103 protein-coding genes, 1 tRNA gene and 2 pseudogenes are annotated in these 115,343 nt (G+C 60.0%); 47 read left to right on the top strand and 59 right to left on the bottom strand.

Features of this window, described 5'->3' with window-relative positions:
• Positions 1-381: 381 nt before the first annotated feature.
• Positions 382-2,070 (bottom strand): long-chain-fatty-acid--CoA ligase FadD2, encoded by a 1,689-nt coding sequence (gene fadD2 / locus AC4PS6_RS04080; protein WP_198833044.1) that lies wholly within the window; start codon positions 2,068-2,070, stop codon positions 382-384.
• A gap of 219 nt (positions 2,071-2,289) precedes the next feature.
• Between fadD2 and AC4PS6_RS04075 the strand changes: the two genes are divergently transcribed.
• A complete protein-coding gene (locus AC4PS6_RS04075) occupies positions 2,290-3,234 on the top strand; it encodes an alpha/beta hydrolase (RefSeq protein WP_032902770.1) in 945 nt (314 codons plus the stop codon).
• A 56-nt stretch (positions 3,235-3,290) separates the two neighbouring features.
• Positions 3,291-3,761: a MaoC family dehydratase gene (locus AC4PS6_RS04070; RefSeq protein ID WP_003193747.1), complete on the top strand. Its 471-nt coding sequence runs from the start codon at positions 3,291-3,293 to the stop codon at positions 3,759-3,761.
• Positions 3,762-3,895: 134 nt separating this feature from the next.
• Here AC4PS6_RS04070 and AC4PS6_RS04065 read toward each other — a convergent pair whose 3' ends face one another.
• On the bottom strand, positions 3,896-4,363 hold the full coding sequence (locus AC4PS6_RS04065) for a ferritin-like domain-containing protein (RefSeq protein ID WP_020303130.1): 468 nt from the start codon (positions 4,361-4,363) through the stop codon (positions 3,896-3,898).
• 204 nt (positions 4,364-4,567) lie between these two features.
• On the opposite strand from AC4PS6_RS04065, the gene AC4PS6_RS04060 reads away from it, so the two are divergent.
• Together AC4PS6_RS04060 and AC4PS6_RS04055 are read left to right on the top strand one after the other, a co-directional pair.
• Positions 4,568-4,804, top strand: coding sequence for a DUF3820 family protein (locus AC4PS6_RS04060; protein ID WP_003193750.1), 237 nt, complete (start codon positions 4,568-4,570; stop codon positions 4,802-4,804).
• Positions 4,805-4,814: 10 nt separating this feature from the next.
• A complete protein-coding gene (locus AC4PS6_RS04055; protein WP_492180700.1) occupies positions 4,815-5,990 on the top strand; it encodes an aminotransferase class V-fold PLP-dependent enzyme in 1,176 nt (391 codons plus the stop codon).
• A gap of 205 nt (positions 5,991-6,195) precedes the next feature.
• Here AC4PS6_RS04055 and AC4PS6_RS04050 read toward each other — a convergent pair whose 3' ends face one another.
• From AC4PS6_RS04050 to zwf, 3 genes are read right to left on the bottom strand one after another with little or no spacing between them, the layout of a single operon-like run.
• Positions 6,196-6,861 carry a bifunctional 4-hydroxy-2-oxoglutarate aldolase/2-dehydro-3-deoxy-phosphogluconate aldolase gene (locus AC4PS6_RS04050; protein WP_019819350.1) on the bottom strand — a complete coding sequence of 222 codons (666 nt, stop codon included), beginning with the start codon at positions 6,859-6,861 and terminating at the stop codon, positions 6,196-6,198.
• A 17-nt stretch (positions 6,862-6,878) separates the two neighbouring features.
• Positions 6,879-7,592, bottom strand: coding sequence for a 6-phosphogluconolactonase (gene pgl / locus AC4PS6_RS04045; RefSeq protein ID WP_032902768.1), 714 nt, complete (start codon positions 7,590-7,592; stop codon positions 6,879-6,881).
• Positions 7,579-9,045, bottom strand: coding sequence for a glucose-6-phosphate dehydrogenase (zwf, locus tag AC4PS6_RS04040; RefSeq protein ID WP_014719663.1), 1,467 nt, complete (start codon positions 9,043-9,045; stop codon positions 7,579-7,581). The genes pgl and zwf overlap by 14 nt, the downstream gene beginning before the upstream one ends.
• A 220-nt stretch (positions 9,046-9,265) precedes the next feature.
• Between zwf and AC4PS6_RS04035 the strand changes: the two genes are divergently transcribed.
• Complete coding sequence (locus tag AC4PS6_RS04035; RefSeq protein WP_169856377.1) at positions 9,266-10,126, top strand: MurR/RpiR family transcriptional regulator; 861 nt, start codon at positions 9,266-9,268, stop codon at positions 10,124-10,126.
• Positions 10,127-10,379: 253 nt separating this feature from the next.
• Here AC4PS6_RS04035 and AC4PS6_RS04030 read toward each other — a convergent pair whose 3' ends face one another.
• The 10 genes from AC4PS6_RS04030 to AC4PS6_RS03985 form a co-directional block, all read right to left on the bottom strand.
• Positions 10,380-11,225, bottom strand: coding sequence for a D-hexose-6-phosphate mutarotase (locus AC4PS6_RS04030; RefSeq protein ID WP_014719664.1), 846 nt, complete (start codon positions 11,223-11,225; stop codon positions 10,380-10,382).
• A gap of 97 nt (positions 11,226-11,322) precedes the next feature.
• Positions 11,323-12,669 carry a carbohydrate porin gene (locus AC4PS6_RS04025; RefSeq protein WP_003193760.1) on the bottom strand — a complete coding sequence of 449 codons (1,347 nt, stop codon included), beginning with the start codon at positions 12,667-12,669 and terminating at the stop codon, positions 11,323-11,325.
• A gap of 85 nt (positions 12,670-12,754) precedes the next feature.
• Positions 12,755-13,915 (bottom strand): ABC transporter ATP-binding protein, encoded by a 1,161-nt coding sequence (locus tag AC4PS6_RS04020; protein ID WP_014719666.1) that lies wholly within the window; start codon positions 13,913-13,915, stop codon positions 12,755-12,757.
• A 2-nt stretch (positions 13,916-13,917) separates the two neighbouring features.
• Entirely contained in the window at positions 13,918-14,763 is an 846-nt protein-coding gene (locus AC4PS6_RS04015) for a carbohydrate ABC transporter permease (protein ID WP_003193763.1), read from the bottom strand.
• Positions 14,756-15,664, bottom strand: coding sequence for a carbohydrate ABC transporter permease (locus AC4PS6_RS04010; protein WP_003193765.1), 909 nt, complete (start codon positions 15,662-15,664; stop codon positions 14,756-14,758). The genes AC4PS6_RS04015 and AC4PS6_RS04010 overlap by 8 nt, the downstream gene beginning before the upstream one ends.
• Positions 15,665-15,845: 181 nt before the next feature.
• Positions 15,846-17,132, bottom strand: coding sequence for an ABC transporter substrate-binding protein (locus AC4PS6_RS04005; RefSeq protein ID WP_003193767.1), 1,287 nt, complete (start codon positions 17,130-17,132; stop codon positions 15,846-15,848).
• A 104-nt stretch (positions 17,133-17,236) separates the two neighbouring features.
• On the bottom strand, positions 17,237-18,496 hold the full coding sequence (locus tag AC4PS6_RS04000; RefSeq protein ID WP_014719667.1) for a D-mannose isomerase: 1,260 nt from the start codon (positions 18,494-18,496) through the stop codon (positions 17,237-17,239).
• A gap of 148 nt (positions 18,497-18,644) precedes the next feature.
• A complete protein-coding gene (locus AC4PS6_RS03995; protein ID WP_020303134.1) occupies positions 18,645-19,469 on the bottom strand; it encodes a coiled-coil domain-containing protein in 825 nt (274 codons plus the stop codon).
• A gap of 127 nt (positions 19,470-19,596) precedes the next feature.
• Positions 19,597-20,595, bottom strand: coding sequence for an NAD-dependent epimerase/dehydratase family protein (locus AC4PS6_RS03990; protein ID WP_014719669.1), 999 nt, complete (start codon positions 20,593-20,595; stop codon positions 19,597-19,599).
• 52 nt (positions 20,596-20,647) lie between these two features.
• The gene (locus AC4PS6_RS03985; protein ID WP_003193773.1) at positions 20,648-21,541 is read right to left on the bottom strand and encodes a LysR family transcriptional regulator ArgP; all 894 of its coding nucleotides are present in this window, start codon (positions 21,539-21,541) and stop codon (positions 20,648-20,650) included.
• 97 nt (positions 21,542-21,638) lie between these two features.
• On the opposite strand from AC4PS6_RS03985, the gene AC4PS6_RS03980 reads away from it, so the two are divergent.
• From AC4PS6_RS03980 to AC4PS6_RS03950, 7 genes are all read left to right on the top strand, one after another.
• The gene (locus AC4PS6_RS03980) at positions 21,639-22,040 is read left to right on the top strand and encodes an ACT domain-containing protein (protein ID WP_014719670.1); all 402 of its coding nucleotides are present in this window, start codon (positions 21,639-21,641) and stop codon (positions 22,038-22,040) included.
• Between the two features lie 5 nt (positions 22,041-22,045).
• On the top strand, positions 22,046-22,645 hold the full coding sequence (locus tag AC4PS6_RS03975) for a LysE/ArgO family amino acid transporter (RefSeq protein WP_020303135.1): 600 nt from the start codon (positions 22,046-22,048) through the stop codon (positions 22,643-22,645).
• Between the two features lie 178 nt (positions 22,646-22,823).
• A complete protein-coding gene (locus AC4PS6_RS03970; RefSeq protein ID WP_014719672.1) occupies positions 22,824-23,420 on the top strand; it encodes a superoxide dismutase in 597 nt (198 codons plus the stop codon).
• Between the two features lie 152 nt (positions 23,421-23,572).
• Complete coding sequence (locus tag AC4PS6_RS03965) at positions 23,573-23,761, top strand: hypothetical protein (protein WP_336827240.1); 189 nt, start codon at positions 23,573-23,575, stop codon at positions 23,759-23,761.
• 185 nt (positions 23,762-23,946) lie between these two features.
• Entirely contained in the window at positions 23,947-25,998 is a 2,052-nt protein-coding gene (locus AC4PS6_RS03960) for a putative bifunctional diguanylate cyclase/phosphodiesterase (RefSeq protein ID WP_014719673.1), read from the top strand.
• Positions 25,999-26,124: 126 nt separating this feature from the next.
• The gene (locus AC4PS6_RS03955) at positions 26,125-27,462 is read left to right on the top strand and encodes an imelysin family protein (protein WP_014719674.1); all 1,338 of its coding nucleotides are present in this window, start codon (positions 26,125-26,127) and stop codon (positions 27,460-27,462) included.
• A gap of 303 nt (positions 27,463-27,765) precedes the next feature.
• On the top strand, positions 27,766-29,220 hold the full coding sequence (locus AC4PS6_RS03950; RefSeq protein ID WP_003193780.1) for a TrkH family potassium uptake protein: 1,455 nt from the start codon (positions 27,766-27,768) through the stop codon (positions 29,218-29,220).
• Here the strand turns inward: AC4PS6_RS03950 and AC4PS6_RS03945 are convergent.
• Positions 29,177-30,235, bottom strand: coding sequence for an AraC family transcriptional regulator (locus tag AC4PS6_RS03945; protein ID WP_166405542.1), 1,059 nt, complete (start codon positions 30,233-30,235; stop codon positions 29,177-29,179). The genes AC4PS6_RS03950 and AC4PS6_RS03945 overlap by 44 nt on opposite strands.
• A 160-nt stretch (positions 30,236-30,395) precedes the next feature.
• Between AC4PS6_RS03945 and AC4PS6_RS03940 the strand changes: the two genes are divergently transcribed.
• The gene (locus AC4PS6_RS03940; RefSeq protein WP_014719676.1) at positions 30,396-30,707 is read left to right on the top strand and encodes an Mpo1-like protein; all 312 of its coding nucleotides are present in this window, start codon (positions 30,396-30,398) and stop codon (positions 30,705-30,707) included.
• Between the two features lie 10 nt (positions 30,708-30,717).
• On the opposite strand, the gene AC4PS6_RS03935 is transcribed toward AC4PS6_RS03940, so the two are convergent.
• Positions 30,718-31,056, bottom strand: a complete 339-nt coding sequence (locus AC4PS6_RS03935) for a hypothetical protein (RefSeq protein ID WP_019819373.1) — start codon at positions 31,054-31,056, stop codon at positions 30,718-30,720.
• A 14-nt stretch (positions 31,057-31,070) separates the two neighbouring features.
• Between AC4PS6_RS03935 and AC4PS6_RS03930 the strand changes: the two genes are divergently transcribed.
• Together AC4PS6_RS03930 and AC4PS6_RS03925 are read left to right on the top strand one after the other, a co-directional pair.
• Positions 31,071-31,253, top strand: a complete 183-nt coding sequence (locus AC4PS6_RS03930) for a hypothetical protein (RefSeq protein WP_336827241.1) — start codon at positions 31,071-31,073, stop codon at positions 31,251-31,253.
• Between the two features lie 103 nt (positions 31,254-31,356).
• Positions 31,357-32,553, top strand: coding sequence for an MFS transporter (locus AC4PS6_RS03925; protein ID WP_336827242.1), 1,197 nt, complete (start codon positions 31,357-31,359; stop codon positions 32,551-32,553).
• Here AC4PS6_RS03925 and arfB read toward each other — a convergent pair.
• Together arfB and AC4PS6_RS03915 are read right to left on the bottom strand one after the other, a co-directional pair.
• Positions 32,550-32,963 (bottom strand): alternative ribosome rescue aminoacyl-tRNA hydrolase ArfB, encoded by a 414-nt coding sequence (gene arfB, locus AC4PS6_RS03920; RefSeq protein ID WP_003193787.1) that lies wholly within the window; start codon positions 32,961-32,963, stop codon positions 32,550-32,552. The genes AC4PS6_RS03925 and arfB overlap by 4 nt on opposite strands.
• Before the next feature lie 107 nt (positions 32,964-33,070).
• A complete protein-coding gene (locus tag AC4PS6_RS03915; RefSeq protein WP_014719679.1) occupies positions 33,071-34,489 on the bottom strand; it encodes an amino acid permease in 1,419 nt (472 codons plus the stop codon).
• 647 nt (positions 34,490-35,136) lie between these two features.
• Here AC4PS6_RS03915 and AC4PS6_RS03910 point away from each other — a divergent pair.
• Together AC4PS6_RS03910 and AC4PS6_RS03905 are read left to right on the top strand one after the other, a co-directional pair.
• Positions 35,137-35,274 (top strand): hypothetical protein, encoded by a 138-nt coding sequence (locus tag AC4PS6_RS03910; RefSeq protein ID WP_003175756.1) that lies wholly within the window; start codon positions 35,137-35,139, stop codon positions 35,272-35,274.
• A gap of 73 nt (positions 35,275-35,347) precedes the next feature.
• Positions 35,348-36,307 (top strand): M29 family metallopeptidase, encoded by a 960-nt coding sequence (locus AC4PS6_RS03905; RefSeq protein ID WP_014719680.1) that lies wholly within the window; start codon positions 35,348-35,350, stop codon positions 36,305-36,307.
• A gap of 194 nt (positions 36,308-36,501) precedes the next feature.
• On the opposite strand, the gene rluB is transcribed toward AC4PS6_RS03905, so the two are convergent.
• From rluB to AC4PS6_RS03875, 6 genes are all read right to left on the bottom strand, one after another.
• Complete coding sequence (rluB, locus tag AC4PS6_RS03900; protein ID WP_014719681.1) at positions 36,502-37,710, bottom strand: 23S rRNA pseudouridine(2605) synthase RluB; 1,209 nt, start codon at positions 37,708-37,710, stop codon at positions 36,502-36,504.
• A gap of 144 nt (positions 37,711-37,854) precedes the next feature.
• Positions 37,855-38,046: a DUF1289 domain-containing protein gene (locus tag AC4PS6_RS03895; protein ID WP_014719682.1), complete on the bottom strand. Its 192-nt coding sequence runs from the start codon at positions 38,044-38,046 to the stop codon at positions 37,855-37,857.
• 126 nt (positions 38,047-38,172) lie between these two features.
• Positions 38,173-39,093 (bottom strand): SMC-Scp complex subunit ScpB, encoded by a 921-nt coding sequence (gene scpB, locus AC4PS6_RS03890; RefSeq protein WP_014719683.1) that lies wholly within the window; start codon positions 39,091-39,093, stop codon positions 38,173-38,175.
• A gap of 12 nt (positions 39,094-39,105) precedes the next feature.
• Positions 39,106-39,924, bottom strand: a complete 819-nt coding sequence (locus tag AC4PS6_RS03885; protein WP_014719684.1) for a segregation and condensation protein A — start codon at positions 39,922-39,924, stop codon at positions 39,106-39,108.
• Entirely contained in the window at positions 39,925-40,554 is a 630-nt protein-coding gene (locus AC4PS6_RS03880; RefSeq protein WP_003193796.1) for an L-threonylcarbamoyladenylate synthase, read from the bottom strand. It lies immediately after the preceding gene.
• A gap of 13 nt (positions 40,555-40,567) precedes the next feature.
• On the bottom strand, positions 40,568-41,431 hold the full coding sequence (locus AC4PS6_RS03875; RefSeq protein ID WP_336827243.1) for a PHP domain-containing protein: 864 nt from the start codon (positions 41,429-41,431) through the stop codon (positions 40,568-40,570).
• A gap of 87 nt (positions 41,432-41,518) precedes the next feature.
• Here AC4PS6_RS03875 and AC4PS6_RS03870 point away from each other — a divergent pair, with 87 nt between their 5' ends.
• The 6 genes from AC4PS6_RS03870 (at position 41,519) to AC4PS6_RS03845 (ending at position 46,702) form a co-directional block, all read left to right on the top strand.
• Positions 41,519-42,115 (top strand): septation protein A, encoded by a 597-nt coding sequence (locus AC4PS6_RS03870; protein ID WP_014719685.1) that lies wholly within the window; start codon positions 41,519-41,521, stop codon positions 42,113-42,115.
• A 1-nt stretch (position 42,116) separates the two neighbouring features.
• Positions 42,117-42,416 carry a YciI family protein gene (locus AC4PS6_RS03865; protein ID WP_014719686.1) on the top strand — a complete coding sequence of 100 codons (300 nt, stop codon included), beginning with the start codon at positions 42,117-42,119 and terminating at the stop codon, positions 42,414-42,416.
• A gap of 100 nt (positions 42,417-42,516) precedes the next feature.
• Positions 42,517-43,194, top strand: coding sequence for a response regulator transcription factor (locus tag AC4PS6_RS03860; RefSeq protein ID WP_057013691.1), 678 nt, complete (start codon positions 42,517-42,519; stop codon positions 43,192-43,194).
• A 251-nt stretch (positions 43,195-43,445) separates the two neighbouring features.
• Positions 43,446-43,904: an LTXXQ domain protein gene (locus AC4PS6_RS03855; RefSeq protein ID WP_014719688.1), complete on the top strand. Its 459-nt coding sequence runs from the start codon at positions 43,446-43,448 to the stop codon at positions 43,902-43,904.
• 64 nt (positions 43,905-43,968) lie between these two features.
• Entirely contained in the window at positions 43,969-45,315 is a 1,347-nt protein-coding gene (locus AC4PS6_RS03850; RefSeq protein WP_336827244.1) for a sensor histidine kinase, read from the top strand.
• Between the two features lie 37 nt (positions 45,316-45,352).
• Positions 45,353-46,702 (top strand): CoA transferase, encoded by a 1,350-nt coding sequence (locus AC4PS6_RS03845; protein WP_336827245.1) that lies wholly within the window; start codon positions 45,353-45,355, stop codon positions 46,700-46,702.
• An 88-nt stretch (positions 46,703-46,790) separates the two neighbouring features.
• On the opposite strand, the gene AC4PS6_RS03840 is transcribed toward AC4PS6_RS03845, so the two are convergent.
• Together AC4PS6_RS03840 and arcD (AC4PS6_RS03835) are read right to left on the bottom strand one after the other, a co-directional pair.
• Complete coding sequence (locus tag AC4PS6_RS03840; protein ID WP_032902759.1) at positions 46,791-47,654, bottom strand: DNA-3-methyladenine glycosylase family protein; 864 nt, start codon at positions 47,652-47,654, stop codon at positions 46,791-46,793.
• The gene (arcD, locus tag AC4PS6_RS03835; RefSeq protein ID WP_014719692.1) at positions 47,651-49,078 is read right to left on the bottom strand and encodes an arginine-ornithine antiporter; all 1,428 of its coding nucleotides are present in this window, start codon (positions 49,076-49,078) and stop codon (positions 47,651-47,653) included. The genes AC4PS6_RS03840 and arcD (AC4PS6_RS03835) overlap by 4 nt, the downstream gene beginning before the upstream one ends.
• Before the next feature lie 397 nt (positions 49,079-49,475).
• Here arcD (AC4PS6_RS03835) and arcD (AC4PS6_RS03830) point away from each other — a divergent pair, with 397 nt between their 5' ends.
• From arcD (AC4PS6_RS03830) to AC4PS6_RS03775, 12 genes are all read left to right on the top strand, one after another.
• A complete protein-coding gene (arcD, locus tag AC4PS6_RS03830) occupies positions 49,476-50,903 on the top strand; it encodes an arginine-ornithine antiporter (RefSeq protein WP_014719693.1) in 1,428 nt (475 codons plus the stop codon).
• Positions 50,904-50,927: 24 nt separating this feature from the next.
• Positions 50,928-52,184 (top strand): arginine deiminase, encoded by a 1,257-nt coding sequence (gene arcA, locus AC4PS6_RS03825; protein WP_014719694.1) that lies wholly within the window; start codon positions 50,928-50,930, stop codon positions 52,182-52,184.
• 12 nt (positions 52,185-52,196) lie between these two features.
• Positions 52,197-53,207 (top strand): ornithine carbamoyltransferase, encoded by a 1,011-nt coding sequence (locus AC4PS6_RS03820; protein ID WP_014719695.1) that lies wholly within the window; start codon positions 52,197-52,199, stop codon positions 53,205-53,207.
• A gap of 136 nt (positions 53,208-53,343) precedes the next feature.
• Entirely contained in the window at positions 53,344-54,273 is a 930-nt protein-coding gene (arcC, locus tag AC4PS6_RS03815) for a carbamate kinase (protein WP_014719696.1), read from the top strand.
• Positions 54,274-54,291: 18 nt separating this feature from the next.
• Positions 54,292-54,654 (top strand): DUF5064 family protein, encoded by a 363-nt coding sequence (locus AC4PS6_RS03810; RefSeq protein WP_060766532.1) that lies wholly within the window; start codon positions 54,292-54,294, stop codon positions 54,652-54,654.
• Between the two features lie 173 nt (positions 54,655-54,827).
• Complete coding sequence (gcsR, locus tag AC4PS6_RS03805) at positions 54,828-56,336, top strand: transcriptional regulator GcsR (protein WP_336827246.1); 1,509 nt, start codon at positions 54,828-54,830, stop codon at positions 56,334-56,336.
• 406 nt (positions 56,337-56,742) lie between these two features.
• On the top strand, positions 56,743-57,126 hold the full coding sequence (gene gcvH, locus AC4PS6_RS03800) for a glycine cleavage system protein GcvH (RefSeq protein WP_014719698.1): 384 nt from the start codon (positions 56,743-56,745) through the stop codon (positions 57,124-57,126).
• A gap of 10 nt (positions 57,127-57,136) precedes the next feature.
• Positions 57,137-59,974 carry an aminomethyl-transferring glycine dehydrogenase gene (gene gcvP / locus AC4PS6_RS03795; protein WP_060766531.1) on the top strand — a complete coding sequence of 946 codons (2,838 nt, stop codon included), beginning with the start codon at positions 57,137-57,139 and terminating at the stop codon, positions 59,972-59,974.
• Positions 59,975-60,134: 160 nt separating this feature from the next.
• Positions 60,135-61,511, top strand: coding sequence for an L-serine ammonia-lyase (locus AC4PS6_RS03790; protein ID WP_020303147.1), 1,377 nt, complete (start codon positions 60,135-60,137; stop codon positions 61,509-61,511).
• Between the two features lie 39 nt (positions 61,512-61,550).
• A complete protein-coding gene (gcvT, locus tag AC4PS6_RS03785; protein ID WP_038451322.1) occupies positions 61,551-62,675 on the top strand; it encodes a glycine cleavage system aminomethyltransferase GcvT in 1,125 nt (374 codons plus the stop codon).
• 392 nt (positions 62,676-63,067) lie between these two features.
• Positions 63,068-63,289, top strand: coding sequence for a cold-shock protein (locus AC4PS6_RS03780; protein WP_014719702.1), 222 nt, complete (start codon positions 63,068-63,070; stop codon positions 63,287-63,289).
• Positions 63,290-63,383: 94 nt separating this feature from the next.
• Positions 63,384-63,872, top strand: coding sequence for an RDD family protein (locus AC4PS6_RS03775; protein ID WP_032902749.1), 489 nt, complete (start codon positions 63,384-63,386; stop codon positions 63,870-63,872).
• Positions 63,873-64,007: 135 nt separating this feature from the next.
• Here the strand turns inward: AC4PS6_RS03775 and nadA are convergent, their stop codons facing one another.
• Positions 64,008-65,066, bottom strand: a complete 1,059-nt coding sequence (gene nadA, locus AC4PS6_RS03770) for a quinolinate synthase NadA (RefSeq protein WP_003193840.1) — start codon at positions 65,064-65,066, stop codon at positions 64,008-64,010.
• A gap of 517 nt (positions 65,067-65,583) precedes the next feature.
• Here nadA and AC4PS6_RS03765 point away from each other — a divergent pair.
• From AC4PS6_RS03765 to AC4PS6_RS03750, 4 genes and pseudogenes are all read left to right on the top strand, one after another.
• On the top strand, positions 65,584-67,254 hold the full coding sequence (locus AC4PS6_RS03765; RefSeq protein WP_230957536.1) for a ShlB/FhaC/HecB family hemolysin secretion/activation protein: 1,671 nt from the start codon (positions 65,584-65,586) through the stop codon (positions 67,252-67,254).
• Between the two features lie 106 nt (positions 67,255-67,360).
• Positions 67,361-72,316 carry a hemagglutinin repeat-containing protein gene (locus AC4PS6_RS03760; RefSeq protein WP_336827247.1) on the top strand — a complete coding sequence of 1,652 codons (4,956 nt, stop codon included), beginning with the start codon at positions 67,361-67,363 and terminating at the stop codon, positions 72,314-72,316.
• A 482-nt stretch (positions 72,317-72,798) separates the two neighbouring features.
• Positions 72,799-75,222, top strand: coding sequence for a hypothetical protein (locus AC4PS6_RS03755; RefSeq protein ID WP_492180695.1), 2,424 nt, complete (start codon positions 72,799-72,801; stop codon positions 75,220-75,222).
• A gap of 46 nt (positions 75,223-75,268) precedes the next feature.
• Positions 75,269-75,355 (top strand): annotated as a pseudogene (locus AC4PS6_RS03750) (outer membrane lipoprotein carrier protein LolA); the annotation flags it as partial.
• 36 nt (positions 75,356-75,391) lie between these two features.
• On the opposite strand, the gene AC4PS6_RS03745 reads toward AC4PS6_RS03750, so the two are convergent.
• The 23 genes from AC4PS6_RS03745 to AC4PS6_RS03635 form a co-directional block, all read right to left on the bottom strand.
• Complete coding sequence (locus tag AC4PS6_RS03745) at positions 75,392-75,853, bottom strand: SRPBCC family protein (protein ID WP_014719706.1); 462 nt, start codon at positions 75,851-75,853, stop codon at positions 75,392-75,394.
• A gap of 86 nt (positions 75,854-75,939) precedes the next feature.
• Positions 75,940-77,487 (bottom strand): MDR family MFS transporter, encoded by a 1,548-nt coding sequence (locus tag AC4PS6_RS03740; RefSeq protein ID WP_020303026.1) that lies wholly within the window; start codon positions 77,485-77,487, stop codon positions 75,940-75,942.
• Positions 77,480-78,652, bottom strand: coding sequence for an HlyD family secretion protein (locus tag AC4PS6_RS03735; RefSeq protein WP_032902745.1), 1,173 nt, complete (start codon positions 78,650-78,652; stop codon positions 77,480-77,482). Before AC4PS6_RS03735 ends, AC4PS6_RS03740 begins: the two co-directional genes overlap by 8 nt.
• Entirely contained in the window at positions 78,649-80,151 is a 1,503-nt protein-coding gene (locus AC4PS6_RS03730; protein ID WP_336827249.1) for a TolC family protein, read from the bottom strand. The genes AC4PS6_RS03735 and AC4PS6_RS03730 overlap by 4 nt, the downstream gene beginning before the upstream one ends.
• Positions 80,152-80,435: 284 nt before the next feature.
• Positions 80,436-81,176 (bottom strand): AraC family transcriptional regulator, encoded by a 741-nt coding sequence (locus AC4PS6_RS03725; RefSeq protein WP_336827250.1) that lies wholly within the window; start codon positions 81,174-81,176, stop codon positions 80,436-80,438.
• A gap of 1 nt (position 81,177) precedes the next feature.
• Complete coding sequence (gene leuA, locus AC4PS6_RS03720) at positions 81,178-82,872, bottom strand: 2-isopropylmalate synthase (protein ID WP_032902740.1); 1,695 nt, start codon at positions 82,870-82,872, stop codon at positions 81,178-81,180.
• A 583-nt stretch (positions 82,873-83,455) separates the two neighbouring features.
• Positions 83,456-83,531, bottom strand: a tRNA-Lys gene (locus tag AC4PS6_RS03715).
• A 123-nt stretch (positions 83,532-83,654) separates the two neighbouring features.
• On the bottom strand, positions 83,655-84,302 hold the full coding sequence (queE, locus tag AC4PS6_RS03710) for a 7-carboxy-7-deazaguanine synthase QueE (protein ID WP_020302705.1): 648 nt from the start codon (positions 84,300-84,302) through the stop codon (positions 83,655-83,657).
• A gap of 164 nt (positions 84,303-84,466) precedes the next feature.
• Positions 84,467-85,297, bottom strand: a complete 831-nt coding sequence (ybgF, locus tag AC4PS6_RS03705) for a tol-pal system protein YbgF (protein WP_020302706.1) — start codon at positions 85,295-85,297, stop codon at positions 84,467-84,469.
• Positions 85,298-85,303: 6 nt separating this feature from the next.
• Positions 85,304-85,804 carry a peptidoglycan-associated lipoprotein Pal gene (gene pal / locus AC4PS6_RS03700; protein ID WP_003193861.1) on the bottom strand — a complete coding sequence of 167 codons (501 nt, stop codon included), beginning with the start codon at positions 85,802-85,804 and terminating at the stop codon, positions 85,304-85,306.
• A 55-nt stretch (positions 85,805-85,859) separates the two neighbouring features.
• Positions 85,860-87,140, bottom strand: coding sequence for a Tol-Pal system beta propeller repeat protein TolB (gene tolB, locus AC4PS6_RS03695; RefSeq protein ID WP_032874245.1), 1,281 nt, complete (start codon positions 87,138-87,140; stop codon positions 85,860-85,862).
• Between the two features lie 17 nt (positions 87,141-87,157).
• Complete coding sequence (tolA, locus tag AC4PS6_RS03690) at positions 87,158-88,231, bottom strand: cell envelope integrity protein TolA (RefSeq protein WP_003193863.1); 1,074 nt, start codon at positions 88,229-88,231, stop codon at positions 87,158-87,160.
• Positions 88,231-88,683 carry a protein TolR gene (gene tolR / locus AC4PS6_RS03685; RefSeq protein ID WP_161793227.1) on the bottom strand — a complete coding sequence of 151 codons (453 nt, stop codon included), beginning with the start codon at positions 88,681-88,683 and terminating at the stop codon, positions 88,231-88,233. Before tolR ends, tolA begins: the two co-directional genes overlap by 1 nt.
• Before the next feature lie 23 nt (positions 88,684-88,706).
• A complete protein-coding gene (tolQ, locus tag AC4PS6_RS03680) occupies positions 88,707-89,402 on the bottom strand; it encodes a protein TolQ (protein WP_003193865.1) in 696 nt (231 codons plus the stop codon).
• 1 nt (position 89,403) lies between these two features.
• Positions 89,404-89,859: a tol-pal system-associated acyl-CoA thioesterase gene (ybgC, locus tag AC4PS6_RS03675; protein WP_014719714.1), complete on the bottom strand. Its 456-nt coding sequence runs from the start codon at positions 89,857-89,859 to the stop codon at positions 89,404-89,406.
• Positions 89,860-89,998: 139 nt separating this feature from the next.
• Positions 89,999-91,057 (bottom strand): Holliday junction branch migration DNA helicase RuvB, encoded by a 1,059-nt coding sequence (gene ruvB, locus AC4PS6_RS03670; RefSeq protein ID WP_003193867.1) that lies wholly within the window; start codon positions 91,055-91,057, stop codon positions 89,999-90,001.
• Positions 91,058-91,669: a Holliday junction branch migration protein RuvA gene (ruvA, locus tag AC4PS6_RS03665; RefSeq protein ID WP_003193868.1), complete on the bottom strand. Its 612-nt coding sequence runs from the start codon at positions 91,667-91,669 to the stop codon at positions 91,058-91,060.
• A 70-nt stretch (positions 91,670-91,739) separates the two neighbouring features.
• The gene (gene ruvC, locus AC4PS6_RS03660; protein WP_019821257.1) at positions 91,740-92,264 is read right to left on the bottom strand and encodes a crossover junction endodeoxyribonuclease RuvC; all 525 of its coding nucleotides are present in this window, start codon (positions 92,262-92,264) and stop codon (positions 91,740-91,742) included.
• 171 nt (positions 92,265-92,435) lie between these two features.
• On the bottom strand, positions 92,436-93,182 hold the full coding sequence (locus AC4PS6_RS03655; protein WP_003193870.1) for a YebC/PmpR family DNA-binding transcriptional regulator: 747 nt from the start codon (positions 93,180-93,182) through the stop codon (positions 92,436-92,438).
• Between the two features lie 135 nt (positions 93,183-93,317).
• Positions 93,318-95,093 carry an aspartate--tRNA ligase gene (aspS, locus tag AC4PS6_RS03650; protein WP_014719716.1) on the bottom strand — a complete coding sequence of 592 codons (1,776 nt, stop codon included), beginning with the start codon at positions 95,091-95,093 and terminating at the stop codon, positions 93,318-93,320.
• A 108-nt stretch (positions 95,094-95,201) separates the two neighbouring features.
• Complete coding sequence (locus tag AC4PS6_RS03645; RefSeq protein ID WP_003193872.1) at positions 95,202-95,423, bottom strand: FmdB family zinc ribbon protein; 222 nt, start codon at positions 95,421-95,423, stop codon at positions 95,202-95,204.
• 162 nt (positions 95,424-95,585) lie between these two features.
• Positions 95,586-95,939, bottom strand: a complete 354-nt coding sequence (locus tag AC4PS6_RS03640; protein WP_019821251.1) for a ribbon-helix-helix domain-containing protein — start codon at positions 95,937-95,939, stop codon at positions 95,586-95,588.
• Positions 95,940-96,120: 181 nt separating this feature from the next.
• A complete protein-coding gene (locus tag AC4PS6_RS03635) occupies positions 96,121-96,594 on the bottom strand; it encodes a Dps family protein (RefSeq protein WP_003193874.1) in 474 nt (157 codons plus the stop codon).
• Positions 96,595-97,021: 427 nt separating this feature from the next.
• Between AC4PS6_RS03635 and AC4PS6_RS03630 the strand changes: the two genes are divergently transcribed.
• Positions 97,022-97,624 carry a cold-shock protein gene (locus AC4PS6_RS03630; RefSeq protein WP_003193875.1) on the top strand — a complete coding sequence of 201 codons (603 nt, stop codon included), beginning with the start codon at positions 97,022-97,024 and terminating at the stop codon, positions 97,622-97,624.
• A 73-nt stretch (positions 97,625-97,697) separates the two neighbouring features.
• On the opposite strand, the gene AC4PS6_RS03625 is transcribed toward AC4PS6_RS03630, so the two are convergent.
• Both AC4PS6_RS03625 and AC4PS6_RS03620 read right to left on the bottom strand, forming a co-directional pair.
• Positions 97,698-97,904 (bottom strand): SlyX family protein, encoded by a 207-nt coding sequence (locus tag AC4PS6_RS03625; protein WP_005790924.1) that lies wholly within the window; start codon positions 97,902-97,904, stop codon positions 97,698-97,700.
• 3 nt (positions 97,905-97,907) lie between these two features.
• Positions 97,908-98,333, bottom strand: coding sequence for an HIT domain-containing protein (locus AC4PS6_RS03620; protein WP_020302709.1), 426 nt, complete (start codon positions 98,331-98,333; stop codon positions 97,908-97,910).
• 740 nt (positions 98,334-99,073) lie between these two features.
• On the opposite strand from AC4PS6_RS03620, the gene AC4PS6_RS03615 reads away from it, so the two are divergent.
• On the top strand, positions 99,074-100,372 hold the full coding sequence (locus AC4PS6_RS03615; RefSeq protein WP_014719719.1) for an OprD family porin: 1,299 nt from the start codon (positions 99,074-99,076) through the stop codon (positions 100,370-100,372).
• A gap of 183 nt (positions 100,373-100,555) precedes the next feature.
• On the opposite strand, the gene AC4PS6_RS03610 is transcribed toward AC4PS6_RS03615, so the two are convergent.
• Both AC4PS6_RS03610 and AC4PS6_RS03605 read right to left on the bottom strand, forming a co-directional pair.
• Positions 100,556-101,398, bottom strand: coding sequence for a mechanosensitive ion channel family protein (locus AC4PS6_RS03610; protein ID WP_014719720.1), 843 nt, complete (start codon positions 101,396-101,398; stop codon positions 100,556-100,558).
• A 136-nt stretch (positions 101,399-101,534) separates the two neighbouring features.
• On the bottom strand, positions 101,535-102,020 hold the full coding sequence (locus tag AC4PS6_RS03605) for a YajQ family cyclic di-GMP-binding protein (RefSeq protein WP_003193880.1): 486 nt from the start codon (positions 102,018-102,020) through the stop codon (positions 101,535-101,537).
• 123 nt (positions 102,021-102,143) lie between these two features.
• On the opposite strand from AC4PS6_RS03605, the gene AC4PS6_RS03600 reads away from it, so the two are divergent.
• Genes AC4PS6_RS03600 through AC4PS6_RS03590 form a run of 3 tightly spaced genes read left to right on the top strand, consistent with a single transcriptional unit; the run spans position 102,144 to position 105,725 of the window.
• A complete protein-coding gene (locus AC4PS6_RS03600; protein WP_014719721.1) occupies positions 102,144-103,061 on the top strand; it encodes a putative 2-dehydropantoate 2-reductase in 918 nt (305 codons plus the stop codon).
• A gap of 46 nt (positions 103,062-103,107) precedes the next feature.
• Positions 103,108-105,144 (top strand): sensor histidine kinase, encoded by a 2,037-nt coding sequence (locus AC4PS6_RS03595; RefSeq protein ID WP_492180690.1) that lies wholly within the window; start codon positions 103,108-103,110, stop codon positions 105,142-105,144.
• A gap of 2 nt (positions 105,145-105,146) precedes the next feature.
• A complete protein-coding gene (locus AC4PS6_RS03590) occupies positions 105,147-105,725 on the top strand; it encodes a cob(I)yrinic acid a,c-diamide adenosyltransferase (protein ID WP_014719723.1) in 579 nt (192 codons plus the stop codon).
• A 140-nt stretch (positions 105,726-105,865) separates the two neighbouring features.
• Here AC4PS6_RS03590 and AC4PS6_RS03585 read toward each other — a convergent pair whose 3' ends face one another.
• From AC4PS6_RS03585 to secA, 3 genes are all read right to left on the bottom strand, one after another.
• Positions 105,866-106,810 carry a Nudix family hydrolase gene (locus AC4PS6_RS03585; protein ID WP_014719724.1) on the bottom strand — a complete coding sequence of 315 codons (945 nt, stop codon included), beginning with the start codon at positions 106,808-106,810 and terminating at the stop codon, positions 105,866-105,868.
• A 19-nt stretch (positions 106,811-106,829) separates the two neighbouring features.
• Positions 106,830-108,047, bottom strand: a complete 1,218-nt coding sequence (gene argJ, locus AC4PS6_RS03580) for a bifunctional glutamate N-acetyltransferase/amino-acid acetyltransferase ArgJ (RefSeq protein ID WP_014719725.1) — start codon at positions 108,045-108,047, stop codon at positions 106,830-106,832.
• A gap of 124 nt (positions 108,048-108,171) precedes the next feature.
• Entirely contained in the window at positions 108,172-110,907 is a 2,736-nt protein-coding gene (secA, locus tag AC4PS6_RS03575) for a preprotein translocase subunit SecA (RefSeq protein WP_014719726.1), read from the bottom strand.
• Between the two features lie 306 nt (positions 110,908-111,213).
• Here secA and AC4PS6_RS03570 point away from each other — a divergent pair, with 306 nt between their 5' ends.
• Positions 111,214-111,669 (top strand): DUF721 domain-containing protein, encoded by a 456-nt coding sequence (locus tag AC4PS6_RS03570; protein ID WP_014719727.1) that lies wholly within the window; start codon positions 111,214-111,216, stop codon positions 111,667-111,669.
• Positions 111,670-111,673: 4 nt separating this feature from the next.
• On the opposite strand, the gene AC4PS6_RS03565 is transcribed toward AC4PS6_RS03570, so the two are convergent.
• Positions 111,674-113,152 carry a helicase HerA-like domain-containing protein gene (locus AC4PS6_RS03565; RefSeq protein ID WP_014719728.1) on the bottom strand — a complete coding sequence of 493 codons (1,479 nt, stop codon included), beginning with the start codon at positions 113,150-113,152 and terminating at the stop codon, positions 111,674-111,676.
• A gap of 205 nt (positions 113,153-113,357) precedes the next feature.
• On the opposite strand from AC4PS6_RS03565, the pseudogene AC4PS6_RS03560 reads away from it, so the two are divergent.
• Positions 113,358-114,389 (top strand): annotated as a pseudogene (locus AC4PS6_RS03560) (HAMP domain-containing protein); the annotation flags it as partial.
• Positions 114,390-114,482: 93 nt separating this feature from the next.
• The gene (locus AC4PS6_RS03555; RefSeq protein WP_370694806.1) at positions 114,483-115,247 is read left to right on the top strand and encodes a methyl-accepting chemotaxis protein; all 765 of its coding nucleotides are present in this window, start codon (positions 114,483-114,485) and stop codon (positions 115,245-115,247) included.
• Positions 115,248-115,343 lie beyond the last annotated feature (96 nt).

The raw sequence follows: 115,343 nt of genomic DNA, 5'->3' as shown, positions 1-115,343 counted from the left end.
AAGCCCACTCCTCAGCGACGCGAATTCATCATCGCATTTGATGCGATTATTATTGGTGTATGTTTTTAGGTGAGTCTGGCGCTTTCAAGCAGGCCTAGAAGTCACAAAGCGCGCCGAGAGTAGCAGCTTTGCCAAGGGCCGCCTAGAGCCAAAAGAGGGCCCTACAGTCATAAACATGACTCAAGAATATCCAATGGTCACTTTTAGAGCAAAAATTCTATAACGCCAAAAATGGCTCTAGAACAAGCTCTCAAGGGTGCTATATGACAATGTGGGAGCTGGCTTGCCTGCGATAGCGGTGGATCAGTCAATTCAACAGGTGACTGAAACACCGCTATCGCCGGCAAGCCAGCTCCCACATTTTTTGTACCCGGTTTCAACTCAAGCGATGTCGCGCAGCTCCCGGCGCAAGATCTTGCCCACCGGTGTCATCGGCAACGACTCTCTCAGCACAATATGCTTAGGCACCTTGTACCCCGTGAAGTTGGCCTTGCAGTACGTCTTCAGTTCCTCGAGGCTCACCCCCTGGGCCCGTGCCACCACGAACAGCTTCACCGCCTCCCCCGTGCGCTCGTCCGGTACGCCGATCACGGCGCAGTTGGCCACGGCCGGATGGGCCATGATCACGTCTTCGATTTCGTTGGGGTACACGTTGAAACCCGAGACGATGATCAAATCCTTCTTGCGATCCACAATACTGATGTAGCCATCGGTGTCGATCACCGCAATGTCACCGGTCTTCAACCAGCCATCGGCGTCCAAGGTTTCGGCGGTGGCGGCCGGTTGCTGCCAGTAGCCCTTCATCACTTGTGGACCCTGGATGCACAGCTCGCCGCGCTCGCCCAAAGGCAGTTCTTGCCCCAGGTCATCGACGACTTTCATCGCCGTACCCGGCACCGGGATGCCCACGGTACCCAGGCGCGACAGGCCGCCGTAGGGGTTGGTACTGGCCACTGGCGAGGTTTCGGTGAGGCCGTAGCCTTCGCCGATGGCGCAACCGGTCAGCGCCTTCCAGCGTTCCGCCGTGGCCTTGACCAGAGCGGTGCCACCGGAGTTGGTGATCTTGAGGTGGGAGAAGTCCAGGCTCTTGAAATCCGGGTGGTCCAGCAGCGCCACAAACAGGGTGTTGAGCCCCAGCAGGCCGGAGAACTGCCACTGTTTGAGCTCCTTGATAAACCCGCCGATGTCCCGTGGGTTGGTGATCAGCACGTTGTGGTTACCGGAGACCATCATGCACATGCAATTGGCCGTGAATGCATAGATGTGGTACAGCGGCAGCGGTGCAATCATCACCTCCTGCCCTTCCTTGATCAGCGGATGGCCGTCGTCGCCCAGTTGCGACATGCACGCCCGCACTTGCTGCATGTTCGCCACCAGGTTGCCGTGAGTGAGCATCGCGCCCTTGGCCAGGCCGGTGGTGCCGCCGGTGTATTGCAGCACGGCGACGTCGTCCAGGGTCACCGGATGGCGCGTCACCCCAAGGCCCGCGCCTATGCGCAGGGCGCGCTTGAACGACACTGCTCGCGGCAGGTGGTAGGCCGGAACCATCTTCTTCACCTTGTCGACCACGGTGTTGACCAGCCAGCCTTTGGCGGCGGGCATGAAATCGCCCATCCTGGCTTCGATCAGGTAGTCGATCTCGGTGTCGGTGCATACCTCCTGCACCCGCGAACCGAACAGGTTGAGGTAGACCAGCGCGCGCACACCGGCGTCCTTGAACTGGTGGCGCATCTCGCGCGGGGTATACAGCGGGTTGGTGTTGACCACGATCAGCCCGGCGCGCAGTGCGCCGAACACCGCCACCGGGTAATGCAGCACGTTGGGCAGCTGCACCGCGATGCGCTCGCCGGGCTTGAGGTCGGTGTGCTGCTGCAGGTAACCGGCAAACGCCGCACTCTGGCGTTCAAGTTCTGCGTAGGTGAGGGTAATGCCCATGCTGCTGAATGCCGGACGGTCGGCAAAGGTCTTGCAGGAACGCTCGAACACCTCGATCACCGACTTGTAGGTGCTGAGGTCGATGGCATTGGGGACTCCCGCCGCGCGTTTGTCATTCCAGAAATCAGGTTGCATTATTCTTGTCCTCTTTACCTGAGTGTGTCCGGCCGCTGCCATGCAGATGTGCAGCAATAAGAAGCGGAGCTTTGGGGAAGTTAGCAGCTATGGCCAAACAGGCAAGACGCTGAACTGTGTCATTGATTGTATGAATCTTGTACCTAAGGCGTAGGCAGATACCCCGCCCCACGCCGGATGAGCTATACAATGCAACCACCCTGAGCAAAGGAAGCCGCCATGAACCACAGCACCTTCTGGCTGACCGCGAACGACCACACCCGTCTGTACGTCAACCAATGGCTGCCCGACGGGCCACCCAGGGCCGTGGTGATGATCTCCCATGGCATGGCCGAGCATGGCGGCCGCTATGCGCGCCTGGCGCAGGCATTGTGTGCAGCAGGCCTGGGTGTGTATGCGCTGGACCAGCGCGGGCATGGCCGCACTGCAGAGGCCGGCACTATTGGGCTATATGCTGAAACGGATGGCTGGAACAAAGTAGTGGGCGATCTGGCCAGCCTCAATCAGCACATCGGCCAACAGCATCCCGGGCTGCCGATCATCCTGCTGGGCCACAGCATGGGCAGCTATATCTCCCAGGCGTACTTGCTGCATCACAGTGCCAGCTTGCATGGCGCAATACTCAGCGGCTCGAATTTCCAGCCGGTGGCCCTCTACCGTGCAGCGCAAATCATCGCGCGCATCGAGCGAGCGCGCCAAGGCCTGCGAGGGCGCAGTGCGTTGATCGACTTCCTGTCGTTCGGCTCATTCAACAAAGCCTTCAAGCCCAACCGCACCAAATTCGACTGGCTCAGCCGCGACCCGGTTGAAGTGGATAACTACATCAACGACCCACTCTGTGGCTTTCGTTGCACCAATCAACTGTGGATCGACCTGCTGGGCGGCTTGCAGCAGATCAGCAAAGTCTCCAACCTGGCGCAGATCGATCCTGGCCTGCCGATCCTGGTGATGGGCGGCGATTGTGATCCGGTGAGTGAAGGCAAGCGTCTCAAGGACCTGGCCCACGCCCTGCGTGAAGCCGGTTGCCAGGACGTGCAATTGACGCTCTACCCGCAGGCGCGCCATGAAGTGTTCAACGAAACCAACCGCGATGAAGTCACCGCCGACCTGCTGGCCTGGCTCGACCAGGCGCTGGCGTTGCGCAGGCCCACCCGCTGCGAATAGTTTTTGCTTTAAAATCAGCCGATTAATTACCGTTAAGCCACAGGATGCACCTTGAGATGACCCAGGTAACCAACACCCCGTACGAAGCGCTTGAAGTGGGCCAGACTGCCAGCTTCAGCAAAACCGTCGAAGAGCGCGATATCCAGCTGTTCGCCGCCATGTCGGGTGACCACAACCCGGTGCACCTGGACGCTGAATACGCCAAGGCGACCATGTTCAAGGAGCGGATTGCCCACGGCATGTTCAGCGGTGCACTGATCAGCGCCGCGGTGGCCTGCGAGCTGCCTGGGCCGGGCACGATTTACATCGGCCAGCAGATGACCTTTCAGAAGCCGGTGAAGATCGGCGACACCCTGACCGTGCGCTTGGAAATCCTCGAGAAACTGCCGAAGTTTCGCGTGCGCATTGCCACTCGGGTGTTCAACCAGCGTGATGAGTTGGTGGTAGATGGCGAGGCAGAGATTCTGGCACCGCGTAAGCAGCAAGTCGTGACCTTGACCGAATTGCCGCCGATCAGCATTGGCTGACATTCACGCAGTACCAATGTGGGAGGGGGCTTGCCCCCCGATAGCGCAAGTCAAGTCACAGCTGCAGTGACTGATACTCCGCCATCGGGGGCAAGCCCCCTCCCACATTCTTCAGAACATTTCCAACAAAGGGCTTACGACTGAGCGCGAGCCTGGTTACGCAGGGCTTTTACCTGGTCGTGGTTGCGCTGTACACCGTGGTACTGACGCTCAACCAAGTCACGAATGCCCACCAGGTTGTGCTTGTTGATCTTCTCGATCGCTTCCTTGTAAGCCTTCAGTGCGTGGTCTTCACCGCGCTCGGCTTCGTTCAGTACGGCCTCTTCATCCTTGCCAGTGACCATCGACTTCACGTCGACCCAGCCACGGTGCAGGGCGCCGGCCATGCTGCCGGAATCCTCAGGATCGCCACCCAAGGCACGCACAGCCGTTTTCAGTTCTTCGGCAGCGGTACCGCAATCAACGGCACGCTTGGCAAACAGTGCCTTGAGTTCTGGATGCTTGATGTCTTCAGCGCATTCCTTGAAACCCTTTTGGCCGTCGATGCTGGTCTCGATCAGGTCGTTCAGTACGGAGATCGATTCTTTGTTGATATCAGTCATTTTTCAATTCCTTGTACGGGTTAGAAGGTTGCCTTGGTTATTGCAGCGCCCGTGCCAGGTTTTCAAAAATTATTTTTACGTTTTATTTCAATAAGTTACGAATTATTGAACCATCTGTATCTTGGTTATTTGCATGATCTGTCATTTGGCCTTCATGCAGAATGCCTGTATTTTCGAAAGCCTGGCCTCAACCCTGCGACGCTCATGAATCCCGAAAAACTCGAACTGCTCATCACCCGCCAAATGCCCTTCGGCAAATACAAAGGCCGGATCATTGCCGACTTGCCTGGGCCCTACCTGAATTGGTTCGCCCGCGAAGGTTTCCCCCACGGGGAGCTGGGCGGTTTGCTGGCCTTGATGCAGGAAATCGACCACAACGGTCTGTCCGAATTGCTTGAGCCACTGCGCGCCAAACACGGCAGACCCGCCCCCCGCCACTAGGAGACCCACCATGCCAAGGAATGCCGATAACGAAGCGCACTGGCAGGCCATCGCTCAGCGTTACGAGTGCGAGCCCGGCCCGATCAACCTGGAAAACGGCTACTTCGGGCGCATGAGCCGGGCGGTGCAGGCCCAGTACCTTGAGCACATCAGCTTTATCAACCGCAGCAACGCGGTGCATGTGCGCCAGCGCTTTGAGCAGGGTGAAAACAACGAGTTACGCCGCCAGTTGGCCGGGTTGATTGACGTCGACCCGGAGTCGGTCGCGTTTACCCGTAACGCCACCGAAGCCTTGCAGTCGCTGATCCGCAACTACAACCGCCTGCAACCGGGCGACCAAGTGCTGATCAGCGATCTGGAATACGACACGGTCAAAGGCGCCATGCGCTGGCTGGCAGCGACTCGCGGCGTGGAAGTGATAGAGGTGGCCCACACCCACCCGGCCAGTTTCGACAACCTGGTGCACACTTACCACGACGCCTTCGCGCAGTACCCGCGCCTGAAGCTCATGGCCTTGACCCATGTAACCCATCGCACCGGGCTGGTCATGCCGGTTGCGGCCATTGCCAAGGCCGCACGCGAACGCGCAATCGACGTGATCCTCGACGGCGCCCACGCCTTGGGCCAGGTCGAATTCAACCTGGCCGAACTGGGCATTCAGTTCGCAGGCTTCAACCTGCATAAATGGATCGGCGCACCGCTGACCCTGGGCTTTTTGTACATCGCACCGGAGCGCCTGGCCGATATCGACCCGGACATGGGTGAGTTCCACTACCCGACCACGGATGTACGAGCGCGTACGTCCTACAGCACGCCGAACTTCCCAGCACTAATGACCTTGCCCCTGGTGTTTGAAGAGCATCGGCAATTGGGTGGCGCCGCGGCCAAGGGCGCACGCGTCAATCACCTGCGCAACCTGTGGGTGAACCAGGTACGGCCGTTGGCGGGAATTGAAGTGCTGACTTCGGATGACCCACGACTGTATTGCGGGATCACCGCCTTCAAGTTCATCGGGCGTGATCAGCAGACGATGGCGGACAGGTTGCTCAAGGAGCACAGCCTGTTCACCACTAAGCGCACGGGGGCGGCGTTTGGCACCTGTATTCGGGTGACGCCCGGGTTGGTGACGTCAGCGGCGGACATCAATGCGCTGGTCCACGCAATCACCAGACTAAACACCGATTAAAATTGTGGGAGCTGGCTTGCCTGCGATAACGGTGTATCAGCCAAAGATGGGCTAACTGATAAATAGCTATCGCAGGCAAGCCAGCTCCCACCTTCAGAGCGGCGATGTGCTTGAGGTTTTTCTACAGGCAAAAAAAAGCGGCACACCGACCAAGTGCGCCGCAAAAATGCCGTTAAGCACAGCAACAACGATTCGATAAATCCGTTCAGTCCAGCAGCGCCAGCGCCTGGGCAGTGACTTCCTGGATACGCGCCCAGTCGCCGTTCTTGACCCACTCCGGATCCAGCATCCAGCTGCCCCCCACGCACATCACGTTTTTCAACGCCATGTAGCTCTTGATGTTGGCTGGGCCAACACCGCCAGTCGGGCAGAATTTGACTTCGCCGAATGGGCCGCCGAGCGCCTTGATGGCAGCAACACCACCGCTGACTTCAGCCGGGAACAGTTTGAAGCGGCGATAACCCAGGCCGTAGCCTTCCATGATGCCGGAGGCGTTGCTGATGCCCGGCAGCAGCGGGATCGGGCTGTGCACCGAGGCTTCCAGCAGGTCGCGGGTGATGCCAGGGGTGACGATAAATTGCGAGCCCGCCACTTCGGCCGCTTCGAGCATGTGACGATCGAGCACGGTACCGGCACCGGTGCACAGCTCAGGACGTTGCTCGCGCAAGACCTGAATGGCCTTGAGGCCGAACTCGGAACGCAGGGTCACTTCCAGCGCGGTCAAACCGCCAGCGGCCAGGGCGTCGGCCAACGGCAGGATGTCCTGTTCGCGGGCGATGGTGATCACCGGCAGGATCCGCGCCTTGGCGCAGAGGCTGTCGATCAAGGCAACTTTATCCGCCATGGACACGGTCGATTGGGGGCTTTTCATAGCGGCTGATCCTTGGCTCATGGGCACCAGTAAATCTCTAGAGTAGGTTGCAAAAACGCGCGAATCGGCATGGCAGCAACATCGTTGCTGGCCAGGGCGGCGCTCAAGGTGGTCAATTTCGAACTGCCGGAAATCGACAGCACGGTGTAGTTGGCCGTCGCCAACAGCGCGCGACTCATGGTCAGGCGCTGGTGCGGCACGGTCGGTGCCAGCATCGGCCAGCAACGGCGGGTACCGTCGGGCTTCAGGGCTTCAGCCAGGTTGGGACTGTTGGGGAACAGCGAGGCAGTGTGACCGTCATCGCCCATGCCCAGCACCAGCACATCAATGGCAGGCAGCTCGGCCAACAGGCGATCGGCCTGCTCGGCAGCGTCTTCAAGGTTGGCGGCAGGGCTGTACAGGCTCAAGAACTTCGCCTTGGCCGCCGGGCCTTGCAGCAAGTGTTGCTTCAACAGGCCGGCATTGCTGTCCGCGTGTTCGACCGGCACCCAGCGCTCATCGGCCAGGGTGATGATGACCTTGGACCAGTCCAGGCCCTGCTTGGCCAGGTTCTGGAAAAACGCCACGGGGCTGCGGCCACCGGACACCACCAACGTCGCCTCGCCACGGGCACTGATGGCCGCGCGCAGTTGTTCGGCCACGTCATTGGCAAGGCCATCGGCCAGCAGCGCAGGCGTACGGTACTCATGGGCAGTGACGCCCTGAGGCAGTTTCAATTCAGATATCGCCATACCACGACCTCCCATCCCGCGTAATCAGTGCAATGGAGCTCATCGGCCCCCAGGACCCCGCCGCATACGGCTTAGGCGCATCACCGGATTTTTTCCACCCGGCGATCAACTGGTCACACCACTTCCACGCGGCTTCGATTTCATCTTTGCGAACAAACAGGTTCTGATTGCCGCGCATCACTTCCAGCAACAATCGCTCGTAGGCATCGGGGATGCGTGCGCTGCGATAGGTGTCGGAAAAATTCAATTGCAGTGGCCCGCTGCGCAGTTGCATGCCTTTGTCCAGGCCCTGTTCCTTGGTCATCACACGCAGGGAAATACCTTCGTCCGGCTGCAGGCGGATGATCAGCTTGTTGCTGATCTGCAAGCGCTGCTCGGGGGCGAAGATATAGTGGGATGGTTCCTTGAAATGGATGACGATCTGCGACAGCTTTTGCGGCATGCGCTTGCCGGTACGCAGGTAGAACGGCACCCCGGCCCAACGCCAGTTGCGGATATCGGCACGCAGGGCGACGAAGGTTTCGGTGTCGCTCTGGGTGTTGGAATTGTCTTCTTCCAGGTAACCCGGCACGGCTTTACCAGCGCTGTAGCCGGCGATGTACTGGCCACGGACTACTTGGGTGGTCAGGCCTTCGGGGCTGATCGGCGCCAGGGCCTTGAGCACCTTGACCTTCTCGTCACGGATGCTGTCGGCGGACAGGTCGGCCGGCGGGTCCATGGCAATCAGGCACAGCAGCTGCAACAGGTGGTTCTGGATCATGTCGCGCAGCTGGCCGGCCTTGTCGAAGTAACCCCAACGGCCTTCGATGCCGACCTGCTCGGCCACGGTGATTTCCACGTGGGAGATGTAGTTCTGGTTCCACTGGGTTTCGAACAGGCTGTTGGCGAAACGCAGGGCAATCAGGTTCTGCACCGTCTCTTTGCCCAGGTAGTGGTCGATGCGGTAGGTGCGGTTTTCCGGGAAAAACTGCGCCACGGCGTCGTTGACCTTGCGCGATGACTCCAGGTCCGAACCGATGGGTTTTTCCAGCACTACGCGGGTATTTTCCGCCAGGCCAACCTTGGACAGGTTTTCGCAGATCGCGCCGTACACCGCCGCCGGGGTGGCGAAGTAGGCAATCAGGCGTTGATCGCTGCCGGCTTTTTCGGCCAGGGCAACGTAGTCGTCAGCCTTCATGAAGTCGACATGCACATACGAAAGGCGCGCGAGGAAACGCTGGGCCACGGCCTCGTCGAGTTCCTTGCCGACGTATTTACGCAATTCTTTTTCGATATGGGCCAGGTGTTGCTGCTCGGAGCCGGCTTCACGGGCCAGGGCCAGGATGCGTGTGTCGTCGTGCAGCAACCCGGCGCCATCGAGTTGATAAAGGGCAGGAAATAACTTGCGCAGCGCCAGATCACCCAAGGCGCCAAACAGGGCAAAGGTGCAGGGTTCCACGGTTATCGAAGGCATGATGTTTGTTCTTTTATCAAGTTAAGCTACAAATACCTTTTTTCAAGGCATCACTCAAGGAAAAATGTAGTAATAACCACAACATTTTCCCGAAATACGCATTGCGAGTGGTGGTGTTCAGCTACCCTCAGTAGGATAGGCCACCGCGAAAAGCCACTCATCGATTGGTTACCGCCTTTTTATTTGCATCGTCGCCCGAAGGAAAGACTGAATGGACCGCGTGCGAAATCTTCTGGAACAGATCCGGAACCGCCTCGAAGAATTGAACAAGGCCGAGCGCAAAGTCGCTGAAGTGATCCTGCTCAACCCGCAGCAGGCCACACGCTTCTCGATCGCCGCCCTCGCCCAGGCCGCCTCGGTCAGTGAACCGACGGTCAACCGCTTCTGCCGTTCGTTCGGTGTCAGCGGTTACCCTGAACTCAAATTGCAGTTGGCGCAAAGCCTGGCCAGTGGCGCCGCGTATGTCAGCCGCGCCGTGGAGGCCGATGATAACCCCGAGGCCTACACCCAGAAGATCTTTGGCAGCGCCATTGCCTCCTTGGACAGTGCCTGCCAGGCCCTGGACCCGGCGCTGATCAGCAAGGCCGTGGACTTGTTGATCCAGGCACGGCAGATCCACTTCTTTGGCCTCGGCGCTTCAGCCCCGGTGGCCATGGATGCGTTGCACAAGTTCTTCCGCTTCAACCTGGCAGTGACCGCCCACGCCGACGTGCTGATGCAACGCATGATCGCCTCGGTGGCGCACACCGGTGAGTTGTTCGTGATCATTTCCTACACCGGTCGTACCCGCGAACTGGTGGAAGTGGCGCGTATCGCTCGGGAAAACGGTGCGTCAGTGCTGGGCGTGACCGCCGAAAACTCGCCGCTGGCCAAAGCCAGTACGGTGAGCCTGAACATCCCGCTGCCGGAAGACACGGATATCTACATGCCGATGACTTCTCGGATTATCCAATTGACGGTATTGGACGTGTTGGCAACGGGTATGACCCTGCGTCGCGGAGTGGATTTCCAGCCGCATTTGCGCAAGATCAAAGAGAGCTTGAATGACAGCCGATATCCGGTGGGGGATGAATTCAACTAAATCCGTGTCAACTGATCGTTCCCACGCTCCGCGTGGGAATGCCTCACTGGACGCTCTGCGTCTGCCTTTAGCGTCGTGACGCGGAGCGTCATAGGCTGCATTTCCACGCGGAGCGTGGGAACGATCATGAATTCAACTAGCAGGCAGCTCTTCCAGCAGTACCGGCGCTATCGCAGGCAAGCCAGCTCCCACAGGGGAATGCATTCCAAAGGTGGGAGCTGGCTTGCCTGCGATAGCGCCATCAGCCACACCGCTAAACCCCTGCCCTGGCCTGCAAACTCAAATGCGCCCTCTCCCCCGGCGCCAGGCTCGCCGCCGCCATCGCCGCCTCCACACACACAAACCCCGACGCTTCGTTAAAGCTCACGCCCAACAGCGGCCGGCTGCCCGGGTGCCACACCACCGTGTCGGCGCTGTCGCCGGTGTCGATGCACAGTTCACGCTGCCAGGCGTGGTCCTTGAGCTGCAGTTCGCCCTCATGCTGGAACACCCGCTGGCATCCGCCATCGACCCGCAATTCGCCTTCCTGCTGGCAAACCTGGCGATTGAGCTGGTCATAACCCTGCGCCCCTTCGAGCCCAGACAGCGCTACCTCGTCAACGTGACCAATACGCCAGTAAGCGTGCAATGCATGGCTCAACTGGCACGGCAGCTCGTCGTGATGCTCGGTGCTCAGGCGCAGTTCCAGGGTTTCGCCCAAGTGTGCGTGCAAGTCCACCTGCCAGTCGCACAGCTGCAATTGCCAGTGCAGGCGCACGCCGTCATCGTCAGTGCTGCTGTCGAGCAGTTTCCAGTCGATCAAGCGGGCCCAACCGTGGGAAGGCCAGGCATTTTCGCTGGGGTGACGGCCATACCACGGCCAGCACACCGGTACGCCACCACGGATAGCCCCGACTTGCGGCCATTTGGCGGCACACCACAGCCACGGCTTTTGGCCGGTGGGTTGAAAGTGCAGCAATTGCGCACCCTGGCGACTGAACACCGCCTGGCACAGCGGATGGTCGATCACCAACACATCGCGCATCTGAAAGCGCTCCCAGGCGAACACCGGACGCTCGCGCAGGGATTTGAAAAAGCGTTGCAGCGGTTGCTCGTGCATGTGCCAGGTCCCGAATATCACAGTGCCACGCAAAAAAAAGCGGATAGCCATGGCTACCCGCAAATGCGCACAGAGAGAGGAGCTTATCGCAACAGCGTTAGAACGTAGACTGAATTTTCAGGCCCGCTACCAGCGCGTTGTCGACTTTATCCACGCCGCCAGGCTGGACAACGTACTGCAGGTTCGGACGCACAGTCAGCCAGTTGGTGACGTGGAAACCGTAGTTGAGTTCGACGTTGTACTCAGTCTCACGAATCGGCGTGTACAGCGGATTGTCGTAGTCGCTCACGCCCCTGGCGTCGTTGAGCAGCTCCGAGTTTTTCTTCACATCATTGTTGACATGCAGGCGAGCGACGCCAATGCCGACGTCATCTTTTGGACGCGCGTCGAATGGGCCTTTGTACACGAGCATCAACGACTGGTAGTTGTCGACCAGGTTGGTTTCCTTGTCATGGAAGGTCGCGTTGGCGGCAATGTTCAAACCACGGGAAGCGTCGCCGTTATGGGTGGTGAGTTGCTGTTGCGCAACGAACCAGTAGCCTTTCTTGCTGCTGCGGGTACGGAAGTCGGCGCCGCTGAGGACCGCATCGTTACCGTTGACGTCTTCACGTACATCCGGAGCATCGGCCGCACTTTTATAGAAACCCACACGGTATTCGCCCGGCAGGTTATTAACCTTCGGCGACCAGACCAATTCCACCGGAATCACGGTGCCCTTGGTACCACTGCCGCTGAGTTTGAAGCCGTTGCCGTGCTCCAGCTGCGACGGGTTCTGGTTGTAGGCACCGATTTGCGCATACAGCTCAGGCGTGATGTTGTATTTCACGCGGATAGCGGCCTGGGCGACCGGCCAGTTGTACCAGGTATTGACGTAGTTACCGACCTGGGAGCCGCAGAACGACAGGTTCTGGAAGTCGCAAGGGAAGGTGTTGAAGTCTTCGCCTTCACCGAAGTAACCGAGCTTCACGTCCAGCTTGTTGTCGAACATCTGGTGCTGAATCCAGAACTGGGTCAAACGCACCATGTGGCCACGGCCATACACTTCTTGCGAGGAACTCAAGGTGCCGGCACGCGGGTCGCCAATGCGGTCATTGGAGATGTTCTGGCCATTACGGTTGGTCAACTGGATCTTGGCCTGGGTGTTATCCCAGCCCCACAGTTTTTGCAGGTCCAGTGCCACGCCCAGTCCGAACTGGTCGGAGTAACGACCGGTCTTGTCGTCGTTGTAGCCGCCGTGGGCGTTGTAGCCCATCTCGCCCACGTAGTCGGCCTTGATGTCGATACCTTGCTCGATCAGCTTGGTACGCTCGCCGCCCCAATCGCCGGTCATCCACTTGGAATCAGCGCTGAATGCATCGGCCGCCATCGCATTGGCGGACAATACAAGGGCTGCTGCCGCTGACAGTTGGCAGATCAGCCGGGTGTTGTTGTGTTGCTTTTTCATCCCTACATCCTCGTCTTTATTGTTATTAAACTGTTTTTATCTAACGCGGGTTACATTTTTTAATTAAAACAATCACTTATCTTGCTTAACGGCCCTTGAACTGGGTCACATTGTCGGCATGCCCCTGTGCCGGCAATGAAGCCACTGCGCCCAACCGCTCACCGGTCTTGGCGTCAAACAGCAATACCTTGGCCGGGTCGAACTGCAAGGTCAGGGTCTCGCCCACTTGCGGTGCCACGTCCGGCGCCAAACGACAGCAGACCTTGGTGTCGTTGAGCTGCACAAACACCAGGGTGTCCGGGCCGGTCGGCTCGGTGACCTGGACTTCGGCACGAATGCTCGACGAGCCATTACCCTCGCCCGCTGCCAGCACGATCTGCTCCGGGCGCAGGCCCAGGATCACATCGCGGTCTTCCAGCCCGGCGTCATTCATGCCCAACGCCAACTCGCAACGGGCCTGGCCGCTGTCGAGCACCGCCACCAGATCACCGTTCTGGCGTTTTAGGCGCATGGGAACGAAGTTCATCGGTGGTGAACCGATAAAGCTTGCCACAAACAGGTTGGCAGGGTCGTTGTAAATTTCTTTTGGCGTGCCGAATTGCTGGATGATCCCGTCCTTCATCACCGCCACTTTGTCGCCCAGGGTCATCGCTTCGATCTGGTCGTGGGTCACGTAGACGGTGGTGGTTTTCAGACGCTGGTGCATCAGCTTCATTTCGGTACGCATCTCGACGCGCAGCTTGGCGTCGAGGTTAGACAGCGGTTCGTCGAACAGGTAGATCTTCGGCCGGCGCGCCAGGGCACGGCCCATGGCCACGCGCTGTTGCTGGCCACCGGACAACTGGCCCGGCTTGCGGTTGAGCAGGTGTTCGATCTGCAGCAACTTGGCCACGCGCGCCACTTCGGCGTCGATGTCGGCTTGCGGCATCTTGCGGATCTTGAGGCCGAACTCGATGTTCTCGCGCACGCTCATGGTCGGGTACAGCGCGTAGGACTGGAACACCATGGCGATGTCACGGTCCTTGGGGCTCATGCCGCTCACGTCTTGATCACCGATCATGATCGCGCCGCCGGTGATGGTCTCAAGGCCAGCGATGCAGTTCATCAGCGTGGATTTACCACAGCCCGACGGGCCGACCAGGATGAGGAACTCGCCTTCCTTGATCGACAGTTCGATGTTCTTCAAGGTGTCGGGCAGGCCGGCGCCATAGGTCTTGTTTACATTGCGAAGTTCAAGCGTAGCCATGATTACCCCTTGACCGCGCCAGCCGTAAGGCCGCGCACGAAATACTTGCCTGCGATCACATAGACCAGCAGGGTCGGCAGCCCGGCGATCATCGCCGCCGCCATATCCACGTTATATTCCTTGGCCCCGGTACTGGTGTTGACCAGGTTGTTCAGCGCCACCGTGATGGGCTGGGAGTCGCCACTGGAGAACACCACGCCGAACAGGAAGTCGTTCCAGATCTGGGTGAACTGCCAGATCAGGCAGACCATGATGATCGGCGTCGACATCGGCAGGATGATCCGGCGGAAGATGGTGAAGAACCCCGCTCCGTCCAGGCGTGCTGCCTTGATCAGCGCATCCGGGATGCTCACGTAGTAGTTACGGAAGAACAGCGTGGTGAACGCCAGGCCGTAGACCACGTGGATAAACACCAGGCCGGTGGTGGTGCTGGCCAGGCCCATCTTGCCGAGGGTGAACGACGCGGGCAGCAACACGGTCTGGAACGGCAGGAAGCAGCCGAACAGCAACAGGCCAAAGAACAGCTGCGAACCGCGGAAGCGCCAGAACGACAGCACGTAGCCGTTCAAGGCGCCGATAGCGGTAGAGATCAGCACAGCAGGAACGGTGATCTTGATCGAGTTCCAGAAGTAGCCATCCACGGTGGCCCAGGCTTTCACCCAGCCGATGCCGCTGACCACGGTGGGCCAGCTCAGCAGGTTACCGGTGCTGATGTCTTCCGGGGTCTTGAAGCTGGTGAGCAGCATCACCACCAGCGGCACCAGGTACAGCAGCACCGCCAGGATCAGCACCGCGTAGATCGCGATGCGGCTCAGGCTGATGGCAGGTTTGGCGGCGAGACTAGTCATTACGCTTGGTCCTCAGCTCGGAATACAGGTACGGCACGATGATCGCGAGGATCGCACCGAGCATCAGGATTGCACTGGCCGAGCCCATGCCCATCTGGCCGCGACTGAAGGTGAACGAGTACATGAACATCGCCGGCAGGTCGGACGAGTAGCCCGGGCCGCCTGCGGTCATTGCCGCCACCAGGTCGAAGCTCTTGATCGCAATGTGCGCCAGGATCATCACCGCACTGAAGAACACCGGACGCAGGCTGGGCAGCACCACGCTCCAGTAGATACGCGGCAGGCTCGCGCCGTCGATCTGCGCAGCGCGGATGATCGACTGATCAACACCGCGCAGGCCGGCGAGGAACATCGCCATGATAAAGCCGGAGGCTTGCCACACAGCGGCAATCACCAGGCAGTAGACCACGCGGTCCGGGTCGATCAGCCAATCGAGACGGAAGCCTTCCCAGCCCCAGTCCCGCAGGAGTTTGTCCAGGCCCATGCCCGGGTTGAGCAACCATTTCCAGGCGGTACCGGTGACGATCATGGAGAGCGCCATCGGGTACAGGTAAATGGTGCGGATAAAGCCTTCGCGGCGGATTTTCTGGTCGAGGAAAATCGCCAGCAGCACGCCGATCACCAGGGTGATACCGATGAACATGCCGCCGAACACGGCCAGGTTCTTGCTCGCCACCCACCAGCGGTCGTTGTCGAACAGCCGCTGATACTGCGCCAGGCCCGCCCATTTGTAGCTGGGCAGGAAGGTCGAGGTGGTGAACGACAGCACGAACGTCCACAGGATGTAGCCATAAAAGCCCACCAGCACGATGAACATGCTCGGCGCCAGCACCAGTTTAGGGAGCCAGCGCTGCAGCACATCGAATGGCGAGGCCTTGCTGAACACAGCAACAGAACTCATGGGAAAATCCAGTACAGGGAAAAAGGACTACAAGGTGAGTCTCTTGTCGAACGCGGTTTGTGTGGGAGCTGGCTTGTCGAATCGTCGCACCGCTGCGATGGCATCACCTCGGTGTAACCGGCACACCAAGTTGCCTGCATCGCGGGCAAGCCCGGCTCCCACAAAAATCCGCTACCAAGTCTTACTTGGCTGACTTGATCGCAGCACCCAGCTTCTTGGCGGTATCGGCCGGGTCGGCTTTCGGGTCGTTGATGAAGTTGGTCACGACATCAAAGAACGCACCCTGTACCGCCAGGGTCGTGGCCATGTTGTGCGCCATGCTTGGCTGCAGGCCGCCAGTCTTTGCGTCGGCCAGGAAGTCTTTGGCGGCGGTCTGGGCGCAGGAATCAAAGCCGTAGGATTCCATCTTGGTCAGCATGTCGTTACGCACAGGGATCGAGCCCTTGTTGATGCTGAACACCTTCTGGAAGTTTTCACCCAGCACGACTTTGGCGATGTCCTGCTGGCCCGCGGCAGTGCCTTTGTCTTTCTGCTTGAACACCGCCAGGGAGTCGATGTTGTAGGTGAAGGCTTTATCAGTGCCCGGGAACGCTACGCACTCATAATCCTTGCCGGCGACTTTCTTGGCCGCAGTCCATTCGGACTTGGCCCAGTCACCCATGATCTGCATGCCGGCCTTGCCGTTGATGACCTTGCCAGCCTCCAGGTTCCAGTCCTGGCCCTTGCCGTCGACGTCCATGTAGGTCGCGACTTTCTTCAGTTCAGTGAGGGCCTTGACCATTTCCGGGCCGGTCAATGCGCCGTTATCCAGGTCGACCAGGGCTTTCTTGTAGCCATCGGCGCCCATCACCGAGAGCACCACCGCTTCGAACACGGTGCTGTCCTGCCAAGGCTGGCCGCCGTGGGCGAGCGCAATGAAGCCTGCAGCCTTGAGCTTGTCGCCCGCTGCATAGAATTCTTCGAGGGTGGTTGGGTTCTTGGTGATGCCGGCTTTCTTGAAGACTTCCGGGTTGATCCACAGCCAGTTCACGCGGTGGATATTCACCGGCACTGCCACGTAGTCACCGTCGTATTTCACGGTGTCGGAGACTTTTTTGTCGAGCAGCGAATCCCATTTTTCTTCTTTGGCGACGTCTTTGAGCACGTCGGTGTCGAGCAGGCCAGTCGACGCCCATTCCTGGATGTCGGGGCCTTTGATCTGGGCAACTCCTGGCGGGTTACCAGCAACCGCGCGGCTTTTGAGCACGGTCATGGCAGTGGCGCCACCGCCGCCTGCTACAGCACCGTCTTTCCAGGTAAAGCCGTCTTTCTCAACTTGGGCCTTCAGGACATCCACAGCCGCTTTTTCACCGCCCGAGGTCCACCAATGCACCACTTCCACCGTACCTTTGGAGTCGGCGGCAAATGCACTGAGGGGGAACAACGAGGCAATGGAAATAGCGACGGCGAGGCGATTAATCGCGTTCATCTGAGTACCTTTTCTTGTTGTTATGCATGCAAGTCTAGAGCTTGCGCTGCACGGAGTTTAAACATGGATTTTCAGGGCGCAGGTAACAAAGGGACGCACAAATGTCACCACTTGGTGACATAGCATCCGCCGCCCAATGCACTGGCCAAGCTGGGTGCCAAGGGCAGTGCAGGCAGCACTACCGCTTGCCAGGCATGGTACAGGTCAGGTTTACCGCCCCAGATATTACTGCTGGGTTGGTTGTGCGGGCTGAGTTCGTGGTGCCAACTGCCCTGGAGCCGGTCGATGAAGTGGGTTTCGCAAAACTCCCAGAAACGTCGGTACCAGGTTTCGTAATGCAGCTCACCGGTACGTTTGAGCAGCGCCTGAGCAGCGGCGCTGGCTTCGGCATGGGTCCAGTGCAGGCGCTCGCGTACTACCGGGCGTTGGTTCCAATCCAAAGTGTAGACAAGGCCCGGCGCACCATCCACCGCCCAGGCGTACTCGCAGGCACTGGCGAACAGGCCTTTGGCGTCGCTCACCAGCCAGTCCGGCGTGGCCAGCTTGGCCTCAAGGCGCGCAGCTTCCAGGTGCAGCAGCAACCGCGCCCATTCAAAACCATGGCCTGGGGTGATGCCGTAAGGGCGAAAGCCATCGGAAGGGTTGTCTTGGTTGTAACCGAGCAACGGCTTCCAGTGCGTATCGAAATGTTCGATGACCATGAACTGGTTGCCAGCGGCATGAGTATGGATCACCCGTTCAACGATGCGCAGCGCACGGTCCAGCCAACGTGTATCACCACTGACATCGGCCAATGCCAGGAAAGCTTCGGTGGCGTGCATGTTGCTGTTGGCGCCACGGTAGGCTTCGACGCCGCTCCAGTCTCGGGCAAAGGATTCGAGCATGACGCCCTCCTCTTCGCTCCAGAAGAACTGGTCGATGATATGGACGGCGTCGTTCATTAATGTGCGCGCACCCGGCGCGCCGGCCACTACGGCAGAGCTGGCGGCAAGGGCCACGAAGGCGTGCAGGTAGGCGGCCTTGCCGGTGTTGCCATCAGCCGCCTGGGGAGCGGCGAACCAGCCCCCGTGCTCACTGTCACGCAGCGGGCCGCTGAGCGCTGCCACACCGTGCGCCACCAGCTCGGCATAACCCGGCAACCCCATGGCATGGGCCATGGCAAAGCTGTGGGTCATGCGCGCGGTGTTCATGGTTTCGGCGCGGGCAGTGGCCGGCAACTGGCCTTTATCGTCGAGGTTGCCGAAACCGTCCGGCAGGCGCGATGCCTTGGCGAACGCCAACAGGCGCTGGCCTTCTGCGGCGAGCCAAGCGTGATGGGCAGGTGCATTCAGCCAACTGCTGGCAGGCAGTGGATGGGTGGTCATGGGTGGCCCTTATTGTTTTTTTGGGATGACCGGAGTCTAAACAAGGGCGCGGGATGGGCAAGTAACGAAGGGGAGAAGAAATGTCACCGAGCGGTGACAATCCATATAGGAGCGAGCTTGTTCGCTCCTACAGAGGACGATTTCGCGTTCATTGACCCAGTGGTGTGGCCGCAGCAGGCGCATTGAGACGCTGATTCAAGTTCTGCACCTGGCTCTGCAAGGTGGTGATATTGCGCGTGGTCTGGATGCGGAACACGTCGAATTCCTTGTTGGTCGGCGCGTCGATATTGGCCGGCTGGTTTTCCTGAGCGCTCTTGAGCACCAGCAAGTCCTGCTCGAGACGGGCGATGGCCGCGCTAGGGTTGCCTTGTTTCTTCAAGGCCGCCACATCGGTGACCAGACCCTTGGTCTCGGCCTGTGCTGCCGTGAGGCTGGCGACAGCGTCAGTAAGGGCCTGCACCTGGCCTTGCAGCTTGGTATTGGCCGCTGTCAGTTCGGCGGTGCTGGCACTCATCTGGGCCAGGCGGCTGTCCAGTTCGGTGGCTTGACCCGCGACGCCCAACTGTTGCTTGCCCTGTTCCTGCAACTGGGCTTCCAGTTGCTTGATCTGCAGCTTCAACGCTTCGCTGCCGTTGTTCACATTGGCTTCGCTGGCCACGACCTTGCCGGAAATCGCCTGCAGGCGCCCCGCCGCTTCCTCGCTGATGCGGGCAAAGCTTTCCTGGGTGGCAACCAACTGCTGGCCCATCAGGGAGATCTGCTGGAAGCTCCACCAAGCCAGGCCTGCAAACGCAATCAACAGCGCGCCGACCAGTGCCCACAACGGGCCAGTGCTGGCGCTCTTGACCTTGACCACAGGCGTCGTTCGCGAACGCACCGACGTCGCAGGGGTCGGCACGAAATCATCGTCATCCCCAAGGTCGGCCCGCAGGCTGGGAACGTTGTCGAAGTCGTCTTTAGCATCGTTACGCATGAATCTACCCTGAATCAATGAGATGGCTGGCTGCAAAGCCGAGCGGCAGGAGTATAAACCGCACTCCCGGCGCATGGATCGACTCGGAACCTGGAATTGGGTTCCCGAAGTGTTGCTGCTTATGAGCTTATTGGCGGCCCGGGTCCTGGGCTTTCCACCAGCTGCAGAACTCGTCGAGCGCGGCCCACAGGCTGATTTTGGGCTCGTAGTCGAGATAATGCCTGGCGCGGCTGATGTCGAGGGTGAAATCTTTGTTCATCACCTGCATGCCCAGGCGCGACAACGCCGGTTCCGGCCGCCCCGGCCACATCGCGCAGAAGGCTTCATTCAGGGCCGCCACGCTGTAGGCCACACCGTAGGAGCGGTAACGGGTCACCTGGGGCAGCTCCATTTGCCGCATCACGTAGTTCACCACATCCCAGATCGGCACCGGTGCGCCGTTGCTGATGTTGTAGGCTTTTCCCAGGGCCGAGCCAGTGGCGAGCAAACTGCTGAGCAGCGCCTCGTTAAGGTTATGCACGCTGGTGAAGTCGACTTTGTTCAAGCCGTCGCCGACGATCGCCAGGCGGTTCTTGCGCTGCATTTTCAGCAGGCGCGGGAAGATGCTCATATCGCCGGCCCCGGTAACAAATCGTGGGCGCAGGGCTATCACTTCCAGGCCGAACTCTTGGGCGCCAAAGACCTTCTGCTCAGCCAGGTATTTGGTGGCGGCATAGGGATGCTTGAAACGCTTGGGCACTTGTTCTTCGGTGAGCCCCAGATGGTCGCGACCGTCAAAGTAGATCGACGGCGACGACAGGTGCACCAGGCGCCCGACGCGCTGTTTCAGGCAGGCCTCGACGACGTTTTCGGTGACCAGCACATTGTTCTGGTGGAAGTCCTGGTACTTGCCCCACAGCCCGACGGCGCCGGCGCAATGCACCACGGCTTCGACATCGCGGCACAGGTCGCGCACCAGGTCGGCATCATTCAAGTCACCCTGGATAAACTCGGCACCGCGCCGTACCAGGTGCTCCACACCCTCGGCGCGCCGCCCGTTGACCCGCACGTCCAGGCCTTGTTCAAGGGCGAAGCGCGCAAAGCGCCCGCCAATGAAGCCGCTTGCGCCGGTGACCAGAATTTTCATGTCGTACTCCGTGTTCTTTCGTTTTTCATCGCTCTTGCCTTGACGCGCGCCATCACTCCAACGGCACCAACCAATGACCACACACATCGGCCAGATGGTCGGTCAGCAAGCCCAACAGTTGCCCGCCACTGCGCCAATGATGCCAGTACAGCGGCACATCGATGGGCTTATCTGGCAATAACTCGACCAGCACGCCGGTTTCCAACTGGTCACGCACTTGCAATTCAGGCACCAGGCCCCAGCCCAGGCCGGCTTCTGTCAGGCGGATAAAGCCTTCGGATGACGGGCATAGATGGTGTTCGAAACCACCGTCCACTCCCAGGGACGCCAGGTAGCGGTGCTGCAGGAAATCATCCGGGCCGAACACCAGCGCAGGCGTGCGCGCCAATTGGTCAGCCCGCACGCCCCCAGGAAAATGCCGCGCCAGAAAGGCCGGGCTGGCCAGGGCCCGATAACGCATGGCGCCCAGCAACAGGCTGCGGGCACCGGCCACGGGACGCTCGCTGGCGCAAATGCAGGCCGCCACTTCACCGGCGCGCATGCGCTTGAGGCCCACGGTCTGGTCTTCGACCACCAGGTCCAGCAGCAAATGCTGTTCGGCGCAGAAGTCGCTGACCGCCTCGGCCCACCAAGTGGCGAGGCTGTCGGCATTCAGGGCAATGCGCAGACGCTCGGGCATGCCCTCCTCGTCCAGGGCCGGCACCTGGCTTTGCAGGTCACGCTCCAGCAAGCGCACCTGTTGCACATGGTTGAGCAAGCGCCGGCCGATATCGGTGGGCGTCGGCGGCGAGGCGCGTATCAACACCGGCTGGCCAATACGCGCTTCCAATAGCTTGATGCGTTGAGAGATGGCTGACTGCGACAGCCCCAGCACCTGGGCACCGCGCTCAAAGCCGGCTTGTTCCACCACCGCCGCCAGGGCAGAAAGCAATTTATAGTCGAACATCAGTTTCTCTAATGAGCGATCAGCAATATTGGTTTTTCTTATACAGGCTCTCCCGTGAAAATGACCAGCATTGCTTCCCCACTTAAGGAAACCTCACATGGCTGGCGAAACCGCCCTGACCACTTTATTGCGCAGCATGAGCCCGCAGTTGAATGACGGCGACTATGTGTTCTGCACCCTTCCCGACAACCGTATCCCTGCGGGCTGCGAGGTCATCGGCAGTTTTCGTGAACAGGAAGGGCTGACGGTGATTGTCGAACGACAACAGGCCGAACAGGCTGGGTTGAGCTTCGACTATCTCGCCGCCTGGATCACCCTGAATGTGCATTCCGCCCTTGAAGCCGTGGGCCTGACCGCCGCCTTCGCCAGCGCGCTGGGCCAAGCCGGTATCAGTTGCAACGTGATCGCCGGCTACTACCACGACCACCTGTTCGTCGGCCGCGCCGATGCCCAGCGGGCCATGGACGTATTGCGGCAATTGGCAGCGAACGCGGAGTAAACCCTATGTGGCAAAGCTATGTGAACGGATTGCTGGTCGCTCTCGGCCTGATCATGGCGATCGGCACCCAAAATGCCTTTGTATTGGCACAAAGCCTGCGCCGCGAACATCATTTACCGGTGGCGGCGCTGTGCATCGTGTGCGATGCGATTTTAGTAGCCGCCGGGGTATTCGGGCTGGCCACCGTGCTGGCGCAAAGCCCGATACTGCTGGCGGTGGCACGCTGGGGCGGCGCAGCGTTCTTGCTTTGGTACGGCGCATGCGCGCTACGCAGGGCCTGCTCGAAACAGAGCCTGGACCAAAGCGACAGCCTCAAGACACGCTCAATGCGCGCCGTGCTGCTGAGCGCCTTGGCAGTCACCTTGCTCAACCCCCATGTCTACCTGGACACCGTCCTGCTGATCGGCTCCCTGGGCGCGCAACAAACCGAACCGGGTGCTTATGTAGCCGGAGCAGCCAGTGCCTCGTTCCTGTGGTTCTCCACCCTGGCGCTGGGCGCGGCATGGCTGGCACCCTGGTTGGCACGTCCGGCCACCTGGCGCCTGCTGGACCTGCTGGTCGCAGGAATGATGTTCTGGGTGGCCTATCAACTGATCAGCGCCTGAGCAATATTCCAAAACGCTCTGGAACCTCTATCCCACACAGTTGTTGCGTGGTTATGCCGCACCCCCGGTGCTATGATCGGACCCCTGCGCCGCAAAGAGTACAAACTCCCCGGCGCATGTTTGGCCGCCCGTGATCGGCCTTGCGCTCACCGCAACTGACCTGATTAGGAGAATCATCATGGCTTTCGAATTGCCGCCGCTGCCCTACGCACACGATGCCCTGCAGCCGCACATCTCCAAGGAAACCTTGGAGTACCACCACGACAAGCACCACAACACCTATGTCGTGAACCTGAACAACCTGGTGCCTGGCACCGAGTTCGAAGGCAAGACCCTGGAAGAGATCGTCAAGTCTTCCTCGGGCGGTATCTTCAACAACGCCGCTCAGGTCTGGAACCACACCTTCTACTGGAACTGCCTGGCGCCAAACGCCGGCGGTCAACCAACCGGCGCGCTGGCTGAAGCCATCAACGCTGCGTTCGGTTCGTTCGACAAGTTCAAGGAAGAGTTCACCAAGACTTCGGTTGGCACCTTCGGTTCCGGTTGGGGCTGGCTGGTGAAAAAGGCTGACGGTTCCCTGGCCCTGGCCAGCACCATCGGCGCCGGCAACCCGCTGACCAACGGCGACACCCCGCTGCTGACCTGCGACGTGTGGGAACACGCCTACTACATCGACTACCGCAACGTGCGTCCAAAGTATGTGGAAGCGTTCTGGAACCTGGTCAACTGGAAGTTCGTGGCTGAGCAGTTCGAAGGCAAGGCCTTCACTGCCTAAGCGATGGTTGCAGTAGGAAAAGCCCGGCGATTGCCGGGCTTTTTTTTGGGCGACGAGTGTGGATCGGCCGAAAAAATGGAACTCATTGAGACGAACCGGCCACGTAGTCGAAGAGAGGAATACACCTCTCGTCCAACGCAGGAGAGTCAACTATGGAACCAGTTTCGATGATGGCCGCCGCCGGCGCCGCCGCCTCGGTGGCACTGCCCATTGCAGGAAAAGCGGCCGAGATGGGAATGGATCTACTCAAGGACGTGATTGACCGTGTCACGGACGGAGCCCAAGGCGGCCAACTGGGCGTGGATCCACAGTCATCTGCCCCACCACAGATTAATTTTTAATCAAGCAACCACTTGGCCCCCCGCAAGGCAACATTCACGGCGGATTCCATCCGCCGTTTTCCTGCCCACCGTCGCTGCAAAGCGCCACCCCCCTTCCCACAGTAATGTCCCTTTGACTGCCCTCCCCAGATTGCCAATACTCATGGCATATTGACGGCCACCCGCATGAGACAAGGAATGCCCCTTTGAAGCTGGAACTCAAGAACAGCTTGTCGGTGAAGTTGCTACGGGTTGTGCTGCTGTCGGCCTTGATCGTGGGTGTGGCGCTGAGCGTGGCGCAGATCGTTTTTGATGCCTACAAGACACGCCAGGCCGTGGCGGGCGATGCCCAGCGCATCCTCGACATGTTTCGCGACCCCTCGACCCAGGCCGTGTACAGCCTGGATCGCGAGATGGGCATGCAGGTGATCGAAGGTCTGTTCCAGGACGATGCTGTGCGCATGGCCTCTATCGGCCATCCCAACGAGACCATGTTGGCGGAAAAAAGCCGCCCTTTACAGCGGTCCCCCAGCCGCTGGCTGACCGACCTGATTCTTGGCCAGGAACGATCCTTTACTACCGCATTAGTCGGCAAGGGCCCCTACAGCGAATATTACGGCGACCTGAGCATCACCCTCGACACCGCCACCTATGGCCGAAGTTTCCTGGTCAGCTCGGTCATCATCTTTATCTCGGGCGTATTGCGCGCCCTGGTCATGGGGCTGGTGCTGTACCTGGTGTATCACTGGATGCTGACCAAACCGCTGTCGCGGATGCTCCAACACCTGACCTCGATCAACCCGGACCGCCCCAGCGAGCACAAGATCCCTCAGCTCAAGGGTCATGAACGCAACGAACTGGGGCAGTGGATAAACACCGCCAACCAATTGCTCGAATCCATTGAGCGCAATACCCACCTGCGGCACGAGGCCGAGTCCAGCCTGTTGCGCATGGCCCAGTACGACTTCCTGACCGGCCTGCCGAACCGCCAGAAGTTGCAGGCGCAACTGGACAAGATCCTAACGGACGCTGGCCGCCGGCAACGCCGTGTCGCGGTGTTATGCGTGGGGCTGGATGACTTCAAGAGCGTCAACGAGCAATTCACCTACCAGGCCGGCGACAAACTCTTGCTGGCCCTGGCCGACCGCCTGCGCGCCCATAGTGGCCGCCTGGGCACGCTCGCCCGCCTGGGCGGCGACCAGTTCGCCTTGGTGCAAGCCGATATCGACCAGCCCTACGAGGCCGCCGAACTGGCACAAAGCATCCTCGATGACCTGGAGGCTGAATTCGCCCTCGACCACGACCTGATCCGCCTGCGCGCCACCATCGGCATCACGCTGTTTCCGGAAGATGGCGACAGCACCGAGAAGTTGCTGCAAAAAGCCGAGCAGACCATGACCCTGGCCAAGAGCCGCTCGCGCAACCGCTATCAGTTTTATATCGCCAGCGTCGACAGCGAAATGCGCCGGCGCCGTGAACTGGAGAAAGACCTGCGCGATGCCCTGAGCCGCGAGCAGTTCCACCTGGTGTACCAACCGCAAATCAGCTATCGCGACCATCAGGTGGTCGGCGTGGAGGCCCTGCTGCGCTGGCAACACCCGGAACATGGGCTGGTACCGCCGGATTTGTTTATCCCGCTGGCGGAACAGAACGGCACCATCATTCCCATTGGCGAATGGGTGCTGGACCAAGCGTGCCGGCAATTGCGCGAATGGCATGACCAGGGTTTCACGGCGCTGCGCATGGCCGTCAACCTGTCCACGGTGCAACTGCACCACACCGAGTTGCCGAGGGTGGTCAACAACCTGATGCAGATCTATCGCCTACCGCCACGCAGCCTGGAGCTGGAAGTCACCGAGACCGGCCTGATGGAAGACATTAGCACCGCCGCCCAGCATCTGCTGAGCCTGCGTCGCTCCGGGGCGCTGATCGCCATTGATGACTTCGGCACCGGCTATTCCTCCCTGAGTTACCTCAAAAGCCTGCCACTGGACAAGATCAAGATCGACAAGAGCTTCGTCCAGGACCTGCAGGACGACGACGATGACGCAACCATCGTGCGCGCCATTATCCAATTGGGTAAAAGCCTGGGCATGCAGGTGATTGCCGAAGGGGTGGAGACCGCCGAACAGGAGGCCTACATCATCTCCGAGGGGTGCCATGAAGGGCAGGGTTATCACTACAGCAAACCGCTGCAGGCCCGGGAGTTGACGGCTTATCTGAAGCAGTCCGAACGTAATAACGCCGTGAGTCTTTGAATTTACACTTCGATACTCAATATTTCCCGCGTATAAGCCTTTACACAAAATGCAAATCTTTCGCATTATGTCGCAGCGTTTGCGCTCCCCGCGCGCCCTTTCAACAACCGAAGCAGGATGTTCGCCATGATTCGTATGCCCCTGGCCACCGCCAGTCTGCTGGCCATTGCCATTTCTCTCGCCGGTTGCGGCGAAGGTAAAGACAAGGCCGCCGCGCCCCAGGCACCCGCTGCCGCCAGCACTACCGCACCGGCGGCTGCCCCGGCAGGCCAGGTCGACGAAGCAGCCGCCAAGGCCGTGGTCGCGCACTACGCAGACATGGTGTTTGCGGTGTACAGCGATGCCGAATCCACCGCAAAAACCCTGCAGACCGCAATCGATACTTTCCTCGCCAACCCGAACGACGAAACCCTGAAAGCGGCCCGTACCGCCTGGATCGCCGCACGCGTACCCTACCTGCAGAGCGAAGTATTCCGCTTCGGCAACACCATCATCGACGACTGGGAAGGCCAAGTGAACGCCTGGCCCCTGGATGAAGGCCTGATCGACTACGTCGACAAGTCCTACGAGCACGCGCTGGGCAACCCAGGTGCCAACGCCAATATCATCGCCAACAACGAGATTCAGGTGGGCGAAGACAAGGTCGACGTCAAGGAGATCACCCCGGAAAAACTCGCCAGCCTCAATGAGCTGGGCGGTTCCGAAGCGAACGTCGCCACCGGCTACCACGCCATCGAATTCCTGCTGTGGGGCCAGGACCTTAACGGCACCGGCCCAGGCGCGGGCAACCGCCCGGCGTCGGACTACATGACCGGTGACGGTGCAACCGGCGGTCACAATGAGCGTCGCCGCACTTACCTGCGTGCTGTCACCCAACTGCTGGTCAGCGACCTGCAGGAAATGGTCGACAACTGGAAGCCCAACGTCGAAGACAACTACCGCGCCACCCTGGAGTCGGAACCGGGCACCGACGGCTTGCGTAAAATGCTGTTCGGCATGGGCAGCCTGTCCCTGGGCGAGCTCGCCGGGGAGCGCATGAAAGTGTCCCTGGAAGCCAACTCGCCGGAAGACGAGCAGGACTGCTTCAGCGACAACACCCATTACTCGCATTTCTACGACGCCAAGGGCATCCGTAACGTCTACCTGGGGGAATACACCCGTGTTGACGGCACCAAGCTGACCGGCGCCAGCCTGTCGTCTCTGGTGGCCAAGGTCGACCCGGCAGCCGACGCAGCCCTCAAGGCTGACCTGGCAGCCACCGAAGCGAAGATCCAGGTGATGGTTGACCACGCCAACAACGGCGAGCACTACGACCAGTTGATCGCCGCTGACAATGAAAAGGGCAACCAGATCGTGCGTGACTCGATTGCCGCCCTGGTCAAGCAGACCGGTTCGATCGAAGCCGCTGCTGGCAAGCTGGGTATCAGTGACCTGAACCCGGACAGCGCTGATCACGAGTTCTGATCAAGCACAGTTAAAAGAGGCGACCTGCGGGTCGCCTTTTTCATGCGCGCAATAACTGCCGCGTCTATCCCTGTAGGCGCTGGCTTGCCTGCGATGGCGGTGGTTCAGTCGACTAATCTGTAACTGACACACCGCCATCGCAGGCAAGCCAGCTCCCACATTGGATTGCGGGGCGTCAGGTGAATATACGCCGGCTGGCAGGCCAGCTCCCACAGGGGTTCTCCATCAACCCGCAGCCCTCGGTTTACAAGACCTGCACCGCGGGTAGAATGGCGCCTCTGCCCAATCACCCGAGCGAACTTCATGGCGTTGCCGACCCTGCGCATCATCGGTTTCATCATCGGCATCTTCCTGATCACCCTTGCGGTCGCCATGGTAATCCCGATGGCGACCCTGGTGATCTTCGAACGCACCAGCGACCTGCCCTCGTTCTTGTGGGCCAGCCTGATCACCTTTATCGCCGGGTTGGCGTTGGTCATTCCTGGCCGCCCCGAGCACGTGCACCTGCGCCCCAGGGACATGTACCTGCTGACGGTCAGCAGTTGGGTGGTGGTGTGCATCTTCGCCGCCCTGCCCTTTTTGCTGACCCAGCACATCAGCTACACCGACTCGTTCTTTGAAAGCATGTCCGGCATCACCGCCACCGGTTCCACCGTGTTGAGCGGCCTGGACAGCATGTCGCCGGGCATTTTGATGTGGCGTTCGTTGCTGCACTGGCTTGGCGGTATCGGCTTTATCGGCATGGCGGTGGCGATCCTCCCGCTGCTGCGCATTGGTGGCATGCGTCTGTTCCAGACCGAATCCTCGGACCGCTCTGAAAAGGTCATGCCTCGCTCACACATGGTGGCGCGCTTGATCGTGGCCGCCTATGTGGGCATCACCATCTTCGGCAGCCTGGCCTTCTGGTGGGCCGGGATGGGCGTGTTCGATGCGATCAACCATGCAATGTCGGCGATCTCCACCGGTGGGTTTTCCACCTCGGACGAGTCCCTGGCCCATTGGAAACAACCGGCGGTGCACTGGGTCGCGGTGGTGGTAATGATCCTTGGCAGCTTGCCGTTCGCCCTGTACGTGGCCACCTTGCGCGGCAACCGTCGGGCGCTGATCAAGGACCAGCAAGTGCAAGGCTTGCTCGGCCTGTTGCTGGTGACCTGGCTGGTACTCGGCACCTGGTACTGGTGGACCACCAACCTGCATTGGCTCGATGCCTTGCGCCATGTGGCGCTGAACGTGACGTCTGTGGTGACCACCACCGGCTTTGCACTGGGGGACTACAGCCTGTGGGGCAACTTCTCACTGATGCTGTTCTTCTACCTGGGCTTTATCGGCGGCTGCTCAGGCTCCACCGCAGGCGGTATCAAGATCTTCCGTTTCCAGGTGGCCTACATCCTGCTCAAAGCCAACTTGAATCAGTTGATCCATCCCCGCGCGGTGATCAAGCAGAAGTACAACGGCCATCGCCTCGATGAGGAGATCGTGCGCTCGATTCTGACTTTTTCGTTTTTCTTCGCCATCACCATCTGCATGATCGCCCTGGCGCTGTCACTGCTGGGCGTGGACTGGATGACCGCATTGACCGGCGCCGCCAGTACCGTTTCCGGCGTCGGCCCCGGCCTGGGCGAAACCATCGGCCCGGCCGGCAACTTCGCCACCCTGCCGGATGCCGCCAAGTGGATCCTGTCCCTGGGCATGTTGCTGGGGCGCCTGGAGATCATCACCGTGTTTGTGTTGTGCATTCCGGCGTTCTGGCGTCACTGACCGACGACATTTGCTGCAAGCGCGCCCGGTATTCGCCGGGCGTGGCATCGAACCAGCGGCGAAACGCGCGGAAAAAGTTGCTCGGGTCGGCAAACCCCAGCAGGTAAGCGATTTCCAGCAAGGTCATATTGGGTTGTGCCAGATACTGCTCGGCCAGTTCGCGCCGGGTGTCATCGAGCAAGGCCTGGAAGCTGGTGCCCTCCTCCTGCAAACGCCGCTGCAAGGTGCGCTGGGACAGGTGCAGCGTCTGGGCCACCGCTTCGCGCTTGGGCTCGCCCTGAGGCAACAGGCGGCACAGCACCTGACGCGCCTTATGGGTCACGCGGCTTTCGGAAAAACGCGCCAGGTATTCACCGGCAAAGCGATCGTGCAACAGCGCCATGGCTTCGTTGGCCGTGGGCAGCGGCGCCTCCATATCCGCCTGCTCGAAAATCAGCGCGTCATAGGGTGTATTGAATTGCAAAGGCGCATGGAAGGCGCGTTGGTAGGGCGCCAGGTCCGCTGGCTGTTCGCCCTGCAGCAGCACTTTGCGGGGCTGCAGGGTGCGCCCGGTGAGCCAGCCACACAGGGCCAGGGCGCTGGCCAGCGAGGCTTCGGCGCTTTGACGGGTGGGCGGCAGGTGATCGCCATGCACCGTCAGAATCAACGCATAGCCTTCGGGTAACAGTCGGAAACTCAAGTCAGCGCTTTCGGCGATGATGCGCTGGTAGCGCACCAATCGCATAAAACCTTCGGCCAGGGTGTTGCTGGACATCAACGCATAACCGGCAACGTGAAACGAGGCCGGGCGCACCACCTTGCCCATGTTCAGGCCAATCGCCGGGTTGCCTGACACCTCCACCGCGCGCTGCCACAGGCGGGTCATGGCGTCTTGCGGGAAGCGCGCATCGGGATCACTGAGGGCCGCATAATCCAGGCCCAGTTGCTTGAACAAGGCACGGCAATCCAGGCCATCCATTTCCAGCGCCTTGACGATGCCCATCGCCCAGCTTGCAGAAGTTGTTCGTTCGCTCATGGCGTCTTCTTGTTGAAAGCAGGCTCAAACGGCAGCCAGGAAGCCAAGGATACTAAAGTGGCATCTATTGTCACTGGCTGTTACCACTGATCACTCTAGACTCAAATAAGCTCCCCGCCGCACACCCGTTGGCGGCACAACAACCAGAGGGCCGGTGACCGTGGAAAACATCAAGAAATACAACAGTTTTGCCGAGTTCTACCCGTACTACTTGGCCGAGCATGGCAACAGTACCTGCCGACGCCTGCACTTTATCGGCACCACCCTAGTGATCGGCATTCTTGCGTACGCCATCGGCAGAGGTTCATGGGTCCTGCTGCTGGCCTTGCCGCTCGCGGGCTACAGCTTTGCCTGGATTGGTCACTTCTTCTTCGAAAAGAACCGTCCCGCCACCTTTCAACACCCGTTCTACAGCTTGCTGGGAGATTTTGTGATGTACCGCGACATGATTCTGGGCAAGGTGCCGTTCTAGAGGTGTGACCTCATGTCACTTGCGTCTGAACCATTAAAAATTGTGCATACGTCGAGATAAAAGTCTTTTTGTCATTTACGGTGCTGTATCCTGCCAAGGCTTTTTGAGAGCGCGGAATCACCTGCGATTGAAAAAACAGACCTTGCGAGGAGCGACCACGATGCACGAGATACCTAATCTCCCCTTCCCAAGCCTGCACCCAACTGAGCAGCCAACACCGCAGCAGGCCAGCGACAAGCAGCCTGAGGCCAAAGAAGCAAAACCAGTCGAGCGCGAAAGCCGGGACTGACGCCGTACCAGACCGTGTGGAAAGCGCGCCTTTGAGCGCTTTCCACACTGCCTGAATCATCCGAGACCTTCACTATGACCACCTCCCCTTCCGACACGCCGGACGCCGCTGTACTCGACGCTGCCTTGCAGATGGTCGAAATCTGGAACCGCCTCAGTGCCGACAAGCAAGCAGCACTGCTCAAGCGCTTTGGCACCCAGGAAAACGCTTTGGCTGCCCTGGTGACCACTCAATTGCTGGCCCCCACCCAAGCTTGATCGGCTTTAGAGCTGACGTTTTACATTTTTGCCGCCCTGCCCGGCCTGCGCGCCGGTATCATTAGCAGCCTATCTTTACCTGCTGCGACAGTGGATCTCTCCCATGCCAGATACCCAGCGCCCCATGGCGGTCACGCTGCAAGTTGTTTCCATCGTGCTGTTTACCTTCATCGGCTATTTGAATATCGGCATCCCCCTGGCCGTATTGCCGGGCTATGTCCATAGCCAGCTGGGCTATGGCGCCGTCATTGCCGGGCTGGTGATCAGCGTGCAATACCTGGCAACCCTGCTGAGCCGCCCCTATGCCGGCAAGATCATCGACAACCTGGGCAGCAAGCGCGCCGTGGTGATCGGCCTGGTGGGCTGCGGCTTGAGTGGCGTGTTCATGTTGTTTGCGGCGTGGTTTTCCAGCCTGCCGGCTCTGAGCCTCGGCTGCCTGCTGGTCGGTCGGCTAGTGCTGGGCAGCGCTGAAAGCCTGGTGGGTTCGGGGGCGATTGGCTGGGGCATTGGCCGTGTCGGCGCCGCGAACACGGCCAAGGTTATTTCCTGGAACGGCATCGCCAGCTACGGCGCGCTGGCGGTCGGCGCGCCGTTGGGGGTGCTGCTGGTCAGCCAGTTGGGGCTTTGGAGCATGGGCGTCAGCATCATTCTGTTGGCCGTACTGGGTGTGGTGTTGGCCTGGAAAAAACAAGCCGCGCCGATTGTGCCCGGCATCCGTTTGCCGTTCATGAATGTACTGGGCCGCGTGCTCCCCCATGGTTGCGCGCTGGCATTGGGCTCTATCGGCTTTGGCACCATCGCCACCTTTATCACGTTGTATTACAGCACCCAGCACTGGGATAACGCGGTGTGGGCCTTGAGCCTGTTCGGTGCCAGTTTTATCGGCGCGCGCTTGCTGTTTGGCAATTTGATCAACCGCATTGGTGGTTTTCGCGTCGCAATCGCCTGCCTGTCGGTGGAAGTACTGGGCCTGCTGTTGCTGTGGCTGGCGCCGGATGCCCAACTGGCGTTGGCGGGTGCGGCGTTGAGCGGTTTCGGTTTTTCCCTGGTGTTCCCGGCGTTGGGAGTGGAGGCCGTCAACCTGGTGCCGGCCTCCAGCCGTGGCTCGGCGGTGGGCGCCTATTCGCTGTTTATCGACTTGTCCCTGGGCATCACCGGGCCGCTGGCGGGCGCCGTGGCGGCCGGGTTTGGCTTTGCCTCGATCTTCCTGTTCGCCGCCCTCGCCGCTTTCGCCGGTTTGCTGCTGAGCATCTACCTGTACCGCCAGGCGCCCAAGGCCCGCGAAACACGCGACGCCTAGAAGTCGACCTTGCCGCGCCCGGCCTTGATGCTGCCGCGCTTGGTCTTGGACTCCAGGCGGCGTTTCTTCGAGCCCAGGGTAGGCTTGGTCGGACGGCGTTTTTTCTCGACCTTGGTGGCGCTCTGGATCAACTCCACCAGGCGCTCCAGCGCATCGGCGCGGTTCTGCTCCTGGGTGCGATATTGCTGGGCCTTGAGCACCAGCACGCCTTCGCTGGTGATCCGGCTGTCACGCAGTGCCAGCAAGCGTTCCTTGTAGAACTCCGGCAACGAAGACGCCGGAATATCAAACCGCAGGTGCACCGCACTCGACACTTTATTGACGTTCTGCCCACCGGCACCCTGGGCGCGAATGGCGGTCAGCTCAATCTCGGCATCGGGCAGCTGTACGTTGTTGGAAATCACCAGCATGTAACACGGTCCTCCGGAAGAAGCCCTAGGATACGCGAATGCACCTTGGCCATCCCCTCAAACAACAAACCCGGCACAAGGCCGGGTCTGCTTAACAACATTGACGCTTACTTCACCGCGGGGACCGCCATATCCATGGACTGCTGCGCCCGCTTGTTCTTGACCCAGTAACAAACGCCCATGAACGCCACCCACACCGGGATCGCGTACACCGAGCGGTCAATGCCCGGAATCATCAGCATGGTGCCCAGAATAAACACCACAAAGGCCACGCAGATGATGTTGCCATACGGGTACCACAACGCCTTGAACAGCGGCACCTGGCCAATGCGGTTCATGTGCTGGCGGAACTTGAAGTGGGAGAAGCTGATCATCGCCCAGTTGATCACCAACGTGGCCACCACCAGCGACATCAGCAGTTCCAGCGCGTCATGGGGCATCAGGTAGTTCATCAGCACCGCCACCAGAGTGATCGCCGCCGAGGCCAGGATCGAACGCACCGGCACGCCGCGCTTGTCGATTTTCGCCAGGGCCTTGGGCGCGTCGCCCTGCTCGGCCATGCCCAAGAGCATGCGACTGTTGCAGTAGGTGCCGCTGTTGTACACCGACAGCGCGGCCGTCAGCACCACAAAGTTGAGGATATGCGCGGCGGTGTTACTGCCCAGCATCGAGAACACCTGCACGAACGGGCTGCCGCTGTAGGCATCGCCGGAGGCGTTGAGGGTCGCCAGCAGGCTGTCCCACGGGGTGAGCGACAGCAGCACCACCAGGGCACCGATGTAGAAAATCAGGATGCGGTAGATCACCTGATTGATCGCCTTGGGGATCACGGTGCGTGGTTGATCGGCTTCAGCGGCGGTAAAACCGAGCATTTCCAAGCCGCCGAAGGAGAACATGATGATCGCCATGGCCATCACCAAACCGCCGACGCCATGGGGGAAGAAACCACCATGCTCCCACAGGTTGCTGACCGAGGCTTGCGGGCCGCCGCTGCCGCTGACCAGCAGGTAGCTGCCCAGGGCAATCATGCCGACGATCGCCACCACCTTGATGATGGCGAACCAGAACTCGGCTTCACCGAAGACTTTGACGTTGGCCAGGTTAATCGCGTTGATCAGCACGAAAAACGCCGCAGCAGAGACCCAGGTCGGGATCTCCGGCCACCAGTAGTGCACGTACTTGCCGACGGCCGTCAACTCCGACATACCCACCAGAATGTACAGAATCCAGCAGTTCCAGCCCGAGAGGAAGCCGGCGAAACCGCCCCAGTACTTGTGGGCAAAGTGGCTGAAGGAGCCGGCGACCGGCTCCTCGACAATCATTTCGCCAAGCTGGCGCATGATCATGAAGGCGATAAAGCCGCAGATGGCATAGCCCAGGATCATCGAAGGGCCGGCGGATTTGAGCACCCCGGCCGAGCCCAGGAACAGGCCGGTGCCGATGGCGCCACCGAGGGCGATCAACTGGATATGCCGGTTTTTCAGGCCGCGTTTCAGCTCGCCTGAAGAAGAATGGGGTCCACTCATGAAAAGGGTCTCACGCAAGGTTTGAAGAGTTGAATGCAGGTTGCTGCCTTGAATTACCGACTCAAGCAGCGCCGCTCAAACCCCAGCGCAGGCACCAGGAGTACAGCGTCTTTCTAATGGTCATGCGTCACCTGTTTGTTTTTATCTGTGACGAAATCGAACCCGTCCGGCTCGTGGCCAGGCGGAGTGATCAGGGGGATCAAACCCTGAGGTCTTGGCCTTTTGCGTGGATACGCAAGGGGGGTCACAGTAAAACGCGGCGCATTGTACACCGCTCGACAGCTTCGGCACGCACCGGGAAAGTGCACGGGCGATTCTGTCAGCTAATGCTTACATCGGCGCGCCCCCCAACAAAGCCAGGGCAGTTGCGTAAATCTATCGTTACACCCCGGAAAATCTGCGTTACAGCCAGACTTTGGCAACCCTCAACGGAATTCTGTCGGTAAGCAATGCCTGAAGAATCGCTTCAGCCAATTCACTGTTTTGCCTGAATAAAAAAATCTGCCGAAAAACAGAAGAAAAAATCCAAATGAAACCGTGTCAATAAATTTTTTGCATTTCGAAACACTCTCTTCTAGGTTCTTTGCACTTGCCCGCGAAGCCCGTGGGCAAGCCGTTCTCAAACAACGTCCTCTAGGAGATACACCATGCAAGCACTGGAAAACGACCTGGAAACCGAACTGCAACTCGACGATTGGTTTGAAGCGCCGACCCATGAGGCCGCCGTTGAAATGATGCAAGCCGATGCCGTTGTGCCTTTTGGCACCGCGATGTGGCCTTTCTAATACCCGGCAGGCATCCGGCAGGCGCTGTGCACGGCGCCTGCCCCCTTACCCAAGGCACAGAAGGACACCCGTCATGGACAAGGCCCGCGCCGTCGAACATTTTCTCTACTACCTGGCACACCACCCCGCCCTCAACGGCCTGAACCGCCCCACCGTGTTGCTGGGCCACACCGAGCGCTATGACGCCATCGCCCAGGCGATTACCCACGGCAGCGCCGCCCGCTTCAACTTTCAACTGCAACGCCTGGACCTGGCGCCCAGCGACACCCTGTCCCAGGCCATTCAAAGCTGCGACCTGTACCTGTTTCTCTATGATTCCTCCACGCTGCCCAACCCACGCGCCGAAGGCCCGGACTTTATCCGTGCCCTGCAAGGCGTGATGGCCGAGCACTGGAAAAAATCCCTGCTGTTCAAGGATTACGGCGACTATTTCTACGACACCTTCAGCGTCGAGCCCCAACGCATCGCCGACCTCAACGCCACACTGATCCGGCGCATGGCCCAGGCCAACGTGCTGAGCTTTACCGACAAACACGGTTCGCGCCTGGAAGCGCCGATGAGCAGCATCAAGAAGTGGACCAATATCAACGGCGTCGGCAACCACGACCTGGCGCCCGGCGAAATCGCCACCCACAGCGAAGCCATCAACGGCCAGGTGCGGTTTGTCGGCACCTTCCTCAGTACCATCCCCTTTGCACGCAAATACGGCGTGCTGCAATTGCCGCTGGAGCTATGGATCGAGAACTCCACCGTTTGCAGCGTGGCCAGCGAAGTGCCAGGGCTGGCAGATGACTTCAACAAGTACCTGAATGCCAACCCGTCCAACCGTCGTGTGGAGGAGTTGGGGATTGGCACCAATGAAGGGGTCAAGGACCTGTATGCGCGCAATGCCGGGTTTGAAGAGCGTCACTGCGGGTTGCACTTGGGCTTGGGTGGCGGGCAGAAAGGCAGTCATCACCTGGACCTGATCTTTGCCAGTGGGGTGCTGGCGCTGGATGACAAGCCGGTGTTTGATGGCGCCTTTGCCTTTTAAAAAATCATAGACGTGTAGAGATCCCGGTGGGAGCTGGCTTGCCTGCGATAGCGGTGTGTCAGTCACCTTTTTACTCACTGACCCACCGCTATCGCGGGCAAGCCCGGCTCCCACAGTTGACTGCATTTCAAATGTAGATCGCAAAAAAAAAACGCCAACCCTAGGGTTGGCGTTTTTATGCGGCGCTTAACGTATCACTGCGGCTTCTTGCGACCAAAACCAGGACGCTGGCCGGAACCGGCCGGTGCGCCACGGCGCTTGCCCGAAGGCTCGTCCGCGACCAGTTTCGGGCCAGGGCGCTTGTTCGCCGCTGGCTTGGCTGGACGCTTGGTGCTGGCGTTGTCGGCCGGGCGATCCGCTTCACCACGGTTGCTACGACCACCCGCCGGAGCAGGACGCGGCGTACGTGGCGCACGCTCGCCTTCCTGACGCGATGGCGTGGTGGGGCGGCGTTCACCTTCAATGTGCGGCTGACGCGAGATACGACCGCCGGTGGCCGGTGCATCCAGCGCAGGGCGCAGGGTGCGGGCAACACGTTCGGTACGTGGCACTGGGCGCGACGATTTGCGCTGCATACGCTCAAGCTTGTCTTTGCTCTTGGCGTTCATCTGCGGCATGGCAACCGGCGTCAGGCCCACTTCGGCGCTGAGGATATCGACCTCGTACTGGCTCATTTCGCGCCAGCGGCCCATCGGCAGGTCGGAGTTCAGGAACACCGGACCGAAACGCACGCGCTTGAGGCGGCTGACCACCAGGCCCTGGGACTCCCACAGGCGACGCACTTCACGGTTACGGCCTTCCATCACCACGCAGTGGTACCAGTGGTTGAAACCTTCGCCACCCGGCGCCTGCTTGATGTCGGTGAACTTGGCCGGGCCGTCTTCAAGCACCACGCCCGCCTTGAGGCGTTCGATCATCTCGTCATCGACTTCACCACGTACACGCACGGCGTATTCACGGTCCATCTCGTAGGACGGGTGCATCAGGCGGTTGGCCAATTCACCGTCAGTGGTGAACATCAGCAAGCCGGTGGTGTTGATGTCCAGACGGCCGATGTTGATCCAGCGGCCTTCTTTAGGCTTGGGCATCTTGTCGAACACGGTCGGACGGCCTTCCGGGTCGTCACGGGTGCAGATCTCGCCGTCGGGCTTGTTGTACATGATCACGCGGCGCACCGATTCGGCGGCCTCTTCACGCTTGATGACCTTGCCATCAATGGTGATTGCATCGTGCAGGTCGACGCGCTGGCCGAGGGTAGCCTCGACGCCGTTGACCTTGATGCGCTTCTGGGTGATCCAGGCTTCGACGTCGCGGCGCGAGCCCACGCCGATACGCGCCAGCACTTTTTGCAGCTTTTCGCCTGCTGGGCCGATTTCCTGGTCTTTCTGGTCTTGGTCATTCATCGTAAGCACCTCCCGGTGGGTCGATTCAGGCGTGGCCTGAGGGGTATTGAAAGCGGGGCCTAGGCCGAATAGGTCGGCAAGGGGTCGCGAATCATACGCGCATGGCGCGTGTTGCGCATCACAGACTAGCCGATAACGCCCAAGTCATTTGCTTTTCCGCCGACCGGTGGCGCCCAGAGCCAGCAAACGCAGCTGGGCTTCGGCCAATACCGTGCGCTTGTCGGCTTTATCGAGTTTCTTCCAGGCACGGATTTCACGCTTGCTGCGGCCACAGCCGACGCAGATGTCGTCGCTGAATTTGCAGATGCTGATGCACGGGTCTTTCAGGGCACTCATGGTCGATCCTCTGTGGGAGCTGGCTTGCCTGCGATGGCATCACCTCCTTGCATCTGAGAGACCGAGGCGTCTGCATCGCAGGCAAGCCAGCTCCCACATGGGTTGCGCGGTGAACCTCAGAGCCGGTCAGTCTTCGAGCTGGCGGCGCTCGTTTTCGATGGCCTCGGCCAGCGCCCGGGCTTCGTCTTCTTCGTCACTCAGGGGCGGCTGTTCGAGGGCGGCGACGGCGGCCAGGAGCTTTTCCCGGGCCTGGGCCACGCCAAGCACATCGTCTTGGGCTTCGACCTCAGGCTCGGATTCAACGTTCACCTGGGTTTCTGGCTCCGCCGCACCATCACGCAGCAAATCGTCGAAGTCGGTCTTGATCCCCTGCTCCATGTCGTCCAGCTCCAGCAACAACGTATGGAAACTGGTTTCGTCCTTGGGCTCCTCCGGCTCGGCGCTGGCATCGGCCAGTTCCTGCAGGCTTTGCGGCACCGGCGCGTCGTCGAAATCGAGCACTGGCTCGGCCTCCATTTCGCGCAGTTCGGCTAGCGGCGGCAGGTCGTCGAGGTTCTTCAGGTTGAAATGATCGAGGAACACCTTGGTGGTGGCGAACATCGCCGGTTTGCCGGGCACGTCACGGTAGCCAACGATGCGAATCCACTCGCGCTCCAGCAGGGTCTTGACGATATGGCTGTTGACCGCCACACCACGCACGTCTTCGATCTCGCCCCGAGTGATGGGCTGGCGATAGGCGATCAGCGCCATGGTCTCCAGCATCGCCCTCGAGTAGCGCTGCGGGCGCTCTTCCCACAAACGCCCGACCCACGGTGAAAACTTCTCACGGATCTGCAGGCGATAACCCGACGCCACTTCGCGCAACTCAAAGGCACGGCCCTCACAGGACTTGCGCAGGATCTCCAAGGCTTTCTTGAACACCGGCGGCTCCGGGCGTTCGGCTTCTTCAAAGAGTTCGAACAGGCGCTCCAAAGATTGCGGTTTGCCCGAGGCCAGGAGAAAGGCCTCCAGCAAAGGGGCCAGTTCGCGGGGTTCAGTCAGATTCATCGATTCAGCTCGTTATTCGGCTCGCGCCCGCACGTGGATAGCCGCAAAAGGCTCATTCTGCACCAGCTCGACCAAGGATTCCTTGACCAGCTCAAGGATCGCCATAAAGGTCACCACCACGCCCAGGCGCCCTTCCTCGGCGGTGAACAACTCGACAAAGGGCACAAACCCACCGCCCTTGAGACGTTCCAGCACATCGCTCATGCGCTCGCGGGTGGACAGCGCTTCACGGCTGACCTGGTGGCTCTCGAACATATCGCCACGGCGCAGTACTTCGGCCATGGACATCAGCAATTCTTCCAGACTCACGTCCGGCAGCAACTTGCGCGCGCGCGCCTCGGGAGCGTCGAGCTTGGGCACCACCACATCACGGCCCACACGGCTCAGACCGTCGATGCCTTCGGCGGCAGCCTTGAAGCGTTCGTACTCCTGCAGGCGGCGGATCAGCTCGGCGCGCGGGTCATCCTCTTCGGCTTCTACCGTCTCCGAGCGCGGCAACAGCATGCGCGACTTGATCTCGGCGAGCATGGCGGCCATCACCAGGTACTCGGCGGCCAATTCCAGGCGCACCGACTGCATCAGCTCGACATAGCCCATGTACTGGCGGGTGATTTCTGCCACCGGAATATCGAGGATATTGATGTTCTGCTTGCGGATCAGGTACAGCAGCAAGTCCAGGGGGCCTTCGAAGGCTTCAAGGAACACCTCCAGGGCGTCCGGCGGGATGTACAGGTCCAGGGGCATTTCCATGACCGCCTGGCCATACACCATGGCAAACGGCAGTTCTTGCTGGGCGCCAGCCTGGGGATCAGCGGCTTCCACGGCTGACATTCAGGCCTCGACCATGAACGGAGCCGGGTCGCCACAACCCACACGCACCACTTCTGGTTCGCCATCGGCCAGGTTGATCACCGTGGAGGCCTTGTTGCCGCCGTAGCCGCCGTCGATGATCAGGTCGACGTGCTTTTCCAGCAAACGGCGCATTTCGTAAGGGTCGTACAACGGCTCGGTTTCGCCGGGCAGGATCAACGACACGCTCATCAGCGGTTCGCCCAACTCGGCCAGCAGCGCCAGGGCAATCGGGTGTTCCGGCACGCGCAGGCCGATGGTGCGTTTTTTCGGGTGCAATAACAGGCGCGGCACTTCGCGAGTGGCGTTGAGAATGAACGTGTAAGGCCCCGGCGTGTGGGCCTTGAGCAGGCGGAAGGTACCGGTGTCGACCTTGGCGAACAGGCCGAGCTGGGACAAGTCGCTGCAGATCAGCGCAAAGTTGTGCTTGTCGTCCAGCTGGCGCAAGCGTCTTACCCGCTCGACCGCACCCTTGTCGCCGATCTGGCAGCCAATGGCGTAGGACGAATCAGTCGGGTAGATCACCACGCCACCGGCGCGGATGATCTCTACGGCCTGCTTGATCAGGCGCGCCTGAGGGTTTTCCGGATGAATCTGGAAGAATTGACTCACGTGCTCTACCTGTTCAGACGGTGGCAATAATGGGGTCATGCTTGAATCGCCCCCACAACAGCGGCAGATCTTCCGGGACCTGACGATACTCGCCAATCTCGGACCAGCCGCCTGGGCCATGAAAATCACTGCCGGCACTGACCAGCAGACCAAATTCGCGGGCAAGGATCGCCAGGCTGCCGACCTGTTCTGCCGGTTGATGCCCGTTGACCACCTCGATGGCGTGGCCACCCGCACCAATATAGTCGCTGATCAGCTTGCGGCGCTTGCTGCGGGTGAAATCGTAATGCCAGGGATGCGCCAGGCTGACCCAGGCCCCGGAGGCCCGCAGGGTCTGGACGGTGTCTTCCAGGGTCGGCCAATGCAGCCTCACATCGCCCAACTTGCCGGCGCCCAGCCATTTGCGAAAGGCCTCGGCGCGATCCTTGACATAGCCTTCGCGCACCATCCAGTCGGCAAAATGCGGACGGGCCGGTGCGTTGCCGCTGTCGCCCAGCTCCTGCTGGATGGCGCGGGCGCCGTCGAGGGCGCCAGGCATACCTTTAAGGCTCAGTTTGCGGCTTATTTCTTCGGACCGCAGCCAGCGGCCATCGTGCAATTGGGCAATCGCCGCCACCAAGGGCGGGGCCTTTTGATCAAAACCGTAGCCCAGCACATGGATGGTGGCGCCGCCCCAGGTGCAGGACAATTCCACGCCGTTGACCAGCTGCATGCCCAGGGAATGCGCGGCCTGGCGGGCTTCATCGAGGCCTTCGAGGGTGTCGTGGTCGGTCAATGCCAAAACTCGCACGCCTTTTTCAAACGCACGCGCAACCAATACCGCGGGCGCCAGGGCGCCGTCGGAGGCCGTGCTGTGGCAGTGCAAATCAACATTCACGGGAGTGTGTAACCTCAAGTCAGCTGGCGCTATCGCAACCAAGGATGTTTGTTATTATGCCGTCACATCCAGCTTCTGGCTCTTACTGTGAAACAATTCATCGACTTCATCCCGCTGTTGCTGTTTTTCATCGTTACCAAACTCGACCCCAGGGTCATCGAAATCGCCGGCCACGAGCTATCGTTCGGAGGCATCTACAGTGCCACTGCCGTACTGATCATCAGCTCCATCGTAGTGTACGGCGCCATCTTCATCTCCCAGCGCAAGTTGGAAAAAAGCCAATGGCTGACCCTTATCGCCTGCCTGGTATTCGGTGGCCTGACCCTGGCCTTCCACAGCGAAACCTTCCTTAAATGGAAAGCCCCGGTGGTGAACTGGCTGTTCGCCCTGGTGTTCATCGGCAGCCACTTCATTGGTGACCGCCTGCTGATCAAGCGAATCATGGGCCATGCGCTGACCTTGCCGGAGCCGGTGTGGGTGCGCCTGAACGTGGCCTGGATCGTGTTTTTCCTGTTCTGCGGTGCCGCCAACCTGTTCGTGGCCTTCACGTTCCAGGACTACTGGGTCGACTTCAAAGTGTTCGGCAGCCTGGGCATGACCGTATTGTTCCTGATCGGCCAGGGCATCTACCTGTCGCGCCACCTGCATGACACCGCGTCTACCACGCCGAAAACCGAGGACTGACATGCTCTACGCCATCATTGCCACCGATATTGCCAACTCGCTGGAAAAACGCTTGAGCGTACGCCCGGCCCACGTCGAGCGCCTTAAACAGCTGCAAGCCGAAGGCCGCATCGTACTGGCCGGCCCGCACCCGGCGGTCGACAGCAATGACCCGGGCGACGCCGGCTTCACCGGCAGCCTGATCGTGGCCGAGTTTGCCTCCCTGGCCGACGCCGAGGCCTGGGCCAAGGCAGACCCTTACGTTGCAGCTGGCGTTTATGCCGATGTGGTGATCAAGCCGTTCAAGCAAGTCCTGCCTTGAACCCGGCTGCGTCGAACCTAATCGTTTCGGCGCACTCCTAATGGCTCACGGCGTCACCGGTGGGGTCGTCGCCGTCGACAATGGCTAAATCGAGTGAGTCATGAGCGAGCTGTTACTGATAGATGATGACCAGGAGCTCTGTGAGCTGCTGACCAGTTGGTTGAGCCAGGAAGGCTTCCAGGTGCGCGCCTGCCACGACGGCCTGAGCGCCCGCAAAGCCTTGGCCGAAGCCGCCCCGGCGGCGGTGGTGCTCGATGTGATGCTGCCCGACGGCAGCGGCCTGGAGTTGCTCAAGCAACTGCGCAACGACCACCCGGAGTTGCCGGTGCTGATGCTCTCGGCGCGGGGCGAGCCTCTGGACCGCATCCTCGGCCTGGAACTGGGCGCCGACGACTACCTGGCCAAACCTTGCGATCCGCGCGAACTGACGGCGCGCCTGCGCGCCGTGTTACGACGCAGCCACCCGGCCGCGGTATCGACCCAGCTGGAACTGGGCGACTTGTGCTTCAGCCCGGTGCGCGGGGTGGTCAGCATTGATGAGCAGGAATTCACCCTGACCGTCTCCGAAAGCCGCCTGCTTGAAGCCTTGCTGCGTCAACCCGGCGAGCCCCTGGACAAACAGGAACTGGCGCAGATCGCCCTGGGCCGCAAGTTGACCCTCTACGATCGCAGCCTGGACATGCACGTCAGCAACCTGCGCAAGAAGATCGGCCCACACCCGGATGGCCGGCCACGCATCGTGGCGCTGCGTAGTCGTGGCTACTACTACAGCCTCTAAACATCCCGCTTAACCCTGTGGGAGCTGGCTTGCCTGCGATAGCGGTGTGTCAGTCCACCGTTATGCTAACTGGCCCACCGCTATCGCAGGCAAGCCAGCTCCCACCATTGATTTCATCACCTCCAAGGGTTTTGTCAGCTCCTGTCAAACCCGTCTTTACCGAAGCTTTACCCTCCCCTGACCGCCGCTGACCTTGCGCTGCGTAACCTACTCACATCCGGACTCACCGGAATAGAGACAGGAGAATCACCATGCGCAAGACCCTTATCGCTTTGATGCTCGCCGCTGCACTGCCTACCGTCGCCATGGCCATGCCTGAAGGCCCGGGCCCGATGGGCGGCCACGAAGGCCACATGATGGGTGGCCCAGGCCACGGTGAACACGGTCCGCGTGGTAAAGGTGGCCCGTTCAGCCAGTTGGACTTGAGCAAGGAACAGCGTGAGCAGATCCGCAAGCTGATGGGTGAGCAATGGCACGCTCGCAAAGACCTGACCCAAAAGTACCTGGACAAACTGCCGGCCGCTGACCAGAAGGCGATGCAGGACGAAATCGCCGCCGGCAAGCAGAAAACCCAGGCCGATATCCGCGCCGTGCTCAAGCCCGACCAACAGAAGAAGTACGACGAGATCGTCAAGAAGCAAGCCGAGCGCCGCGCCGAATGGAAAGAGTTCCAGGCCTGGAAAGCCCAGCAAGCGCAAAAAGCGCAATAATGGCCTAGCTTCACCCCAGCCCAGTGGTTCGCGCCGCTGGGCTTTTCCTGTTTGAGGGTTTCCTGTGCGTTCATTGTTCTGGCGTATCCTGGCGAGTTTCTGGCTGGCCATCGCCCTGGTAGGCGGGTTGTCGATTTTGCTTGGGCATATGCTCAACCAGGACGCCTGGATTCTGAGCCGCCACCCTGGCCTCAACAACCTGGCCCAAGAGTGGACGCAACTCTATGAAGCCCAGGGCGAAGACGCCGCCCAGGACTTGCTGCAACAGCGCAAACGCCAGTACCACATTGATGTGCAAGTGCTGAACGAGAGTGGCGAGCCGGTGGTGCGGGGCACCTTCCCGCGCCGCGCCGCCGCCTTCGAAGCCCGGCAGAACGACAGCCAGGACGGCCACCTGCCGTGGCGACGCCTGACCGCCGAGTACACCAGCGACAAAACCGGCGACACCTACCTGCTGATCTACCGCATTCCCCACCCGGAGCTGGAAGCCTGGCACCGCAGCAGCCTGCTGTGGCCGCTCAGTGCCCTGGCGATTACCCTGGTGGTGCTGACCCTGTTCAGCCTTCTGGTGACGTTGTCCATTACTCGCCCGCTCAGTCGTTTGCGCGGCGCGGTGCATGATCTGGGGCAAACCACCTATCAACAAAACAGCCTGGCGCAACTGGCCAACCGGCGCGACGAATTCGGTGTCTTGGCTAACGACTTCAACCGCATGGGCGCGCGCCTGCAAAGCCTGATCGGCAGCCAGCGCCAGTTGCTGCGCGACGTCTCCCACGAACTGCGCTCGCCGTTGGCGCGCTTGCGTATCGCCCTGGCCCTGGCCGAACGCGCCAGCCCCGAAGAGCGGGAAAAACTCTGGCCGCGCCTGACCCGCGAATGCGATCGCCTGGAAGCCTTGATCAGCGAGATCCTGGTGTTGGCACGGGTTGACGCCGACAACGCCAGCGCCGAAGACATCGACCTCACCCCGTTGCTTAAAACCCTGCAAAAGGACGCCCAACTCAGTGCCCCCGAGCAAGTGGTGCAACTGATGACTGCCAATGATTTGCAGCTTAAAGGCTGGCCGACCATGATCGAACGTGCCGTGGACAATCTGCTGCGCAATGCCCAGCGCTTCAACCCGGTGGGCGAACCGATTGAATTGCAGGCCCAGCATCAAGGCGGGCGCATTCTGATCAGCGTACGCGACCACGGCCCCGGCGTTGAAGCCGAGCACCTGAGCCAATTGGGCGAGCCGTTCTATCGGGCGCCGGGCCAGACCGCCCAAGGTCATGGCCTGGGCCTGGCCATCGCCCGTCGCGCCGCCGAGCGCCATGGCGGCAACCTGATCCTGGCCAACCATCCCGATGGCGGCTTTATCGCCAGCATCGAACTGCCCTTGATCCCTGGGGTTGCCACACCAGTGGGATGATCTTCTATAGTGGCCCTTCTCTTACGGAGGGCCTTTGATGACTGACCTGCTGACTCCCATCCAAGCCGCACTCGCGTTACCGCACGCCCCACTGCCCCAGACCCAGGCCGGTGCCTTGCCCTCGACCTTTGCCGTGACTGACCTGGCGGCCGCCAGCATCGGCGCCGCGGGCCAGGCTATCGCCCAGTTGATTGAGCAACAAACCGGGCGTCTGCCCAGCGTCAGCGTGGATCGGCGCCTGGCCTCGTTGTGGTTCTCTTCGTCGATTCGCCCCGTGGGGTGGCAAGTGCCGCCTTTGTGGGACCCGGTAGCGGGTGATTACGCCAGCGTCGATGGCTGGATCCGCCTGCACACCAACGCGCCCCATCATCGTGCGGCGGCCGAGCGGGTATTGGGGTCTGCCGCTGATCGCGCCGCCATGGCGAGTAGAGTCGCGACCTGGAAAGCCGCCGAACTGGAACAGGCGGTTGTCGATGCGGGCGGTTGTGCCGCGCAAATGCGTAGCTGGCAAGCCTGGCAGCAGCATCCCCAAGGCTTGGCGGTAAACGCCGAAGCGTTGATCCAGCGCCAGGTCTTCGAACCCGGCATCGACAAACCCTGGCTAGGCTCAGCCGCTCGCCCACTGGCCGGCATCAAGGTGCTGGATTTGACCCGGGTGCTGGCCGGCCCGGTGGCCAGTCGTTTCCTCGCAGGCTTAGGCGCCGACGTACTGCGCATCGACTCGCCCACCTGGAACGAACCTGGCGTCGTCCCGGAAATGACCCTGGGTAAACGCTGCGCCCGCCTTGATCTAAAGCGCCACGACGACCGGCAGGTGTTTGAAGCGTTGCTCAAGGACGCCGACATTCTGTTCCACGGTTACCGCGCCGATGCCCTGGAGCAACTGGGTTATACCCTTGGCGAACGTCAGCACATCGCCCCCGGCCTGATCGACGTCAGCCTCAACGCCTACGGCTGGAGCGGCCCATGGCGTAATCGGCGTGGCTTTGACAGCCTGGTGCAGATGAGCAGCGGGATTGCCGAGGCCGGCATGGCCTGGAAACAGACGGATAAACCGCTGCCGCTACCGGTGCAGGCGCTGGATCACGCCACCGGCTATTTGATGGCCGCCAGCGCGATCCGGGCTTTGGCCGAGCGCCTGGACTCCGGACGCGGCGGTTCGGCGCGCTTGTCGTTGGCGCGCACGGCGAAGTTGCTGGTGGCGGCCGGGCAAGTGTCACAGCAAGCGGCATTGCGTGAGGAAGACATCAATGACCAGGGCCTGGTCGTGGAGCAGACAGCCTGGGGCCAGGCCCACCGGCTACTGGCGCCGCTGAGCATCAGTGGCACGCCGTTGCAGTGGGATTTGCCGGCGGTGGAGTTAGGGTCACACCGACCTCAGTGGTGACCTGGGCACCGCTATCGCAGGCAAGCCAGCTCCCACAGGATCAGTGTGGGAGCCGGGCTTGCCCGCGATGGGGCCATCACCGTCGCTATCAATCCCCGCGGTTCAACGACGTCCACAAATGCTGCGCCGCATACGCCCTCAACGGCCGCCACGCCTCGGCCCGCGCCAATAACTGCCGCGCCGACACCGGCCCACCTTCCAAGGCTGCCAAAGCATTGATCAACCCGATATCCCCCGACGCAAATGCATCCACCTCGCGCAACTGGCGCATGGCGATGTACTGCGCGGTCCACTCTCCAATCCCCGGCAACGCAACCAGCCGTGCAACGCCGTCCTGGAGGCTGGCCTTGGGTTCGAAAAGCTGAGGATCATCCAACAGCGCCTGGGCCACACCGGACAACGTACGACCCCGCGCCTTGGGCATGCCCAGGGTGGCCAGGTCTGCCGCCGCCAGCACTTCTGGTGTCGGGAACAGGTGGGTGATACCGGCGTGCGGGGATGCCAGCGCCAGGCCATACTGAGCCACCAGCTTGCTCGCCAGGCGAATCGCCGCCACCACGGTTATCTGCTGGCCCAGCACTGCACGAATCGCCAGTTCCAACCCGTCCCAGGTGCCTGGCAACCGCAGGCCAGGGCGGGCCGCAGCCAGTTGCGCCATCAGGGGATCTTGCGACAATTGCGCGTTGATCACCTCAGGCACCGCATCCAGATCAAACATCCTGCGCAAGCGCCGCTCGATCTCAGGCATCGCTGCAGGCTCGGGAAAGTCGACCGTCACCTCCAGCCAATCCCCCACGCCCGGTTCGACGCTGACCCAGCCATGTCGGCCCGCCACACTGATACTGCGCCGATATACGCCGGCGACCACGGTTTCCAACCCGGTAATCGCCCGCGCCGATAGGAACCCCAGCATCGCCGCCCAGTCGTAGGGCGGTTGATACGCCAATCTCACAGTGACAATACCCCGCTATACAGCCCATACGCGGCTAACCCGGCGCCCGCGATCACGCCGCTGAAAATGCCTTTTTCCACGGCGGTAAACAAGGGTAGGCCCTGCTCGCGCTTGGCCAGGGCAAACAGGATCACACCCGGGGCGTACAGCAACGCCGACAGCAGCAAATACTTCAAGCCCCCCGCATACAGCAGCCAAATCGCGTAGCCGAGGGCAACCAGCCCCACCAGCAGATCTTTCATGCGCCGGCGCTGCCAGCCTGCATAGGTTTCGCCGCGCGCGCTCAACAGCACCGCATAGGCCGCCGACCACAAATAAGGCACCAGGATCATCGAGGACGCCAGGTAGATCAGGGTGGTGTAGGTGCTGGCGGAAAACAGCGTGATCACCAGAAATGCCTGGATCATCACGTTGGTCAGCCATAAGGCATTGACCGGCACCTGATTGGCGTTTTCCTTCTTCAGGAACGCCGGCATGGTCTTGTCCTGGGCGGTGGCATAGAGGATTTCCGCGCACAGCAGCGCCCAGGAGAGCAACGCGCCGAGCAGCGAAACCGCCAGGCCGATACTGATCAATACCGCGCCCCAAGGCCCGACGACATGCTCCAACACACCGGCCAGGGACGGGTTCTGCAATTGCGCCAGCTCCGGCTGGCTCATGATGCCCAGGGACAACACATTCACCAGCACCAGCAAGGCCAGCACGCCCACGAAACCAATCACCGTGGCGCGCCCCACGTCCGAGCGTTTCTGCGCCCGCGCCGAATACACACTGGCGCCTTCGATCCCGATAAATACAAACACCGTGACCAGCATCATGTGGCGCACCTGCTCGACCACGCTGCCCATCTGCGGGTTACCCATTCCCCAGATATCGCGGGTGAAAATATCCGCCTTGAATGCAACGGCGGCGATCACGATAAACATCAGCAGCGGCACGATCTTCGCCACCGTCGTCACCTGATTGATGAACGCTGCCTCTTTGATCCCGCGCATCACCAGAAAATGTACGGCCCACAGCAACAGCGACGCGCAGCCGATGGCAAGCGGCGTATTGCCCTGGCCGAACGCCGGAAAAAAGTAGCCGAGGGTGCTGAATAGCAAGACGAAATAACCGACATTGCCCATCCACGCACTGATCCAGTAACCCCAGGCGGATGAAAAGCCCATGTAGTCGCCAAAACCCGCCTTGGCGTAGGCATACACACCGGAGTCCAGTTCGGGCTTACGGTTCGCCAACGTCTGGAACACAAAGGCCAGGGTCAGCATGCCGATGGCGGTGATCGCCCAGCCGATCAATATGGCGCCCACTTCGGCACGGGCGGCCATGTTCTGCGGCAATGAAAAGATGCCGCCGCCAATCATCGAGCCCACCACCAGGGCGATCAGGGCACTGAGCCGGAGTTTCTGGGCGGGTTGGGTCATGCAGCTTCCTCGAAATAAACGGTTGGGCGACAACTGCGCACACAAGTAATTCAGATTAATGACGTTGTCATAACATAAGGATATGTAAAGGTAGGAAGTTTAGGCTTATTTAGAATTTAAATACGTCAATTATGAAGCGATAGTCAAACAACGTACAAAAAATTTGCACATTCGCAAATACGAACTAGCGTCAACACCCATGCCCTCGACCAAATGATTAACCACAAAGCAAAGAGCGCTCTATCAAGCGCCTTTGCGGGACTTGTTCGTCCGCAAAAACCTCACCCTAAGTCGTTAATTCACAATGGAATGTGCCAATGAAGTGATCTGAGTCAGCTGTTTGATTAGCGCACGGAATTATTCTGTGGTCTCTCTTCTCCTGCATTGGAGTCATGCAATGTCTGAAACTCCCGGAAAACTTCGACTAGGCGCCCTGGTCGCACTTGTCGTCGGCTCGATGATTGGCGGCGGTATCTTTTCATTGCCACAAAACATGGCCGCCAGCGCCGATGTCGGTGCGGTGTTGATCGGCTGGGTGATTACCGCCATCGGCATGTTGACCCTCGCCTTCGTGTTCCAGACCCTCGCCAACCGCAAGCCTGACCTCGACGGCGGGGTCTACGCCTACGCCAAGGCCGGTTTCGGCGACTACATGGGCTTTTCATCCGCCTGGGGCTACTGGATCAGCGCATGGCTGGGCAACGTCGGCTACTTCGTGTTGCTGTTCAGCACCTTGGGCTATTTCTTCCCGGTCTTTGGCGAGGGCAATACCCCGACGGCGGTGATCGCTGCGTCAGTGCTGTTATGGGCCGTGCATTTCCTGGTGCTGCGCGGGATCAAGGAAGCGGCGTTCATCAACCTGGTGACCACCGTCGCCAAGGTGGTGCCGCTGCTGCTGTTCGTGCTCATCGCCCTGTTCGCGTTCAAGCTGGACATCTTCACCGCTGACATCTGGGGCGTGAAAAACCCGGACCTGGGCAGTGTGATGAACCAGGTGCGCAACATGATGCTGGTCACCGTGTGGGTGTTTATCGGCATCGAAGGCGCGAGCATCTTCTCGTCCCGTGCCGAGAAACGCAGTGACGTGGGCAAGGCCACCGTGATCGGCTTTATCACTGTGCTGCTGTTCCTGATGCTGGTGAACGTGCTGTCCCTGGGGATCATGACCCAGCCGGAACTGGCCAAACTGCAAAACCCGTCGATGGCCGCCGTGCTGGAGCATGTGGTGGGCCACTGGGGCGCGGTGCTGATCAGCGTGGGCTTGATCATCTCCCTGCTCGGCGCGCTGCTGTCCTGGGTGCTGCTGTGTGCGGAGATCATGTTCGCCGCCGCCAAGGACCACACCATGCCGGAGTTCCTGCGCAAGGAAAACGCCAACCATGTGCCGGTCAACGCCCTGTGGCTGACCAACGCAATGGTGCAGATATTCCTGGTGATCACGCTGTTTTCCGCCAGCACCTACCTGTCACTGATCTACCTCGCCACCTCGATGATCCTGGTGCCTTACCTGTGGTCGGCGGCCTACGCCCTGCTGCTGGCGGTGCGCGGCGAGACCTACGAGAACGCCCTCAAAGAGCGCAGAAAGGACCTGTTCATCGGCGCTATCGCCCTGATCTATGCGATCTGGCTGCTCTACGCCGGCGGCACCAAATACCTGCTGCTCTCCGCCCTGCTCTATGCCCCTGGCGCGATCCTGTTCGCCAAAGCCAAGCGTGAACTGGGCAAACCGATTTTCACCCCCGTCGAGAAGCTGATTTTCGCCGCAGTGGTCATTGGCGCCCTGGTGGCGGCCTATGGGCTCTACGACGGCTTCCTGACCCTGTAATTGTTGTTCACTGGAGGATCTGTAATGACCACGGAAAAAGTGAAGTACGGCGTACATTCCGAAGCCGGCAAACTGCGCAAAGTCATGGTGTGCTCCCCAGGTTTGGCCCACCAGCGGCTGACCCCAAACAACTGCGACGAGCTGCTGTTCGATGACGTGCTGTGGGTGGCCCAGGCCAAGCGCGACCACTTCGACTTCGTGACCAAGATGCGCGAGCGGGACATTGATGTGCTGGAAATGCACAACCTGCTCACCGACATCGTCGCCAACCCCGAAGCGCTGGACTGGATCCTGGAACGCAAGATCACCGCCAACACCGTAGGCCTGGGCCTGGTCGATGAAGTCGGTTCGTGGCTGCGCAGCCTGGAGCCGCGCAAAATCAGCGAGTACCTGATTGGCGGCGTATCGGCCGACGACCTGCCGAGCAGCTTCGGTGGCAAGACCATCGAGATGTTCCGCGATTTTCTCGGCCATGCCAGTTTCATCTTGCCGCCACTGCCCAACACCCAGTTCACCCGCGACACCACCTGCTGGATCTACGGCGGCGTGACGCTCAACCCGATGTACTGGCCGGCGCGCCGCCAGGAAACCCTGCTGACCAGCGCCATCTATAAATTCCACCCTGAGTTCACCAACGCGGACTTCCAGATCTGGTACGGCGACCCCGATCAGGAACATGGCGCCGCGACGCTGGAAGGCGGCGACGTGATGCCGATTGGCAACGGCGTGGTGTTGATCGGCATGGGTGAGCGTTCGTCCCACCAGGCCATTGGCCAACTGGCGCGCAACCTGTTCCAGAACAAAGCCGTGGAGCGCGTCATCGTGGCCGGCCTGCCCAAATCCCGCGCCGCGATGCACCTGGACACCGTGTTCAGCTTCTGCGACCGCGACCTGGTCACCGTCTTCCCCGAAGTGGTCAACCAGATCGTGCCTTTCACCCTGCGCCCTGACGAGAGCAAGCCCCACGGCATCGACATTCAGCGCGAGAAAACCAACTTCCTCGAAACCGTGGCCGCAGCGCTCAACCTCAAGGCCCTGCGCGTGGTCGAGACCGGCGGCAACAGCTTCGCCGCCGAACGCGAGCAATGGGATGACGGCAACAACGTGGTGGCCGTGGAACCGGGCGTGGTGATTGGCTACGACCGCAACACCTACACCAACACCCTGCTGCGCAAGGCCGGTGTGGAAGTGATCACCATCAGCGCCGGTGAACTCGGCCGAGGCCGTGGCGGCGGCCACTGCATGACCTGCCCGATCATCCGCGACCCTATCGACTATTAAGGAGATTTCATCATGGCTTTCAATATGCGCAACCGCAGCCTGCTGTCGCTGATGCACCACACCACTCGCGAGCTGCATTACCTGCTGGACCTGTCCCGCGACCTCAAACGCGCCAAATACACCGGCACCGAGCGCCCGCACTTGCAGGGCAAGAACATCGCACTGATCTTCGAAAAAACCTCCACCCGCACTCGCTGTGCCTTCGAAGTCGCGGCCCATGACCAGGGCGCCCACGTCACCTATATCGACCCGGTGTCGTCGCAGATCGGCCACAAAGAAAGCATGAAAGACACCGCCCGCGTACTGGGCCGGATGTTCGATGCCATTGAATACCGTGGCTTTGAGCAGGAAATCGTCGAAGAGCTGGCCAAGTTCGCCGGTGTGCCGGTGTTCAACGGCCTCACCGCCGAATTCCACCCGACCCAGATGATCGCCGACACCCTGACCATGCGCGAACACAGCGACAAGCCGCTGCATGACATCAGCTACGCTTACCTCGGGGACGCCCGCTACAACATGGGCAACTCGCTGCTGATGATCGGCGCCAAGCTGGGCATGGACGTGCGCATCGGCGCGCCCAAAGCGCTGTGGCCCCATGAAGATTTCATCAAGCAATGCCAGGCCTTTGCCGAGGAAAGCGGCGCACGCATCACCATCACCGAAGACCCGAAAGAAGCCGTGAAAGGTGTGGACTTCATCCACACCGATATCTGGGTGTCCATGGGCGAACCAGTGGAAGCGTGGGACGAGCGCATCGAGCAACTGCTGCCGTACCAGGTCAACGCCAAGATGATGAAAGCCTCGGGCAACCCTCGGGTGAAATTCATGCATTGCCTGCCGGCGTTCCACAACAGTGAAACCAAGGTCGGCAAGGACATTGCGGCGCGCTATCCGCACTTGGCCAATGGCGTGGAAGTGACCGAAGAGGTGTTCGAGTCGCCGGCCAATATCGCCTTCGAGCAGGCGGAAAACCGCATGCATACCATCAAGGCGATTCTGGTGTCGGCGTTGGCAGACATCTAACCCCACTCTGATCGTTCCCACGCTCCGCGTGGGAATGCAGCCAGTGGCGCTCTGCGCCACAAGAGCGGACGCAGAGCGTCCGGTGAGGCATTCCCACGCAGAGCGTGGGAACGATCATTCTAGAAGGACATTCTGTATGCGCATCGTCGTAGCCCTGGGCGGCAACGCCCTCCTGCGTCGTGGTGAACCCATGACCGCAGACAATCAACGGGCCAACATCCGTATCGCCACCGAACAGATCGCCAAGATCCACCCCGGCAACGAGTTGGTGATCGCCCACGGCAATGGCCCGCAAGTGGGCCTGCTGTCATTGCAGGCAGCGGCCTACACCAGCGTCTCGCCTTACCCGCTGGACGTGCTGGGCGCTGAGACAGAGGGCATGATCGGCTACATCATTGAACAGGAACTGGGCAACCTCCTGGACTTTGAAGTGCCGTTCGCCACCCTGCTCACCCAGGTCGAAGTGGACGCCAAGGACCCGGCCTTCCAGAACCCTACCAAGCCCATCGGCCCGGTGTATGCCAAAGCCGAAGCCGAGAAACTCGCCGCCGAGAAAGGTTGGGCCATCGCGCCCGATGGCGACAAATACCGCCGCGTGGTCGCCAGCCCGCGCCCCAAACGCATCTTTGAAATTCGCCCGATCAAATGGCTGCTGGAGAAAAAAGCCATCGTGATCTGCGCCGGTGGCGGCGGCATCCCGACGATGTATGGCGAAGACGGCAAGCTGCGCGGCATTGAAGCCGTGATCGACAAAGACCTGTGTTCCTCCTTGCTGGCCACGCAACTGGAGGCCGATTTGCTGGTGATCGCCACCGACGTCAACGCCGCCTTTATCGACTTCGGCAAGCCCACCCAGAAGGCCATCGGCCAGGCCCACCCCGACGACATGGAAAAACTCGGCTTCGCCGCCGGCTCCATGGGGCCCAAGGTCCAGGCCGCCTGCGAGTTCGCCCGCCAGACTGGCAAAACTGCGGTGATCGGTTCACTCTCGGACATCGAAGCCATCGTCCAGGGCAGCGCCGGCACGCGCATCAGCACGGCCAAACCTGGCATCACCTACCTGTGAAGTTGAGGAGAAACGCCTATGGCTATCTTTGAACCCGGCCACCTGCATATCGAGCGACACGCGCTGAACGAGCATGACTACAGCTATAACCTGTGCATCGACTATGAAGTCAGCCAGGACCCAAAGGAAGGCAAGGGAATGCTCTTCAAACTGCACGGTTCGGTGCAGGGCAAGGACCTCCAGGAAGAGTTCTTCCTGCCCAAGGATCAGGCGTACGACTTTGCCCGGCACGCGATGAACATCGCGCAGAAATACGGCATGCCGAAGATGGCCGTGTTGAATGGGTCGATGCACAAGCAGTACGACCTGATGTTTGAAGATGTGCGGCATCAACTGGATGTGAAATCCGGCGACCCGGTCAAACCCGAACACCTGGAATAACCTGCCCCCCAATCGAATGTGGGCGCTGGCTTGCCTGCGATAGCGACCTGTCAGACGATATTTTCGGTAACTGACCCACCGCCATCGCAGGCAAGCCAGCTCCCACATTTTGATCTCCACCGGCTCCAAGGCATACTGGCCACCCTCAGCACTCCAGAATCAAGATCCGCCCCATGCGTATCCACGTCAGCTTCATCGACCGCGTCGGCATCACCCAGGAAGTCCTGGCCTTGCTCGGTGGGCGCAATCTCAATCTGGATGCGGTGGAAATGGTGCCGCCCAATGTCTATATCGATGCGCCGACCCTCAGCGCCGAGGTGCTTGAAGAGCTGCGCGATGCGTTGTTCAGCGTGCACGGCGTGCAGGCGGTAAAGGTCGTCGACATCCTTCCGGGCCAGCGTCGCCACTTGCAACTCGACGCCCTGCTGGCGGCCATGACCGACCCGGTGCTGGCCCTGGACAGTGCAGGCAAGATCCTGCTGGCCAATCCGGCGCTGATCGCCTTGTACGGGCGTGAACCGGCCGGTGAGAGCATCGCCGAGCTGTTCGATGATCCGGCCTTGCTGGAAACCTTGCTGGACCAGGGCTTTCGCTTGCCGTTGCGCGAGATCAGCGTCAACGGCCAGACCTTGCTGCTGGGCGCCACGCCGATCACCGACGCTGGCGCCCTGCTTACCCTCTACCAGCCCAACCGCATCGGCGAACAACTGTCGGCGCTGCACCATGACCATGCCGAAGGGTTTGATGCGCTGCTGGGCGAGTCCCCGGCGATCCGCACGCTCAAGGCTCGGGCGCAACGGGTGGCGGCGCTGGATGCACCGCTGCTGATCCAGGGCGAAACCGGCACCGGCAAAGAGCTGGTGGCCCGCGCCTGCCACGCCATCAGCACGCGTCACAGTGCGCCGTTTCTGGCACTGAACTGCGCGGCGTTGCCGGAAAACCTCGCCGAAAGTGAATTGTTCGGCTATGCGCCGGGCGCCTTTACCGGCGCGCAACGCGGTGGTAAACCGGGGCTGATGGAGTTGGCCAACCAGGGCACGGTGTTTCTCGATGAGATCGGTGAAATGTCGCCGTACCTGCAAGCCAAACTGCTGCGCTTTCTCAACGACGGCAGCTTTCGCCGCGTGGGTGGCGACCGCGAAGTAAAGGTCAATGTGCGCATCCTCAGCGCCACCCACCGCGACCTGGAAAAGATGGTCAGCGAAGGCACCTTTCGCGAAGATCTGTTTTACCGCCTCAACGTGCTCAACGTCGCCGTGCCGCCTTTGCGTGAACGCGGCCAGGACATCCTGCTGCTGGCGCGCTACTTCATGCAGCAAGCCTGCGCGCAGATCCAGCGCCCGGTCTGCCGCCTGGCGCCGGGTACCTATCCAGCCCTGCTGGGCAACCACTGGCCGGGCAACGTGCGGCAGTTGCAAAACGTGATCTTCCGCGCTGCCGCCATCTGCGAAAGCAGCCTGGTGGACATCGGCGACCTGGACATCGCCGGCACCTCGGTGGCGCGCCAGAGCGATAGCGAAGTCGACAGCCTGGAACAGGCCGTGGAAGACTTTGAGCGCGATCTGCTGGAAAAGCTTTACACCAGCTACCCCTCAACCCGCCAGCTCGCCAGCCGCCTGCAAACCTCCCATACCGCGATTGCCCATCGCCTGCGCAAATACGGCATTCCCAACAAACCCTGACGGAATAAACGCGGTTCAACTGTGGGAGCTGGCTTGCCTGCGATAGCGTTGGGTCATCCAACTCCCTAGTGACAGGTAGACCGCTATCGCAGGCAAGCCAGCTCCCACAGAGACCGCATTACAGATTTGGTCTGAGAACGACATCCAGTGTACTGAAAGCGCTACAGCGTAACGATATCGCTACAACCCTGTTTTTTGCGAGCCATGCAAGGCTTTGATCCGCATAGGCTTTTTTTCACGCACCGGACTGTAGCGAATTCGCTACAGCGTATTCAGCCAACCTTCTCGTTAAATTTATTAACCTGTTGATCTATAACGACTTAATAACATTGGCCGCGATATTGCTAAGCAACTCCTCATTATTCCAATCCCGTCCACCAGACGATTCTGGCCCTGAGGAGTTTCCATGAGCGAGTTGCGTTTCACTGAAGATCACGAATGGCTGCGCGCCGAAGCCGATGGCAGCGTCACCGTGGGTATCACCGCTTTTGCGCAGAACGCGCTGGGTGATGTGGTTTTCGTGCAACTGCCAGAGTTGCAGGCTTATACCAAGGGCGCCGAAGCCTCCACCGTGGAGTCGGTCAAGGCCGCCAGTGGTGTGTACATGCCGTTGGACGGTGAAGTCCTCGAAGTCAACGACAAGCTCGATGGCAGCCCGGAACTGGTCAACGAAGACCCGATGGGCGAAGGCTGGTTCTTCCGCTTTAAACCCGCCGATGCCGATGCAGTGGCTAAGCTGTTGGATCAGGATGCGTACGACCGTCTGATCAAAGCCAACGCTGAAGCTTGAGGAGCGCGCCATGACCGTTAATCTGACCACCGCCAACGAATTCATCGCCCGCCACATCGGCCCGCGCCAGGAAGATGAGCAGCAAATGCTCGCCAGCCTGGGGTTTGATTCCCTCGAAGCCCTGAGCGCCAGCGTGATCCCGGAAAGCATCAAGGGCACCAGCGTGCTCGGCTTGGAAGACGGCTTGAGCGAAGCCCAGGCCCTGGCCAAGATCAAGGCCATCGCCAGCCAGAACCAACTGTTCAAGACCTACATCGGCCAGGGCTATTACAACTGCCACACGCCGTCGCCGATCCTGCGCAACCTGCTGGAAAACCCGGCCTGGTACACCGCCTACACGCCGTATCAACCCGAGATTTCCCAAGGCCGCCTGGAAGCCCTGCTGAATTTCCAGACCCTGATCAGCGACCTCACCGGCCTGCCGATTGCCAACGCCTCCCTGCTTGACGAAGCCACCGCCGCTGCTGAAGCCATGACCTTCTGCAAGCGCCTGAGCAAGAACAAAGGCAGCCACGCGTTCTTCGCGTCGGTGCACAGCCACCCGCAAACCCTCGACGTATTGCGCACCCGTGCTGAACCTTTGGGCATCGATGTGGTGGTCGGCGATGAGCGTGAACTGACCGACGTCAGCGCGTTCTTCGGTGCCCTGCTGCAATACCCGGCCAGTAACGGCGATGTATTCGATTACCGCGAGCTGACCGAGCGCTTCCACGCCGCCAACGCCCTGGTCGCCGTAGCCGCCGACCTGATGGCCCTGACCCTGCTGACGCCGCCGGGTGAATTCGGCGCCGACGTCGCCATTGGCAGCGCACAGCGCTTTGGCGTGCCACTGGGCTTCGGTGGCCCGCACGCGGCGTACTTCTCCACCAAGGATGCGTTCAAGCGCGACATGCCAGGCCGTCTGGTCGGTGTTTCCGTCGACCGCTTCGGCAAGCCGGCCCTGCGCCTGGCCATGCAGACCCGCGAGCAACATATCCGCCGCGAGAAAGCCACCAGCAACATCTGCACTGCCCAAGTGCTGCTGGCCAACATCGCCAGCATGTACGCCGTGTACCACGGCCCCAAAGGCCTGACCCAGATCGCCCAGCGCATTCACCAGCTGACCGCGATCCTGGCCAAGGGCTTGACGGCCCTGGGCCAGAACGTCGAGCAGGCACACTTCTTCGACACCCTGACCCTCAATACCGGCGCCCACACCGCCGCCCTGCACGACAAGGCCCGCGCCCAGCGCATCAACCTGCGCGTGGTGGATGGCGAGCGCGTTGGCCTGTCGGTCGACGAAACCACCACCCAGGCCGATATCGAGGCCTTGTGGGCCCTCTTCGCGGACGGCAAAACCCTGCCGGCCTTTGCTGCCACCGACAGCACCCTGCCGAGCGCGTTGCTGCGCCAGTCGCCGATCCTCAGCCACCCGGTCTTCAACCGTTACCACTCGGAAACCGAGCTGATGCGCTACCTGCGCAAGCTGGCCGACAAAGACCTGGCCCTGGACCGCACCATGATCCCGCTGGGTTCGTGCACCATGAAGCTCAACGCCGCCAGCGAAATGATCCCGGTGACCTGGGCCGAATTCGGTGCCCTGCACCCGTTCGCCCCCGCCGCGCAAAGCGCCGGCTACCAGCAACTGACCAGCGAACTGGAAGCCATGCTCTGCGCGGCCACCGGTTACGACGCGATCTCCCTGCAACCCAACGCCGGTTCCCAGGGTGAGTACGCCGGCCTCTTGGCCATCCGTGCCTATCACCAGAGCCGTGGCGAAGCACGTCGCGACATCTGCCTGATCCCGTCGTCAGCCCACGGCACCAACCCTGCCACCGCCAACATGGCCGGCATGCGCGTGGTGGTCACCGCTTGCGACGCGCGCGGCAACGTCGACATCGAAGACCTGCGCGCCAAGGCCATCGAGCACCGCGAGCACCTCGCTGCGCTGATGATCACCTACCCGTCCACCCACGGCGTGTTCGAGGAAGGTATCCGCGAAATCTGCGGGATCATTCATGACAACGGCGGCCAGGTGTACATCGACGGCGCCAACATGAACGCGATGGTTGGCCTGTGCGCACCGGGCAAGTTCGGCGGCGACGTGTCCCACCTGAACCTGCACAAGACCTTCTGCATTCCCCACGGCGGTGGCGGCCCAGGCGTTGGCCCGATTGGCGTCAAGTCGCACCTCACGCCATTCCTGCCCGGCCACGCGGCCATGGAACGCAAGGAAGGCGCGGTGTGCGCCGCGCCGTTCGGCAGCGCGAGCATTTTGCCGATTACCTGGATGTACATCAGCATGATGGGCGGCGCCGGCCTCAAGCGCGCGTCGCAGTTGGCGATCCTGAATGCCAACTACATTTCCCGTCGCCTGGAAGAGCACTACCCCGTGCTGTACACCGGCAGCAATGGCCTGGTGGCCCACGAATGCATCCTGGACCTGCGCCCGTTGAAAGACAGCAGCGGCATCAGCGTGGACGACGTGGCCAAGCGCCTGATCGATTTTGGTTTCCATGCACCGACCATGTCGTTCCCGGTGGCCGGCACCTTGATGATCGAGCCGACCGAAAGTGAATCCAAGGAAGAGCTGGACCGCTTCTGCGACGCCATGATCGCCATCCGCGAAGAAATTCGCGCGGTGGAAAACGGCACATTGGACAAAGACGACAACCCACTCAAAAACGCGCCGCACACCGCCGCTGAACTGGTGGGCGAATGGAGCCACCCATACAGCCGTGAACAAGCGGTGTACCCGGTGGCTTCATTGATCGAAGGCAAGTACTGGCCGCCGGTTGGCCGGGTTGACAACGTGTTTGGCGATCGCAACCTGGTGTGTGCGTGCCCTTCTATCGAGAGCTACGCCTGATCTGACGGGAGATACGCGGCCAGTGTGGGAGCTGGCTTGCCTGCGATAGCGGTGTATCAGCCGACAGTGATGTTGTCTGCCCCACCGCTATCGCGGGCAAGCCCGGCTCCCACATTGACCGAGTCCTCCTCAGAAAATAATAAGAAACCGGAGAACAACCATGTCCCTTAGCGTGTTCGACCTGTTCAAGATTGGCATCGGCCCCTCCAGTTCCCACACCGTCGGCCCGATGCGTGCCGCCGCTCGATTCGTCGAGGGGCTCAAGCGTGACAACCTGCTCAACGCCACCTGCGGCATCAAGGTGGAACTCTATGGATCGCTGGGCGCCACCGGCAAAGGCCACGGCAGCGACAAGGCTGTGTTGCTGGGCCTGGAAGGCGAACATCCGGACACCGTGAATACCGAAACCGTGGCTGCACGCCTGGCGCAGATGCGCAGTGACGGGCGCCTCAACCTGCTCGGCGAACACAGCATTGCGTTCAACGAGAAAGAACACCTGGCGATGATTCGCAAGCCCCTTGCCTATCACCCCAACGGCATGATCTTTCGTGCCTTTGACGCCGCCGGCATTCAGACCCGTAGCCGCGAGTACTACTCGGTCGGTGGCGGTTTCGTGGTGGATGAAGACGCGGCGGGCGCCGACCGTATCGTCGAAGACGCCACACCCCTGACCTTCCCGTTCAAACACGCCAAGGACTTGCTCGGCCATTGCGCCACCTATGGCCTGTCTATCAGCCAGGTGATGCTGACCAATGAAAGTGCCTGGCGCCCGGAAGCCGAAACCCGCAGCGGGTTGTTGAAGATCTGGCAGGTCATGCAGGACTGCGTCGATGCCGGCTGTCGCAACGAAGGTATCTTGCCCGGAGGCTTGAAGGTCAAGCGCCGGGCGGCGGCCTTGCATCGGCAGTTGTGCAAGAACCCGGAGTCGGCGCTGCGCGACCCGCTGTCGGTGCTCGATTGGGTCAACCTGTATGCGCTGGCAGTCAACGAAGAAAACGCCAATGGCGGGCGCGTGGTCACTGCGCCCACCAATGGCGCGGCTGGGATCATTCCCGCCGTGCTGCACTACTACATGCGCTTCATCCCCGGCGCGAACGAAGACGGTGTGGTGCGCTTTTTGCTCACCGCGGCCGCCATCGGCATTTTGTACAAGGAAAATGCTTCGATCTCAGGCGCCGAAGTCGGTTGCCAGGGCGAAGTCGGCGTGGCCTGTTCCATGGCCGCAGGCGCACTCTGTGAAGTGCTGGGCGGCAGCGTGTCCCAAGTGGAAAACGCCGCCGAGATCGGCATGGAACACAACCTCGGCCTGACCTGCGACCCCATTGGCGGGCTGGTGCAGGTGCCGTGCATCGAGCGCAATGCCATGGGCTCGGTGAAGGCGATCAATGCGGTGCGCATGGCCCTGCGTGGCGACGGCCAGCACTTTGTGTCCCTCGACAAGGTCATCCGCACCATGCGCCAGACCGGCGCCGACATGAAAAGCAAATACAAGGAAACCGCCCGTGGCGGTTTGGCGGTCAACATTATCGAGTGCTGACGCCCACAAGCGCGTCGGCACGTTTTTCAGGAGCTGAATATGTCCACCGAAACCCTGTTGAAAACTCCTCTGCACGCCTTGCACCTCGAACTCGGCGCGCGCATGGTGCCCTTCGCCGGCTACGACATGCCGGTGCAGTATCCATTGGGCGTGATGAAGGAACACCTGCATACCCGTGAACAGGCCGGGTTGTTCGATGTTTCCCACATGGGCCAGATCCGCCTCACCGGCGCGAATGCCGCCAAGGCCCTGGAGACCCTGGTGCCCGTCGATATCATCGACCTGCCAGTGGGTATGCAGCGCTATGCGATGTTCACCAACGAGCAAGGCGGCATCCTCGACGACCTGATGGTCGCCAACCTGGGCAACGACGAATTGTTCCTGGTGGTCAACGCCGCCTGCAAGGACCAGGACCTGGCGCACCTGCGTACACATATCGGCGACCAATGCACCATCGAACCGCTGTTCGAAGAACGCGCCCTGCTCGCCCTGCAAGGCCCGGCGGCAGTGAAAGTATTGGCGCGCCTGGCCCCTGAAGTCACCCAGATGACCTTCATGCAATTTGCCACCCTGCGTTTGCTGGGCGTGGAGTGCTACGTCAGCCGCTCCGGCTACACCGGTGAAGACGGCTTTGAAATCTCCGTGCCGGCGGCCAATGCCGAGAGCCTGGCCCGCAGCCTGCTGGCCGAAACCGAAGTGCAGGCCATCGGCCTGGGCGCCCGCGATTCGCTACGCCTGGAAGCCGGCCTGTGCCTGTACGGTCACGACATGAATACCGACACCACGCCAATCGAAGCCAGCCTGTTGTGGGCGATTTCCAAGGCTCGGCGTGCCGATGGCGCACGGGCCGGCGGCTTCCCTGGCGCCGACCGCATCTTCACCCAACAGCAAACCGGGGTGGCGCGCAAACGCGTAGGCCTGCTGCCGCAGGAGCGTACCCCGGTGCGTGAAGGCGCTGAAATTGTCGATGCACAGGGTACGGTAATCGGCAGCGTGTGCAGCGGAGGCTTTGGCCCAACCTTGGGCGGCCCGCTGGCGATGGGTTACCTGGACAGCGCATTTGTCGCATTGGATACCGAAGTTAGCGCAATGGTACGTGGGAAAAAGGTGCCACTGCGTGTAAGTAAAATGCCATTCGTTCCGCAACGTTACTACCGTGGCTGATTGACTGTTTCTATAAGTAACGCGGTTGCGTTAATGTGCACTGAACTGTAACGCAACCGCCATAAAACAGTGCATTCACGATAGGCTTTTTATAGCTGACGCCCTATAACAAGTGAATAACTCTATCGAATAAGCCGGTATCAGAACACTCAACAAAGTGTCATGAGACCCAATAAAACAAGGGTCTGCACAAGGGCTTGTTTTTTTCATATTAGTTGGCGTAGAGTTTGCCCACTGTGTTTGCATGGGTCGCTTGGAACCTGGACCTGGGCAGTAGCTCAAGTAGTTTGCTACAACCCGTTCGACGTCTCTTACTTTCCTGCAACCCAGCCCAGTACTCTTTCGTGTGAAAGGGGCTGTCATTAATTTTTAGCGTCAAAGGAAAGAAGAAAATGTCGGATAAAGGTGGACGTCAGAGCGGTACCGTCAAGTGGTTCAACGACGAGAAAGGGTTTGGTTTTATCACTCCTGAAAGCGGCCCGGATCTGTTCGTGCATTTCCGCGCTATCCAGGGCAACGGTTTCAAGAGCCTGAAGGAAGGCCAGAAGGTCACCTTCGTTTCAGTACAAGGGCAAAAAGGCCTGCAGGCTGACGAAGTACAAGCAGAAGGCTGATCCTTGCTGCGACAAAAAGCCCCTGATATGACATCAGGGGCTTTTTTATGGGCGCCATTGCGTAAACTGCGTGCTTTCTCCAGAGAGCCCTGCCATGTCCAAACCCCTGTTGAGCCCCCAGGGCGAATTCCCCGCCGTTGGCCTGGGCCGTCGCCTGGCAGCGATGTTCTACGATTTCCTGCTGTGCACCGCCCTGCTGATCGTCACCGCGTTTATCTACAAGTTGGTGTGGATCGCCTTCGTGGGCGAAGCGAAGATGCGCACGCTCACCGAGTCCGGCGCGCTGGACGGTGACCCGTTGCTGTCGACTCTGCTGCTGTTCGTGCTGTTCGGGTTCTTCGCCAAGTTCTGGACCCATTCGGGGCAAACCCTGGGCATGCAGGTGTGGGGCGTGCGCGTGCAAAACGCCGATGGGTCGCGGATCAGCCTGTGGCAGGCACTGTTGCGTTTTGTGGTGTCGATTGCGTCATGGCTGTGCGTGGGGTTGGGGTTTATCTGGTCGTTGTTCGATAAACACAAACGCAGCTGGCATGACATCTATTCGGATACGCAGTTGGTGCGGATCCCGAAGCAAAAGAAGTAACTCAAGCGCATCACAGATCAACTGTGGGAGCTGGCTTGCCTGCGATAGCGGTCTTGCAGTCAAAACACCTGTGACTGTTACACCGCTATCGCAGGCAAGCCAGCTCCCACATTTTGATTTGTCTCAGCCTGAGGATCAGGCGTTGCCGGCCAGTTTCAACCGTGCTGCCTGGGTAAAGTCGAGCATGCGCTTGAGCGGCCGTACCGCCTGCGGAATCACCGCCGGTTCCACGAAGATCTCATTACTGCCCTCGCGCAGGCATTGCAACGTGCGCTCCAGCGTATTCATCGCCATCCACGGGCAGTGCGCGCAACTGCGGCAGGCTGCACCGTTACCGGCGGTAGGCGCTTCGACGAAGACTTTGTCCGGGCACAGCTGCTGCATCTTGTAGAAGATGCCGCGGTCGGTGGCGACGATAAAGGTTTTGTTCGGCAAGCGTTGCGCTGCGGCGATCAGCTGGCTGGTGGAACCCACCGCGTCCGCCAGTTCGATCACCGAAGTCGGTGACTCCGGGTGCACCAGGATCGCTGCATCCGGGTAGAGCGCCTTCATGTCTTCGAGCTGCTTGGACTTGAACTCTTCGTGGACGATGCAGGCACCGTCCCACAGCAGCATGTCGGCACCGGTCTGGCGCTGGATGTAGGTGCCCAGGTGTTTGTCCGGGCCCCAGATAATGGTCTCGCCGTTGTCCATCAGGCTTTCGACGATTTCCAGCGCGCAGCTGGAGGTCACCACCCAATCCGCCCGGGCTTTGACCGCCGCCGAGGTGTTGGCGTACACCACCACGGTGCGCTCGGGGTGTTGATCGCAGAACGCGGAAAACTCATCCACCGGGCAACCCAGGTCCAGGGAGCAGGTGGCTTCCAGGGTCGGCATCAGGATGCGTTTTTCAGGCGTGAGGATCTTGGCGGTCTCCCCCATGAAACGCACGCCAGCCACCAGTACGGTCTTGGCAGGGTGGGCGGCACCGAAGCGCGCCATCTCCAGGGAGTCGGAAACACAGCCACCGGTTTCTTCGGCCAGGGCCTGAATCACCGGGTCGCAATAAAAGTGGGCAACCAACACCGCGTCCTGAGCCTTGAGCTCGGCGGCAATGGCGGTTCGCAGGCTCGCCTCTTCAGCAGCGCTGAGCACCTTGGGCTGCTTGGCGTCGAGGTGGGCTTGAACCAGTAGGCGTTCGGAAATGTGCGTCATGTTCGCAAGACCTGCAGGCGCAGTAGCGCGAAAGTCGAGTGTACCACCGGCTCCGGAGCCCTTCGGGCGCCGCCGGACGAAGTGTTTTTGTTCATCAAGCACGGGTAAAGCTTAAAGCTGCGCAAGGCTACAGAATATCCAATGGATTCAAAAGCCTAATCTAGTGACCCGGCCAAGTGCCCGATCCCTGGCCGCGACACGCCGATTAGGCGATGCCTGCACAACAATCAAAACCGACCCTTTCCCTCCCACACGCCTGAAAAATCAGGAATATCAGGCCCCCACACCCTGTCGCGCCCTAATTTTGTGCATTTAAGCACTGAATTACGCGATTTTTCTTACGTCTTGTGTAATAAATCCTACAGCGATGTAACAAACCGTCGACCACTCACTCAAGTAGGGCAACTACCGCTGAGTTCAACGCTGGCTCAGACGGTATGGATCGTGTGTATTTCTACGTTAAGGATGTCGAGTGCCAAATCAGCTCTCAACCGGACACTTGTGTTGTATCCGTAATCTGGGCATCGCCCTGCTCTGCCTGTGGGCGCTGCCCGTGGCTGGCGCCGAGGTGCCGCAGCCAGGCCAGGAAGCCCTGCGCTTGCAGCAACAACAGCAACGCGACCTGCAGCAATTACACCTGGAGCAGCGCCAACGCCAGATGCAACGCGGCAGCTTCGGTACACCAGCGGCCATACCCGCCTTGCCCACGGACATCGCCAAGGATGAACATTGCTGGCCCTTGAGCGGTACGCGCCTGGCCGGGGTCACGCTGTTCAGCCGTGCCGAGTTGGACAAACACATCGAGCCCTACGTGGCGCCTTGCATGGGCGTCACCCAGATCAACCGCCTGCTGGCCGAGATCACCCGGCTGTATGTCGAGGCCGGTTATATCGCCAGCCGCCCCTACCTGATCAGTGCACCCACCGCCGGGCAGCCGCTGGATATTCACGTCGAAGAAGGCTACCTGGAGACCATCGAGCTGGCCGACCAGAGCCTGCCGGTGTCATTGGGCGGGGCATTCCCCGGCATGCTCGGCAAACCACTGAACCTGCGAGACCTGGAACAGGGCCTGGACCAGCTCAATCGCCTGCGCTCGGTCGACCTCACCGCCGACATCGCCCCAGGCAGCACTGCGGGCGCCTCGCGCATCATCCTGCGCACGCGCAGCAGCGCCTCGCGCTGGGCCCTGGGCCTGGGGGTGGATAACCTCGGCAGCGCCGGCACCGGGCGGGATCGCAATGCAATCAACTTGAGCCTGGACAGCCCGCTGCAAATCAACGACTCGCTCAACCTGAGCTTCAGCGACACGCTCAACCATGGGCCGCGCTACAGCCGCAGCCACAGCCTGTTCTACTCGATTCCCTACGGTTACTGGACCTACAGCCTGTTCGCCAGCCATGCCGAATACCGCTCGCCGTTCAAGCTCAGCCGTGCCACGTTCTACAACAGTGGCCGCACCGATCAAGTCAGCCTGCGCAGCGACCGTGTGCTGTGGCGCGACCAGGGCCACCAACTGAGCGCCAACCTGCAACTGGCCTACAAAGACGTCGACAGCTACCTGCAAAAGGTACACCTGGACATCCAGAGCCCGACGCTGACCGTGGCCGAAGCGGGCCTGAACCTGTTCTGGCTCAACAGTGCGGTGTGGAACCTGGACGTCAACTACGCCCAGGGCCTGACCTGGTTCGGCGCCGATCGCGATGCCAGCCAAGTGCAGAAAAACCAGCCCAAGGCGCAGTTTCAAAAGTACCGCGCCAACCTCACCCAATGGCGCAACGGCCAATGGGCAGCGCAGCCGTGGCAGTGGCAAAGCCAGTTATCGGTGCAGTACAGCCCGGATGCATTGCCCGCCATCGAACAACTGCTGATCACCGACGACTCGGCCGTGCGCGGCTACCGCGAAAACAGTACTTCCGGTGCCATTGGCACGGTATGGCGCAACACTTTGCGCCTGCCGCTCAATACTGACTTGCCGGTGAAGCTCACCCCGCGCCTGGGCCTGGACAACGGCTGGGTCAAGCACGAACACGGTGCCCGGAGCCAACGCCTGAGCGGCGCCAGCGCGGGGCTCAACCTGAGCTGGAAGAACGTGCAGCTCGACGTCGACTACCAACGCAACCTCAACACCCCTACAGGTTTTCGCCAGGAGCCGGAGGTCTGGCTGACGCGCCTTAGCGTGCAGATATGAGCTCACACCCGTTTTTTGCCTGAGTCACCGCCGTACCTGGCCACTCCAGCAGCGTTGCAACGAACAACGCGCGTCGTGGATCAGCCAACACAGAGCGAGATTATTTATGCCGACTACTCCACACAGCTTCCACCTTTCACCCCAGGGCAAACTGCGCTGGGCCATCGCCAGCCTGTTCCTGCTGCCGCAACTCGCGCTCGCCGCAGGCTTGACCGTCGTCGAAGGCCCTGGCGGCACGCCGCAACTGCAAAACCAGGGCGGTGTACCCATCGTCAACATCGTCGCGCCGAACGCCGGTGGCCTGTCCCATAACCAGTTTTTGGACTACAACGTCGACCGCCAGGGCCTGGTGTTGAACAACGCCTTGCAGGCTGGCCAGTCCCAACTCGCCGGGCAGTTGGCAGCCAACCCGCAGTTCCAGGGCCAGGCGGCGAGCGTGATCCTCAATGAAGTGATCAGCCGCAACGCCTCGACCCTCAATGGCGCCCAGGAGATTTTTGGCCAGGCAGCCGATTACGTGCTGGCCAACCCTAACGGCATTTCGGTGAATGGCGGCAGTTTCATCAACACGCCCAATGCCAACCTGGTGGTCGGCCGCCCTGAACTCAACGACGGCAAGCTGCAAGCCTTGAGCACCCGCGATGCCAACGGCCAACTGACAGTGCAAGGCCAGGGCCTGCACAACCGCGAGGGCTCTATCAACCTGATCGCGCCGCGCATCGACAGCGAAGGTCGCCTCAGCGCCCGCGATCAATTGAACCTCACGGTGGGCCGTAATCAGGTCGATTTCGCCAGCGGGCAAGTGCGCCAAGTCGACCCGGCCAGCAAGACCCAGGACCAACGCATCGACGCACGCCTGTTCGGCGCCATGCAGGCCGGGCGCATCAACATCATCAGCACCGCCGAGGGCGCCGGTGTGCGTGTGGGCGGTGTGCAGGTGCAAGGCACTGACGGGGTGAAGATCAGTTCGGCCGGCGACCTCGACATCAGCGGCCATGTGCATGCCGACAGCCTCGACGCCACCCGCGCTGGCGTGCACAGCCGCCAGGGCGATGTCGATTTGCACAGTGCCAAGGACTTGAACCTGGCCGCCACCGACGTCAGCGGGCGCAACGTCAAACTCGACGCCAGCCGCAACCTGACCCTCAGCAGCCTGGAAAGCCGCAAGCTCCAGGAAAAGCGTGAGCAGTGGAACAACAGCAACTTCTTGTTCACCTACGAAACCTACGACCGCACCACCACCGACAAAGACTCGCGCCAGCACGGCAACAAGGTCGTGGCGCAACAGGACGCGGCGCTGTCTTCCGGCGCCAACACCGAGATCAAAGCCAGCCATGTGGAAGCGGGCAACACTCTGCGCGTCGACAGCGGCGCAGACCTTCAGGTGAACGCCGCCACCGAAACCCATGAAAGCCGCGACCAGGGCAACCATCGCAAACACCTGTGGAAAGCCAACTGGGATAAATCCAGCAGCGAACAACGCAGCATCACCAGCAGCCTCAAGGCCGGAAAGACACTGGAGCTGACCAGCCAACAGAAGCTGCAAGTGCAAGGCGCCGAGCTGAAAACCCCCGGCGATATTCAACTGGCCGCCCGGCACGTGGAAATCACCAGCGCCAGCCGTACCCAGAGCAGCCGCGACAACGCCTACTCCGGCGACCTCACCGGTGGCAGCTTCTTCGGCAAGCAAGGCGACGGTGACCAGGGCAAGACGTCGAACACCGGCAGCAAAGTCAACGCCGACGGCAAGCTGATCGTCAAGGCCGACGACGTGCGCATCAGCGGTAGCCAGGCCCGTGGCGGCAAGCAGGCCAATGTCATCAGCGACAAAGGTTCGCTGGTGATCGACGGCGTCCAGGACAGCTCCCACGACAACCGCTACAACAATGACAGCAAATTCTTCGGCCTCTCCAAGGATGAAAGCCGCAAGAACCTCAAGGACAGCACCGTGGTTGCCAGCGACCTGCGCTCGGACAGCAACCTCAAGCTGCAAAGTGCCAAGGACATCACCGTCAGTGGCTCCCAGGTATCCGCCGCGGGTGAACTGCAAGCGGATGCCAAGGGCGATATCAAGGTCGTTGCCGCCGAGAACACAACCCACGACACCACTCGCACCCATAGCCGTGGCTTCGATGGCTACGCCAAGGAAACCGAGGGCGTCAGCCGCCAGTACCGTGCGGGGTTGAGCTATGAAGACCAGCAGCAAACCCGCAAGACCGACACCACCCAGCAGCAGGGTTCCAGCCTCAAGGGCGGCAGTGTCGTAGTAAAGGCCGGTGGCGATGTGAGCATCCAGGGTTCGGACCTCAAGGCAACCGCAGGCGATGCCACCCTGAGCGGCAACAACGTCGAGCTGTTGGCCGCCCACGACAAGCGCACCGAAGCCGTCGACACCACCACCACCGGCGGCAGTTTCTATTACACCGGCGGCATTGATCGGGCAGGCAGTGGCGCTCAGTTCAGCCACCAAAGCAGCCAAGACACCACTGAAAAAACCACCGCGCAAACCAGCACCGTGGCCGCGACCGGCAAGCTGACCATCAACGCTGGCAACACCTTCACCAGCGAGGGTGCACAGGCCAAGGCCGGCGCCGAACTGCAGGTCAACGCGGGTCAGATCGACAACCAGGCTGCCCATTCCACCGAGACCAGCACCCACAAGGAAAACGGCTGGACCGCCGATGTTGGCGCCAATGTGGAATACAAAGGCATTACCCGCCCGATCGAAAAAGCCGTCGAGGGCGTGGCCCAGGCCAAGTTCCATCAGCCCGGTTTGCTGGACGCGTTCGAGCAACCCAATGTCGGCCTGGATGTGGAAGTCGGGCACACGAACAAAACCGGCACAACGCAAGACAGCACCGCCGTGGTCAGCCAGTTCAGTGGCGCCGCGGTGCAGGTCAATGCAGCCGGCACGTTGCAGGACGAGGGCACCCAGTACCGCGCCACCGAGGGCGGGCTGAACATCAAGGCCGGCGAGCACCTGGCCACGGCAGCGGCCAACACCCACAGCAGCAGCGAGCAAAGCGTGGACGCCAAGGCTGGCGTGCGGGTCTATACCACCACCGGCGAAGACGTGAATGTGCGCGGCAGCGGCCTGGGCGGCAGCAGCGATGTGCGCGAATCCACCAGCACGGCGGTGCTCGGCAGCTATGTGGCCAGCCAAGGCGTGAGCATCGAGGCCAAGGGCGATGCCCGTTATGAAGGCAGCCAGTTCGACGGCGGCCAGGCCGGGGTTAACCTCAAGACCGGCGGTGAGCTGGCGCTCAACCAGGCCACCAACACCCAGAGCAAAAACAGCAGCACGCTGCGCGGCAACGGCTCACTGACGGTGGGCACCGCGCCCGGTGCGAATGGCAGCAACATCAACCTCGGTGCCGGCGTGCAGTTGGATAACAAGCGCCTGGACATCCAGAACAGCCAGGCACAGGTCGCGACCATTCAAGGCAGCGGCCCCGTTCAGTTCAGCAGCGGCGCAGACATGACCCTGCAAGGCACGCAGATCGGCAGCACGGGCGCAAAGGCTGGCGATATCAGCCTCAATGCCGGCGGCAAGCTGGACCTGCAAGCCGCCACCGACAGCCACGTCAGCAACGGCAGCAACCTGGGCGGCGGTCTGACCCTCGGTGCCGGCAAGACCAGCAGCGCCGAAAGCAGCAGCAAGACCGGCAGCCTCAGCGCCAATTTCAATATTGGTAAAGTGGCGGAGAACGACAAGAGCGCGGTCGTCGGGCAATTGCACAGCAGCGGCAAGGTCAGCCTCGCCAGTGGCGCTGAGGCAACCGATGCCATCCACTTGCAGGGCACTCAGGTCAGCGCAGCCAGCGTTAGCCTGGATGCGCAAAACGGCGGCATCCTGCAAGAGTCCGCACAATCGACCCAGGCCCATAACAGCTGGGGCGTGACCCTGGGCGCAGGCGCCAGCATCGGCAAAACCACCTTGGCCGACGCCGGTGAACATGAGACACCCAAGACCCAGCGCGGCATCAATGCGCGGGCCAAGGTCGATGTGGATCACTTGCAAGGCACCACGCAGCACAACAGCGTGATCACGGCGGGTGACGTCACCCTAAACAGTGGCGGCGATACCCATCTGGCCGGAGCGCGTATCGACGCCGACAAGGTGCACGGCACGGTGGGCGGCGACCTCGTCGTCGAAAGCCGCAAGGACCACGTCAACAGCACCCAGGTGAATGTTGACGCCAGGCTGGATGTCGAGAAGAACCAGCCGGGGGTGGTGGATAAGCTGGCCAAAACCAGCGGCCCCCTGAAGGACAAGGTACAAGCCAAGGCTGAAGGTGCGTTCGACAAGCATCGCGACAAGCTGGAGAACGTCGTAGACAAAGGCACCGGGCACCTGGCTTCGGCCAAGGACAGCGTGGTCAACAGCGTGGTCAATGCCAAGGAACGCCTGGGCGAAAAACTTACCCGCAGTGGCAGCTACGACGTGAACCCGCAACCCCGTGGCGCCTTCGGTACTCGCGTGGACAAGGCCAAGGCTTACCTGGCAGACAAGACCGACGCCCTGGGCACACGCCTGTCTGGCTTCAAGGATAAGGTCTGGCCAAAAACCAGCGACAGCTACACCGTCAGTGGCAAAGACACCACCGGCAGCAAGGTGGCCAACACCGCCGAAAGCGTGTTGTTCGGCGACAAGAGCGGCAACACCAGCTACACCCCGACCCTGTATCTGGATGTCAGCCATGTGGTCAAGGACAGCGTCACCCAGGCGTCAGGCATTCGCGCAGGCCACGGCGTCAACCTGCTGGTGAAGGGTGATACCCAGCTCACGGGCGCGCGGATCAGTGCGCCCAATGGCAAGGTTGAGCTGGGTGGCTCCAAGGTGACTGCAACCACACTGGCCGGCAGCGACTACCGTGCCGATGTCGGGCTGAACGTTTCGAAGTCACCGGTCAACCTGGCCCTGGGCGCCAAGGACGAACTGACGCAGAAACACGACGACGCCACGCGCAAGGACCAAGCTTTAAATCTGGGCCCGCTGCGAGCGGGTGGGCACAGTGAGAGCCAGGCCTTGCAGGCGGGGATTGATCAGGCCATCAACTAAAGGGTAAAGCCACCCCACTGTAGGAGCGAGCTTGCTCGCGAAGAACGTTAACGATGATGCTGGCATGCTTGGAGTACACGGCGCCCTCAGGTTTTTCGCGAGCAAGCTCGCTCCACAGGCACATTCTCAGCGTGCCAGCCGGCGCGCTCAGTTGTACGCTTTTTCTCGGGTCGCTGTAGGTTGGTCCTTATGATCGCGTTCTTACAAACAAAGCACACCCAGAAAGTGGAACCTTTCACAGACCTCAACCACCCAACAAAAAACTAACCTCATGCGGATATTTTCAAACAAGAGAAAATAAGCTCGACAGACGGACGCACCAGAAAATTCAGCGCTTCCCTTTGGCGTCTATAACCATAAACAGAGGTTAAACAGTGAGCCCGTTAAAAGGGTATGGCATGTTAGTGCAGTGCACACACGCCCGCCGAACGACTGCGTTTAAAGCTATATCGTTGATCTCATATAAATAAAGTGACCCAGCAATGAATATATTCTCGCCCGTGCCACAGCCACTCAGCAACTATCCCCATACAACAAATGCTGAACACCGTCGCTCCACTCGGGCAATTGACGATGCACCGCCAGTCAAAAATACACTTCCGGACGCGCCGAGCGCCTCGGAAGATAAAAAGCTGGGGCTGGGACAAAAACCGATCCCTGCGCCCGCCCCCGACCATGAGTTAGATTTCGCCAAGGGAGTCATTTATGGCTCTGTCAGCGTTTCCCCTCCCACAGCAAGTTATACGCACCAGGAACAGCTACAGAGGATTGACGCTTACGCCGACCGTGTTGTCACGCAAATCAAGAAAATAGAAGAAAGCGGTGAAGAAAACGAAAGTAATATCAGGTTCCAGAAAACTCGCCCGTTCCTGGAGCCTGCCGGTTATTTCAGCGGCGGGTTATTGGCTGCCGGGTTCGACCCGCATGAAAAAATCACTGTAACTTTCAAAAGTTACGTTGGAAAATGGAAGCCGGAAGTCGAGACCAACACCGATACACGCACCTATTTTGCATGGGAAATTGCAGCCGGTGCTCTTAAGCACGATAAACCACCGGGAGGTGGCCTGCTCAACTTCCAGACCATGGAAATCAAGCCGCAAGACCGGAGCAAGATCAACGATCTGGAAGCGCTGGGTGCGAAGCTACAAAATCATTGGCAAGATGATGTCGCCTCCACCATGAGCGACGAGACGGGCGAATTGGCGAAGCACTCGGGAAAAGCCGATGCTTATGTTGTGCTGGGAACTTTGCAAGGCCTGCGTAACGACAAAGATGCGTATAAAATGCTATCGCCTGAAGGCCGATCAGCCGTTGAACGCACGCTAGACAATAAGGGAAATGTCGTCATACCCAACATATACGGTTATCCACTGGCCGGGTATGCGTTTATTCCTTATGTCAACTATCACGGCAATTATGACACCCGCCCCAATCAAGGCCTGATGCTCGACTTGAAGAACGGCACAGTCAGCGAAATACGCGGAGACGATGATTTTGCTCGTTGGGCCAAAGACAACCGTGATGCCTTAAAAGCCAGCTTTAACGCCGAAGACAGACAAGGCGGAAAGGATGCTCATTGGCCATCAGCGAGCAGTGTGCTCGAAAATTTGATTGAGGGTAATCATGCGCACTATCCGGGACGCAAAAATCTACTCAGCGACAAACAGATTCCGGTTAGAGAGTTATTTAATTACACTCAATCGCGAAAGAAAACCTACCATTTAAAATTTGGAGATCTGAACTCTGGTATTGCCAGCAATTATAAAAAGATCAACGCCAACAATGCCGTGCGGGCCGATCAAACAGAGGTATTTGGTTCCTCGAAGCAAACGTGGAAGGAAGCCAAAGAATTATGGGGGCGCACCTTCGGCTATGTGCCCATCCTTGGAAACGCGGGCAATATTGTCTTCGGTACCCATGATTCCATTTATGGTATGACCGCCGACGATCGTGTTGGCGGCACAGCGGCTGCAGTGATATCGGGCTTGCAGCTGGCGCACGAACTCGCACCATTTGGAGCTGAGGCTGGGTTGGGCGAAGCACCCTCCGCATCGACTATCGCTGGCAGCGAACATTACGGCTGGAAATACAATGAGCAAAGCAACCGTTTTGATTTCGTGAGGAAAGTAAACGCCGCGAATGACAGCGACGTGTCCTCCGTCGCCAATACCGCACCAAGCGAACCGGATACACCACACGTCAGTGAAGGTGTCCCTCCGACAATCGAAATACCAAACAGTGAGCGCTCACTTCTGACATCCGTAGAGAACTTACCGACCGGCGAAGCGCTTTTTTCCACTGTGGATAAAAACGTAGTACTAAGTGGAGAGCTTAACGAGCTAAATTCCCTTGACGAAAAACTTTATACATTTACCGACTTCAACAAAAACGGCCGTCAAGAACGACTCAACATCCTGGTGCACGGAAGCGTCGACCCGGCTACTGGCATCTCGAAAGTTTCATACAACGGAAAACTCAATACGCCACAAGAGTTACTTCAGACACTTCATGACTCGGGCATTTACCCGGAAACGTTTGACAACGTAAGACTACTGTCATGTGACTCTGCAAGTGGTGGAGATGCGTCCTTCGCGGCGGAGTTTCAGAAGCTCATAGGGCGCCCTGTCAAGGGCTATAGCGGCACCCTCACCGCCAACCTAGTACCGGAAGATATAAATGCTGCGATTGTAAAAGTAGAAAATATCTATCTGGACACCCTGAAAAAAAATCAGAACACTCCACTGACTGACGCTGATAAGGCATTGGCCAGATCCGAAGCGGAAAAATACGTCTCTCGAGAAATGGCAAAAAACAGAAACTTCAAACCGGCAAAGAAAAACCCCCATTGGAATCCGTTTAAATGGTGGGCTTTTACTTATAAACCCGAGACCTTTCCAAAACCATAAACGGTGGGCACTGTCGGGGAAGGCCCACCCCACTGTAGGAGCGAGCTTGCTCGCGAAAGACGTTAACGATGACGCTGGCATGTTGAGAGTACGCGGCGCCCTCAGGTTTTTCGCGAGCAAGCTCGCTCCTACCTAGGCACATTCTCAGCGCGCCACCCTGCGCGTCATGTCAGTTGAAGAGTGCCTGTACGTTCTTCATCGCGTCATCGGCAAAGCCTTGCAGGAAGGCTTCGAACGCCGGTACGTCTTCCTTGCCGCCCGTGTAGGGCTGACCAATGATGGTCCAGGTCGCCAGGCTCTGGTTCGGGCCTTGTGGCACCACCTCCATCAGCGCCCACAGGTTGCCGATGTTCAGCGAGGTGTAGATCAGTGACCAGGTCATGGTCATGGCTTGGTCGTCATGGCTGTTGAGTTGCTCGATCACCACATTGCCGTCCTTGAACAGCTTTTTGCGTACCGAACGCACGCCCTCGCCCGTCATATCGATATGAGACAAGGCCGGAATAAACTTCGCGAAACCGGCGAAATCTCCGACCACACTCCACACACTGCGAGCTTCGGCATTCACGCTGACGCTGGCGACGACAGGGTTGCCCACCGGGTTACGGACCAGGGTATCGGGTTGTTGCATGAGAGAGCTCCTTTTTTCCGAAGGGCGGATAGTGGGCGCCTACCAAATGCAGTGGGCTGTACAAGTTCAACACCTGCTTGGCGTGGTTATCCGCTCTTGGCTGACTGCCGTAATGCCAAGGCTGCTACCCCGCACACGATCAACGCAATACAGGACACATAAAACGCATCGCTGTAGGCCATCAGGTACGCCTCACGACGCACGGTGTGGATCAAGCCCTCAAGGACCTGCTGTTGAGCGGGTAATAGCTGGTTGAAGATAAAAGCCTCGCTGTCAGCCATGCTGGCGCGCAGGCGCTCCTGAAAGGACGGGGAAAACAGCGTGATCGACTCCCCTACCCGCTCAGAGTGAAAGCGCTCGCGCATGGCCACGATCTGCGTCAGGCCCGCGGTACCCACGGCACCACCCAGGTTGCGCAGCATGGAGAACAAGGCCGAGGCGGAGCCGGCTTCATCTTTGGCCAGGCCAGACACCGCGAGCACGGAAAGCGCCACCATGATCAGCGGCTGCCCGATGCCCCGTACCACGGTGGACGGAATAATCACGTTGGCGGCGCTGTCCACGTCCAGGTGCGCGCCGAGGTAGCACCCCAGGGCCATAATGAAAAAGCCACTGGCGACCATCAGTTTCGGGTTGAGCCACTTCATCAGGCGCGGCATGAACGGCGCCAGTACCAGCTGCACCATGCCGTAGGCGATCAGGCTGATGCCAATCTCCCGGGCGTTGTAGCCCTGCAGTTGGGACAGGTAATTGGGCACCAGGAACACCAGGCCGAAAGTCGCCCCGCCAAAGATGAACATCGCTGCGCTGGCCACGCCGAAGTTGTAGCTCTTGAGCAGGCGCAGGTTGATGAAGGAGCGACTGCCATACAACTGCGACAGCACGAAGTACACCAGGGCCACGCCGGCCACCAGTGACATCCACACAATGAAATCGGAGCCAAACCAGTCCTTGCGGCCACCTTCTTCCAGCACAATCTGCAAGCCACCCAGGCCGACGATCATGGCGATGATCCCGCCCCAATCGCCGCGTTTGAGCAGGCTCAACTGCATGGGCTTGGCATCGATCGACCATGCCACCGCCAACAACAAGAGAATGCCGGGGGCCAGTTGCAGGTAAAAGATCCAGCGCCAGGAATAGGCATCGGTCAGCCAGCCACCAATGGACGGCCCGGCGGCCTGGGCGACGCTGTTGGACAGCGCGAACAAGGCCATGCCCATCGCGATCTTGCTGGGCGGCAGTTCAGTGATGATCAGCTGGAATGACAAGGGAATCAGCACTGCGCCGGCGGCGCCCTGGATCACCCGAATGATGATCATCACTTGCAGGTTGGGCGCCCAGGAGCAGGCAATGGACGCCACCAAAAACACAAACGAGCCCACGAGCATCACACGCCGCAGAGAGAACACCTGCACCAACCAGGCGGTCAGCGGGATCATGACGATTTCCGCGACCAGGTAGGCGGTGGAAATCCACGAGCCTTCTTCGAACGTCGCCCCCAGGGAGCCTTCGATCTCCGGCAGCGCGGCGCTGGTCACGTGCACGTTCATGCCGGCCATGAAACAACCGAACAGCCCACCGATCACGGCCACCCAGGCGCGAAAGGAGACGCTCTTTTCAGCCGCTTCAGTCATGTGCAGCGCCCTGCTTATCTGGGCGGGTGTCCACCGTGGTGATGACCGACATGCCCGGCAGGATAGGTCCGCCTTCGTCATGCTCATCAATGACGATTTTCACTGGAAAGCGTTGCACGATCTTGGTGAAGTTGCCGGTGGCGTTATCCGACGGCAACAGTGCGAACACCGCCCCAGAGCCTGGCGAGAAGCTCACCACATGGCCTTTGAGCTTGCGTCCCGAATAACTGTCGACGCTGATATCCACCGGTTGGCCGGCACGCATATCGCGCAATTGGGTTTCTTTGTAGTTGGCCACGACGTAAGCCTGCTGCAAGGGCACCACCGCCAGCAGCGGCAACCCTGGCGCGACGTATTGGCGGGTACGCACTTTGCGCTGCCCCACCACGCCGTCAATGGGTGAGCGGATCAAGGTGTCTTCCAGGGCATGCGTCGCCAGGTTCAACTGCGCCTCAGCCTGGCTGCGCCGGGCTATCTGTTGCTGGAGCGAGGCCTGGGCCCATTGACGGCGGGTGACGGCCACGGTCAAGCGGGTTTCCTGCTGGCGTTGCATGGCCTTGGCCATTTCCACTGCGGCACTGGCCTGGGTGTAACTGGCAGCGGCCGTTTCCAAGCGCTGGGCGCTGGCGGCGTGTTCGCGCACCAAGCCTTCATAGCGGCGCTGGTCCAGGCTTGCGCGGCGCAATTCGGCGGCCACGCTGCGGGCGTGGGCCTCGGCCTGGGCAACGCCGGCCTTTTGCTGGGCGATCAGGCTGTCAGTGACTTTCAAGTTGGCCTCTTGCGCCGCCACCGAGGCCTGGGTCTCGGCCAGTTCTGCGCGGGCTTGTGCCAAACGGGCCTGGTAGTCACGGTCCTCGATGCGCACCAGCACATCCCCCGCCTTGACCGGCTGATCGTCCTCTACCATCACCTCGGCCACGTAGCCTGAGACCTTCGGGCTGATGGGAATCCAGTCGGCCCGCACATACGCATCATCGGTCTGCTCCAGGTAGCGGCCGACGGTCATCCAATACACGCCGAACACCACCGCCGCGATCAACAGCGCGGCGCCGCCCAGCAGGATCAGGTTCCTTTTTCGCCGTTGCTTACGCGCATGCATGAGTTGCTCGAGCACATTCTCCTGCTCGTCCTGGACTGCAGTTTTTTCATCAACGGCGATATTCATGGCTGGGTACCGGAAGAAGGGATGGACGCATGGGTGGGCGCAGCGGCCGGGGTTTCGACGGCGCCGGACTGCCAACCGCCGCCAAGGGCACGGAACAGGCCGATCTGGCGTTGCAGTAACTGGCCATCGGCGTCGGCGCGCGTGGCCTGCAAGCGGATCAGTTCTCGCTCACTGTCCAGCACGTCGAGAAAGTCGATAGAACCTGCGTCATAGTTGAATTGGGCCAACTTGTAGGCTTGGCGGCTGCTGTCCAGCGCCCGGCTCAAGGCCGCGTGGCGTTGCCGCTCGCCGTCGTACAACGCCAGGGCCTGGCGCACCTCCTTGAGGGCCTTGAGGACGCTGGCCTCGAACTGTGCGACCTCCACCTGCTCGAGTGCCCGTGCCTGCTTGACTCGCGCGCGGTTGGCCTGCCAATTAGGGAACTGCCAGGTAATCAGCGGGCCGATGCCGAACATCACCGCACGGTTGTCCCCCAGCTCATGGGGTTTGTTGGTCGAGGAGGACACTGAAGCACCGAACGTCACCTTGGGGTACAGGTCGGCCTGGACGATATCCACTTGCAGCGCGGCCGCCTGCAACGCGCGCTCGGCCTGCCGGACGTCAGGACGGCGCGCCAATAATTGCCAACCATCGCCCACCGGTAACTCGGCATTGAGTTGTGGCACCACTTCACACGTTGCGGCGCCAGAGCCTTGTTCAAGATCAGCGACGCCCGTCAGCATGGCCAATTCGTAGAGCGCGGCTTGTCGACGCGCCTCCAGCATCGGCAGCAGCGCCTGGGTTTCGCCTTGCAGGGCTTGCATGCGGCTGTATTCAAGGTCTGTCACCACACCGGCCTGGCGCTGGCGATCGGTCAACGCCAGGCTATGCGCGACCACGTCCAACGAATGGCGCTGGACCTTGGCACGCGCGCCCAGGGCGCAGGCGTTCACATAGGCGCGAGTGGTTTGCGCCACGACTGTGATGCGCAGCAAGTCTTCGGCATCCTGCGCCGCTGCGGTTTGCACGTGGGCACGTTCAATGGTGCGCTGAACCTGGCCCCACACATCCACTTGATAAGCCAGCTCGAAGCCTGGGTTGAATGCCCACTCTGACGGCGCATGGCTATCGGTGGCCTTGGCCAGCGTCTGGTCATCGGCCGTCTTTCCGTAAGCGGCACCCAGTGACGCCTGGGTGGACGGCCAGCGCTCGGCATCGGCCTGCTGGATCCCGGCCAGCATCGCCTGCACATGGGCCTGGGCCGCCGCCAGGTCGCGGTTGTGCAGCAGGGCCTTTTGCACCAGCGCGTCGAGTTGCGGATCGTTGTACAACTGCCACCAGCGCTCAGGTAACGCTTGGGCCGAGACACCTTGGGGCAGGTGACTCAGGGCATTGATGCGTTCCGGATGTGGCTGTGCCGGTGTATGGGCGATCCAGGACGAACACCCTGCCAACAACGCCACCGCCACGCCGAGCAGCGAGAGACGGCCATGCCGTGGGAAAAAAGAAGGCGAACCCATCGAAGAAATCCAGAAAGCCAAGTAGAGACGCAGGGTAAAAGCGCAACGGGGTACGCATCTCCCGAGTTCTGGACAACCATCGTTTCGATTGGGACAAGGTGGGGCGGCGCTTCCGAATCGCGCGTCGAACTCGTTCAGAAATGTGGGAGCGGGCTTGCCCGCGAAGGGGGTGTGTCAGTCGATGCATCTGTTACTGCACTAAAGCTTTCGCAGGCAAGCCAGCTCCCACATTGGATCTTCATCGCTCCCTCGCCAAAGTGCCAGTCACGGCTACTGCTGTGAATTCAGACCAGGCGACAGTGACTCGGGGTGTATCCCAGGGTGCGCTTGAACATCGCGGTAAATGCACTCGGGCTTTGGTAACCGTGCTCCAAAGCCACCTCCAAAATGGAGGCGCCACTGGCCAGCCGCTGCATGCTGAGCAGCAACCGCGTGCGCTTGCGCCACTCGCCGTAACTCATGCCCAACTCTTTCTGGAACAGCCGAGCCAGGGTGCGTGAACTCATATTGAGCTGCACCGCCCAACTCTCCAGTTTCGACTCCTGAGAAGGGCTGTCGATAAAGTCCGCACACAGTGACTTGAGCCTCGGCTCGTCCGGTATCGGCACGTGAGCCAGCACCCTTTGCGCACGGTCAAGTTCCGAGAAAATCAGCTCCACAATCTGCACATGACGCAACGACGCCGCCTGGCTGTCAGGCTCATCGCCCGCAGCCACAATCAGCTCGCGCAACAAGGGTGAAACCCTGATGACCTCGCATTCCTCCGTCAAACGACGGTGCGCTCCCGGCGAGATCAACAAAGTGCGCATGCGCACTTCGCCGGTCATGCGGATCTGATGCTCCAAACCTGAAGGCACCCACAGCGCATGCCCGGAAGGTACCACCCAGGTGGTCTCCTCCACCGACACAAGCATCACACCGTTGATGGCGTAGACCAGTTGGCCTTCGTCATGTCGATGCGAGGCCACGATGTCACCGTGGCCATAATTACCGGCAAGTGCCGCCAATGCGGTATGCGCGTTCATCTCAGGACGGCACCGCAGCATTCACCAGGCTGAGCAAGCCCAGGCGCGATGCACGATTGACCGCACTGGTGACCGCTTTGAGGGAAGCGAGAAGGCTACTGCCATCACGAGCGGCGCCGAACAGCAACTGGTTGCCCACGCGAATTTCCACATAGGCCAACGCCTCAGCCTGGGCACCGTCACGGGTGGCATGTTCGTGGTAATCGGCGATATCAAAATGAATGCCACGTTGGGCAAACGCATCGACCAGCGCCGCAAGCGGGCCGTTGCCCTCGCCACTCAAGTCGATGCGCTGTGTGCCTTGTTCAAGGGTGGCCTCCAGGTAAGTCACATCGCCCTCGCTCACCAGTTTGGGGGCTCGTAACGCGTAAGGCTTGCCCTGCTCCAGGTAATGCCGGGTGAAGCAGGCAAGGATCATCTCGCCACTGATTTCCTGGCCGGAGCCATCCGCTTCCTGTTGTACCAGGCTGCTGAACTCCATCTGCAAGCGACGCGGCATCACAATGCCGTGCTGCTCCAACAGATAGGCCACGCCCCCCTTGCCCGACTGGCTGTTTACGCGAATTACCGCTTCATAGCTACGGCCCATATCGGCAGGATCGATAGGCAGGTACGGTACTTCCCACATGCCCTGTGGATTGGCCTGGCGCGCCGCAAAGCCTTTCTTGATCGCGTCCTGGTGCGAGCCGGAGAATGCGGTAAACACCAACTCACCGGCGTAAGGGTGACGAGGATGGGTCGGCAACTGATTGCAGAATTCCACCTCACGCTGGACGTGCAGGATGTCGGAGAAATCCAACTGCGGATCGATGCCGCTGGTGTAGAGGTTCATCGCCAACGTGAGGATATCTACGTTGCCAGTGCGCTCACCGTTACCGAACAACGTGCCCTCGACACGCTCGGCACCAGCCAGGCACGCCTGCTCCGCGGTGGAGACCCCAGTGCCCCGATCATTGTGCGGATGCACGCTGATGACCACACTGTCCCGGCGACTGAAGTGCCGGCAGAACCATTCGATCTGGTCGGCGAAGACATTGGCGGTAGACACCTCCACAGTGGTAGGCAGATTCAGGATCATCTTGTTACTCGGGGTCGGGCCGAACGTATCTGTCACCGCTTCACACACCTGCAGTGCAAAATCCAGCTCGGTGAAGCAAAAGGTTTCCGGGGAATACTGGAACGTCCACTGCGTATCGGGGTTTGCGTCCATGTGCTGCTTGATCTCCCGAGTTGCCTGGGTAGCAATCTCGATGCAGCCCGCCTTGTCCACATTGAAGACAACGTCCCGGAACACCGGGGCCGTTGCGTTGTAAACATGCACGATGGCGCGAGGCACGCCCTTCAACGCCTCAAACGTGCGCTCGATGAGGTGGCTGCGCGCCTGGGTCATGACCTGAATCGTCACATCATCAGGAATCGCACCGCTTTCAATCAGCTCACGGACATAGTCAAAGTCGGTCTGCGAAGCGGCAGGAAAGCCCACCTCGATCTGCTTGAAACCGACCTTCACCAGCAAATCGAAGAAACGCCGCTTGCGCTCGGCATTCATCGGCTCGATCAACGCCTGGTTGCCATCGCGCATATCCACACTGCACCAGGTAGGAGCGGCAACCTGGACAGTACTGGGCCATGTGCGATCCGGCAGGTTGACCGTGGTGAAGTGGCGATATTTGCGGGAAGGGTCCTTGAGCATCATGGCGTTTCTCCTTTTTCAGCAGTTTGTTTGTGTCAGACACACCGTCGGCGATGCCGACTGATTGGATCCAATACTAAACGAACATAGTTTGATACAAATTGCGTTGTTGAGTTTGTGGAATAAGAAAAACCAAAAAAAACCCAAGCAGACTGAAAAAACCAAAAAAAATTGCGCAAAGGCATGAAAGTCAACAATCGAAGACTTAAAAGCACGAGTTACCGGCAAGGAGCCAGGGAAAACATTTCTGCCGGCAAAAAAAAACCGAGAGCCTTACTGGTGTGAGGCTCTCGGGATTTCTAAACACACGTGATTTGATACCTGTGGGTTACGCACAGGACGGGACAGGTCACCGTGAATCAAGGTCGGTCCTTTTTATTTTTCTTTATTCATATCAGCCGATTAGCTGAGCCCTTTTCTATAGTTCGCTCTTTCAAAGTACTGACAGGACTTTTTTTTTGGACGAGAGCGGAAATCTGAGCAAGGGACGGCTCACCGTCCAGTCGGTGATGCCAAATAACAGGCAAAAAAAAACCCGGAAATCCTCACTTGCGTGGGCCTTCCGGATTTTCTAAACCGCCAAAAATGGTGGGTCGTGTGGGATTCGAACCTACGACCAATTGGTTAAAAGCCAACTGCTCTACCAACTGAGCTAACGACCCGCTGTGTGGTGGCGCGTATAATACTGATTTCTAAGGATTATTCAACACCTTATTTGAAATAAATCAGAAAAAACGCATTTGAACGGTAATTCGGTGGGTAGAACGCCTCTCGCAGCCGCCTGATCAGCGCCCTGGCTCGTCGTTCCACAGGTACTTGTGCAGCTGCAATTGCAGGCGCACCGGCAGGTTGTCCGCCACTACCCAGTCGGCCAGCTCCCGGGCGTTCAGGTCGTGATGGCTGGGCGAGAACAGCACCTCGCCCGCACGACGCTCCAGGCCATACTGGATCAGCTTGGAAGTCGCCCAGTCATAGTCGTCGCGGGAACAGATGACGAACTTGACCTGATCGTTGGCCGTCAGCAAGTCGATGTTCTCGTAGCGGTTGCGGTGGGCTTCCTTGGAGTCCGGGGTCTTGAGGTCGACCACTCGGCTGACACGCGGGTCGACCGCAGAGATGTCCAGGGCGCCGCTGGTTTCCAGTGAGACCTCGTAACCCGCGTCACACAGCCGCTTGAGCAATGGGATGGCATTGGGTTGCGCCAATGGCTCACCGCCCGTCACGCAGACGTAGCGCGGCCGGTAGCCGGCAACCTGTTCCAGGATGTCGTCGAGGGTGCGCACGGTACCGCCGCTGAAGGCGTAGGCGCTGTCGCAGTATTGGCAGCGCAATGGGCAGCCGGTGAGCCGTACGAATACGGTGGGCAGGCCAGCAGTGCGCGTTTCACCCTGCAACGAGTAAAAGACTTCGGTAATACGTAATGTGTCTTGCATAGTCGCCACGGGCGTAACAGCTAAACAGGCTGTCCGCCTCCGTCAGGCACTTCAAGGGATTGCGCCAACGCGTCAACCCCAGGAAGCGTGTTTCATAAAAGGGCGTGGATTCTAACGAAAAAACCCGCGACAAGCGCGGGTTTCTTCTGAACGGGCTGCATTGCTTACAAGCGTTGCAGGTCCCGCTGGGCCAACTGCGCCGCGGAGGTACCCGGATACTGGGCAACCACCTGCTGCAGAATGCCTTTGACCTTGTCGGTATGACCCAGGCGGCGTTCTACGTCAGCGAGTTTGTACAGCGAATCCGGCACCTTGGCGTGCTTGGGGTACAGCTGGCTGACCTTGGCAAAAGCCTGGCCCGCGCCCTGCAAATCACCCTTTGCCAGGTTGACCTCACCCAACCAGTACTGGGCATTGCCCGCGTACTGGCTGTTGGGGTACTTGCGCAGGAAAGCGGTGAAGGCCTGACTGGCCTTATCGAAATCCTTGGCCTTGATCAGGTCGAAGGCTGCATCGTAATACAGTTTTTCCTTCGCCGGATCACCCGGTTCACTGCTGGCGGCAGGGGCAGCCGCGGCGGCCCCTGATGCTGCGCCACCGGCAGCGGCGCTTGGCGCGCCACCGGCAGCAGAATTATCAGGAGTAGCGGCAGGTGCAACACCGGCTCCAATACGACGATCAAGATCCTGGTAACGCTCCAGGCCTTCTTGCTTGAGCTGGTTCACCTGGTTCTGCAGCACTTCAATGGCGCCTTGTTGCTGGGCCAATTGATCCTGCATGCGTTGCAGCTGGTTGAACAGCTCGCCCTGTGCCGAGGGAGCGGACGTAGCCGCTCCCCCCGCATAGGCGCCGTTCGTGCCATAACCTGCTGGCGGATAACTGCTCCCGCTATTGTTATAGCCTGAGTTGCTATCCGTTACAGGAACCGCAGCCCACACCGCAAGCGGTGCGAAGCTGAGAGCCAATACAGTCAGAGCACGACGGCACGTTCGCATGACGAATTACTTACGCAGTTCGACGCGACGGTTCTGAGCCCACGACTGTTCGTCGTTGCCAGTTGCAACTGGACGCTCTTTACCGTAGGAAACCAGTTCCAGTTGGCCTGGAGCAACACCTTGCAGTACCAGGTAGCGCTGAACGGCTTTCGCACGACGCTCGCCCAGTGCCATGTTGTACTCACGAGTACCACGGGCGTCAGTGTTACCTTCCAGAACAACGCGAGCGCCGTTAGCTTTCAGGTCCTTGGCGTGAACGTCCAGAGCGCGCATGGCTTCTGGCTTCAGGTCCGAACTGTCGTATTCGAAGTAGAAAGTGGTGATTGCGCGCAGAGCAGCTTCTTCGCTCAGGGAGCCGTCGACCGCACCAGTGTTGGCGCCGTAACCAGCGTTTGGATCAACAGCTGCGCCTTCACCGGCATTGTCGCCGCCTTTAGAGGAGCAACCAACGGCTACGGACAGAGCCAGAGCCAGAGCAGCAAACTTACCAAACTTCAGCATTTCCATCGTGAAACTCCTAATGAACCCCAGTGTGTTAAGTACTTCTTTTTGTAGCGCCGCGTCAGTTCAGGTAAGGGGACCAGGATGGTTCTCTGACTTCGCCTTGTGCGGTAGGAAGTGGGAGCCTTACGCGTCCATTGATGGACACGAGCATCAAGACTCCCCGGCCCTGCTGGCGGGTGGCGTAGATTACCATGGTGCCGTTGGGCGCAACAGTGGCTGACTCATCAAGGTTGGTATCTGTAAGGATTTTTACGGTTCCGCGCTGCAAATCCTGGGCCGCAACCCGGAAATTAGTGAAACCATCCTGACGGTGAATCATCACCAACGTCTTTTCATCGGCCGAAAGCTTGGGGTTGGCGTTGTAGTTACCAATAAAGGTCACACGTTCCGCACCGCCGCCGTTCACATTTGCCTTGTAGACCTGAGGCTTGCCGCCACGGTCGGAGGTGAAGTAGATGGTCGAACCATCCTTACCCCAGAACGGTTCGGTGTTGATGCCCGGGCCGCTGGTCACACGCGAGAGTTGACGCGAGGCCATGTTCATCACGTAGATATCCGGGTTACCGTCCTTGGACAGCACGAAAGCCAGGCGCGAACCATCCGGCGACCAGGCCGGCGCACCGTTGAGGCCTTCGAAGTTGGTGATCTGCTCACGACGGCCAGTATCGATGTGCTGCACAAAGATGCGCGGACGACGCTGTTCGAACGATACGTAGGCAATACGCTTGCCATCCGGCGCGAAGCGCGGCGACAGGATTGGCTCACGGGACTGCAGCAAGGTCACGGCACGAGCACCGTCGTAGTCCGAGCGCTGCAGGGTGTAGCGGGTATTGTCTACAGAGAAACGCTCAGCGGTGACGTACAACAGGCGCGTCGAGAACGCCCCCTTGATACCGGTGAGTTTTTCAAACGACTGGTCCGAGATGTAGTGGGCCATGTCGCGCAGTTGCTCGGCGGTACCCGATACGCTGCCGGTCAACACCTGCTGCTCGGTGGCCACGTTGAACAACGTGTACTGGATCTGCAGGCGACCGCCGGCCGGCGTGATGCTGCCGACCATCAGGTACTGGGCACCGACGGCCTTCCAGTCACGGAAGATGACTTCGCTGGCCTGGGTTGGCTGGCTGATCATGTTGCCTTTTGGAATCGGCGCGTAGTAACCGGAGTTACGCAGGTCGTCGCTGACGATCTGGGCCATGTCGTCCGGCAGCACGCTGCCGCCCTGCCAACCGAACGGAACTACCGCAATCGGTGTGGCCCGATCACTGCCGCTGGTAACCAGGATGTTCTTTTCATCCGCCGCCGCTATCCCTGCCATACAGCAAATAACGACAAGCATTCCTCGAAGAAGGTTTCTCACAAGGCTAGATCCTCAGGTGTGAATGTCATCTTGAATGAACGATAGGGAGCGAAGTCACTTGGTTTCATTCCCTGCATCTCGGTCAACCGGCCAATATTCTTGACCGCGGCAACCGCCGAACTGTCGAACGAACCGTCACCACTGGACTTGGCCACGCTGACCGAAGTCACCGTACCGTCCGGCAACATGCCGATCTGCAGCACTACTGTCATGCCTTTACGTGCCGAAGGTGGACGTGTCCAGCCTTCCGCTGCCCGCGCCCGAATCAGGTCGTCGAAACTGCCCGCGACTTCATCACCACGCTCATCGGCCAAGGCTTGCTGACGCTGCGGCGTGTCGGAAAGCAAATCTGCCAGGGCCTGGGCCTTTTTCTCTTCGGCGGATTTGCGTGCTGCTTCCTGGGCCTTTTTCTTGGAGGCGTCGGCGGCAGCTTTCTTCTTCGCTTCGTCGGCGACTTTCTTCTTCGCCTCGTCTGCTTCAGCTTTTTTCTTGGCGTCTTCGGCGGCTTTCTTCTTCGCGTCTTCGACTATCTTTTTCTTGGCTTCTTCAGCGGCCTTTTTCTTGGCCTCTTCTTCGGCAGCCTTCTTGGCTTCTTCTTCCGATTTCTTCTTGGCTATATCAGCCAATTGTTTCTCTTCGGCCTTTTTGGCTTCGGCAGCTTTCTCGGCTTTCTTGGCTTCATCAGCCTTTTTCGCCTCGTCGGCCTTCTTGGCTTCGTCAGCCTTTTTCGATTCCTCGGCCTTTTGAGCCGCCTCTTCTTTCTTTTGTTCCGCAGCAGCCTTCACCGCTTCCTGCTCGACCTTCTTCTGTTCCATCTGCTCGACTTCAGTCTGGCGCGCAGCCGACTTCTGGGCCTCACCCGCAATCTTCTGATTGGTCTGGGTGGTGGCCTGACTTTTCGATTTCAGCTGATACAGGGTCGCCTGCACGATCGGCTTGGCTGGCGGCAGGTCCGGAGTCATGGCAAAGCTGACAAACAGCATGCCGAACACCAGGACGTGCAGGGCTATTGCCCACACGCCAGGCCAGAAGTAGCTTTCCGAGGCGGACGGCTCTCGCTGTTGCTGCATCAGGGCGCCTCGGTAATCAAGCCAACGTTACCGACGCCGGCCTTCTGCAGCCCGCCCATGGCGCCCATGACGGAGCCGTAGTCGACCGATTTGTCACCCCGGATAAACACCTGGGTGTGCTTGCCGCCTTCGTTGCCGGAGCGAATGATCTTGGTCACAGCATCGGTCATGGCCGGCAACGTCAGGGCCTTGTCCTGCTGCTTTTGCGTGTCGACTTCGCTGCCAAGGTTCCAGTAATAGGTCTTGTCAGCCTTGATCGAAATGGTCAGGACCTGAGTGTTGTTGTCCTGCGGCAAGGCTTCACTGGAAACCTTGGGCAGATCAACCTTCACGCCCTGGTTGAGCATCGGCGCGGTCACCATGAAGATCACCAGCAGCACCAGCATCACGTCGATGTAAGGCACTACGTTCATCTCGGCGACCGGCTTGCGCTTTTTGCGAGCTCGAGCGATTAAAGCCATTGGGAATTACCTGCTTATTCTTCGCTGGTGTGCACTTTACGGTGCAGGATCGCCTGGAATTCATCGGCGAAGGTGTAGTAACGGCCGATCAAGGTTTCGCTGGTTGCGGCGAAACGGTTGTAGGCGATTACTGCGGGGATAGCGGCGAACAGGCCGATCGCGGTGGCGATCAGGGCTTCGGCAATACCCGGGGCCACGGTGGCCAGTGTGGCTTGCTGCGCCTGGGCCAGGCCGCGGAAGGAGTTCATGATCCCCCACACGGTACCGAACAGGCCGATATACGGGCTGACGGAACCCACGGTGGCGAGGAACGGCAGGCCCTGCTCAAGTTTCTCTTCTTCGCGGGAGATGGCCACGCGCATGGCACGGGCCACACCTTCCATCACCGCTTCAGGATCGACACCCGGCTGCTGGCGCAGGCGCGAGAACTCCTTGAAGCCGGCACGGAAGATCTGCTCGACGCCCGAATCCGGGTCCGGGTTGCTGCCGGCCTGGCGGTACAGTTTGGACAGGTCGATACCCGACCAGAAGCGCTCTTCAAAGCTCTCCAGGGCACGTCGACCGGCGCGCAACATGTTGCTGCGCTGAAAAATCATGACCCAAGAGGTAACCGATGCGGCTACCAGTGTCAGCATGACCAGTTGAACCACGACACTGGCATTGCTGACCAGGCTCCACATGGAGGAATGGTCGACGACGGTAGGTTCCACGCTAAATCTCCTGCTTTGATTGTTGACCCGCGCCGCTCACGGCGGCAAAGGCCGCGCGTAGAGTTTCGGGAATGGCCCGAGGTTTCAAGCTGTTGGTGCGCACACACGCCACCAGGAACTGCCCCTCACAGAGCAGCGTTGCATCCGTGGCCCGCCTGACCTGCTGTTTGAAACGCAGGCTGGCACGGTTCAATTCGATGACTTCAGCGCTGACCAGCAACTCATCGTCCAGTCGCGCCGGCGCGTAATACCGCGCCTCGCTGGAATGCACGACGAATAACAGGTCCTCGCCTACAAGCTCGGACTGGGCAAAACCCAACTCCCGCAGCCGCTCGGTTCGAGCCCGTTCCATGAATTTCAGGTAATTGACGTAATAAACGATGCCGCCGGCATCGGTGTCCTCGTAATAAACGCGACAGCGATGTGCGAACGACTGATCCCCGTTTTGCGCGCGCATACTCTAGTGCTTACTCCTCAGGTTGCCAATTGGCTGGGCAACTGTTTTTTCATTCCTGAACGCTTTTGCAGTGAATCAAATGACGACGCCAGACACTGGGACAGCACAAAGCTCAGATAAATCGTCCGGCGTAAGCTTTTTAATCGTCTACCGCATCGAGGAATTCGTCTACCACGGGCATCTCTCCCAATCGTGACGGAATGTTTAGCCCAAAGTGCAGGTAAGCATGACGCGTCACGACCCTGCCCCGCGGGGTTCGCATGATGTAGCCCTGCTGAATCAGGTACGGTTCCAGCACATCCTCAATGGTATGGCGCTCTTCGCTGATGGCTGCGGCCAGGCTGTCCACGCCCACCGGGCCACCGTCGAATTTCTCGATCATGGTCAAAAGTAGGCGTCGATCCTGGTGATCAAAACCATGTTCGTCCACATCCAGCAGGTTCAAGGCAAGGTCCGCCACGGCCTTGGTGATGTGGCCCTTGGCACGCACCTCGGCAAAGTCTCGCACGCGGCGCAGCAAACGGTTGGCAATTCGTGGCGTACCGCGAGCGCGTCGAGCGATTTCAAAGGCGCCTTCCGGGTCCAGGGGCAAGCCGAGGATACTCGCCGACCGGCTGACAATGGTCGCCAGATCGGCGGTGCTATAGAACTCTAGACGTTGAACAATGCCGAAACGGTCTCGCAGCGGGTTGGTCAGCATGCCCGCACGAGTGGTCGCGCCCACCAGGGTAAAGGGCGGCAGGTCGAGCTTGATCGAACGGGCCGCCGGGCCTTCACCGATCATGATGTCAAGCTGGAAGTCTTCCATCGCCGGGTACAGCACTTCCTCGACAATCGGTGATAACCGATGGATCTCGTCGATAAACAGTACGTCATGGGGTTCAAGATTGGTCAGCAGCGCCGCCAGGTCTCCAGGACGCTCCAGCACGGGGCCGGAGGTGGACTTGATCGACACGCCCATTTCCTGGGCGATGATATTGGCCAGGGTGGTCTTGCCCAACCCGGGCGGGCCGAAGATCAAGGTGTGGTCCAGGGACTCACTGCGCCCGCGCGCGGCCTGGATAAACAACTCCATCTGTTCGCGCACGGTGGGCTGGCCGATGTATTCGGCCAGGCTCAGCGGGCGGATGGCCCGGTCCTGGACTTCTTCACGGTCACGCGGGCCGGTGGCCGCGATCAGACGATCGGCTTCAATCACTTAAATCATTCCCTTCAGGGCACGGCGAATCATGTCTTCAGCGCTCAGGTTCTTGTCCTTGATGGCCGATACGGCCTTGCTGGCTTCCTGAGGCTTGTAGCCCAGGGAGATCAGCGCATTGACCGCATCGCTTTCGGCGCTGGCGACCTGGGCCGCCGGCATATCCGGCTGGTTCGGTACCAAGGCGAACATGCTCGGTACCACCTCCCAGGCTTTGAAGCGGTCCTTGAGCTCGACCAGCAAGCGCTCGGCAGTTTTCTTGCCGACGCCCGGCACCTTGGTCAGGGCCGAGGTATCCTGGGCCGATACAGCACGCACCAACTCATCCACTTCCAGGCTCGACATCAAGGCCAGGGCCAATTTGGGCCCCACGCCATTGAGACGAATCAGCTCGCGGAAGAAATCGCGGTCGCGCTTGCCGATGAAACCATAGAGTAGTTGCGCGTCTTCGCGCACCACTAAATGCGTGTGCAAGGTTATCGGCTCGCCGACCGACGGCAGGCGATACAAGGTGGTCATGGGCACTTCCAGCTCATAACCCAACCCATTCACATCCAGAATCAGGTGCGGCGGCTGTTTCTCAGCCAGGGTGCCGCGCAAGCGTCCAATCACGGTTCAGATCCTTAAAGCTGGGGGGTCAGATCGGAGCCTGACCGCAAAAATAACGATTGCGCTGATGCTATCAGAGACGCAGGCGCCCGCCACGACTACGTGCTGCGCCCAAGCCGTGAGGCAACAGGCTGGAGCGGGTATGGGCATGGCAAATGGCGATGGCCAGGGCATCCGAGGCGTCGATCTGTGGCTTTGAAGTGAGCTTGAGCATGTGCATGACCATCATCTGCACCTGCTCCTTGTTGGCGCCACCGGTGCCGACCACGGCCTGCTTGACCTGGGTCGCGGTGTATTCAGCGATCTCCATGCCCTCCTCGGCACCCGCTACGATGGCAGCGCCACGGGCCTGGCCGAGCTTCAACGCCGAGTCGGCATTCTTGGCCATGAACACTTTTTCGATGCCCATGGTGACCGGGCCGTAGGTCTGGATGACTTCACGAACGCCGCGATAGACGATCTGCAGCCGCTCGGCCAATTCCCCTGCGCCAGTGCGGATGCAGCCCGAGGCGACGTACACACAGCCACGTGGGGTCTGCTGCACCACGCCAAATCCGGTGATGCGCGAACCGGGGTCGATACCTAGGATTAAAGTCATAACGCCTGCGGGTTGGATTTACAACGGTATGTGCCAGGCACACATTTGTGTAACAGCATAGAACCCCTGTGGGAGCTGGCTTGCCTGCGATGCGTGCACCTCGGTGCTTCTGTCAAGTCGAGGTGATGCTATCGCAGGCAAGCCAGCTCCCACAGTGGATATTCATCGTTCTTAAGTGAGCTGTTCGGCCACAGACTCAGGGATGTCGGCATTCGAATACACATTCTGCACATCATCCAGGTCTTCAAGCATGTCCAGCAGCTTCAGCACCTTTTGCGCACCGTCCAGGTCCAGTTCGGCACTGGTGGTCGGCAGCATCACGATTTCCGCGTCGGTGCCGTTGAAACCAGCGGCTTCCAAGGCGTTACGCACGGCGTAGAAGCTGGCAAACGAGGTGAACACATCGATAGAGCCGTCTTCGTTGGTGACCACGTCATCGGCATCCGCTTCCATCGCGGCTTCCATCAGCGCGTCTTCATCGGTGCCCGGTGCGAAGGTGATCTGCCCCTTGCGCTCGAACAGGTAGGCCACCGAACCATCCGTGCCGAGGTTGCCGCCGCACTTGCTGAACGCATGACGTACGGCTGCCGCGGTACGGTTGCGGTTGTCGGTCATGCATTCGACCATCACCGCCACGCCGCCCGGGCCGTAGCCTTCATAGGTCAGCTCGACCATATCGTCGGTGTCGGCCGCACCAGCACCACGGGCCACGGCGCGGTCGATGATGTCGCGGCTCATGTTGGCGCCCAGCGCCTTGTCCAGCGCCAGGCGCAGACGCGGGTTAGAGCCCGGGTCACCGCCACCCTGGCGGGCCGCGACGGTCAGTTCGCGAATCCACTTGGTGAAGATCTTGCCCTTCTTGGCATCCTGACGCTCTTTGCGGTGCTTGATGTTCGCCCACTTGGAATGGCCAGCCATAACACAACTCCGAATTCTCTAGAAACCTTATCAATCCCGCCCCAGGCGAGATTTCCCTCTTTTAAACGCAAAGGCGCATCCGAAGATGCGCCTTTTTGACTGCGTACAACCTTATCGCGCTTTCACGCTGCAGCCTTACTCAGCCTTCGGCGTCTCGCGCAGGCGGATGTGCAGCTCGCGCAAGGCCTTGGCATCCACCACACCCGGCGCCTGGGTCATGACGTCCGCAGCGCTCTGGGTTTTCGGGAAGGCGATCACTTCACGGATCGACTGGGCGCCGGTCATCAGCATCACCAGACGGTCCAGGCCGAACGCCAGGCCACCGTGCGGCGGCGCGCCGTATTTCAGGGCGTCGAGCAGGAAGCCGAATTTCTCTTCCTGTTCCGCTTCGTTGATGCCCAGCAGGCGGAAGACCGCTTGTTGCATCTCTTTGCGGTGGATACGGATCGAACCGCCACCCAGTTCAGTACCGTTCAACACCATGTCGTAGGCACGGGACAGCGCGCCTGCAGGGTTGGCTTCCAGCTCTTGCGGGGAGCACTTCGGTGCGGTGAACGGGTGGTGCAAGGCGCTGAAGCTGCCGTCGTCGTTCTCTTCGAACATCGGGAAGTCCACAACCCACATCGGCGCCCACTCGCAGGTCAGCAGGTTCAGGTCGTGACCGAGCTTGATCCGCAGCGCGCCCAGGGCTTCGCTGACGATCTTGGCCTTGTCGGCGCCGAAGAACACGATGTCGCCGTCAACCGCACCGACGCGATCAAGGATCGTGTTCAGGTTGGCTTCAGGGATGTTTTTCACGATCGGCGATTGCAGGCCGTCGACGCCGTTGGCGCGCTCGTTGACCTTGATGTACGCCAGGCCCTTGGCACCGTAGATGCCGACGAACTTGGTGTAGTCGTCGATCTGCTTGCGCGGCATGCTCGCGCCGCCAGGCACGCGCAGGGCGGCGATGCGGCATTTAGGGTCGTTGGCTGGGCCGCTGAACACCTTGAAGTCGACGTCCTTGAGCTGGTCGGCCACGTCCACCAGTTCCAGCGGGTTACGCAGGTCTGGCTTGTCGGAACCGTAGCGGCGCATGGCTTCTTCGAAAGTCATGTGCGGGAATTCGCCGAACTCCAGGCCCAGCACTTCCTTGAACAGGTTGCGGATCATCTGCTCGGTCAGGCCCATGATCTCTTTTTCATCGAGGAAGCTGGTCTCGATGTCGATCTGGGTGAATTCCGGCTGGCGGTCAGCGCGCAGGTCTTCGTCACGGAAGCACTTGGCGATCTGGTAGTAGCGGTCGAAACCGGCCACCATCAGCAGTTGCTTGAACAGCTGCGGCGATTGCGGCAAGGCGAAGAAGCTGCCGGCATGGGTACGGCTCGGTACCAGGTAGTCACGCGCGCCTTCCGGGGTGGCCCGGGTGAGGATCGGCGTTTCGACGTCCAGGAAGCCGTTTTCATCCAGGAAGCGGCGGATGCTGGTGGTCATGCGCGAACGCAGGCGCAGCTTCTCGGCCATTTCCGGACGACGCAAGTCCAGGAAGCGGTAGCGCAGGCGGGTTTCTTCGCCCACATCGGAGTATTCGTTGAGTGGGAACGGTGGGGTTTCCGACTCGTTCAGCACTTCCAGCTCATAGCCCAGTACTTCGATGCCGCCGGACGCCATGTTCTTGTTCACGGCACCGGCCGGACGCAGGCGTACCTTGCCGGTGATCTTGACGACGTATTCGCTGCGCACGCGGTCGGCGGCTGCAAAACTCTCGGCGCGGTCCGGGTCGAACACCACCTGGGCCAGACCATCACGGTCACGGATATCGAGGAAGATCACCCCGCCGTGGTCGCGGCGACGGTGAACCCATCCGCAAAGGGTGATTTCCTGACCTTCCAGGGTCTCGTTCAGTTGGCCGCAATAGTGGCTGCGCATCATGGTCGTGGTTTCACTTCTCGTAATTCGAAATTCGGTGGCAGGCCCGCCTCGTCACCGTACATTAAAGCAGGGGACGGATAATGCAGGAGCCTGCGCGTAGAGTTCAACTCAGTCTGCTTTGTCGCCGCCCGCCAGGTTCTTCTTGGCGCCGGTCTTGAAATCGGTCTCGTACCAGCCGCTGCCGCTCAGACGGAAGCCCGGCATGGACAACATCTTCTTCAACTCAGGTGCCTGGCAGGCAGGGCAATCGACCAGCGGCGCGGCGCTGATCTTCTGAATGGCTTCCAACTGATGACCACAGGAAGCGCATTGATAGTCGTACATGGGCATGGAGATGTCTCGGCGATCAGATCGTTACAGCGCCACGCCCTGCCCTGTGCTTAAAGCCCGGCATGCGCAGCAAAGCGCGGGATTATATCTGGTAAATCAACACAGCGCAGCCGGCTTTGTGCCCAGGGCCCGGCCCGCCGGGATGACGGACCGACCACCGGACTACTGCGCGAGCGTGTCCGCGGACGTGAGGGCGTCCCGGCCTTTGAGCACATGGACCACGCACACCACCCTCACCAGCCCACTGAAGTTCTTCACGCCTCCGTAACGCAAATGCACTTCCCGATCGACGTAGGACAACAATGCACTGACCGAACAGGTATTGAGCCTGGCGATTTCCGTCAGGATGTTCCAATAGATCTGTTCAAGCCGCAGGCAGGTAGAAAACCCATTGAGCCTGACCGACCGGGACAGCGGCTTGGCCAGCCCCATATCAAAACCCTTGGCAAAAGGGTCGACCTTTATCTTGTGAAAACCACAGGTTTCCATCACTCCCTTACCCACTCCACGTGACATACAGCTGACACTCCATTGCCAAACAACAGCCAACAGGTTTCTCCCATTGGACGATGGGCCTATAAAACAGCAGCCAGCACACAGCAGCCAGAAGACGGGGAGTTGTTAGTCGTAGGACAACGCCAGGAAGCGCAGGGAAACCAGCAGGCGGCGCCCAAAAGGCGCCGCCAGGGTTCGACGATTACTGGTTTTCAAGCAGGGAGCGCAGCATCCACGCGGTTTTCTCGTGAACCTGCATACGCTGGGTCAAGAGGTCCGCCGTCGGCTCATCACTGACTTTGTCGAGCAATGGGAAGATGCCCCGCGCGGTACGCGTGACTGCTTCCTGGCCGGCGACCAACTGCTTGATCATCTCTTCGGCGCTCGGCACACCCTCTTCTTCCTTGATGGAAGACAGGCGGGCGTAAATCGAATAGGCACCCGGCGCCGGGAAGCCCAGGGCACGGATACGCTCAGCAATGGAGTCCACTGCCAGCGCCAGCTCGTTGTACTGCTCTTCGAACATCAGGTGCAGTGTACGAAACATGGGGCCTGTGACGTTCCAATGGAAATTGTGGGTCTTCAGATACAGAACATAGGTATCGGAGAGCAGGCGGGAAAGTCCGTCGACGATGGATTTACGGTCTTCTTCACTGATACCAATATCGATTGCCATGTGTTTCCCCTTCAATTGACGAGCATTCATTGATCAGGTGCAGCTCCACTCTAGCAAGAGAGTGCGCCACGTGCAGCCCGACACACTCGGACGGCATGCGGCAAATCGCCCCGCACCGCCTGCGAGATCTGAGTTGGCAAGCCTGTTTACCTGTAGGAAGGGTCTTGGCTGCCACTGAAAAAATCCCGCACCTGTCTAGGACAAGCGTTTGACGCAGAAATGCCGTGACCGTGGCAACACCCCGAAATGCTTGATTTGAGTAGGCACAGCCTTTGCTGTTAAATAGACGCGGTGTGGCTGCCGTTTATTCCTGCGGCACGTCACATAGGCTGATACCCGCGCACGTGCTCAACGCCTCCCATTGTTCAGAAGCGAACCGTGCCAGTCAGCTCTTCCTTGTGATCCGTCTTAACGTGAGTTAACCAAAATGTTGAAAATCGTCCACCTGCTAACGGGCGTTGCAGCGTTGCTGCTGTCCTTTATTCCGAGCCTGCAGCCTGAAAGCCTGCCCTACCTGGAACAACACGACGCCCTGTACCTGGCCTTGTTCGGCCTTCTTAACCTGACGCTCGCACCGGTAATCCCTTACTGGAACAAAGGCACGCGTCATCAACTGCAAAACCTGGTCAGTGCGCTGCTGGTGCTGACTGTTGTCGTACAAACCCTTACCCTCCTGGCGCCCATGCCTGAAGTCGGGGGCCATCCGGCCATCCTGCTCAGCCTGGTGATTGCTGTGGTCGCCATCGTTCTTCACCTGGCCATCAGCTTCTACCGCTCGTCTCCAGCGGCCGCGTCGCAAAACTATGACATGACCAACCGGGATACCGGGACCGTCAAGTGGTTCAACACCTCCAAGGGCTTCGGCTTCATTTCCCGCGATTCGGGCGACGATATCTTCGTCCACTTCCGAGCCATTCGTGGCGAAGGCCATCGCGTACTGGTCGAAGGCCAGCGCGTGGAATTCTCGGTGATGAACCGTGACAAGGGCCTGCAAGCCGAAGACGTCATCGCTGCCCTGCCGCGTCGCTGATTCCCCAGCTTTCGCAGCAAAAAAAACCGCGATCCAGCCTTGGCTGGGTCGCGGTTTTTTATTGCGTGCGCAGTCAATAGTGGGGCGGCGGCGCTTCTTCTTCGGATGACTCGAATTGCCCGCCCATTTCTTCCTGGCGCTTGAGCAGTGCAGTCATCTGCAATTGCAGGCGTTCGACGGCCCGCTGCTGGGTGACCAGAATGTCATTGAGGGTTTCAATGGTGTCGTCCTGGAAGGCCAGGCGGCTTTCCAGGTCGGTGACGCGTTCTTGCAGGTCCATGGTTCAGTCCTGGGTAAAGATGAAGTCGGCAGGCAATAGCTCACGCAATCGGCTGCGAATCGCGGCCACCTGCTCTTCGGTATAGGGCTGGGCCGGGTGCTTGCCCCACACGGGGGCTGGCCAGGCGGCGTCGTCGCGCTTGCGCACAATCACATGCACATGCAACTGGCTGACCACGTTACCCAACGCGCCGATGTTCATTTTGTCGGCCGCCAAGCCCTCGTTGAGCAACTGCGCCAAGGCTGTCGTTTCTTGCCACAAGGTTTGTTGATCGGCGACATCCAGTTGAAACACTTCGCTGATACCGTCGATGCGTGGCACCAGAATGAACCAGGGGTAATTGGCGTCATTGGACAGCAGCAGGCGACAGAGCGGGAAGTCCCCAATGGCCAAGGTATCTTGTTGCAGGCGTTGATCTAAGGCGAACACGTGGCACTCCGTTCGGCAGGTCGGTAACAGGTGCCCAGCATACCTTCGAATGCCCAAGGCTTCACGGGCAATGCTGGCGGCCTTGAGGCAGCCGGGCAAAAAAATGCACCCTTTAGAGGCAGTAACTCAAGAGAGCAACGCTAGGCCGGGCCTCAACGGGATGCACCAAAATGACCCACCTGTGCCTCAAAGGGATCCGCCGATTACCCACTGATAAGGGTCAACCGGTAACGTTTTACCCAGGTACAGCATTCAGGTACCACCGAACCGGGGTAACACCCTGGCGTCAAGCCCAACCCAAATGGCGTAAACCCCCCGTGCTTATGCGGTTTTTACAGGTTCATCACACTTTTCACGAAAAAATGACATTCGGTCAGCGGTTTGAGCACGCTTGTTGCATTCACCTCCATATCGTCGGCAACGGCACCCGTCTGGACACAGGTGTTTCGCGATAAAAACAGTGGCGTTTCAATGTGTATCAGGGAAGTGTTCAAACTTTGAACGAAGTCTGAAAACAGCATTGAAGTTGTCAGCCTGGATACATTTTGGGCTGTGAATTTGCGACATGGATCTAGCGATTTACGACAGCCTCGTAAAGAAGCTGAAAGGATAGTTGAGTAAGTATCGTCAATAGGGTCTGCGTGAGCTAACTTTGCGCCGACACAAAAAGAAAGAGCCGCCCAGATAAAAATACAGGTGGGACGGCAGTACTCTTCCTAAAACCAAAGGAGCAAATCACGATGCGCGTGATGAAGTGGAGCATGATCGCCCTGGCTGTTTCAGCAGGCACCTCGCAGTTCGCAATGGCGTCCGCCCAGGACGATTCCAAGGGCTTTGTTGAAGACAGCACGTTCAGCATCAATACTCGCGCGCTGTACTTCAGCCGTGACTTTCGAAATGAGCCAGGGGGCGGTTACAGCACCGTCAACGGCAAGCGTAAAAGCCGTGCTGAAGAAACCGGCCTGGGCTTCAATGCCCTCTACGAATCTGGCTTCACCCAGGGCACCATTGGTGTCGGTGTCGACGTGATCGGCCTGATGGGCGTCAAGCTCGACAGCGGCAAGGGCCGCGCCGGCACCGGCCTGTTCCCAACCGGTTCCGATGGTCGCTCGCAAGACGACTACTCCAAAGGCGGCGGCGCGGTGAAGTTCCGCATCTCCAACACAGTGCTGAAAATCGGTGACCAATACACCACAGCCCCAGTGTTTGCCTCCGACGACAGCCGCCTGCTGCCAGAGCTGCCGCAAGGTATCTCCATCACCAGCAACGAAATCAAGGGCCTGAAGCTTGAAGGCGGTCACTTCACTTCCAGCGTCGCGCAGAACCAGACCTACCACGACAGCCTGGGCCTGACCAAAACCGACTTTGTCGGCGGTGTGTATGCCTTCACTCCAGAAGTCACCGGCAGCCTGTACTACGCGAAAACCGAAGATTACTTCCGCAAGTACTACAGCAACCTGAACTGGACCCACGCCCTGAGCGATGATCAGTCGTTCGCCCTGGACTTCAACATCTACGACACCAAGAGCGACGGCGCCGGCCTGCAACGCGCAGAGAAAGATGGCGTGACCAAGCTCGACAACCGCGCCTTCAGCTTGCAGGGTGCGTACACCATCGGTGCTCACACCTTCACCCTGGCAGCCCAGAAAGTCACCGGTGACGGCGACTACGGTTACGGCGTAGACGGCGGCGGCACTGTGTTCCTGGCCAACTCCATCGCCCGTTCCGACTTCAACGCCGAAGGCGAAAAGTCCTACCAGGCGCGTTATGACATCAACATGGCGACCTTTGGCATTCCGGGCCTGAGCTTCATGACCCGTTACGTCACCGGTAGCGGCGCCAACACCGGCACCACCTCGAACGGCAAAGAGTGGGAACGCGACATCGAAGCCAAGTACGTGATCCAGAGCGGCCCGGCGAAAAACCTGAGCCTGCGCCTGCGTCAAGCGACTTACCGTTCCGGTGATGGCGTGTACTACGGTTCGCCGTCGATCGACGAGCTGCGTCTGATCGCCAACTACCCGCTGAACATCTTGTAATTGCCGGTTCAATTACAACGATGACTTGAGGCCTCGGCCTTAAACAAAAAGCCGCTCCTCTGTTTAAACAGGGAGCGGCTTTTTTATTGCAGTTTTACTTCAACCAACAAAACAACTAGCAAGCTAAGTAACTAGTTTTTTCAAAGCTGACCTTTCGGCCAACTTCGATAGCATCGCGCCAAGTTACTTCGGCGCACTTTCCTGCATCACCCGAATAACCCGTTGCGGAAACGGAATATCAATCCCGGCCGCTTTCAAACGGTCACGCGCCAGTTCATTGAGCATAAACATCACGTCCCAATAATCCGGAGTGTTGGTCCAGCAACGCAGGGAGACGGTGATGGAACTGTCGCCCAAGGTCGACACCACCGCCACGGCGGCAGGGTCCTTCAGTACACGCGGGTCTTCGGCCAGAGCCAGCAATACTTCACGGGCCTTTTGCAGGTCCGCCTCATAGTCCACACCCACGTCAAACACGACCTTGCGGGTCGGCTGGCGGTTGGTGTTGGTGATAAGGCCGTTGGACAGGCTGCCGTTGGGAATGATCACCGTCTTGTTGTCGCCGGTACGCAGCACCGTGTGGAAGATCTGGATGCTGTCGACGGTACCCGAGGTACCCTGGGCTTCGATCCAGTCACCGATACGGAACGGGCGGAACAACAGAATCAACACGCCGCCGGCAAAGTTCGCCAGGCTGCCTTGCAAGGCCAGGCCGATAGCCAGGGTAGCGGCACCGATCGCCGCAACGAACGAGGTGGTTGCCACACCGATCATCGAGGCCACGTTGACCACCAGCATGACTTTGAGCGCGATGTTCGCAAGGCTGGTGATGAAGTGTTGCAGTGCCAAGTCTGCGTTACGCATGGCCAGCAGACGGCCCACGCGGTGAGTCAAGACGTTGATCAGCCACCAGCCGATGGCCAGGGTGACCAACGCCAGCAATACGCGGCTGCCGTATTCCATGATCATGGGGAGCCAAGACTGGGAGGTCTTGATCAGGTGATCCATTTCAGCGTTCAAATCCATCTACTTTCTCCTGTTGTGCGGCGATAAGGCTGTATTGACTGCCTGAAAACGCAATTGAGCCCCGAAGGGCTCAATTGTAGGCACTGATGCTGGGGCGTGGGACGTCAAAAGTGCCCACAGGTTCCCCAAAGTGCCATCAGTCGCGGAAGTTATTGAACTGCAGCGGCATGTCGAAAGTCTTGGCGCGCAGAGCTGCGATAGCCTCTTGCAGGTCATCACGCTTCTTGCCGGTGACGCGAACCTGCTCGCCCTGGATGGCGGCCTGGACTTTGAGCTTGGCGTCCTTGATATGCGCCACGATCTTCTTGGCCAGCTCTTTGTCGATGCCTTCCTTGAGCACGGCTTCCTGCTTCATCAGCTTGCCGGAGGCGTAGGCATCTTTGACTTCCAGACATTGCACGTCGATCTTGCGCTTGACCAGGGCCAGCTTGAGGATCTCGATCATCGCTTCCAGCTGGAAATCGGCTTCAGCGGTCAGGTTGACGGTCAGTTCCTTTTCCTTAAATTCGAAGCTGCCCTTGCCTTTCAAGTCATAGCGACGGTCCAGTTCCTTGACGGCGTTCTCGACGGCGTTGGTGACTTCGTGTTTGTCCAGTTCAGATACCACGTCGAACGAAGGCATGTGATTTCTCCAATATAAGGGGCGGGCTCAGTAGAGATGGAGCGCGCCCGAGCTAAAATGCCGGGGCATTATAGCGGTTCTTTCGCCCCGTTCACCGCTGGCGACCTTATGGAGTACACACTGATGTCGACCCCCTGGCATATTCTTGGCGCTGGCAGCCTGGGCACCCTCTGGGCCACGCGGCTGGCACGCGCGGGGGTGCCCGTCAGGCTGATCCTGCGTAACCAGGCGCGCCTGGCCAGCTATCGCGCAGGCAAAGGGCTGACCCTGGTGGAGCACGGCGTGGAACAGACTTATCCGGTCATCGGCGAAACGCCTGATAGCTCGGAGCCGATTCGGCGTCTGCTGGTAGCGTGCAAAGCCTACGACGCTCAAAGCGCCATCGCACAGTTGCAGCATCGACTGGCGCCGGACGCCGAATTGATCCTGCTGCAAAACGGCCTCGGCAGCCAGGACGCCGTGGCTGCGCAATGGCCGTCGGCGCGCTGCATCTTTGCCTCCAGCACCGAGGGCGCATTTCGCGATGGCGATTGGCGGGTGGTATTTGCCGGCCATGGCTACACCTGGCTGGGGGACGCGAGCCATCCCACCCCGCCGCTGTGGCTGGATGATTTGCAAGCGGCAGGCATCCCCCATGAATGGGCCACCGATATCCTGACGCGCCTGTGGCGCAAGCTCGCGCTCAATTGCGCCATCAACCCACTGACCGTGTTGTACCACTGCCGCAACGGCGGTTTGAGCGCCCACCACTGCGAGGTCGCCACGCTCTGCGCCGAACTGGCCGAACTGCTGGAGCGCTGTGGCCAGCCTGCGGCTGCACAGGACTTGCACAGCGAAGTCGAGCGGGTGATCCAGGCCACCGCCGCCAATTATTCCTCCATGTACCAGGACGTCGCCAACGCCCGACGCACCGAGATCAGTTACCTGCTGGGCTACGCTTGCCAGGCCGCGGCCCGCCATCAGTTGGCAGCGCCGCACCTGCAACAGGTACACACGCGGTTGGTGGCGCATCTGCTTGCACGCGGATTGGCCAGCGACTGAGGCACGCGCTACCCTGCCTACCTGTCTATCACCTGGGAAAACTCTGATGCCACTGCGCCAGCGTCTTGAAAATCTACCAGTAGGACAAAAACTGCTGGCGGCCCTGCTGGTGCTTCTCACCACCGTATTGCTGGTGGCCAACCTGACGTTTATCAGCGCCGCCTACTGGATCTCCCAGGAAAGCATGGCCCCCCAGGCCTTGCAGGCTATTGGTCGACTGGTGTCCAACCCCTCGCTCGCCGCCGAGGCGCTTGAGTCCCCGACCAAGGCCGAGGCGCTGCTCAATGAATTGACCAGCTATTCACCGTTGCGCGCCGCCGCGCTGTACGACGGCGAAGGCAACCGCCTGGCGCAGATGCAGCACGGCGACCGCCTGCACCTGCCGGACCACTACCGGCATATCGAAGCGTGGCGCCTCACCGAATTTCGCAGCAACCAGATCATCACCCTGCCCCGTGGCACTCAGCCTTCGGGGCATTTGTTGCTGGTGGCCAGCAGTGAGCTGCCGGTGGCGTTCTATACCGGCACGCTGACCGCCAGCCTGGGCATCCTGATTTTCAGTGTGTTGTTGTGGCTGGTCATCGCCCGGCAAATAAAACGCCTGATCACACGACCGATTCATGAACTTGAAGAACTGTCCCGCCAGGTGACCCGCGAGGAGAACTACGCTTTACGCGCCGGGCGTGGCAACCGTGATGAAATCGGCAGCCTGGCCGAAGCGTTCAACACCATGTTGTCGCGCATCGAAGCTCGCGAGCAGCAGCTCAAACGCGCGCGCGACGACTCTCAGGCCGCGTATGACCAGGCCCAGGGTTTGGCCGAAGAAACCCGGCATACCAACCGCAAGCTGGAACTGGAAGTCCAGGTACGCAGCAAGATCGAGAAAAAGCTCACGGGCTTCCAGAACTACCTGAACAGCATCATTGACTCGATGCCCTCGGCGCTGATCGCCCTGGACGAACAACTCTATGTCACCCAGTGGAACCAGGAAGCTACCGCCCTCTCCGGTACGCGTCTGGACGAAGCCCTGAACCAGCCGGTGTTCCTGGCCTTCCAGCCGCTCAAGCCGTACCTGCCACAGATCAAGGCCACCGTGGAGCAGCACACAGTGGAGCGGATAGAACGGGTCACCTGGATCAAGGACGACGAGCCCAAGCATTATGCGCTGACGTTCTACCCGTTGATGGGCGGCGCCGGGCGCGGTGTGGTGATCCGAATCGACGACATCACCCAGCGCCTGTCCCTGGAAGAAATGATGGTGCAATCGGAAAAAATGCTCTCCGTGGGCGGCCTGGCCGCAGGTATGGCCCATGAGATCAACAACCCGTTGGGCGCGATCCTGCATAACGTGCAGAACATTCGGCGGCGCCTGTCCCCCGAGCTGCCCAAGAACCTTGAACTTGCCGAACAGGTGGGCATCGAGCTGGAGACGGTCAACCGATACCTGCAAGGCCGCGAAGTCCCGCAACTGCTCGACGGCATTCAGCAGGCCGGGGCGCGTGCCGCGAAAATCGTTACCCACATGCTCAGCTTCAGCCGCCGCAGCAATCGCCAGATGGCGCCCTGCGATTTGCCGGCGCTGATCGACCAGGCCGTGGAAATCGCCGGTAACGACTTTGACCTGACCATCGGTTTCGATTTCAAGGGCCAGGCGATCATCCGCCAGTTCGATCCGCAACTGGGCCAGGTGCCCGGCACCGCCAACGAGCTGGAGCAAGTGCTGCTCAACTTGCTGAAAAACGCTGCCCAGGCCATTCACCTGCGCGAGGACGACAGCGAGCCGGGGCGCATCATCCTGCGCACCCGCCTCAACCCGCCGTGGGCGGAAATCCAGGTGGAAGACAACGGCATCGGCATGAGCGAAAACGTGCGCAAACGCACGTTCGAACCGTTCTTTACCACCAAGGAAATCGGCCAAGGTACCGGGCTTGGGCTGTCAGTGTCGTATTTCATCATCACCAACAACCACAAGGGCCAGATGGAAGTGCATTCCACCCTGGGCCAGGGCACCTGCTTTACCTTGCGCCTGCCTTTGGCCGGCAGCCAATTGCCCCCCACTGAACTTACCCAACTGGAGCACTGACCATGGGCTTTCGCCTGTCGAAGATCTACACCCGTACCGGCGACAAAGGCGAGACCGGCCTCGGCGACGGCCGCCGCGTGCCCAAGGACCATCCACGCGTGGAAGCGATTGGCGAGGTGGATACGCTGAACAGCCAACTCGGCCTGCTGTTGGCTAACCTTGAAGAACAAAGCGGCAAGCATCCGGGGTTGAAGGATGTGATTGAAGTGCTCACGCCTTGCCAGCACCGTCTGTTTGACTTGGGCGGTGAGCTGGCCATGCCTGTGTACAAGGCGTTGAATGCGGCGGAAGTGGATCGGCTGGAGGCTGCGATTGATCGCTGGAACGAGGAAGTCGGGCCGCTGGAGAATTTCATCCTGCCTGGCGGTTCAGCGTTGATCGCTCAAGCCCATGTGTGCCGCAGCCTGGCGCGCAGCGCCGAACGCCGTTGTCAGCACCTGAATGCGGTGGAACCGTTGGAGGGTGTGGGGTTGGCGTACATCAATCGGTTGTCGGATTTGCTGTTTGTGGCGGCCAGGGTGATTGCCAAACGCCAAGGTGTTGCGGAAGTGTTGTGGCAGGCGGCGGCCAAGCCACACTGAGCAGATCGTTCCCACGCTTTGCGTGGGAATGCATCAACGGACGCTCCGCGTCCCAAAGCGTGACGCAGAGCGTCGCAGGAGGCATTCCCACGCAGAGCGTGGGAACGATCAGCACGATCAGCAGAGCGTGGGAACGCTCATCACACCTGCGGCCAGAACGCCCGAATACCTGCCACACCTTGCGCACCAGCCTCCCAAGCTTGCTCCCGCTGCGCCGGCCCAACCCCGCCCAACAGAAACACCGGCTTGCTGAACCCGGCGATCAACTCAGCCGCCTGTTCCCAACCCAACGGCTGCGCATCCGGATGGGTCTGAGTCGGCTGCACCGGCGACAGCGTGACAAAATCCACGTCCATCAACTCTGCCAGCGCCAGTTCTTCCGCGTTGTGGCAAGACGCCGCCAACCAGCGGTCTTTGGGCAGCGGCCGGCCCTTGCTCGCGTATTTGCGCAACTGCGCCGAGGTCATATGCCATCCCGCAGCAGGGAAATCCCCCAGCCACTCGAACGGCCCCTTGAGCATCAGTTGCGCCTTGCCGGCGCACAGGCCCACCGCATCTACCGCCAGGTCGCGGTATTTGGGGTCGTAACCGTTAGGGGCACGCAGTTGAACCAGCTTGATGCCACCGGCAATAGCCTTCTGGATACCGCGCAACAGCGTCGGGGTTTCCAGCTCGCCAGGGGTGATCAGATATTCGGCGGGCAAGCGTGCCGCGGCGACAATCGGCGCATTCGCCGCCGGAAATTCATAGTTGACCAGGTCCCGCGGTGCCACCCACGCCAACGGCTGCCCTTCAGCGCCATGGGGCTCGCCGGTAAAAGCCGAGACTTCCCAGACATCCAGCAATACCTGCTTGTCCGGATAGTCATGTTGCACCTTGATCAGCGGCCGCGCCGTGGTGACCTGGATGCCCAGCTCTTCCTGCAATTCACGGGACAAGGCCGTGGCAACCGACTCATCAGCCTCCACCTTGCCGCCGGGAAATTCCCAGAGGCCGCCTTGATGCTGAGTATCGGCACGGCGCGCCAGCAGGATCCTGCCATCGACACCGCGGATCACCGCTGCTGCTACATGTACTCGTTTCACCGCCAGTTTCCTCTTGGTATCAGGTACGGTATTCCGCGTTGATCTTCACGTACTCGTGGGACAGGTCGGTGGTCCAGATGGTTTCGCTGCAGTCACCACGACCCAGTTCGATACGGATGGTGATTTCTTCCTGCTGCATCACCGCCGAGCCCTGGGCTTCGGTGTAGGTTTCGGCGCGGGCGCCACGGCTGGCGATGCACACGTCACCCAGGAACACGTCGATTTTGCTCACGTCCAGGTCCGGCACGCCGGCACGGCCGACAGCCGCGAGGATACGGCCCCAGTTCGGGTCAGAAGCAAACAGCGCGGTCTTGATCAGCGGCGAGTGCGCCACGGTGTAGCCCACATCCAGGCATTCCTGATGGTTGCCGCCGCCGTTGACTTCAACCGTGACGAACTTGGTCGCGCCCTCGCCGTCACGCACGATGGCCTGGGCCACGTCCATGCACACTTCGAACACCGCCTGTTTCAACGCCGCAAACAACGGGCCTTCGGTGGAGGTGATTTCCGGCAGGTTGGCCTGGCCGGTGGCGATCAGCATGCAGCAGTCGTTGGTGGAGGTGTCACCGTCGATGGTGATGCGATTGAACGACTTGTTGGCGCCGTCCAGCATCAGGCGTTGCAGCACATCACGGGAAACTTTGGCGTCGGTGGCGATATAGCCGAGCATGGTGGCCATGTTCGGGCGGATCATGCCTGCGCCTTTGCTGATACCGGTGACGGTGATGGTCACGCCCTCATACACGAACTGGCGGCTCGCGCCTTTGGGCAAGGTGTCGGTGGTCATGATGCCAGTGGCCGCAGCCGCCCAGTTATCCACAGACAGATCATCGAGCGCGGCTTGCAGGGCGCCTTCGATTTTTTCCACCGGCAGCGGCTCACCGATCACACCGGTGGAGTACGGCAACACCTGGCTGGCATCGACGCCGGTCAACTGGGCCAGCTTGGCGCAGGTGCGCGCCGCCGCCACCAGGCCGGGCTCGCCGGTGCCCGCGTTGGCGTTGCCGGTATTGGTCAGCAGGTAGCGAATCGACCCGGCCACGCGCTGCTTGGCCAGAATCACCGGCGCGGCGCAGAAGGCGTTGAGGGTGAACACGCCCGCTACGGTCGAGCCTTCAGCACAGCGCATCACCACCACGTCCTTGCGCCCCGGGCGCTTGATGCCCGCCGAAGCGATACCGAGTTCAAAACCGGCAACCGGGTGCAACGTGGGCAAAGGACCAAGACCAACAGCCATGAATGCGCTCCTTAAAAATAGGTGATGTCTGTGCCGTCGCTATCGACGGTGGGAATTAATGGCAAAACGCCGCGACGGCAAAGGCCGGTCGCGGCGCGGGGTGTTGCAGCGTCAGGCGAAAATCTTATTCGATCTGGCCGTGGCAGTGTTTGAATTTCTTGCCCGAACCGCAGTAGCACAGCTCGTTGCGGCCCAGCTTCTGGTCATTGCGAACCGGGGTCTGGGCCAGGGCCACATCGACCTCTTCACCCAATGCTTCAGGCTCATCCAGGCCCGGCGCTTCGTCGTGCTGGAACTGCATGCGCGCCGCCAGTGCTTCGGCTTCCTGACGCAGGCGTGCTTCTTCCTCGATCGGGTCTTCGCGACGCACTTGAACGTGGGACAGCACGCGGATCGAATCGCGCTTGATCGAATCCAGCAATTCGGAGAACAGCGTGAACGACTCGCGCTTGTACTCCTGCTTCGGGTTCTTCTGGGCGTAGCCACGCAGGTGGATACCGTGACGCAGGTGGTCCATGGTCGACAGGTGGTCTTTCCACAGGTCATCCAGCACGCGCAATACGATCTGTTTTTCGAAGGTGCGCAGTGCTTCGGCACTCGCTTGCTCTTCTTTCTCGTTGTACGCCGCCAGCAGCTCGGCCATCAGTTTTTCGCGCAGGGTTTCTTCGTACAGGTGGTCGTCTTCGTCCAGCCATTGCTGAACCGGCAAGTCCACACCGAAGTCGCTCTTCAATGCCGCTTCTAGGCCGGCAACATCCCACTGCTCAGGCAGGGACTGTGGCGGGATGTGGGCGCTGACAGTGGCGTTGAGCACGTCCTGACGGAAATCAGCGATGGTCTCGCCAATATTGTCGGCGGCCAGCAACGTGTTACGCATGTGATAAATCACTTTACGCTGTTCGTTGTTGACGTCGTCGAACTCAAGCAATTGCTTGCGAATGTCGAAGTTACGGCCTTCTACTTTTCGCTGGGCCTTCTCGATGGCGTTGGTCACCATGCGGTGCTCGATCGCTTCACCGGACTGCATGCCCAGGGCTTTCATGAAGTTCTTCACCCGGTCCGACGCGAAGATACGCATCAGGCTGTCTTCCAGCGACAGGTAGAAACGGCTGGAACCGGCGTCACCCTGGCGACCGGCACGGCCACGCAGCTGGTTGTCGATACGGCGCGATTCGTGACGCTCGGACGCGATCACCTGCAAGCCACCGGATTCCAGCACAGCCTGGTGACGCTTCTGCCAGTCGGCCTTGATCTGGGCGATCTGCTCAGGCGTCGGGTTGTCGAGCGAGGCCACTTCCACTTCCCAGTTGCCGCCCAGCAGGATGTCGGTACCACGACCGGCCATGTTGGTGGCGATGGTCAATGCGCCTGGGCGACCGGCCTGGGCGATGATCTCGGCTTCTTTTTCGTGGAACTTGGCGTTCAGTACCTTGTGCTCGATACCTTCCTTGTTGAGCAGGTTGGACACGTGCTCGGAGGTCTCGATGGTGGCGGTACCCACCAGGATCGGACGGCCCTTGGCCATGCCATCCTTGATGTCATTGATGATCGCCGCGTATTTCTCTTCGGCGGTCAGGAACACCAGGTCGTTGTAGTCTTTACGCGCCAACGGTTTGTTCGGAGGAATGACCATCACGGCCAGGTTGTAGATCTGGTGGAATTCGAACGCTTCGGTGTCGGCCGTACCGGTCATGCCGGACAGCTTGTTGTACAGACGGAAGTAGTTCTGGAAAGTGGTGGACGCCAACGTCTGGCTTTCGGCCTGGATGTTGAGGTGTTCCTTGGCTTCGATGGCCTGGTGCAGGCCTTCGGACAGACGACGACCGGGCATGGTACGACCGGTGTGCTCGTCAACCAGTACCACCTGGCCGTCCTGCACGATGTACTCGACGTTGCGGTGGAACAGCTTGTGGGCGCGCAGGCCAGCGTACACGTGGGTCAACAGGCCCAGGTTGTGCGCCGAGTACAGGCTTTCACCTTCGGCCAATTCGCCGATCTGGGTCAGCATCTCTTCGACAAACTGGTGACCGGCTTCGTTGAGTTCGACCTGGCGGGTCTTCTCGTCGATGGTGAAGTGACCTTCTTTGGTCACCACGCCTTCCACCTCCTCGATGTGCTGCTCAAGACGCGGGATCAACTTGTTGATCTCGGTGTACAGGCGCGAGCTGTCTTCGGCCTGGCCGGAGATGATCAGCGGGGTACGGGCTTCGTCGATGAGGATGGAGTCGACTTCGTCGATCACGGCAAAGTTGAGTTCACGCTGGAATTTTTCATCCATGCTGAACGCCATGTTGTCGCGCAGGTAGTCGAAACCGAATTCGTTGTTGGTACCGTAGGTGATGTCGCAGGCGTACGCGGCGCGCTTCTCTTCCGGCGGCTGGAACGGCGTTACCACGCCGACGGTCAGGCCGAGGAATTCATACAGCGGGCGCATCCAGTTGGCGTCCCGGCGAGCCAGGTAGTCGTTCACCGTCACAACGTGCACGCCCTTGCCGGACAGTGCGTTGAGGTAAACGCCCAGGGTTGCCACCAGGGTCTTGCCTTCACCGGTGCGCATTTCGGCAATCATGCCTTCATGCAAGGTCATGCCGCCGATCAACTGGACGTCGAAGTGGCGCATGCCCATGACGCGCTTACCGGCTTCACGGGCGACCGCAAAGGCTTCGGGCAGCAGCTTGTCGAGGGTTTCACCTTTGGCTATGCGGGCCTTGAACTCTTGGGTCTTGGCGCGCAATTGCTCGTCCGACAGAGCAACCATCTGCTCTTCGAAGGCATTGACCAGCTGCACCGTCTTGAGCATGCGTTTGACTTCGCGCTCATTCTTGCTTCCAAAAAGTTTCTTTAACAAAGGCGCAAACATATCGGCAGGTTCTTCCACACATAGGGATGGAGGGCGCACCGTGAGTGGCCCGAGCAGCCCTCACGGCCGCATTGCGAACGCGCATTCTACCCGGAATCGTGGGTGAGGAAAGTGGCGTTGTTCCCCGAGGCAGGCACGGCGCTGTGAGAGGGCCTGTTTAAAATAAGGGCTTTTGCGCGAACTTCAACCCATGGAGCGCAGAAGTTACTTATTGATTTCATGGGCAAAGCCCAGCCGAGGCACGGCCGCGGGGTGTACCGGCGCTTTCTGTTAAGATAACCGCTCTGTTACCTAAGGTGTCTAAACATGGCATTTCGCCCTCTTACAGCCCGCGCGCCCGGCGTGTTGCTTCGCGAAGCCAAGCCGTTGAAAGCCATCTTTGGCCATGCCAAACGCCTGGGCCATTTGCAACGCCTGCTGGAAAGCCAGCTGCAACCTGCCGCACGTGAGCACTGTCATGTGGCGTCCTGGCGAGAAGGCAATCTGCTATTAATTGTCACCGATGGTCATTGGGCCACGCGCTTGCGTTATCAGCAAAAACGCTTGCAGCGCCAGTTGATGGCGTTTGAAGAATTCGCCGGCTTGACGCGCATTCAGTTCAAGGTACAGCCACCCACCGTGCCGCAAGGCGCAGTGGGGCATACCATGGACCTGTCGGAAACGGCCGCCGAAACCCTTCAGGCCACCGCCGAAGGGATCAACGACCCGGGCTTGCGCGCCGCCCTGGAACGGCTGGCCGCCCATGCCCGGCCCAAAGCCTGAAACGTTATTTGCGTTTGCTGCCGCCCAATAACGAACCCAGCAGACCACGCACCAACTGGCGCCCCATCTGATTGGCGGCCTGCTGCATGGCTGACTTCAACGCCTTGCCCGCCGTGGTCCCCAGGAAGGCACCGGCCCTGTCGGTAAAGCTCGGCTCTTCGGCGGCCGGAGCAGCCTGCTCGGCAGGCCCAAGCTCCTTGCGGGCCATCAGCACTTCATAGGCAGACTCACGATCCACCGGCTTGTCATAGCGCCCCAACAGCGGCGAACTGGCAACCAACGCTTTACGTTCGGCTTCGGTGAGCGGCCCGATCCGCGATTGCGGAGGAGCAACCAGTACGCGCTGGACGACTTCCGGCGTGCCCTTTTCCTGCAAAGTTCCCACCAAGGCCTCACCAGTGCCCAACTCTGTAAGCACCGACAAGGTATCGAATGTCGGGTTGGGACGAAAACCGTCCGCCACCGCTCGCAGGGACTTCTGTTCTTTGGCAGTGAACGCGCGCAAACCGTGCTGGATGCGCAGGCCCAGTTGCGCCAGCACCGTATCCGGCAAGTCGCCCGGCGATTGCGTGACGAAATACACGCCGACGCCTTTGGACCGGATCAGGCGCACTACCTGCTCCAGGCGCTCCTGCAAGGCTTTTGGCGTATCGGCGAACAACAAGTGCGCTTCATCGAAAAACAACGCCAGCAACGGTTTGTCGGCATCGCCGCGTTCCGGCAATTGTTCGAACAACTCTGCCAGCAGCCACAACAGGAAGGTCGCGTAGACCTTCGGCGCTTCATGCACCAAGCGGCTGGCGTCCAGCAGGTGGATGCGCCCACGCCCATCACTGGCGGGCTGCAAAATATCCTCCAATTGCAGGGCCGGCTCGCCAAACAGGGCTTCGGCGCCCTGCTGCTCCAGCACTGCCAGACGCCGCAACAAGGCCTGGCTGGAACCGGTGGTCATCAAGGCGGCGTCTTCGCCCAGTAGTTCCGGGTGATAGCGCAGGTGATTGAGCAGTGCCTTGAGGTCCTTGAGGTCCAGCAGCAACAGGCCTTCGCGGTCGGCCACTTTGAACGCCGCATAGAGCGCCGATTGCTGGCTGTCGGTGAGCTCCAACAGGCTGCCGAGCAAGAGCGGGCCCATTTCACTGATGGTGGTGCGCAACGGATGACCGGATTGGCCGTGGATATCCCACAGGGTTACCGGGTACGCCTGGGCCGTGTAATTAAGGAAGGGCATACCGGCGATGCGCTCGGCCACTTTGCCCTGGGGGTTGGCGGCGGCGCCCAGGCCGCAGAGGTCGCCTTTGATGTCGGCAGCGAACACCGCCACACCCGCATCACTGAAGGCTTCCGCCAGGCGCTGCAAGGTGACGGTCTTGCCGGTGCCCGTGGCGCCAGCGATCAACCCATGACGGTTGGCCAGGCGCATGGACTGGGCGATGGGCAGGCCGTCAAGGCCAGCACCAATAAGCAGTTGTGTGGAGTCAGGCATTTCGTCACCTATGGTTAATCTTTAGTGCCGCGAGGTCGATATAGACGGATGTAAGCCCGACAAAGACTAAAAAACGGTCAGATAATTCCGATATGGACCAACGGAGCTATCACCAGAAATACCACACCTTTTTTGACGCTGCCATTTTGCGCCTCCCGCATAGGATGCGCCTCGGATATTAAGACCTTAGCGGACCCTTCAAGCCATGAACAAAAATCTGCGCTTCAGCCACAAGATCCTGCTTGCAGCCTCCCTTATCGTCATCGCCGCTTTCGCGTTGTTTACCCTCTACAACGACTACCTGCAGCGCAACGCGATTCGTGACGACCTCAATAACTACCTGCATGAGATGGGCGACGTCACCGCCAGCAACATCCAGACCTGGCTCACCGGGCGTATCGCCCTGGTGGAAAACGCCGCACAGAACATCGCCATCAACCCTGAACAAAGCGTGGTCGCCAGCCTGCTGGAACAGAAAGCGCTGACCTCGTCATTCATGGCCACCTACGTCGGTGACAGCCAGGGCACCTTCACCATTCGTCCTGACACCAAGATGCCCGACGGCTTCGATCCGCGTGTTCGCCCCTGGTACAAGGGCGCCCAGGCCAGCAACGGTTCAACCCTGACCGAACCCTATATCGACGCGGCGACCGGGCAACTGATCATTTCTGTCGCCACGCCCAGCGCCAAGGGTGGCCAGAGCATCGGCGTAGTCGGCGGCGACCTGAGCCTGCAGACCCTGGTGGACAACATCGGCGCGCTGGATTTTGGCGGCATGGGTTATGCGTTCCTGGTCAGCGCCGACGGCAAAGTGCTGGTGCACCCGGATAAAGCCCTGGTGATGAAGACCCTGGCGGACGTTTATCCAAAAGACACGCCGAAGATCAGCGGCGATTTCAGCGAAGTGCAAGCCAACGGCAAGACCAATATCGTGACGTTTACACCGATCAAGGGCCTGCCCTCGGTAAACTGGTACCTGGGCGTTTCGGTGGATAAAGACAAGTCTTTCGCCATGCTCAGTGAGTTTCGCACCTCGGCGGTGATCGCAACGATCATCGCGGTGGTGATCATCATCGCCCTGCTCGGCATGCTGATCCGCGTCTTGCTGCAACCTTTGCACTTGATGACCCGCGCCATGCAAGACATTGCCGACGGTGAAGGCGACCTGACCCGCCGCCTGACCATCCAGAACAATGATGAATTCGGCACCCTGGGCAATGCTTTCAACCGCTTCGTCGAGCGCATTCATACCTCGATTCGCGAAGTGTCTTCAGCCACCGAGCACGTCAATGAAGTGGCCCTGCGGGTGGTCAGCGCCTCCAACTCGTCGATGGTCAACTCCGACGAACAGGCCAACCGCACTAACAGCGTCGCCGCCGCCATCAACCAACTGGGGGCCGCGGCCCAGGAGATCGCACGCAACGCCGCCCAAGCCTCCAGTCAGGCCAGCGATGCCAGGCACTTGGCCGAAGACGGCCAGCAGGTGGTTGAACGCAATATCAAGGCGATGACGCAGTTATCCAGCATGATCAGCACCTCAAGCACCAATATCGAAGCACTTAACAGCAAAACGGTGAATATCGGCCAGATTCTTGAGGTGATCACCAGCATTTCCCAGCAAACCAATCTGCTGGCGCTCAATGCGGCGATCGAAGCGGCGCGCGCCGGGGAAGCCGGGCGTGGCTTTGCGGTCGTGGCCGATGAAGTGCGCAACCTCGCTCATCGCACTCAGGAGTCGGCGCAACAGGTGCAGACGATGATCGAAGAGCTACAGGTGGGCGCCCGGGACTCGGTGACTACCATGAGCGAAAGCCAACGCCACAGCCTGGACAGCGTGGAAATCGCCAACCTGGCCGGCGAGCGCCTGAACAGCGTGACCCAGCGCATTGGCGAGATCGACGGTATGAACCAGTCGGTCGCCACCGCCACTGAAGAACAGACCTCGGTGGTGGAGTCGATCAATATGGACATCACCGAGATCAACACCCTCAACCAGGAAGGGGTGGAAAACCTGCAATCGACCCTGCGCGCCTGCTCGGACCTGGAACAACAGGCCTCGCGTTTGAAGCAATTGGTGGGCAGCTTCCGGATCTGAGGGGCAATACCGACCATTACAGCGAACGCAATGCGAACTAATGTGGGAGATTCTATGGTTGAGGGGCAACCCTCAACCAACTTTTGGCTGATATTC

Source organism: Pseudomonas sp. DW-iso17 (assembly GCF_058725345.1).
The sequence above is the reverse complement of the archived record's forward strand: the minus strand, read 5'-3'. Positions and strand labels throughout refer to the sequence as shown.

Bases quoted from the DNA above. Each gene is read 5' to 3' on its own strand.
- AC4PS6_RS04005 (WP_003193767.1), bottom strand. From the start codon at position 17,132: ATGAACGCGATTAATCGCCTCGCCGTCGCTATTTCCATTGCCTCGTTG.
- zwf (WP_014719663.1), bottom strand. From the start codon at position 9,045: ATGCCTTCGATAACCGTGGAACCCTGCACCTTTGCCCTGTTTGGCGCC.
- AC4PS6_RS03975 (WP_020303135.1), top strand. From the start codon at position 22,046: ATGTGGCAAAGCTATGTGAACGGATTGCTGGTCGCTCTCGGCCTGATC.
- tolA (WP_003193863.1), bottom strand. From the start codon at position 88,231: ATGCAGCAACAGCGAGAGCCGTCCGCCTCGGAAAGCTACTTCTGGCCT.
- AC4PS6_RS03640 (WP_019821251.1), bottom strand. From the start codon at position 95,939: ATGTCACGTGGAGTGGGTAAGGGAGTGATGGAAACCTGTGGTTTTCAC.
- arcD (WP_014719692.1), bottom strand. From the start codon at position 49,078: ATGACCCAACCCGCCCAGAAACTCCGGCTCAGTGCCCTGATCGCCCTG.
- AC4PS6_RS03565 (WP_014719728.1), bottom strand. From the start codon at position 113,152: ATGCCTGACTCCACACAACTGCTTATTGGTGCTGGCCTTGACGGCCTG.
- AC4PS6_RS03855 (WP_014719688.1), top strand. From the start codon at position 43,446: ATGCGCAAGACCCTTATCGCTTTGATGCTCGCCGCTGCACTGCCTACC.
- fadD2 (WP_198833044.1), bottom strand. From the start codon at position 2,070: ATGCAACCTGATTTCTGGAATGACAAACGCGCGGCGGGAGTCCCCAAT.
- AC4PS6_RS03645 (WP_003193872.1), bottom strand. From the start codon at position 95,423: ATGCCCATGTACGACTATCAATGCGCTTCCTGTGGTCATCAGTTGGAA.
- nadA (WP_003193840.1), bottom strand. From the start codon at position 65,066: ATGACGCACATTTCCGAACGCCTACTGGTTCAAGCCCACCTCGACGCC.
- AC4PS6_RS04065 (WP_020303130.1), bottom strand. From the start codon at position 4,363: ATGACTGATATCAACAAAGAATCGATCTCCGTACTGAACGACCTGATC.
- AC4PS6_RS03775 (WP_032902749.1), top strand. From the start codon at position 63,384: ATGTCCAAACCCCTGTTGAGCCCCCAGGGCGAATTCCCCGCCGTTGGC.
- AC4PS6_RS04015 (WP_003193763.1), bottom strand. From the start codon at position 14,763: ATGACTAGTCTCGCCGCCAAACCTGCCATCAGCCTGAGCCGCATCGCG.
- leuA (WP_032902740.1), bottom strand. From the start codon at position 82,872: ATGATGCTCAAGGACCCTTCCCGCAAATATCGCCACTTCACCACGGTC.
- AC4PS6_RS03610 (WP_014719720.1), bottom strand. From the start codon at position 101,398: ATGGATTTGAACGCTGAAATGGATCACCTGATCAAGACCTCCCAGTCT.
- AC4PS6_RS03755 (WP_492180695.1), top strand. From the start codon at position 72,799: ATGAATATATTCTCGCCCGTGCCACAGCCACTCAGCAACTATCCCCAT.
- AC4PS6_RS03725 (WP_336827250.1), bottom strand. From the start codon at position 81,176: ATGAACGCGCATACCGCATTGGCGGCACTTGCCGGTAATTATGGCCAC.
- AC4PS6_RS04055 (WP_492180700.1), top strand. From the start codon at position 4,815: ATGCCAAGGAATGCCGATAACGAAGCGCACTGGCAGGCCATCGCTCAG.
- AC4PS6_RS03810 (WP_060766532.1), top strand. From the start codon at position 54,292: ATGGCTATCTTTGAACCCGGCCACCTGCATATCGAGCGACACGCGCTG.
- AC4PS6_RS03985 (WP_003193773.1), bottom strand. From the start codon at position 21,541: ATGTTCGACTATAAATTGCTTTCTGCCCTGGCGGCGGTGGTGGAACAA.
- ybgC (WP_014719714.1), bottom strand. From the start codon at position 89,859: ATGCGCGCGCAAAACGGGGATCAGTCGTTCGCACATCGCTGTCGCGTT.
- argJ (WP_014719725.1), bottom strand. From the start codon at position 108,047: ATGGCTGTTGGTCTTGGTCCTTTGCCCACGTTGCACCCGGTTGCCGGT.
- AC4PS6_RS04075 (WP_032902770.1), top strand. From the start codon at position 2,290: ATGAACCACAGCACCTTCTGGCTGACCGCGAACGACCACACCCGTCTG.
- AC4PS6_RS03635 (WP_003193874.1), bottom strand. From the start codon at position 96,594: ATGGCAATCGATATTGGTATCAGTGAAGAAGACCGTAAATCCATCGTC.
- AC4PS6_RS03740 (WP_020303026.1), bottom strand. From the start codon at position 77,487: ATGACTGAAGCGGCTGAAAAGAGCGTCTCCTTTCGCGCCTGGGTGGCC.
- AC4PS6_RS03790 (WP_020303147.1), top strand. From the start codon at position 60,135: ATGTCCCTTAGCGTGTTCGACCTGTTCAAGATTGGCATCGGCCCCTCC.
- pal (WP_003193861.1), bottom strand. From the start codon at position 85,804: ATGGAAATGCTGAAGTTTGGTAAGTTTGCTGCTCTGGCTCTGGCTCTG.
- AC4PS6_RS03905 (WP_014719680.1), top strand. From the start codon at position 35,348: ATGGACAAGGCCCGCGCCGTCGAACATTTTCTCTACTACCTGGCACAC.
- AC4PS6_RS03910 (WP_003175756.1), top strand. From the start codon at position 35,137: ATGCAAGCACTGGAAAACGACCTGGAAACCGAACTGCAACTCGACGAT.
- ruvC (WP_019821257.1), bottom strand. From the start codon at position 92,264: ATGACTTTAATCCTAGGTATCGACCCCGGTTCGCGCATCACCGGATTT.
- arcA (WP_014719694.1), top strand. From the start codon at position 50,928: ATGACCACGGAAAAAGTGAAGTACGGCGTACATTCCGAAGCCGGCAAA.
- AC4PS6_RS03860 (WP_057013691.1), top strand. From the start codon at position 42,517: ATGAGCGAGCTGTTACTGATAGATGATGACCAGGAGCTCTGTGAGCTG.
- AC4PS6_RS04025 (WP_003193760.1), bottom strand. From the start codon at position 12,669: ATGAAAAAGCAACACAACAACACCCGGCTGATCTGCCAACTGTCAGCG.
- AC4PS6_RS03970 (WP_014719672.1), top strand. From the start codon at position 22,824: ATGGCTTTCGAATTGCCGCCGCTGCCCTACGCACACGATGCCCTGCAG.
- AC4PS6_RS03655 (WP_003193870.1), bottom strand. From the start codon at position 93,182: ATGGCTGGCCATTCCAAGTGGGCGAACATCAAGCACCGCAAAGAGCGT.
- AC4PS6_RS03980 (WP_014719670.1), top strand. From the start codon at position 21,639: ATGGCTGGCGAAACCGCCCTGACCACTTTATTGCGCAGCATGAGCCCG.
- AC4PS6_RS03630 (WP_003193875.1), top strand. From the start codon at position 97,022: ATGTTGAAAATCGTCCACCTGCTAACGGGCGTTGCAGCGTTGCTGCTG.
- arcD (WP_014719693.1), top strand. From the start codon at position 49,476: ATGTCTGAAACTCCCGGAAAACTTCGACTAGGCGCCCTGGTCGCACTT.
- aspS (WP_014719716.1), bottom strand. From the start codon at position 95,093: ATGATGCGCAGCCACTATTGCGGCCAACTGAACGAGACCCTGGAAGGT.
- AC4PS6_RS03945 (WP_166405542.1), bottom strand. From the start codon at position 30,235: ATGAGCGAACGAACAACTTCTGCAAGCTGGGCGATGGGCATCGTCAAG.
- AC4PS6_RS04060 (WP_003193750.1), top strand. From the start codon at position 4,568: ATGAATCCCGAAAAACTCGAACTGCTCATCACCCGCCAAATGCCCTTC.
- AC4PS6_RS03955 (WP_014719674.1), top strand. From the start codon at position 26,125: ATGATTCGTATGCCCCTGGCCACCGCCAGTCTGCTGGCCATTGCCATT.
- AC4PS6_RS03615 (WP_014719719.1), top strand. From the start codon at position 99,074: ATGCGCGTGATGAAGTGGAGCATGATCGCCCTGGCTGTTTCAGCAGGC.
- rluB (WP_014719681.1), bottom strand. From the start codon at position 37,710: ATGAATGACCAAGACCAGAAAGACCAGGAAATCGGCCCAGCAGGCGAA.
- tolB (WP_032874245.1), bottom strand. From the start codon at position 87,140: ATGCTTGTCGTTATTTGCTGTATGGCAGGGATAGCGGCGGCGGATGAA.
- AC4PS6_RS03760 (WP_336827247.1), top strand. From the start codon at position 67,361: ATGCCGACTACTCCACACAGCTTCCACCTTTCACCCCAGGGCAAACTG.
- AC4PS6_RS03595 (WP_492180690.1), top strand. From the start codon at position 103,108: ATGCCACTGCGCCAGCGTCTTGAAAATCTACCAGTAGGACAAAAACTG.
- AC4PS6_RS03605 (WP_003193880.1), bottom strand. From the start codon at position 102,020: ATGCCTTCGTTCGACGTGGTATCTGAACTGGACAAACACGAAGTCACC.
- AC4PS6_RS03885 (WP_014719684.1), bottom strand. From the start codon at position 39,924: ATGTCAGCCGTGGAAGCCGCTGATCCCCAGGCTGGCGCCCAGCAAGAA.
- gcvH (WP_014719698.1), top strand. From the start codon at position 56,743: ATGAGCGAGTTGCGTTTCACTGAAGATCACGAATGGCTGCGCGCCGAA.
- AC4PS6_RS03590 (WP_014719723.1), top strand. From the start codon at position 105,147: ATGGGCTTTCGCCTGTCGAAGATCTACACCCGTACCGGCGACAAAGGC.
- AC4PS6_RS03965 (WP_336827240.1), top strand. From the start codon at position 23,573: ATGGAACCAGTTTCGATGATGGCCGCCGCCGGCGCCGCCGCCTCGGTG.
- AC4PS6_RS03780 (WP_014719702.1), top strand. From the start codon at position 63,068: ATGTCGGATAAAGGTGGACGTCAGAGCGGTACCGTCAAGTGGTTCAAC.
- AC4PS6_RS03745 (WP_014719706.1), bottom strand. From the start codon at position 75,853: ATGCAACAACCCGATACCCTGGTCCGTAACCCGGTGGGCAACCCTGTC.
- AC4PS6_RS04010 (WP_003193765.1), bottom strand. From the start codon at position 15,664: ATGAGTTCTGTTGCTGTGTTCAGCAAGGCCTCGCCATTCGATGTGCTG.
- AC4PS6_RS03820 (WP_014719695.1), top strand. From the start codon at position 52,197: ATGGCTTTCAATATGCGCAACCGCAGCCTGCTGTCGCTGATGCACCAC.
- AC4PS6_RS03995 (WP_020303134.1), bottom strand. From the start codon at position 19,469: ATGCGTAACGATGCTAAAGACGACTTCGACAACGTTCCCAGCCTGCGG.
- gcvP (WP_060766531.1), top strand. From the start codon at position 57,137: ATGACCGTTAATCTGACCACCGCCAACGAATTCATCGCCCGCCACATC.
- AC4PS6_RS03845 (WP_336827245.1), top strand. From the start codon at position 45,353: ATGACTGACCTGCTGACTCCCATCCAAGCCGCACTCGCGTTACCGCAC.
- AC4PS6_RS03915 (WP_014719679.1), bottom strand. From the start codon at position 34,489: ATGAGTGGACCCCATTCTTCTTCAGGCGAGCTGAAACGCGGCCTGAAA.
- AC4PS6_RS04030 (WP_014719664.1), bottom strand. From the start codon at position 11,225: ATGCACGAGCAACCGCTGCAACGCTTTTTCAAATCCCTGCGCGAGCGT.
- gcsR (WP_336827246.1), top strand. From the start codon at position 54,828: ATGCGTATCCACGTCAGCTTCATCGACCGCGTCGGCATCACCCAGGAA.
- AC4PS6_RS04000 (WP_014719667.1), bottom strand. From the start codon at position 18,496: ATGACCACCCATCCACTGCCTGCCAGCAGTTGGCTGAATGCACCTGCC.
- AC4PS6_RS03990 (WP_014719669.1), bottom strand. From the start codon at position 20,595: ATGAAAATTCTGGTCACCGGCGCAAGCGGCTTCATTGGCGGGCGCTTT.
- AC4PS6_RS04020 (WP_014719666.1), bottom strand. From the start codon at position 13,915: ATGGCTACGCTTGAACTTCGCAATGTAAACAAGACCTATGGCGCCGGC.
- AC4PS6_RS03950 (WP_003193780.1), top strand. From the start codon at position 27,766: ATGGCGTTGCCGACCCTGCGCATCATCGGTTTCATCATCGGCATCTTC.
- gcvT (WP_038451322.1), top strand. From the start codon at position 61,551: ATGTCCACCGAAACCCTGTTGAAAACTCCTCTGCACGCCTTGCACCTC.
- AC4PS6_RS03930 (WP_336827241.1), top strand. From the start codon at position 31,071: ATGACCACCTCCCCTTCCGACACGCCGGACGCCGCTGTACTCGACGCT.
- arcC (WP_014719696.1), top strand. From the start codon at position 53,344: ATGCGCATCGTCGTAGCCCTGGGCGGCAACGCCCTCCTGCGTCGTGGT.
- queE (WP_020302705.1), bottom strand. From the start codon at position 84,302: ATGCAAGACACATTACGTATTACCGAAGTCTTTTACTCGTTGCAGGGT.
- AC4PS6_RS03925 (WP_336827242.1), top strand. From the start codon at position 31,357: ATGCCAGATACCCAGCGCCCCATGGCGGTCACGCTGCAAGTTGTTTCC.
- AC4PS6_RS03555 (WP_370694806.1), top strand. From the start codon at position 114,483: ATGGTCAACTCCGACGAACAGGCCAACCGCACTAACAGCGTCGCCGCC.
- AC4PS6_RS03625 (WP_005790924.1), bottom strand. From the start codon at position 97,904: ATGGACCTGCAAGAACGCGTCACCGACCTGGAAAGCCGCCTGGCCTTC.
- AC4PS6_RS03865 (WP_014719686.1), top strand. From the start codon at position 42,117: ATGCTCTACGCCATCATTGCCACCGATATTGCCAACTCGCTGGAAAAA.
- AC4PS6_RS03935 (WP_019819373.1), bottom strand. From the start codon at position 31,056: ATGATTCAGGCAGTGTGGAAAGCGCTCAAAGGCGCGCTTTCCACACGG.
- AC4PS6_RS03570 (WP_014719727.1), top strand. From the start codon at position 111,214: ATGGCATTTCGCCCTCTTACAGCCCGCGCGCCCGGCGTGTTGCTTCGC.
- arfB (WP_003193787.1), bottom strand. From the start codon at position 32,963: ATGCTGGTGATTTCCAACAACGTACAGCTGCCCGATGCCGAGATTGAG.
- secA (WP_014719726.1), bottom strand. From the start codon at position 110,907: ATGTTTGCGCCTTTGTTAAAGAAACTTTTTGGAAGCAAGAATGAGCGC.
- ybgF (WP_020302706.1), bottom strand. From the start codon at position 85,297: ATGCGAACGTGCCGTCGTGCTCTGACTGTATTGGCTCTCAGCTTCGCA.
- scpB (WP_014719683.1), bottom strand. From the start codon at position 39,093: ATGAATCTGACTGAACCCCGCGAACTGGCCCCTTTGCTGGAGGCCTTT.
- AC4PS6_RS04050 (WP_019819350.1), bottom strand. From the start codon at position 6,861: ATGAAAAGCCCCCAATCGACCGTGTCCATGGCGGATAAAGTTGCCTTG.
- pgl (WP_032902768.1), bottom strand. From the start codon at position 7,592: ATGGCGATATCTGAATTGAAACTGCCTCAGGGCGTCACTGCCCATGAG.
- AC4PS6_RS03895 (WP_014719682.1), bottom strand. From the start codon at position 38,046: ATGAGTGCCCTGAAAGACCCGTGCATCAGCATCTGCAAATTCAGCGAC.
- AC4PS6_RS03730 (WP_336827249.1), bottom strand. From the start codon at position 80,151: ATGGGTTCGCCTTCTTTTTTCCCACGGCATGGCCGTCTCTCGCTGCTC.
- AC4PS6_RS04070 (WP_003193747.1), top strand. From the start codon at position 3,291: ATGACCCAGGTAACCAACACCCCGTACGAAGCGCTTGAAGTGGGCCAG.
- AC4PS6_RS03600 (WP_014719721.1), top strand. From the start codon at position 102,144: ATGTCGACCCCCTGGCATATTCTTGGCGCTGGCAGCCTGGGCACCCTC.
- AC4PS6_RS03735 (WP_032902745.1), bottom strand. From the start codon at position 78,652: ATGAATATCGCCGTTGATGAAAAAACTGCAGTCCAGGACGAGCAGGAG.